Genomic DNA, 111450 nt, shown 5'->3' with positions numbered 1-111450 from the left:
ACGGTCGGCGTCGAATCGCGTGTCGGGTTCCGCGTCATGACCCGTGTGACCGGCGAACTGACCCCCTCAGCCGCAGTCGAGGCGGTCGCGTCCTCTTACGACCTGTCTTGGAACCCGCTCTCGCCCGGCACCGCGCAGGTGACGTTCGAGGTCGTCAACACCGGCAACGCCCGCCTCATGATCACCGGCGCCGTCGCCGCCGGCGGCCGCGAGGTCGCGTTCCCCGGCGAAGACGAGATCGACCAGGAGCTGCTGCCGGGGGAGCGCCGGACGTTCACCGTCACCGTCGACGACGTGTGGCCCTGGTTCTACGTGCCCGCCTCCCTTGAAGTGACCCCCGCCGTGATCGGCGAAGGCGAAGGCGCCCAAGTCGACCCCGTCGCGGCCGACGCCGGGTTCTGGGCCGTCCCCTGGCCGCACCTGATCGTCCTGGCGGGCATCGCGCTCATGATCGCTTCGAGCCTCTGGGGCCGTCGCCGCTCGAAGGCGCGCCTGCAGGGCCTGCTCGAAGAAGCCCGAGAAGCGGGCCGTCGCGAAGCGGCGGAAGCGCCCGCCCGACCGTAGGACCGCCTGGGCGGCAACCCGGTTTCCCGGGATCTCTTTCATTTATGTATCTGCATACTTGACTTCAATCTCGTGTTATGGATAACATCGACTTTGTTACCGGTATCAATATGTCGCGGGCAACGCACGCAGAAAGGCCGCATGCCATGTCCCCTCGCCTCTCACGCCGAACCGTCCTCCTCGGGGCCGCCGCCTCCGCGCTCAGCGCCCCGCTCTTGACCGCGGCCCCGGCCGCCGCCCAGCAGGCGCACACCGCCTACCTCATGGCCCACTTCACCGGCCAGCATTCAGGCGGCGAGCAGATCTACCTCTCCTACAGCGACGACGGCCTGCACTGGACCGACCTCAACAACGGCCAGATCGTCCTGCGCTCCACCGTGGGCACCCGCGGCGTCCGCGACCCCGCCCTCATCCGCTCCCCGCAGGGCGACCGGTACTGGATCATCGCCACCGACCTGCACATCGGTTCGGGCACCTCCTGGCCCGACTCCATGGAGCGCGGCAGCACCGCCCTCACCGTGTGGGAGTCCACCGACCTCGTGAACTGGTCGGCGCCCCGGCTGCTCGACGTGGCCGGGCCGATCGCCGGGGCCGGCAACGCCTGGGCGCCCGAGGCGATCTACAACCGCGACACCGGCGACTACGTCGTCTACTGGGCGACCAACTCCACCGTCGACGGCGAGCGCCAGCACCGCATCTGGTACTCGCGCACCACCGACTTCCGCACGCTCACCGCCCCGCAGGTCTACATCGACCGGCCCGGCACGACCGGCCTCATCGACACCCAGATCATCGAGGTGACCGGCAGCGTCGGAGGCTGGCGCTACTACCGGGCCTCCGGGGACGGCCAGTTGACCATCGAGGCCTCGGACTCGATCCTCGGCACGTGGACCCGCCTGGGCGACCTCTCCCACCTCGGCCTCACCGGCAGGGACGTCGAAGGACCCATGTGGGCCAAGTTCAACGACCGAGACGAGTGGGTCCTGTGGCTCGACCAGTACCGGACAGGCCGCGGCTACATGCCGGTGTCCTCGACCAACCTCGGCAGCACCCAGAACTTCCGGGTCCGCTCGGACTACCAGCTCGGCACGACGCACAAGCGGCACGGCTCGGTGCTCAACCTGACCGCCGCCGAAGCGGACCGGGTCCGCGCCCGGTGGGGGAGCGTCCCGCCCAACCGGCTCCAGTCGTACAACTTCCCCGACCGCTATGTGCGGCACCGGAACTTCGACGTGCTGCTCGACGCGAACGTCTCACCGGCGGCCGACGCGCAGTTCCGGATCGTCCCTGGCCTCGCCGATCCCGCCGCGGTCTCCTTCGAGGCCGCCAGCCACCCGGGCCACTACCTGCGCCACACGAACTTCGACTTCGCGCTGGCCCGCGGCGACGGCTCGGCCGCGTTCGCCGCCGACGCCACGTTCACCCGCGTCCCCGGGCTGGCCGACGCCGCCGCGGCGTCGTTCCGCTCCGTCAACCACCCCGACCACTACCTCCGGCACTACGCCTACGCGCTGCGCCTCGACCCGATCACCACCGCCACCGGGCGCGCCGACGCCACCTTCCGCGTCACCTCCTGACCCGGTCCCGGACCGCCGCAACCGTTCCGTCACAACGAAAGGCGACATCCAATGACCTCTCGCCGCCTCATGCTCACCACCGCGCTCGCCGCGGCCGCGGCCGCCGTGATCCCGGCCGCTCCGGCCGCCGCGCAGACCAACGCCGCCTACGCGATGGTCTACTTCAAGGAGTCCCCGAACCAGACCGACGACAGCTACGCCCTCCACTTGGCCGTGAGCGACGACGGCCTCAACTGGGCGCCGCTCAACCAGAACCGGCCCGTCGCGGTCCCCACCGCCGGGACCGGCGGCCTGCGCGACCCGTTCATCATGCGCAAGCAGAACGGCGGCTTCGCCGTCCTCGCCACCGACCTCAAAGGCCGCATCTTCAACCAGAACAACCAGTACATCCACGTGTGGGACTCGGCCGACCTCACCGCCTTCACCGGCTACCGGCGCGTCCGCCTCCACGAGATGGCCACGCACTCCTGGGCGCCGACCGCGTTCTGGGACCCCTCCCGCAACCAGTACGCGGTCGTCTACTCCGCCAACAACGGCACCCGCGACGTCTTCATGGTCAACTACACCAGCGACTTCGTCACGATGAGCGCGCCGCAGCTCTACTTCGACCCCGGCTTCGACGTCCTCGACGGCGACGTCCTCGTCCACAACGGCGTCTACTACCTCGCCTACAAGAACCTGAACGACCAGAACCTCTACATCGCCCGCTCCTCCACGGGTGCGCCGAACTCCTTCACCACCATCACCTCCGGCCTGCGCCAAGGCCAGGGCATGGAGGCCCCGCTCCTCGTCGCGTCCACTTCGGGACGCACCTTCTGGCTGTGGGGCGACTCGTACTCGCCGGCCAACGCGGTCTTCTACGCCTGGCAGTCCACCGACCTCGCCGGGAACGCCTGGTCGGTGCTCGACCAGCGCGCCTACACCGCTCCGATGAGCGCGAAGCACGCCGCGATCGAGCCGATCACCGCCGCCGAACGCGACGGCGCCGTCTCCCGCTGGGGCATGCCGCAGTGGAACCGCCTCAAGTCCTACAACTTTCCCGACCGGTACGTGCGCCACGCGAACGGGCTCGGCCGCATCGACCCGTTCCCGATGGAGCCGCCCGCCGACCAGCAGTGGCGGCTCGTGCCCGGGCTCGCCGACGCCGCCGGCGTCTCGTTCGAGTCCGTGAACTACCCGGGCCGGTTCCTGCGGCACGCGAACTACGCGGTCCGCCTCGATGCGAACGACGGCTCCTCGCTGTTCGCCCAGGACGCGACCTTCCACCGGGTCGCCGGTCTCGCCGACGGCGCGTGGGCCTCGTTCCGGTCCCACAACGTCCCCGACCGCTACCTGCGGCATTACAACTACGCGCTGCGGATCGACCCGATCGGCACCGCCACCGCGCGCGCCGACGCCACCTTCCGAGTCACCTACTAGGAGGCCGCCATGTCCGACACCGGGCCGCGCCGACTCCGGCTCGTCGCCAACGTCCTCCTGGCGCTCGTGGTCGCCTTCGGCACCATCGTCGTCTCGAGCGCCGGCGCCCAGGCGCAGACCGCTACCTTCACCAATCCGCTCAACTCGTCCGGCGCCGACCCCTGGATGACCTACTACCAGGGCAACTACTACCAGATGACGACCCCTTACGCGGGGCCGATAACGATGCGCCGGGCCGCGACCATCGCCGGGCTGAAGAACGCCGCCGCGGTCCCGGTCTTCAACGACTTCCCCGCCGGCCGCAACCGCAACGTCTGGGCGCCGGAGTTCCACTTCCTCAACGGCCCCAACGGATGGCGCTGGTACATCTACTACTCGGCCGGGAACGGCGACATCGAGGGCCAGCGCGTCCACGTCGCCGAGAGCGCCGGCACCGACCCGATGGGCCCCTACACCTACAAGGGCATGGTGTTCGGCGCCGACGACTGGTGGGGCATCGACGGCTCGGTCGTCACGATCGGCGGACAGCTCTACTTCACCTGGTCGGGCGTTCCAGGACGGTGGACGGGGAACGACCCGAGCATCTACATCGTGGCGATGGGCAACCCGTGGACGGTCACCGGGGCGCGCACGCAGATCTCGACGCCGCAGCACGACTGGGAGGTGCAGGGCACGCCGATGAACGAGGGGCCGGCGGCGCTGCAGCACGGCGGCGACACGTTCATCACCTACTCGGCCAGCGCCTGCCAGGGCCCCGACTACAAACTCGGGCTGCTGGAGCTGACCGGCACGAATCCGCTGAGCGCCTCCGCGTGGACCAAGCTCCCCGAACCGGTCTTCGAACGGAACGACGCGGCAGGCGTCTACGGGCCCGGACACAACGGGTTCTTCACCTCGCCGGACGGCACCGAGAACTGGATCGTCTACCACGCCAACACCTCGCCGACGCAGGGCTGCGGCGGCACCCGCACCACCCGCATCCAGGAGTTCACCTGGAACGCCGACGGCACGCCGAACTTCGGCACGCCCGTCTCGGTGGGCACGGTGCTGCCGGTGCCCTCCGGCGAGACCGTCGGGGCGTACAACCGGCTCCAGTCCTACAACTTCCCCGACCGCTACGTCAGGCACGCGAATTTCGACGTCCGCATCGACCCGTCGGTGACCCCGGCGCAGGATGCGCAGTTCCGGATCGTCCGCGGCCTGGCCGGGACGGGGACGGTCTCGTTCGAGTCGGTGAACTACCCCGGCCACTATCTGCGCCATTCGAACCACGACTTCGCCCTCGTGCCGAACGACGGCACCGCGCTGTTCGCGGCCGACGCCAGTTTCCGCCAGGTGGCCGGGCTCGCCGACGCGACCGCCGCCTCGTTCCAGTCCTACAACCACCCCGACCGCTACCTCCGCCACTACGACTACGCGCTGCGGCTGGACACGATCACCACCGCGACCGCGCGAGCGGACGCGACCTTCCGAATCCTCTGATCAACCCCTCGTCCGCCCTGGGCGGACCGCTGGTGCCCCGGCCGACTCCTCCCGGCCGGGGCACCGCGCTGCACTTCGTTGGAGCCGAGCTAGCGGTCTCCGGCGCCCTCGTGGTGCGCCAGGCGGCGCTTCGACTCCTCCAGCTCGTCGCGGAGGCGCTGGTTCTCCACTTCCATCTCCATGACGACCTTGATCCCGGCCAGGTTCAGCCCGCCGGCGAGCAGCTCGGCGATGTGCCGGATGCGGGCGAGGTCGGCGTCGCTGTAGCGCCGGGTGCCGCCCTCGGTGCGGGCCGGTACCACCAGGCCTTTCGCCTCGTAGACGCGCAGTGTCTGCGGAGCGAGCTCCAGCAGCTCCGCGGCGACCGAGATGCCGTACACGCCTTGTCCGGACGGCGGCCGCCCGAGCCCTGCTGGATCGACCACCGCGCGCTCCTCTACCGAGATCAACCGAGAACACCATCATTTTACCTCAGGCTTCCGCTAGACAAAATCTCAATCCTGCGCTATATATTTATTGTCTTACCGGACCGTAGATCCAACTTCTGGAGGTGACTCAGATGCTGGTGCGCTCGGACCCGTTCCGGGACATCGACCGGATCGCACAGCAGATGCTCGGGCTGAACGACTCCCAGCTGAGCATGCCCATGGACGCCTGGAAGGAAGGCCACACCTTCAACATCCAGATCGACCTCCCCGGCGTGCGGGAGGGCGACATCGATTTGGAGGTGGAGCGGAACGTCCTGACCGTCAGGGCCGAGCGGCGCGCCGTCGAGGCCGGCGACCGCGAGATCATCCACGCCGAACGCCGCACGGGCAGCTTCGCGCGGCAGATCCTCCTCAGCGACGCGCTCGACACCGAGCAGGTCGAGGCGACGTACCGGGACGGCGTGCTCACGCTGCGGATCCCGATGGCCGAGCAGGCGAAGCCCCGCAAGGTGCTCATCGGCGCCGGGGCCAAGGAGATCGAGCAGTAAATCCAGTGCCCATCGAAACCCCCGCCTGGCGCGGGCCCAGCGCTCGCGCCAGGCGGCCGTTCCGGAGCTGACAATGAGCGGACACATCTACGAATTCCATGGCGGCGCCGTCGAGTACGAGCTGCGCTGCGACGATTGCGGCCGCGTCTTCCGCTGCGGCGACGACTCCTACTTCAGCTGGCCGGTCCTGTGCGACGCGGCCGAGGCCGACGGCTGGCGCGTGAATCCCGGACTCGCCGACGATCACACCTGCCCCCGCTGTGCCGCCCGCGACGCAAGGCCCGCCCTTCCGAGACCCCTCACTACGACCGCAGTCGGCTGAGGGCGGCGAGAGAGCCGATCGGGTGCGGGGTACCCCGCCGTTGCCGGGTGCTCGCCCAGCCGCCGGAGGCATGCGGAGGTGTGTCGCAGCTCGCGTGTGTGTCTTAATAAACTGACATTGATTGTCGTTTCGGTTAGCATCGGACCGCCCTTCGCCGCTCCGGCTTCGCCGGGCCGTACCCCCGCACCCGAGCAGGACCATGACCACTCGACAACGCAAGATCACGGCGCGCGCGCCGCGCTCACTGGCCGCCTCCGCCACGACGGCCGCGCTCCTCATCGCTGCTGTCGGCATCGTGATCGTCTCCGGCGCGACCGGAACGGTCGAGGTCACCGTCGCCGAGTCGTTCAAGATCGTCACCGGACACGTCCTCCCGGGCATGCCTTGGATGTCGGACGGCAGCCTGACCTCGCTGCAGGACCAGGCCGTCTGGCGGTTCCGGTTGCCCCGCACCCTCCTTGCTGGCGCGGCGGGAGCCGGGCTCGCGCTGGCCGGAGCGCTCATGCAGGCGCTGGTGCGCAACCCGCTCGCCGAGCCTTATCTCCTCGGGGTCTCCTCCGGAGCCGGGGTCGGCGCGGTCGTGGTCATCACGCTCGGGGCCGCCGCGGCCGGGTTCACGCTGAGCGGGGCCGCGTTCGCGGGGGCGCTCGCCGCCGCCGTCGCGGTGTACCTCCTTGCGCGCCAGGGCGGCGTCGTCGCCCCGACCCGGCTCGTCCTCTCCGGTGTCGCGCTCGGGTCGCTGCTCAGCGCCGTCACCAGCTACCTGACGATCACCACCGACGCGCAGAACGTCTTCAGCATCCTGTTCTTCCTGCTCGGCAGCGTCGCCGCCGCGACCTGGCCGCAACTGGCCGTACCCGCTGCGGCACTTGCGATCGTGTTCGCGTTCGCGCTGCTGCGCAGCCGCTCCCTGAACGCCCTGCAAGTGGGGGACGAGACCGCGACCGCGCTAGGGGTGGACGTGAACCGCTTCCGCAGCCAGCTCCTCGTCGCCTGCGCGCTCCTCACCGGCGCAGTGGTCGCCGTCAGCGGCGGCATCGGGTTCGTCGGCCTCGTCGCCCCGCACGTCAGCCGCATCGCCGTCGGCGCCGACCACCGGCGCATGCTGCCCGTCGCCGTCCTCGGCGGGGCGGTCTTCCTCATGGCCGCCGACCTCGCCGCCCGAACGGCCGCCGCGCCCACCGAGATCCCCATCGGCATCGTCACCGCCGCCGTCGGCGCTCCGTTCTTCCTGTGGCTCATGAGAAGGGGACGCGCCTCCGGCGCGGGGATGCACCGATGAGGCTCGCCGTCGAAGACCTCTCGGTTGAACTCGGCGGACGCCGCGTCGTCGACCGCGTCTCGCTCGAAGTCGAACCGGGCCGCCGCCTCGCCCTCTTGGGGCCCAACGGGTCCGGCAAGTCCACCCTGCTGCGCAGCATCTACCGGGTGCACCGACCCGCGGCGGGGACCGTCCGCGTCGGCGGCGACGACCTGTGGCGCCTCGGCGCCCGCGATGCCGCGCGCCGAGTCGCCGTCGTCGCACAGGAGGGCGGCGCCGAACACGACCTCACCGCGTTCCAGGTCGTCATGCTCGGCCGCGTCCCCCACCAGCGGGGCTTCGGCGCCGACAGCCCCGCCGACCTCGCCGCCGCCGAGGCCGCGCTCGAACGCGTCAGCGCACGCGACCTCGCCGACCGTCCCTTCGCGCTGCTCTCCGGAGGCGAGAAGCAGCGGATCCTTCTGGCCCGCGCCATCACCCAGAACTGCCCGGTGCTCGTCCTCGACGAGCCCACCAACCACCTCGACGTCACGTTCCAACTCGAGCTCATGCAGATCGTCGCCGACCTGGGGCTGACCACCGTGGCCGCGCTCCACGACCTCAACCTCGCCGCCACGTACTGCGACACCGTCGCCGTCCTCCGCGACGGCCGCCTCGTCGCCTTCGGCGACCCCGACGACGTGCTCACCCCGGACCTCATCGCCGACGCCTTCGCCGTCCGCGCCGACCGCATCCCCCACCCCGCCACCGGAAGCACCCACTTCGCCCTGAGTCCCCTCAAAGACTCCCCGACCGAGAGGAAGCTATGAACACCCGACCGATCCCTCGCGCCGCCGCCGCAGCGGCAGCGCTCACCGCCGCGATCGCCTTGAGCGCCTGCGGCTCCGATGTCACGAACACCAATGACGGCGGCAGCGCCGAAAACGTCCTCACCATCGATAACTGCGGCCGCGAGATCACCGTCGATGGCGTCCCCGAAGCCGTCGTCGGCCTCAGCCCCACCCAGACCGAACTCCTCCTGCGCCTCGGCCTCGCCGACCGCATCGTCGGCCAGGCCCAGACCTCGACCGCGCCGCTCAGCGAAGCGGTCGCCGGCCTTGCCGCCGACATCCCCGTCCTCAGCGAGGACACTCCGCCCTCCCGCGAAGCGCTCCTCGAGGTCGAACCCGACTTCGTGTACTCGCCGACCGACTACGAGTTCACCGCCGAGCAGGGCTTCGCCAGCCACGACCAGCTCGCCGAAGCCGGCGTCGCCGCCTACACCGCGACCGGCGGCTGCCCCGACCGCCGCATGCAGGGCACCGTCGACGACCTCTTCACCGACCTGGCGAACCTCGGGGCGGTCTTCGACGCCGAAGACGAGGCCGCCGCGCTCGCCGACGAGGCCCAGGCGACCCTCGACGACGTCGAGTCCCGCATCGAAGGTCTCGAGAAGCCCACCGTCGCACAGGTCTTCGTCGAAGGCGGCGCGCTCACCGCCATCGGCGCCGGCATCGAGTACGACATGATCCGCCGCGCCGGCGGCGAGAACGTGTTCGGCCCTGACGACCCCGAGTTCGCTTCGTTCTTCGCCGCCCAGATCAACCCCGAGGCGCTGGCCGCCGAGAACCCGGACGTCATCGTCTTCGCCGCCCGCGACGCCGAGCACGAGCAGGCCACCCGCGACTACCTCGCGCAGACCCTGCCCGACGTGAGCGCCGTGGCGAACGACCGCATCGTCGTCATCTCCGGCTCCGACGTCTACCCCGGGTCCCTCGGCAACATCGACGCCGTCCGCACCATCGCCGCAGGCCTCTACCCCGAGGCCTTCCAGGCATGACGACCGCCGAGCGCGCGGGCCGCGAACTGCTCGGCCACACCGGATTCCGGCGCTGGTACGCCGCCCGCACGACGAGCCTCGCCGGTACGGCCGCCTCCGGGGTGGCCGTACCGGTCCTCGTCTGGGAGGCGACCGGTTCGGCCGCCGCCACGGCCGCTTCGTCCGGGCTCTCGCTCGCCCCCTACCTCCTGTTCGGACTCATCGCCGGGGCCTACGCGGACCGGGTCGACCGGCGCCGCCTCATGGTCGGCGCCGACGCGGCCGCCGCGGCCCTCCTCGCCACGGTCCCACTGGCGGGAGCGCTCGGCACGGTCTCGGCCGCGCACATGCTCGCCGTCGTCGTCCTCACCGGCACCGCGTTCGTATGGTTCGACGCCGCCGCATTCGGCGCGCTACCGCAGATCGTCGGCAGAGACCGGCTCCAGCAGGCCAACTCGCTGATCTTCGCCACGACCACCGTGGTGGGCATCGCCGCCCCCGCCCTCGGCGGCCTGCTCGCGGCGACCGCCGGACCCGAGGCCGTCATCGGCGCCAACGCCCTCACCTTCGCCGCGTCCGCACTCCTCCTGCGAGGCATCGACATCCCAGCTCAGCAGCGGGCCGAACGCACCGCCATCCGCGCCGACATCGCCGAGGGCCTGCGCTACATCTGGACCGAAAAGCGCATTAGGGCATTGACCTTCGCGGGCTTCGGGATCGCCTTCACCGGCGGCGGCGCGCTGGGCCTCATCGTCGTCCATGCCGACGAACTCCTGGACGTGCGGGACTGGAAGCTCGGCCTGCTGTACAGCGCCACCGCAATCGGCTCACTCCTCGGTGCACTCCTGTTGAGCCGCATGACCTCCCGCTTCGGCCATGGCCCGGTCTCCATCGCCGCCTATACGGTCGAACTCGCGATGATCACCGCCCTCGCCGCGGCCGGCCCCGGCTGGGCCGGCTACGCGCTGGCCGCCGCGGCCTGGGTCGTCTGGGACCTCGCCCACACCACTGCCGTCGTCAACGGCATCACCGTGCGCCAGCTCCTCACCCCCGACGCCTTGCAAGGCAGAGTGAACACGACCGGCCGCATGATCGCCTGGGGCGGCGCCCCCATCGGCGCCATCGCCGCCGGCGCCCTGGCCGACGCCGTCGGCGTGCAGCACGCGTTCCTTCTGCTCACCATCCCCGTGGGCGTCGGAATCCTGCTGCTCGTCGCCTCTCCCGTACGGCGCCTGAAAAAGATCGAAGGCCCATGAACCACCGGCGGGTGCGGAGCGCCCCGTCCGGTTCCCGCGCCTATGCTCGGGACATGGCACTCATCTACCGAGCCACCGTGAGCCCCACTAAACTCGAGCTGCTGGCCGCCTGGCTCCCCGCACGGCCCTGGTACACCGGTCCGGCCGGTGACCTCGAACAGGTCGCCGCGTACCGCTTCGACGACCCGGCCGGCGAGGTCGGCATCGAGACGCTGCTGGTCCGCTCCGGCGACGGACCCGTCCACCAAGTGCCGCTCACCTACCGGGCCGAGCCCCTCGCTGGCGCCGAGGCGTGGCTGGTCGGCACGACCGAGCACTCGGTGCTCGGCGAACGCTGGGTCTACGACGCCACGGGCGACCCGGTCTACGCCGCCGCGCTCGCCGGAGCGATCATCGCCGACACCGGCCAGGCCGAACAACTCGTCCTCGTCGAAGACGACCGGCTCGAGCCGCGCGAGCTGCACATGGACATCGCCAGCACGACCCTCACCCCGGACGCGACCGCGCCGGCGGTGCACCGCATTGAAAGCGTCGAAGACGCCGACCCCGCGGTGATCGTCACCGACACCGTCACCCTGTCGGTAGTCCGCAACCTCGAAGCGGGCGACGACTTCACCGCACCGGCCCTGACCGGCACCTGGCCCGGCCAACCCAAACCGATCCACCTCGCCACCGCCACACCACAAGGCTGAGCCCTACAGGGTGGCGGCCGCCGGACGGTGACTCGATCGCCGTCCGGCGGCCGCCCTTGTCGATCCGTGTCAGGCGGCGCGGAGCTTCCAGCGCGCCCACCAGGCGATCTGGAGGAGCGCGCCCAGGACGATCGAACCCATGAGCACGTACAGCATCACCTCGTCTGCGACAGCGAGCTTCGAGTCATTGATGGCGTACCTCCATTGCGGCACTTGGACGCTGGCCGCGAAAGCCGCGCACCCCAATGCGGCCGCGCCGTAGGCGATGCGTCGGCTCGGCACCGGCCGGGCGGCCGCGATGAGCACCGCCGCGGCGGCGGCGTACGCCACGGTGAAGCCCACCGGCGCCGCATGGTCCGGATTGGAGCCGAGCAGGAAGTACACGGCGGTGACGAACAGCGAGAGCAGCATCGCGGCCAGCGCGCCAGCTTCGGCGAGGTACGTCTTCACCCGCGGGCGCGGCATCCGCCATGAGGCCCAGAGCAGCCAAGGCACGGGCAAGGCCAGGATCACGATGCCGAGTGCGGTCTGGAGCGCGGCGGACAGGGTGCCGTCCAGATCGAGCCAGCCCAGGAGCAGGAAGAACCATCCGAACGGGGCGAGCCCCCAGACGATGGCGGGCGCGACGCCCTTGGAAGCAGCGGTCTGCTGTGTCGTGTTCATGGGGCCAGTGTCGCAACCATGCGCAAGCGTCCCACTACCTAAATCGCGCCACTGTTGTAGCGTTCCTACAAGGATTCCCCGCGTTCCTCTCCCAGTGCTCCCGTTTTTTCTCGGATTCCCACAACCTGCGTCTATGCGATCGCGACCTTGGGGCGCCGCTCGCCCGGGCCGCGTTCAGAGGCGCGGGTCCACCGGTTCGGACTCGAGGGCGAGGATCGCGAACGCGTACTGGTGCACCTGCCACAAGGGAGCGTGCTTGGCCGCGAGGTCGAGCGCTTCGAGGCCGAGCGCGTACTCGCGCAGCGCCTGGGAACGCTTGTGGTGCAGCCGGCGTTGGCGCAGTCGGTCCAGCTGGGCCAGGTCGGTGTAGTCGGCGCCGTAGATGATCCGCAGGTACTCGCGCCCCCGGACCTTCAAGCCGGGCTGGAGTTTCGGCCGGGTGTCGAGCACCGGCTTCACGACCATGCCCTCGCCGCCGGCGGCGCACAGGTCGGTCCACCACTGGGTCGCTTCGGCCTCGTCGGCGCTGCCGAGGGTGACGAAGCGCCGCTGGGTTCCCATGAGCGTCCCGGTCGGGTCGGCCGCCACGAGGGCGTCGATGAGCTCCAGGTGCAGGTCGTGCCGGTGGTCGGCCCGGTTCTCGCCTTCGGTGGCGAGGATCTGGAACGGGGCGAGCCTGATGCCGTCGAGCCCTGAAGTGGGCCAGGAGTAGCGCTGGTACACCGCGGCGAATGCCTCGATGTTGGCGAGGCGGGACGCGGTGCGGGCCTTGAGGTCGGCGACGTCCAGGCCCGCTGCGGATGCCGTTTCGAGCGCGGACAGGGCGGCAGGGAGGGCCGCCGTTCCGGCCGCGGCCACGGACGCGAACTGGTCCTCGATCATCGATTGGGCCTTGGCCGACCAGGGGAGGAGCTCGCAGTCGAGCAGCATCCAGTCGGTCGCCAGGCGGTCCCACAGGCCGGCGCCCTCGGCGGCGGCCGCGACACGGGCGAGCAGGGCCTCGGTGAGGGCGTCGTCCTCGAAGAAGGCGCGGCCGGTCCTGGTGAGGACCGCGCCGGCCGGGCCGGTGTCGAGGCCGAACCGCTTGCGCGCCACCTCGGGGTCGCGGCAGACGAGGGCCACGGCGCGTGAGCCCATGTGCTTCTCTTCGCAGACGACGCGGTCGGTCTTGCCGCGGTACTGCGCGAAGGCCTGCGCCGGGTGCTCGAGGAAGCCGTCCACATCGGAGGCGTCGACGGGCGCCATGGTCGGCGGCAGGTACAGGATCCGCCGCGGGTCCTCCGCGAAGCGGCTCATGACCTCCAGCGCGGCCGCCGCGTTCTCGGCCCGGACCTTCACCGTGCCGAGGAGACGCGTGTCCAGGTACCGGTCGCCCGCCACGTCGTCGAAGTCGAGGGTCGCCGGGTCGCGCTCGGCGGTGACGGGCGCGAGCGGGCGCACCGGCGCGTACCACTCGCGCTCGGCGTCGACCGCGACGATCTCGCGCTCGGGGTAGCGCAGGGCGGTGAGCTTGCCGCCGAAGCAGCATCCGGTGTCGAGGCAGATGGTGTTGTTGACCCACTCGGGTTCGAGGACCGGCGTGTGGCCGTACACGACCGCGGCCGCGCCGCGGTAGTCCTCGGCCCACGGCAGGCGCACGGGCAGACCGTACTCGTCGGTCTCGCCCGTGGTGTCGCCGTAGAGCGCGAAGGACCGCACCTTGCCCGAGGCGCGGCCGTGGTACTCCTCCTTGAGGCCGGCGTGCGCCACGACCAGGTCGCCGCCGTCGAGCCGGTAGTGGCTGACCAGGCCGTCCATGAAGGACTTCGCGCGCTCGCGGAACGCCTCGTCCTCGTGCGCCAGCTGCTCGAGGGACTCGGCGAGGCCGTGGGCGACCTTCACCTTGCGGCCGTTGAGGGACCTGACGAGCTTCTGCTCGTGGTTGCCGCACACGCTGAGCGCGTTCCCGGACTCGACCATGCCCATGACCAGGCGCAGGACGCCCGGGGTGTCGGGGCCGCGGTCGACGAGGTCGCCGACGAAGACCGCGGTGCGGCCCTCCGGGTGGGCGGCGCCGACGGCGCGGCCCTCCTCGTCTCGCGCGATCTCCCAGCCGAGTTCGCCCAGCAGCGTCTCGAGTTCGGACCGGCAGCCGTGGACGTCGCCGATGATGTCGAAGGGTCCGGTCAGCTCGGTCCGGTCGTTCCAGGACTTCTCGTAGACGATGCGCGCGTTGTCGATGGCCTCCCGGCCCTGGAGCCGGTGGACGCGGCGGAAGCCCTCCTTGTTGAGCCCCTTGAGACTCCGCTTGAGGTCGCGGTGGTGGCGGCGGACGACGGCCTCGCCGAAGTCGCGGTCAGGCCGCGCCTCGTTGCGGGCGACGGCGACCGACGGCTCGACGTCGAGGACGATCGCGTCGACCAGGACGTGGTGCTCCTTGGCGAGCTTCACGAACGCGGCCCGCGCGTGCGGTTGGACGTTCGTCGCGTCGACCACGGTGAGCAGGCCGCGGCGCAGCCGCACGCCGGCGATGTGGTGGAGCAGGTCGAACGCCTCGGTGGTCGCGGTCTGGTCGGACTCGTCGTCGGAGACCAGGCCGCGGCAGAAGTCGGACGAGAGCACCTGCGTCGGCTTGAAGTGCCGCGCGGCGAACGTCGACTTGCCGGAGCCGGATACGCCGATGAGCACGACCAGCGACATCGCGGGCACGCGGATCTCCACTGCGTCAGTCACGGTCGAACACTCCCATCTGGGTTGGGGCGCCGGCCTCGGGGTCGGCGGCGCCGACCCCCTCGATCCGCACCCGGTAGCCGTACCGGGCGGCGACCGCCTCGGCCCAGGCGGCGAAGGCGGCGCGGTCCCATTCGAAGCGGTGGTCGGCGTGGCGCATCTGATGCTCCGCCATGCCGTACGTCGCGTTGTACTCCACATTGGGCGTGGTGACGACGACGGTGCGCGGCCGCGCCTCGGCGAAGACCACGCGCTCCATGGAAGGGAGGCGGCCCGCGTCGAGGTGCTCGATCACCTCCATGAGCACGGCCGCGTCGTGTCCCTTGAACCGCTTGTCGCGGTAGACGACCGAACCCTGGAGCAAGTGGAGCCGGCGGGCCTGCCGGTCGGGCATGCGGTCGAGCCGCAGGTGCCGCTCGGCGAGGTCGAGGGCGCGCGAGGAGACGTCGACGCCGGTGATCCGCGTGAACCGGCGGTCTTCGAGCAGTGCCGACAAGAGCTTGCCCGAGCCGCAGCCGAGGTCGAGGACGGAGGCGGCGCCGGACGTGCGCAGTGCCGCCGTCACCGCGGCGATGCGGATGCGGTGCAGTGGCTCGGCGCGCTCGGCGCGCTCGGCCTCGGCGGCCTCCTCCTCGACCGGGGCCTCCAGCTCCTCCTGGGCGCCTTCGGCTTCGGCGAGCCTGGCGACGGCGGCGCGCTCGTACGATTCGCGGTGGGCGAGGTACCGGCGGGTGATGAGCGAGCGGCGCGGGTGGCCGGCGGGCCAGTCGCCGCCGGAGCGCACGAGCTTGTCGACCTCGCCGATGTCGACCCAGTAGTGCTTCGCGTCGTCGAGCACCGGCAGCAGCACGTACAGCTGGCTCAGCGCCTCGGACAGGCGGGCACGTCCCCTCAGTCGGACCTTGACGTGCCGCGAGTCGGCGTCGAACCCAGGCAGCGGCACCGGCTCCGCTTCCACGTCCCAGCCCAAGGGCGCGAACAGCTCCCGCACCAGGTTCGGCCCGCCCTTGCACGGGACCGCGGGCAGGGCGATCTCCAGCGGCAGCGCGGCCGCGGCCAGGTCGGGCCGGTCCTCGCTGACGCCCGTGCGGGCGGTGGAGAAGACCTTCCCGAGCGCGACGGCCAGCAGTGAGGAGGCCGCATACGGCCGGTCGTTCACGTACTGGCTGAGCGAGGCGTCCCCTGACCCGCCGGAGCGCAGCCGCGCCAGCCGAGCGGAATCGACTTCGAGCAGCAACGCCACCGTGCACCGCTCGGCCGTCGCCTCGGGGTAGAACACCCATGCGGTGCCGAACGACTGGTCGAACGACTGCACCCGCTCAGGGTGCTTGCGCAGCAGCCAGCTCAAGTCGGTCGCGGGGTCCATGGTGGTCGTGATGGTCAGGAGCACCCGCCGATCATGCCACCGGCCCACGGCCGCCCGCCAGCCGATATGCAGGGAGCGCCCGGCTTCGAGACCGGTCGTCGTCGCGGCGGTCCTGCCAAGGGGCGCAAGGGGCTGCGGCCGGAGCCTTCTCGCGGGCGGCCCGGTGACGCCCGCGTGCAACCGGACGGGGCCCGGCGGCGTATGGGACTTGAGCGAAACGCGCTGCGCCACACCGCTGGGAGTCGACATGTCCGCCGATGCACGGGAGTTCCGGGTGCTGGGGCCGGTGGAGCTGGTCGTGGGAGGCCGGCCGGCGGCCCTGGACGCCGCCAAGCCCCGGACGCTGCTGGCATTGCTGCTGCTGCATCTGAACCGGCCGGTCGGGCACGACTGGCTGATCGATCAGCTGTGGGGCGAGAAGCCTCCCCGGACCGCCGAGGCGACGCTGCGGTCCTATGTGTACCAGTTGCGCAAGCGCCTGCTCGGCGACGGCGACAGGACGGTGATCCGAAGCCGGAGCAAGGGCTACGTGCTGGAGTCCGAGGACGAAGCGATGGACGCGCACCGCTTCGAGACGCTTGCGGTGCAAGGCCGACAGTTGCTGCAGCACCGGCGGTTCGACGAAGGAGCGGCGCTGCTCCGGGAGAGCCTGGGGCTTTGGCGCGGCGCCGCCTCGTTCGCCGACGCCGAGGCCGAGGCCGTGCGCGACAAGGCCCGGCTACTGGACGAGCTGCGCTTGGAGGTCGTCGAGCAGTGCCTGGCGGCGGAGCTGGAGTCGGGCTCGCCGATCGCCACCCTCGCCGAACTGGAAGCGCTCACCACCGAGCATCCCGTGCGCGAAGGCCTGTGGCGCCTGCTCATGCTCGGCCTCTACAGTGCCGGACGGCAGGCCGAAGCGCTCGAGGCCTACCAGCGCCTGTACCGGCTCCTCGACATCGAGCTCGGCATCCGGCCCTCACCGCCGATCGACGAGCTGCACCGCCGCATCCTGCGGGACGACCCCGGACTGCGACCCGCCGTCCCGGAGAGCGTCTCGGCCGGCAGGGCGACCCCCTCACGTCTAGCGGCACCGCGGCAACTGCCGTCCTCGGTCGGTCACTTCACCGGACGCGAAACTCAGTTGTCCATATTGGATGAACTGCTCGTCGCCCCCGTCGAGTCGGCCGGAGCGATGGTCGCTGCCGTCACCGGCACCGCCGGGATCGGGAAGACCGCCCTCGCCGTCCACTGGGCGCACCGGGTCGCCGACCGGTTCCCCGACGGGCAGCTGTACCTCAACCTGCGCGGTTTCGATCCTGTCGGGCAGCCCGTGTCGCCGCGCGAAGCCCTGCGGCACTTTCTCGAAGCGCTGCACACCGCCCCGGCGCAGATGCCGAGCGATCTGGAAGGCCAAGCCGCCCTCTACCGAAGTCTCCTGTCGGACAAGCGAATCCTCGTGCTCCTCGACAACGCCCGCGACCTCGACCAGGTCCGCCCGCTCCTGCCCGGCACTGCTGCAAGCCTGACCCTCGTCACCAGCCGCAACAGCCTCTCGGGGCTCGTCGCCCACGGCGCCCGGTCGATCGCGCTCGCGGGCCTCGACGACCAGGACGCCGGGCGTTTCCTGCAGCGCCGCATCCCCGACGGGCGGCCCGCCGCCGAACCCGAGGCCGCCGCGAGGATCATCGAAGCCTGCGACGGACTCCCGCTCGCGTTGGCCATCGTGGCCGCGCGCGCCACCACCCGCCCGGATTTCTCACTGACCGCCCTGGCCGCGGCGCTGCACCGCACGGACGAGCGCCTCGACGCGCTCGCCGACCCCGATCCCAGGGTCGATCTCCGCACCGTCTTCTCCTCTTCGTACCGCGACCTCACGCCCGCCTCGGCCCGGCTGTTCCGGCTCCTCAGCGTGCATCCGGGGCCCGACATCACGCCGGAGGCGGCCGCCGCCGTCGCAGGCGGCACCGCGTCCCGCGCGGGACGCCTGCTCGCCGAACTGACCCACGGCAACCTGCTCACGGAACCGACCCCCGGGCGGTTCGCCTTCCACGACCTCCTGCGCGCCTACTCCGCCGAACTCGCCGCAACCGTCGACACCGCTGGGGACAAGGAAGCGGCGACGCTTCGACTGCTGGACTTCTACCTCCACACCGCCTACGCGGGCAGTCGTCTCATCGATCCGAACAGGGACCCCATCGCACTCCCCGACGTGCCTCCCGGCATCGCGCCCGTCGGGCTCGCCGACGCCGAGTCCGCCATGGCGTGGTTCGCCGCCGAAGGCGCGGCGCTCACCGCCGCCGTCCATCACGCGGCCGAGCACGGCTTCGACGCGCGCTGCTGGCAACTGGCCTACACCCTGCGGGACCATCTCGACCGCGGCCCCTGGCAGGACCAGTCGGTCATGTGGCAGACGGCCATGGACGCCGCCCGCAGGACCGGGGATACCGGAGCCGAAGCCCGGGTGATCCGCCTGCTCGCCGAGGCGCACAGCCAGCTCGGGCGCACCGAGGAAGCCCAAGCGCTCCTCGACCGGTCGCTCGCACTGTGCGAGGACCTGGACGACCGCGTCGGCCAAGCCCACGCCCACCTCATGCACGGCCGGCTCTGGATGCGCCGGGGACGGACCGCCGAGGCGATGGACAGCGCGCACCGCGCACTCGACCTGTACCAGGCGGCGGGCCATCGCAGCGGGCAGGCCAACGCGCTCAACGGGATCGGGTGGAGCCATGCCCAGTCCGGCGATTACCGGAAGGCACTGGCCTACTGCGAGGCGGCCATGGCGCTCCTGACGTCGATAGGGGACCGCCACGGCCAGGCCGCCACCGCGGACAGCCTCGGCTACGCCCATCACCGCCTCGGGCTGCAGTCCCAGGCCATCGCGTTCTACCGGCGCGCCCTCGCCCTGTACCGCGACCTCGGCCATGCTCAAGGCGAGGCCGCCACCTTCGTCAACCTGGGCGACGCCCAGCATGCGGGCGGCGACACCGCGGCGGCCCGGCGGTCGTGGCGGCGGGCCGCGGCCATCTTCGACCACCTCGGCCACGCCGACGCGGAGGCGGTCCGGGCCAAGCTCGCCGCGCTGCAATAGCGGAAAGCGGCGGGAAGCAATGCGCTTCCCGCCGCTCTATGCGGTGTGCTTACACGCAGGACGTCTCAGCGTCCATAGTGGTCATCTCGGCCTGGGCGGCGGCGTCCGGCACCGCGCTGTTCAAGGCGCTGACGAGCGCGTCGGCGCCCTCGCCGACCAGCAGCTCCTCGATGCCCTGCTCGACGACGTCTTCGTCCGACGCGGCGGCGAAGGCCGCGGCGTCCTGCACGGTGCCTTCGGACTCGCCGTTGCCGAGCGTGCCGTCGTCGTAGGGGATCTCCGAGCCTTCACCGAGGCCGCGCCACTGCGCCGGGGTGTACTCCCCGTCCTCGTCGCAGATCGCCTTCTCCCAGCGGACGGCAATCACGTACTGGTGGCCGACCTCGACCCGGGGGAAGTCGTGGAGCGCCATCTCGACGGTCGCGGAGGTGTCGCCGTCGGCGAAGTACCAGCCGAGGCCCGAGTACTCCCAAGTGGAGGGTGCGGCTTGCGGGGCGCCCTCCCTCGACCAGAGCACGTCCTCGACCGTGAGCGAGACGACGCGGCCGATGACGCCCTCGCCGCGCTCGACTTCCGCCGCGGTCGGCTCGAGGGCCCGCTCTGAAACGGCCTCGACGACGAGGACGTGGTCGGCGTAGGTGACCCAGTCGGTCGCGGTCACGCTCGGGAGGTGGTCGCTGCCGTTCCCCAGCAGCACGTCGGACTGCGCTTCGAGGCCGGTTTGGGCAGTGGGGTCGGATGCGGGGGCGGCGAGTGCCGCGACGATGACGCCGGTGACCGAGGCGGCTGCGATGAAGCCGGCGGCGGCGGCGATGCGGGTGCGGTTGCGCATGGGTCCTCCTCAGTAGGTGGCGTTGATGTTCTCGATGTTGTTCGCTTGGAGCCCTTCGTCATTGCTGACCGGCGTCTCCATGCAGCCGAGCTTCTCGTCGGTCCTGCTCTTCCTCGGCGACGCGTCGTCGCCGTGGGTCAGGCCGACGGCGTGCCCGGTCTCGTGGCATACGAGGCCCTGCCCGTAGTGGCCGCCGCCGCGAATGCGGATGTACTGCTGGTCGCATTTGAGCGTGGTGGCGGCGTTGTTGCAGAAGGTGTAGCCGTCGACGCTGGAGGACAAGCCCGACGAGCTCTCCTCGAAGACGATGTCGGTCTCCGCGCTGCCGGAGAACGAGGGGGACGAGTCGTACGTGACGGAGAGGTCGGTCGGCTCGTAGATGTTGTTCATGACGTTGTTGACGACGGAGCGGTCGCCGGCCTCGAGCTTGTTGCTGCCGCCGCTGTCCATGTAGTACGTGAGGTCCTTGTTGTCGGTCTGGCAGAAGCCCGACTGGTGGGGTCCGCTGACGCTGAAGCAGCCCACCGTGAGGTACTGCGTGGGGTACATGTTGTCGGTGTAGGCCGCCCAGGCGACGCCCGCCGTGACCGCCACCGTCGTGAAGGCGGCGACGGCTATGCATGCGGCTCTGAGGCTCAGACGTTTCGCAGAGGTTCGTGGCATGGGGAATGTTCCCTTCCTGGCCGATCAGGGGTGCGATCGCTGGTTCGAGCGGGGAGCGGGGGAGCGATCACGCGGAGTCGCACCAGTCTCGCGCGGCGGCGTGGAGCCGTTGTGGAGGGAAAGTGGTGCGGCCGACCGGAAGCGCGTCGGCGCGGTATAGTTGGTCAATCGTATTGGACGATCGACCAAGAAGGTGGACGTGGCAGGCCCGACCAACGCCGAACGCGGCCGCGAAGTGCGCGCCCGGCTCATCGCCGCCGCTCAGGAACTCATCGCCGAGATCGGATGGAACGCCGTGAGCACCCGCCTCCTCGCCGAGCGCGCCGGCATCCGGTCCGGCCTGGTGCACTACCACTTCGAATCGCTGCAGGCACTGCTGCGGCAGGCCGCGGTGGAAGGGATGCGGCCCCTGCTCGAGGGCGCCGCCGCCGGACTGGACGCCGCGCCGGATCCCCCCGGTGCCGTCGAGGCGCTGCTGGTCGAGGTCGACCGGTACACCGGCGCCGACCCGGCCTCGCTGCTCGTCATCGAGGCGTACCTCGCCGCCACCCGCGACCCGGACCTGCGCGACCGGATGCGCGAGCTCATGGACGACTTCCGCGCCCACCTCTCCGCCATGCTCGCCCGCGCGGGCCGCACCGATCCCGAGGAGGCGGCGACCCTCATCATGGCCGCGATCGACGGCCTTCTCCTCCACAAGAGCCTCGACGCGCGGCTGTCGGCCGCCCGGCTCGCGCCCCTCCTGCGCCACCTCACCCGACCCTCGAACGGAGCAGCACAATGAGAGCCGTCATCTGCGGCGCCGGCATCGCCGGCCTCGCCCTCGCCCACCGCCTCCACCACCACGGCTGGGACGTCCACCTCGTCGACCACGCTCCCGGGCCGCGCCCGCAGGGCTACATGATCGACTTCTTCGGCCCCGGACACGAGGCGCTGCAGCTGATGGGCCTGGGCGACGAGATGAACCGGCACGCCAGTCCGGTCGAGGAGTTCCGCTACATCGACGACCGCGGCCGCACCACCGTCCGCATCGACTACACGCTCTTCGCGAAAGCCCTCGGCGGCGAACTCGCCAGCATCATGCGGCCCGCCCTCGAGCGGCTCCTGCGCGAAGCCCTTCCCGACCAGGTCGACCTGCGCTACCGCACCACGATCGACACCATCGACGACGACCGCGTCCACCTCTCCGACGGCACCACGGTCGACGCCGACCTCGTCGTCGGCGCCGACGGCATCCACTCGCGCGTCCGCGCCCTCGCCTTCGGCCCCGAGCAGGACTGCCTGCGGTACCTCGGGATGCACACCGGCGCTTACATCTTCACCGACCCGGAGATGTTCGCGCAGGTGCGCGGCCAGTTCGTGCTCACCGAGACCCGCAACCGGCAGATGGGCTTCTACGGCCTCACCGACGACCAGGTCGCCGTCTTCGCCGTCCACCGCGCGCCCGGCACCACCCTGTCCGACGACCCCCGCGACGCCTTCCGCGCCGCCTACGCCGGCATGGGCGACCTCGCCGAACGCGCCCTCGCCGCCTGCCCTGCACCCGACCAGGTCTACTACGACCAGGTCGCCCAGATCGACCTCCCGCAGTGGAGCAAGGGCCGCACCGTCCTACTCGGCGACGCCGCCCACGCGGTCTCCCTCATCGCCGGGCAAGGCGCCTCACTCGGCGTCGCGGGCGCCTACCTCCTGGGCGAGTGCCTCGATCGAGCCTCCTCAGTGGAGGAAGGCATCGCCGAATACGAACGCCGCTGGCGCCCCGTCGCGGGCGACGTGCAGCGCGCGGCCCGCGACCGCGTCACCGAATGGTTCCTGCCCCGCACCTTCACCAGGCTCCTCCTGCGCCGCTGGGGCTTCCGCGCAATGCAGCTCCCAGGCCTCGACCGCCTCCTCGTCGGCCCCCTCTTCCCCAAGGGCCGCAAACACGTCGCCGAACTCGCCGCCTGACGGGGAGATCCTCCCGTTCGTCCTTGCCGACGGCCCGTCGTGGCGGTGGTCGACCCGACCGCACCGGCATGCGACGCTTGACGCATGCGCCGCATCAACGTCCCGCCCCCGGTCCTGCAAGCGGCGGCGTGGTCGCAGCGCCTGTGGTGGCGGGTGGCGAAACCCGCCACGTTCGGCGTGAAGGCGTTCCTGACGCTGCCTGACGGCCGGTTCCTCGTGGTCCGCCACGCCTACGGCGACACCGCGAGGTGGGGGCTTCCTGGCGGCGGGTACAAGCCGGTCCGGGAGATGCCGAAGCAGGCCGCGGCCCGGGAGATGTGGGAGGAGCTCCGCATCGCGATGGACGCCGCGGAGTTCACCGTCCTCGATCGCGCCCAGACGGCCGCGGAGGGCAAGCGGGACACGGTCACCATCGTGACGGCGCCGGCGCCGACGGCCCATTTCCACCTCGCCTCCGAGATCGCCGAAGCAAGGTGGATCCGCAGCCTCGACGAACTCGGCGGCGCCCCGGTGTCCCGCTGGCTCAAAGCGGCATTGGCGCTCACCGGCCGCTGAACCCCGAACGCGTCGAACGGAAGGCAGGCCTTAATGGACTCTGAAGTCATCGTCGTCCACGCCAACGAGGCGCCACCGACATCGTGGGACGCCGCGGTGTTCCTCGCCGGTCCACTGCCGCGCTCGGCCGACGTGCCCGCGTGGAACCGCGACGCCGTGGCCTTCTTTCAGGAGCAGTGGCGCCACGACGGCCGCCTGGTCGTGTTCACGCCCGAGCTGCGCGAAGGCGTGCTCGCCGACTACACCGGCCAAGCCGACTGGGAGTCCCGGTGGATGCACGCGGTCGACGTGATCGTGTTCTGGGTCCCCAGGGACATGGCCACCATGCCCGCGCTGACGACGAACATCGAATACGGGGCGTGGGTCGCTTCAGGGAAAGTGGTGTTCGGGGCGCCGCCGACCGCGCCGAAGAACGAATACCTGCGGCACCTGGCAGAGGCGAACGGCGTCCCGGTCCGCGACACGCTCGCGGACACGGTCCGGGCCGCGCTGGCGCAGGTGGGAACCGGTGCGCACCGCACCGAAGGCGAACGCACCGTGCCGCTCCAGGTGTGGGCGACCGACAGCTTCCAGGCCTGGCACCGCGCGCAGCGGGCCGCGGGCAACCGCCTCGTCAGCGCCCGCGTCGAATGGACGTTCCGGGTCGGCCCGGCCCGCGACACCGTCTTCTACTGGGCCGCGCACGTCGAAGTCCATGTGGCGGACGAGAACCGCGTGAAATCCAACGAGGTCGTGCTCTCGCGCCCGGACGCCGCGCAGGTCGCGCTGTACCGCCCCGGCCGCACCCTGGACGACACCGTGGTCGTCCTGGTGCGCGAGTTCCGCTCCCCGGCAACGACCGTGGACGGCTTCGTCCACGAACTCCCCGGCGGCAGCAGCACCCGGCACGACCCGACCGCATGGGCCGTCGACGAAGTCCGCGAAGAAACCGGTCTGGTCCTGGACGCCGACCGTCTCCGTCCACTCGGGGCACGGCAGGTCGCCGCGACGGTCTCGGCCCACCGGGCGCACCTGTTCGCCGCCGAGATCACCGGCGCCGAACTCGACTGGCTGCGCGCACGCCAGGACGTCCCCGGAGGCGACGGCGGCGGTTCGGAACGCACCTGGATCGAGATCGCCACCTACGCCGACATCCGCGACCAGCGGCTCGTCGACTGGGCGACGCTCGGCATGATCACCCAGGCGCTGGCGGACTGAACCCGCCGATCGGCCGGATCGTGGCGCGTCGAGCGGAGTCCGGTCGAAGTCATCGAAGTCCAGAAAGGAGACGACGCTTCGGGCTCGCAGTTGCCTGAGCGCTCTCCGACGGGCCGCGAGCGGTATCGCGATCTCCTTCGGCGACAACAACGCGAGATCGACCGGAGGCGGCGCCCCATCCGTCCCCGTCCGAGTCGCGGAACATGGCCGGGCCGACGGCGTAGACAACGGCATTGCGGTACCAGAACGGCTGCATGGGGGCTCCTTCGGCGGTAGGTCACCGAGGGCCCTGCGAGTGTCCGACCGCGCCCGCCGGGAATCCCGGGCGCTGCGCGGGACCGCCGGTTGCCGGCGGCCGCCCGGTTCGGCAGCGTGAAGGTTCACCCATTACGCTCCACCACGAGACGGGCGCATCCGGCACGGGCCGCTATCACGAGCCCGACAGCATCGAAGGGACGGGACCGTGGCCAAACGCGTGACGATCCTCGACGTCGCCGCGGAGGTGGGCGTCTCCCGCCAGACCGTGACGCGCGCGATGAACGGCACGGGCCGCATCAGCGAGGCGACGCGGCAGAAGGTCCTCGACGCCGCCGAACGCCTCGGCTACCGCGCGAGCCGCTTCGCCCGCAGCCTCGTGACCCGCGAGAAGACCCCCGCGATGGGCTTCGTGGTCGCCTCCTTCCGCAACCCCTACTACACCGACCTCGCCGCCTCGCTCCTCGAAGCCGGCGCCGACCGCGGCTGGCAGATCATGGTCGCCTCGACCGAACGCGGCATGGACGAGGCGCTGGCGATGCTCGCCCCGCAGGTCGACGTCATCGTGGGCCACCTCGCCGGCGCGGACGCCCACCTCCGGCGGGTGTGCGGGGGACTCCCCCTGGTGCGACTCGACGCTGAGTTCCGGTCCGGGTCCGACTCGGCACCCGGCGTGCACGCGGTCGGCGTCGACCTCAAGACCGGCGTCGAAGAGGCGGTCGGCGTCCTGCGGGAACGCGGCGCCCAGACCTTCGGCATGGTCGACTCGGCGAACTACCGGCGCCACTTCGGAGGCGACACGGTATCACCGCGCCGGCGGTGGTTCGAAGACGCCGTGGGCGACGACCTGACCGGCGTCATCGTCGGCGAGGAGTCCATTTCGGGCGGCGGCAGGGCCTTCGCCGAGCTGATGGAACGCCACCCCGGCACCGACGCGGTGCTGATGTTCAACGACCTCATGGCACTCGGCGCGGTCCAGAGCGCGCACCACCTCGGCATCGAGGTCCCCCGGCACGTCAGCATCGTCGGCGTCGACGGCCTGGCCCTCGGCGAAGCGGTCGATCCGCCGCTCACCTCCATCGCCATCGACCGAAGCGAGTTCGCCGGCCATGTCATGGACGTCGTCGAAACCCTCGCCAAGGCCGAGTTCGCCCGCCTCGAACCGATCCGGCGCCGGGCCGCCTCCCGCGTGCTGTGGAGGGGCAGCGCCTGAGCACGCGGGCCGGACGCGTCTCAGCTCCTTAAGAGCGTGAACCTTCACTCAAGCGATCACCGACCCGACCGATTTGAAACCGAGGAACCCGTGAACCCTTCCGCCGCAGGCCAGCACCTGCCCGACCTCATCGTCGGCGCCAACTACCACCCGCACGACTCCGACCCCGCCACCTGGCGCCGCGACGCCGCGATGATGCGCGACGCCGGCATCCGCATGGTGCGCCTCGGCCACCTCGCCTGGGACACCTTCGAGCCGAGCGACGGTGCATTCACCTTCGAATGGTTCGACGAGGTCATGGACCTCATGCAGGCCAACGGGATCGGCGTCATCCTCGACATCGCCGTCCGGCCCGCGCCGCTGTGGCTCCACCGCAAGCACCCCTCCATCGACGTCGTCGCCTCCGACGGCGGCCGGCTCTACCCCAACCACCGCTACATGGACGACGTCGGCGACCCCGCCTTCCGCTCCCACGCGATGCGCTTCGCCGACCGGCTGACCAAGCGCTACGCCGGCCACCCCGCGCTGGCCGCCTTCGGCATCGACAACGAGCCCGGCGACGGCCCGATCTCCTACTCCGAGACCGTGCGGGCGCGCTTCATCGCCTGGCTCAAGGACAAGTACGGCACGGCCGAAGCGCTCAACACGGCCTGGGCCGGCCACCGCTGGTCCCGCCGCATCGGCGACTTCGCCGACGTCGGCCTGCCGCAGTCCGGGACCTACACCGGCGCCCCCGAACGCGTCCTCGACTTCCGCCGCTTCATCTCCCACGAGGTCGAGACCTACCTCGAAGCGCTCCTCGACGTGGTCGAGGCGAACGCTCCGGGCATGCTCACCACCACGAACATGTGGTACTACGCCGACAAGAAGCACTTCGACTACGCCCCCGCCGCCTACAGGGGACGGATCACGCGCGCCGGGAACGGCTTCTACCCGGGCGGCACGATCATCGACAATGAGGGCCTGCGCGGCGCCCTGTTCGGCATGGCCCGCATCCAGTACGAGAACACCACCCCGTTCTGGTGCACCGAGTTCACCACGATGACCGCCGTCCCCGGCTCGATCCGCAAGTCCGCCTACGCCTCCCTGATGTTGGGCAACCAGCTCGTGTGCGGCTGGACCTGGCAGACCATGCACGCGGGGGAGGAGCAGTTCCTGCAGGGCATGGTCGACTGGGACGGCCGCCCGAACCGCAAGCTCGACGAGTACCGGCGGATCGCCGCCGAGTTCGCGAAGCTGGAGGGCCGCGGCTTCCCCTACCGGCCGCGCGCCGAGGTCGCGGTGGCGCTGGACTTCCCCAGCCAGATCGCCAGCGCGGTCTTCCCCGAGCGCCACGACCGGCAGGCGCAGACCGCGTTCGAAGCGGTCGTCAGCCGCAACCTCGACGTGCGCATGGTCGACCTCGCTCACAGCGCGCTCGACTTCAAGCTGCTGATCGTCCCGGGCGTGCTCGTGCTCGACGAAGCTGCCGCCGACCGCATCCGCGCGTTCGTCGAGCGCGGGGGCACCGTGGTCATGACCTCGTATTCGGCCACATTGGACGCCGACGGCCAGGCCTTCGCCTCGACCCGCCCAGGCGGGCTCGACGACGTCTTCGGCATCCGGGTCGGCTCCTACGAGGAGACCGCGATGCTCAACGAACTCGCCCACGGCCGCACCGGGAGCGAACGACTCGACCTCGACTTCGACGGCCGCGCCGTCTCGGCCGCGACACCGCGGTTCGACCTGGTCGAGCCCACCACCGCCGAAACACTCGCCCGTGCAACGGGCCTCGACGCGGACTACCCGCTCATCACCGCCAACCGCTACGGCTCGGGCCGGGCGGTGTACGTCGCCCTGCCCGCCCGGCGCGAAGTCCTCGACCCGCTCCTCGAAGCCGAGCTCGCCCTGCTCGAGGTCCCCGCCGGACCGGAGGTCCCCGCCGGCGTCATGGCCCGCGCCGTGGACGACCGCCACGTGCTCTATCTCAACCTCGACGCCGAACCGAAGCCGATCGCATTCCAGGGCAAGGCCACCGGCGTCCTCTCCGAGGCCCGCTTCGACGGCGGGTTCCTTCTCGGCCCCTACGACGCCGAGGTGGTCGAACTGGACTGACCGCCGTCCTCGTCGCCGAAGGCGGCGGCGATGCGGTCCCGGAGCGGGCGGCGCCCGATCGCCTCCGAAACCTCGATGAGCAAGTGCGCCAACGGCATGGAGAGTTCCGTGTCGAGTTCGTCGATGGCCGCGGTGGTCGCCTCCCACTCCGCCGTGATCTGCGGGACCATCCGCCGGGCCTTCGGGGTCAGGGAGATCAGGCGCCGGCGGCTGTCGTCCGGGTCGGCGGTGTGGGCGACCAGGCCCGCGCGGGCCATCTGGATCGCCGTCTGGCTGGCCGCGGAGTGGGTGACGCCGACCTTGGCGGCCAGGTCGCGGACGGACTGGGGGCCTTCGGCGAGGAGGACGCGGACGACGGGGGAGAAGCGGGGGCGGTATTCGGGGAGCCCCCGCTCCCGGTAGCAGGCGGCCACATCGCCCTCGAGCTGCTCGAGGACGTGGCGGAGGAGGGTGCCCAGGGCGGCGGGATCGGGATGGTGCTTCACACTGTTATTCTAACAGCGCTGTTATAAATGCGAAGGAGGAGCGATGACCGGTCTCTATCCCCCGGTGGAGCCGTACGACCAGGGCATGCTCGATGTGGGCGACGGCAACCTCGTGTACTGGGAGGCGTGCGGGAACCCGGAGGGCAAGCCCGCCGTCGTGCTGCACGGCGGTCCCGGTTCCGGCGCGGGCTCGTTCTGGCGCCGCCTGTTCGACCCCGAGGCCTACCGGATCGTCCTGTTCGACCAGCGCGGCTGCGGGCGCAGCGTCCCCGACGCCGCCGACCCGGAAACCTCATTGGCCGCCAACACCACCGCGCACCTGATCGCCGACACCGAACGCCTCCGCGAGCACCTGGGCGTCGAGCGGTGGCTCGTCATCGGCGGCTCCTGGGGCGTCACGCTCGGCCTGGCCTACGCCGAGGCGCACCCCGACCGCGTCTCGGAGCTGGTGCTGTTCAGCGTCACCAACACCACCCGCCGCGAGGTCACCTGGGTGACCAGGGACATGGGCCGGATCTTCCCCGAGGAGTGGGCCCGCTTCCGCGACACCGTGCCCGAGGCCGAACGCGACGGCAGCCTCGTCGACGCGTACGCCCGCATGCTCGAGGACCCCGACCCGTCGGTCCGCGAGACGGCGGCCCGGGAGTGGTGCCGCTGGGAGGACGTGCACGTCTCCACCGACCCCGGTCACGAGCCCGACCCCCGGTTCGACGACCCCCGCTTCCGGATGCGGTTCGCCCGCCTCGTCACCCACTACTGGCGCCACGCCGGCTTCGTCGAGGACGGTGCGCTGCTGCGCGATGCGGCGAACCTCGCCGGGATCCCCGGCGTGATGATCCACGGGCGCTTGGACATCAGCGGCCCGGCGGACATCGCCTGGAACCTCGCGCAGGTCTGGAAGGACGCCGAGCTGGTGCTCATCTCCAATGAGGGCCACGGCATCTCCGGCGACGCGACGGCGGAGGCCATCGTGGCGGCCACGGACCGGTTCGCCCGGTAACGCCGCCGTCCGATCGATCGCTTGCGAGACCGACGGCCCCACGACACGCTAGGTTGAGGTCAACCCAGACCGAAGGAGGGCCCCGTGGGCAGAGTGGTCATGTACGCGTCGGTGTCGGTCGACGGCTTCATCGCCGACGAGAACGACTGGCCCGGACCGCTGTTCGAGTGGCTGACCAACGGCGACGTCCCCTTGGACGACAGCGGCGCGATCACGGTGTCGCAGACGTCCTACGACTACACCCGCCCCTACTGGGACCAGGTCGGGGTCACGATCGCCGGCCGCCGCGTCTTCGACCTGACGGACGGCTGGGACGGCGAGCCCCCGGGCGGGATCGACCACGTGGTCGTCGTGACGCACCGGCCCCCGCCCGAAGGCTGGGACCCCGAGGCGCCGTTCCACTTCGTCGACGGCGTCGAGGCGGCCGTCGCCAAGGCGCAGGAGCTCGCGGGCGACCGCCTGGTCGAGGTCGCCGCCGGCGACGTCGGCGGCCAGGCGCTCGCCGCGGGCCTGGTCGACGAGGTGCGCATGGACGTCGCCCCCGTCGTCTTCGGCACCGGCAGGCGCTACTTCGGTTCGGTCGACGTGCAGCACCTGCTGGAGGACCCCGACACCGTCCTCCAAGGCGACCGGGTGCTCCACCTGCGCTACCAGGTTCGCCGCTGACGGTCCGAACGCGACGCCGCGGCGGCGATACGCTCATGCCATCGTGAAAGGAGCGTCGATGCGCGACTGGAACTGGCGGCGCCTGCGCGAGCGCCATCGGCTCGCCACGGCCGCGCCGCGGCCGGACGCCGTGTTCGAGAGCCGCTGGGCCCGCGTCGACGGCGTGCGGCTGCACTGGCGGGCGACCCGCGAGGACCCGCCCGGAACACCGGTCCTCCTGGTCCACGGCATGGCCGTCTCGCACCGGTACCTCATGCCGCTGGCCGCACGGCTCGCCGAGCGGTACCCGGTGCGGGCGCTCGACATGCCGGGCTTCGGATTCAGCGGCGACCCGGGCGCCCCGGCCGACGTCTCGGCCCTGGCGAAGTGGATCGCCATGTGGCTCGAGGCGATCGGGGAGGGGCCCGTCGCCGTCGTCGGCAACTCCTTCGGCGCGCAGGTCGCGACCGCCTTGGCCGAAGAGCACCCGGCGCTCGTGCGGAGCGTGGTCCTGGTGGGCCCCACGATGGACCCCGCCTACCCCACCAAACTCCGGCAGACGTGGCACTGGGTCCGCGGCCTCCCGTACGAGGACCCGGGCCAGCTGCCGGTGATCCTGCGCGACCTGGCCGACGCCGGCCTGCGGCGCGCCTGGCGCACCTTCGACATCGCCCTGGCCGACCGGATCGACCGGCGCCTGCCCCGCGTGCAGGCGCCCGTCCTCATCACCCGCGGCGCCAAGGAGACCGTGGCCTCCCAGCGCTGGATCAGCGAACTCGACCGCCTGCTGCCGCAAGCCGAGACCGCCGTCGTCCCCGGCGCCCCGCACGACGCGAACTACACCACCCCCGATGAACTCGCGGCCCTGGTGATCCCGTTCCTCGAACGCACCGCGCGCGAATGAGCCCGCCCGACCGGGGGAGGACGCCTCCGTGCGCGGACCGGTCGTGTCAGCCGAGTTCCTGGATCAGCCCGATGATGACGCCTGCCGGTCCGCGCACGTAGCCGTACCGCACGTAGTCCTCGTACTGCGCGATCTCGCCGACGAGCTCGGCGCCGTGCGGGCGCAGCTGCTCGATGGCCTCGTCCACATCGTCGACGACGAACGCGAGGCGCGGGATGCCCGGCGTGCTCACCGGCTCCCACGGCGCCGGGGCGGTCGCCTTGGGGCTGTGGATGACCGACAGCTCGACCTGGCTGTTGCCGTCCGGGGTCCGCAGCATGGCGATGTCGGCCCGCAGGCCCTCCAGCGCGGTGAGCCTGTCCGCCCATTCGCCGCTCACGGGCGCCTGCCCCACCAGCTCCATGCCGAGCGCGGTGAAGAAGCCGATGGCGGCCGGGAGGTCGTCGACCACGATGCCGGTGTGGTCCATTCGCTTGAGTGCCATGGTGTCTCAATCCCCTTCTTAGTAGCGGTGGACGCTGCTGCCGACCCGGCCGAGGTCGGTGCCGTAGACGTGCAGCGAGACCGCGTTCTCGCTGCTATCAGTCCAATGCCAGATCACCTAGAAACCCCATAGATACCATCGATACATGCTGAGAGCCCTCGTCCCCGAAGCGGCGCGGCGATGCGCGGCGAGCACCCGGGCATCCGCATCGAACTGTTCGAGGCCCACCCGTGCCGGCGCTCGCGATGCTGCGCGCCGGCGAGGTCGACGCGGCCGTCGAGGCAGTACCAGGCCTGAGACCGGTCGACCTTATTGATAATCGTTGTCGAACTCGGTAGTTTGGGCGGATGGAGATCGATCACGTCGTACTCGCCACCCGCTCACGGCAAGAGGCCGAGCAGGCGCTGGCCGAAGCCGGTCTCGGCATAGCGCGGGGCCGGGAACTGCCGGGTCTGGGTCTGTCGAATCTCGTTGTGCCGCTGCGGCACGGGCAGCTCCTTGAAGTCCACTACCCGAACGGGAAGGCGCCCGCGCCGGGCGCCCCGCCATTGCTGCGGTTCGATTCGGAAGCGCTCGAGCTGCATCCCGAGGACACGTTGATCCCGGTGGCCTGGCTGGTCGCGGTCGAGGAGGAAGCGCGACTGCGCGAACTGGCGGCGCGGCATGCGATGTCGCTCATCGAGGCGCCCGCGGAAGGACCGGGTTTCCCTCCGTACCTGCTGGCCGGGTTCGGGCAGAACTTCGCACGGCGCTATCTGCCTTGCCTGATCCACTGGTCGGAGGGGTTCCCGCCGCTCCGGGCCGAGCACGGCCGCGAGCCGGTGGGCATCACCGGGATCGATGTGGCCGGGCCGCGCGATGTCATCGAGGACTGGTGCGGTGACCGGCCCGCTGGGCTGCGAACGGTCCCAGGGACCTCGGGCGCCGTCCGTGTCGAGATCGGATTCGCCGACGGCGGAACGGTCACCCTCGGGGTCACTTCGACGGCTTGACGACCGTCAGGAACGGGGGTGCGGGCCGGGCAACCGGCCCGGACCCCCGGGCCGGTCACACTCGCGCCTGAATCTCCTGCAACGTGGCGATCTCAGCGGTCTGCGCCTCGATCACGGCGTCGGCGATAGCGGTGGCGTCGGCGTTCTCGCCTTCGGCGTGGTGAGCCTCGGCCATGTCGACGGCGCCCTCGTGGTGGACGATCATGAGGTCGACGAAGCGCTTGTCGAAGTCGGCGCCGCGGGCGGCGGCGAGTTCGGCCATCTGCTCCTCGGTCGCCATGCCGCCCATGGACATGCCGCCGTGGTCTTCCATCTCGGTCGGCTCGCCCCACGCTTCGAGCAGCGCGGTCATCTGGTCGATCTCGGGCTGCTGCGCGGCGGCGATCTGCCCGGCGAGCGCGACGACCTCGGGGTCCTCGGCGTGCTCGGCGGCCAGCTCCGCCATCGCGACGGCCTGCTCGTGGTGCGGGATCATCATCTGGAGGAACGTGACGTCGGCGTCGTTGAACGCCGCGTCGGCGGTCGCGGACTCGGACTCCATGGGGTCCATGTCGTGGCCGCCCTCGTCGCCGCTGCCGGAGCAGGCGGCGAAGGACAGCGCGGCGAGGGCCGCGGCGCCGGCGGACAGCGCGCGGCGCACGGTGAAGGTCTTGCGCATGGTGGAGAACTCTCTTTCGAAGGTGTTGTCGCGTGTACGGGTCGAAGTGGTTCGGGGACCAGCGGTTCGGCCTATATGCGCAGCACCGAGAGTTCGAGATGGGACAGTCGGCCCCCGGACGGAAGCGGGACCGGCGGGGCCCAGGGGCCGGCCCTGCGGCGCGTCGCGGCCGGGTCCTCGCCGGCGATCGGCGCGAGCCGCCGGATCGCCCACAGCGACACCGCGATCGCGAGCCCGGTGAGGATCGCCATGCACACTTGCAAGGGGCTCATGCCGGTGCCCATCGGGTGCTCGTGGCGGTCTTCGCCCTCAGTGGCGGCGTGCTCGTCGGCGACCGTCGCGACCGAGGCCGTCTCGATGTGGCAGGCGGCGCCGGTGCAGGCGTGCCCGGTCGAGTGCATCAGCGCGACGCCTACGGCCACCACGATGAGGGCGGCCTTCCAGAGCGATCGCAACCAGGTCAATTCGCCGACCTTCCAAAGGCACGTGACGGGCTGGACCGCCGCTGCCGGATACGGCGCGGCGGGGACGACGCGCCCATGGTAGTCGACCGGCCGCGGCCGTCGCAGCGGACCTGAGGCCGCCTCCTATGTCCGGTACAGGGACCGCAGGCTGGCCACGAGCACCTCGGGCGCTTCCGCGGCGGTGAGACGGCCGGCGGTGATCTCGTCCGATGCGGCGTGGACGAGGCTGTAGAGGGAGGTGACCAGCCAGGACACGGGAAGGTCGGTGCGGAAGGCGCCGTCGTCCCGTCCGCGGGTGATGAGCTCCTCGATGCGCCGCAGGATCGGGTCGTGCCGGGCGCGCAGCCACTGCGGGGAGACGTCGCCGATGACGTTGTCGCGCAGGTTCCTGTTGCGCTCCATGAGGTGCCACTGCTCGCGCACGACCCTCGCCAGCGCCGCGTCGGCCGGTCCGGAGGTGTCGACGCCCTCCCAGGCCGCTTCGGTCTCCTCGAACGCGCGGTCCATGAGGGCCTTCGCGAGTTCGGTGCGGGAAGGGAAGTGGCCATAGAGGGTCACGCGCCCGACTCCGGCGGCTTCGGCGACCTCGGCGACGCTGACGCCGGGCCGGGAGCTGTAGAGCTTGAGCCCCGCGTCGAGGATCTTGTCCATGTTGCGCTGGGCGTCGGCACGGCGCTGCCCGCTGGGCCGCCGTGCCGACGCGGTGGTCTTGCCGTCGGCCATGCCTGAAGGGTAGCTAGTGCCCGTGCGGGCCGCCGCTCGTCTCGACCTTCCCGCCGGGGACCAGGACCAGTGCGACGATCGCCGCGACGCCCGAGGCGACGGCGCAGACGAGGAACGCGTCGGTGAACCCCGAGAGGGTCGGGGCGCTCGCGCTGATGCTCGCGGCCGCCACGGTCGACATGACCGCGACGCCGACCGATCCGCCGAGTTCGTGGAACGTGGTGATCATGCCCGAGGCGACTCCGGCCTCGTGCGGGTCGACCCGCGACAGCGCGGTGGCGTTCGCGGTGATGAACAGCGTGCCGAGTGCGAACGCCCCCAATGAGAGCCCTGCGACGACGGCCGTGGCGCCGCTGCCGGATTCCAGCGTCGCCAGCCATCCCGAAGCGGCGGCGGCGATCACCATGCCGGCAACCGCGATCGGACGCGGCCCGGTCTTCCCGATCAAGTGGGCGGCGAGTTGCGCGCCGATCGTGGTGGCGACGGCGACGGGCAAGAACAGCAGGCCCGTGCGCAGCGCGGAGTATTCGGCGAAGCCCTGGAGGTACAGGGACCCGAGGAAGAAGAACGAGATCAGCAGCGCCGTCGCCATGAGCATGAGGAACGCGCCGGTGACGACCGTGCGCCTGCCCAGGAGCGCCACTCGCATGAGCGGTGCGGCCGTGCGCCGTTCGACGAGGCCGAAGACCGCATAGAGCACGACCGCCGCCGCGAGCGAACCGAGCGTCGCCGCCGACCCCCAGCCGTCGTCGCCCGCCCGCACGAGGCCGAAGATGAGCGCGGCGGTCGCGGCGGTGACGATCAGCGCACCCGGCACGTCGAGCCGTTCCCGTTGCCCGCCAACCGGATCGGAAGGCAGCGTCACGGGCAGCAGCACCAGGATGACCGCGCCGATCGGCACGTTGATGTAGAAGATCCACTGCCAGCCGGGCCCGGCGGTGAGCACGCCGCCGACGAGGACGCCCAGGGCGGCACCGCCTCCAGCGATCGCCGACAGCAGTCCGAGCGCGCGGTTGCGCTCGGTGCCGTGGAACGCGGTCGTGACGGTGGACAGGATCGCGGGCGCCATGAGCGCCGCACCGAGCCCCTGCGCGAGACGCCCGCCCAGCAGGACCGGCCCGGTCTGGGCCAGCCCCGCGGCGAGCGATGCCGCCGTGAAGAGTGTCAGGCCCGTGAGGAGCATGCGGCGACGTCCGAAGAGGTCGGCGAGCCGTCCACCGAACAGCATGAGGCCGCCGAAGACCAGGGTGTACCCGGTGACGATCCAGGTCAGCGCTTCACGGTCGAGCGAGAGTTCGGCGCCGATCGTCGGCAGCGCGATGTTGACGACGGTGATGTCGATGATGAGCATCGCCTGCGCGGTGCACAGCAGCGCGAGCATGACCCAGCGCCGCGGCAGCGGCGGCGCTTCGCTCTCAGTTTCGGGGTGGTGGACGGTGGACACGGTCACTCCTTAACTCGAACAGTCATGTACGAGTTCGAGCGTACCCTCGATCCTCTAAAACTCAAACAACAGTGTTCACGTTCCGCCGAATCCTCTGCGGCGGAAGGTGCGGGGGTGGTGTAGACCATGGGGGCATGGTTCTGTCCGATGTAGTCGTCGCGCCGAAGATGGTGGAGCAATCGCCGAAGCCACCCGCGCCTGACCGCCGCCCCCGTTCCCACTGCAGGCGTCAGTCCAACCGAGGGACCGAGCGGCCCCCGCCGTGGATGAAGCGCGCCCGGCCCGCCTCATCCGAGTCCAGGAACTCCAGGAAGCCGCCGGCGGTCCCTGCCGAGCCGACCGAGGCGAACAGGTCGCCTTCGACTCGGCGGATCTCGGTGACGGACGGCTGCGGCGACAGGCCCGCTCGAGTCATCAAGTGCGCACCTTCGCCCGTGGTCGTGTGCGTGAGCTGCAGCCGTCATGCAGTTGGTCGACGAGGGACTAGTCGAGCTCGACGATCCGGTGCGGGTCCAGCCTGCCACCGGAGCGACGCTAAACGCGCTCGCGTTCCCGGCGGTGCCGCGCCATACTCAGTGGTCGACGGGCCACTGCGATGGCCCTGGGGCTGAAGGAGAACGGTGCGGCTGGAAGGACGCGAGTGGCGCGCGCTCGTCACTACCGCCCGGCTGGGCGGCGAGCGCTTCCGGGTCATCAGGCCAGAGCGGGTGCCCGGGCATGCGGTGCTGCACGACGACCTCGTCGGCAAGCAGCTCTCGGTCGACAAGACGGCGGCGGCGGAGACGGCGATCGCCTGGTGGCTCGCGGCGCATTCGCCCCGGAGCCTCGTATGGCTGCCGCTGCGCTCGAGCCCGGCGTCGTGCGGGTCCGATCCCGGTGCCCGACGGCTCGACCTGGTGCTCCTGCACCACAGCCTGCACTTTCCGGCGTCGCGGTGGAAGGACGTGCGCTCCCGCCTCGCTGAGCCGAAGCCGCACAAGGTCACCATGCCGCCGGGCGCCCTGCCCGACTTCGACCGCCCCGATCATGATCGGCGCTGGCACCGCGAGTTCCGCGACGTGTTGCGCTGGACCGTCGCGGCCGACACCCTGTTCGTCGTCGGGAGCCGCCTCGCCTTCGAACTCGAGGGCTGGAAGCTCCGCAGGCTCGCGGAGGAGGGACCGGCTGACCTGGCGACGCGGCCGGAGGCGCACGTCTGCGCCGAGATCGAGCTGGGGCGCTGGCGGCATCGGCCGGACGACTGTTTGGAACTCCACGTCGAATGCTGCAACCGCCACTGGTAGCAGTCAGCGAAAAATGCCGCAGTCGCGAATCGTGCGGGCATTTCGTCACTCGGTCGTTGTCGTACCCAGGTGACAAGATGGACCCATGATCGACAATGCGACCACGCCCCTCGACCTCTCCGACGAGCCCGCATACCTGGACGCGGTCGCTTCGGCCCGCACCGCCGCCGACGCCTACTACGGTTCCGGCGAGTCCGGAATGGACGATGCAACCTACGACCGGCTCATGCGCGCCATCACCGCTTGGGAGGACGCGCACCCCGACCAGGTCGCCCCCGACTCGCCCACGCAAGCGGTCGCGGCGGGCGTGGTCACCGGCGATGTCGCCCACTCCGTGCGGATGCTCAGCCTCGGCAACGTCTTCTCCGCCGAGGACCTCACCGAATGGGCCGCTTCCCTGCAGCGCCGCCTGGGCGGCCGTGAGGTCGACGGCTGGGCCGTCGAACCGAAGCTCGACGGCGTCGCCCTCGCCGCCCGGTACCAGGGCGGCCGCCTGGTCCAGCTCGTCACCCGCGGCGACGGCTCGACCGGCGAAGACGTCTCCCACACCATCGGCAACCTCGCCGGTCTGCCCATGGAGCTGACCGAGCCGGTCACGGTCGAAGTGCGCGGCGAAGTGCTCATGACCGAGGCGCAGTTCGCGGCCGCGAACGAGGCCCGCGTGGCCCACGGCGGCACTCCGTTCGCCAACCGCCGCAACGCCTCTTCCGGGTCCCTCCGCGCCAAGGACCGCGCCTACCAGGTCGAGCAGACCTTCATCGCCTACGACGCCCTCACCGACCCCGAGCACACGAGCGACCCGCGACTCGCCGAGCTCACCCACGCCGACCTCATCGCCGCGCTGGCCGGATACGGGCTCGGCACGACCCTCGGCACCGACATCGAGACGCGGTCCTGCGCGACCCTCGAAGAGGTCCAAGCGCGCATCGACCACATCGGCGCCGTCCGCGCCGGCCTCGACATCGAACTCGACGGCGCGGTCGTCAAGGCCAACGACCCCGCCGACCGCGCCGCGGCCGGGTCCGGCTCGCGCACCCCGCACTGGGCCACCGCGTACAAGTTCCCCGCCGACAAGAAGATCACCGTCCTCCTCGGCGTCGAATGGAACGTCGGCCGCACCGGCATCATCGCCCCGCGCGCCGTCCTCGAGCCAGTCGAAGTCGGCGGCACCACCATCACGTACGCGACGCTCCACAACCCGGCCGACATCACCCGCCGCGACCTCAAGATCGGCGACCGCGTGTACGTCCTGCGCGCCGGAGAGGTCATCCCGCGCGTCGAAGGCGCGATCGCCGCCACCCGCACGGGCGAGGAGCAGCCGATCGCCTTCCCCGAGACGTGCCCGAGGTGCGGCTCCGACATCGACCGCAGCCAGGAGCGGTGGCGGTGCGTGCGCGGCCGCGGCTGCGGGCAGATCGAGTCGATCAAGTACGCCGTGGCCCGCGACTGCCTCGACATCGACGGGCTCGGCGAGAAGATCGTCGTCCAGCTCGTCGAGCGCGACCTCATCGAAGACTTCGCCGACCTGTTCACCCTCACCCGCGACCAGATCCTCTCCCTCGACCGCATGGGCGACACCAGCGCCGACAAGCTCCTGGCCGCGATCGCCAGCGCGAAGACGCAGCCGCTCAACCGCGTCTTCTGCGCCCTCGGCGTCCAAGGCACCGGCCGGTCGATGTCGCTGCGCATCGCCGCGTACTTCGGGTCGATGGACGCGATCCAGGCCGCGGACGCGGTCGCGCTGGAGCGGGTCGACGGCATCGGCGGTGAGAAGGCGCCGGTCATCGTCGCCGAGGTCGCCGAGTTGGAGGCGGTGATCGCCAAGCTCAAGGCCGCGGGCGTCAACATGGAGCAACCCGGATGGACGCCGCCCGCCGTCGACGAGGAGGCGGGGGACGAGGCGAACGAGGGGCTGCCGCTCGCGGGCCTCGCCGTCGTCGTGACCGGCGGCATGAGCGGCCCGCTCGCCGACTACTCCCGCACCGAGATGAACGAGCTGATCACCCGCGCGGGCGGCAAGGCGTCGTCGAGCGTGTCGGCGAAGACGAGCCTGGTCGTCGCGGGGGAGAAGGCGGGCTCGAAGCTCAAGAAGGCCGAAGGCCTCGGCATCGAGGTGATCTCGCCCGAGGCCTTCGCCGAACGGCTCGCGGACCTGCTCTGAGGCGGCGGGGGCCGTTCTCGATCAGGCCGACTCGAGGTGCGCCCGGATGCCGGCGACGATCAGATCGTGGTCGTCCATCGAGGACAGTCCTGAGGCGGTGGCGGCCGCGACCACGCCGACGCCGCGGACCCGGATCGGGAACGAGCCGCCCGTGACCGCGTACTCGGCCGGGTCGAGCCACCCGGTGGCGGCGGGGTCGACGCCTTTGGCCTTGATGCGTGCGGCGGCGAGCGCGCTGCTCGACTCGATGCGCAGCACGACCGCGGCCTTCCGGGCGATCCACGACTCCTGGTCCGGGGTGCTCCCGGGCAGCGCCGCGCGGAACAGGATCAGGCCGGGGCGGCGGATGTCGATGCCGACCGGGTGGCCGGCGTCCCGGGCCGTCGAGGCGATCCGCGAGCCGAGCCGCCACGCGTCGGTGTGGTCGAAGGAGTCGAAGACGAGGTCGCGCTCCTGCTGCTCCAGTGCGGCGATGAGGTCGGACATGAACGGTCCCTTCAGGGTTCACTGATCTCGGCGCGGGTCCGGCCGGTCACGTCCAGGATCGCCGCGGTCCCGTCGAGTGTAGGGACGGGAGGGCGGCTCGGTGCGGTCCTCGCCGGCGCCCCCCGAGATTGATACCCCTATGGGGTATGCTGTCGGGCAGTGACCGCTCGGTTTTGTCGGCACGCCGACCGGAGCCCTGGATCGAAGGCACTGCCATGCGCACACCCCGCACCCCCGTCCTCGTCAAGCTCCTCGTCGCCGGGGCGGGCATCATGAGCCTCGCCAACTCGGTGACCATCCCGTTCCTCGCGGTCTTCCTGCGCCGCGAACTCGGGCTCGAACCCGCCGCGGTCGGCCTCGTCATCGGCTCGTCGGTGTTCTTCTCGATCGCCGCAGGGTTCTTCGGCGGGACCCTCTCCGACCGCTTCGGCCGGGTCCCGGTGCTGCTCACCGGGCTCGGCGGGGTCGTGGTGTCCTTCGCGGGGTTCGCCGCCGCCGAGCACCTCGCCGCGGTCGTCGCCGCCAATGCCGCACTCGCCTTGTCCAGCAGCGTGTTCGCGCCGGTGAGCAAGGCGTTCCTCGGCGACCTGCTGCCCGAGGGCACGCGGGTGCGCTGGTTCTCCCACCAGTACCTCGCCACGAACGCCGGATACGCGATCGGCCCGCTCCTCGGCGTCGCGCTCGGGCTCTCCGGCGACCGCATCGCGTTCGCCGTCGCCGCGGTCGTCTACGGCCTCTACCTGGCCGTGCTCGCCGCCGTCGTCCGGTTCACGCCGGTCCCCGCGAGCGCCGCCGCGAGCGAGGCGGGCGGGACCGAGCGGCTCCTGGGGAGCCTGCGCGCGGTCGCCACCGACCCGCGACTGCTGGTGCTCCTGCTCGCCGGGCTGCTGCTCGAGTCGGTGCAGCTGCGCGTCTCCGCGCTGCTCGCGCAGGACCTCGACATCCGGTTCGAGAACGGCGCGCAGATCCTCGCGGCGACCATGACCGCGAACGCGGTCACCGTCGTCGCGTTCCAGCTCCTCGCCGCCCGGTACGTGCTGCGCCTGCCGCCGGTCGCCGCGATAACCGCGGGCGGACTGCTCCTGTTCGCCGGGATGGCGGGGTTCGCGTTCTCGGCCTCGTGGTGGCACTTCGCGGCCGCGATGGTCGTCTTCAGCTTCGGCGAGGTGTTCATCGTGCCGTCCGAGTTCGCGCTCATCGACCGCATCGCCCCGGCCGCCGCCCGCGGCGCCTACTTCGGCGCCCAGTCCTTCACCCAGCTCGGCGGCTTCGCCGGGCCGTTCCTCGGCGGCCTGATCCTCGCGCAGTGGAACGGCACGGCCATGTACCTCGGCGTCGGCGCGCTCGCGCTCGCGGCCGCGAGTGTGTACCTGGCCGCCGGGCGCCGCATACCGGGCCTCCGGCACCGGGAAGAGGTGCTGGACGGCGACCCGGTCGAGCGCTCGGACAACGCCGTCCAGTGACGGCAGCGGGCTCGTGGTGAAGCTGCGGTAGGGTGTGGCCTGGTGTGCCGGGAAGTCTGGTCGGCGGGAATGTGACCCTGCCCTTGATCGGAGCCCGTGCCCGTGCAGTCCACGAAAGAGCCCTGGACCTCGCCCCTGTGGCGTTCGCGCCCCGCGTTCCTCTACTCCCGCAGACCCCTCGCGCGCTTCGTCGGGCGCCCTGCCGCCGCGTTCTTGCACATCGAGCCCGCTTCGGGGATCGTGCTGCTGGTGTGCGCGGTCGCAGCGATGGTCTGGGCGAACTCGCCATGGGCCGCCTCCTACGAGGCGGTGTGGGGCCTGGACATCACGCTCCACATCGGCGACTTCGAGCTCCACCACTCGCTGCGGGACTGGATCAACGACGGCCTCATGGCGATCTTCTTCTTCGTGGTGGGCATGGAGATCAAGAGCGAGATCGTCTCCGGTGAACTGCGCAGCGTCAAAAGCGCGGTCGCCCCGATCGCGGGCGCGATCGGCGGCATGGCCGCCCCCGCGCTCATCTACACCGCGTTCAACGCCGGTGGTGCGGGCGCGGGCGGCTGGGGCGTCCCGATGGCCACCGACATCGCCTTCGCCGTCGGGGTGCTGGCCCTGTTCGGCTCCCGCATCCCTTCGGCCGCACGGGTCTTCCTGCTCACGCTCGCGATCGTCGACGACCTCGGCGCGATCGCGGTCATCGCCGTGTTCTACACCGACGACATCCGCAGCGGCTGGCTGACCGCCGCCGGGGTCGTCCTCGCGATCGCGATCGTGCTGCGGCTGCTCAACGTCTGGTCCGCGCCGGTCTACCTCGTCGTCGGCATCGCCCTGTGGCTGGCGATGCTCGAATCGGGCATCCACGCGACCATCGCGGGCGTCATCATGGGCCTGATCATCGCCGCCAAGCCGCTGTTCGACCCCGCCGCGGCGCACGCGCGGGCCCAAGAGCTGGCGAAGGAGGGCCTGACGGCGGAGGAGACCGAGCAGCTGGTGCGGTTGCGCCGCGACGCTCTCGCGCCCACCGAGCGGCTCCAGGCCGCCAACCACCCGTTCTCCTCGTTCGTGGTGCTGCCGCTGTTCGCGCTCGCCAACGCCGGCGTCGCACTTTCGGGCGACCTTGTCGCCACCGCGGCGTCCTCGGCGGTCACCGTCGGCATCGTGCTGGGGCTCGTGGTCGGCAAGACCCTGGGCATCACGGTGACCACCTGGATCGTCGTCAAGCTCGGCATCGGCCGCCTGCCCGAGGGGACCGGCTGGCCGCTGCTGACCGGCATCGCCGCCGTCGCCGGGATCGGGTTCACCGTCGCTTTGTTTATCACCGAACTCGCCTTCCACGGCACCGAAGCGCTCACCGCCGAAGCCAAGATCGGCGTCCTCGCCGGGTCGCTCATCGCCGCCCTCCTCGGCGCCGCACTCGTCGCCCTCACCGCCCCGAAACGCCCGCAAGACGCGCTCGAGGACTTATCCGCTTGCCCGAACCGCTTGCAGCCGTGAGGATCGTGCCGTGACACGAACCTACGACCCGGCCGCGCTCGACGGAGAGACGCTCGACGCAGTCCTCTACGACCGCCTCAACCCGTGGGGCGCCGGCGACGCCTTCTACCTCGACCTGGTCATGGCCGCCGAGCGGGTGCTCGACGTCGGGTGCGGGACCGGGACTCTGCTGCGGCGGGCCCGGGCCGAGGGGCACACCGGGCATCTGGCCGGCCTCGATCCCGACACCGCCATGCTCGATCAGGCCCGCGAGAGCGATGCGGCCGAATGGCGGCTCGCCACCGCGGCGCAGACGCCATGGACCGGCGAATTCGATCTGGCAGTCATGAGCGGCAACGCGTTCCAGTTCCTGCTCGACGACGCCACTGTTCACGACTCGCTCGTCGCGATCCGCCGCGCCCTGGCCAGTGGCGGACGGTTCGCCTTCGACACGCGCAACCCGGCGTGCCGCGAATGGCGGCACTGGAACCCCGACCACCCGTACGAGGTCATCGATCCGGCCGGGGCCCGATTGCGTGTGCACCACGAGGCGAGCGAGCCCGACGAAGACGGCGTGGTCACCGTGGCCACGGTCTTCACCGGGCCGCACTGGGGCCGGCCGCTCACCGCTTCCGGCGCCCTTCGCTTCACCTCAGTGTCCGATCTGGACCGACTCTTGGCGGAGTCCGGGTTCACGGTCGCCGAGCGGTACGGCACCTGGGATCGCGACCCCTTCCACCCGGACGATTCCGGTTCGATCATCACCATCTGCGGGAGGCCGCTCAGTCCACGGTGACCGTGATGCTGTGGAGTCCGGTGGCGCCGTCGGGGATGACGCCCTGGACTTCGCTGGTCTGGACGATGCCGTCGCCGTCGGTGGCGCGAACGGTGAGGGTGTGGTCGCCGGGGGAGGCGTCCCATTCGAGGAGCCACTGCCGCCAGGTGTCGGTGGTGGCCACATCGGACAGTTCGCACGGCTGCCAGTCGCCGTCGTCCACGCGCAGTTCCACGGCCGAGATTCCGCGGTGCTGGGCCCAGGCGACGCCAGCGACGGCGACGGTACCCGACTCGGCCTTTCGGCGGGGCGTGTCGATGCGGGACTGGGTCTTGATGGGCCTGGGGGTGGACCAGCCGCGGGTGATCCAGTACGCGTCGTAGGCGTCGAAGGTGGTCAGTTCGAGTTCGGTGAGCCACTTGGTGGCCGAGACGTACCCGTACAGGCCGGGGATGACCAGGCGGGCGGGCCAGCCGTGGTCCACGGGAAGGGGCTGGCCGTTCATGCCCACGGCGATGAGGGCGTCGCGCCCGTCGAACACGAGGTCGGTGGGGGACCCGGCGGTCCAGCCGTCCGACGAGCGGGAGACGAGCTGGTCGGCGGCCGGGTCGACGCCGGCTTCGGCGAGGAGGGCCGGGAGGGAGACGCCGAGCCAGCGGGCGTTGCCGACGAGGTCGCCGCCGACCTGGTTGGAGACGCAGCAGAGGGTGATGTCGCGCTCGACGAGCTCGCGGCCGAGCAGGTCGTCCATAGTGAACTCGAGTTCGCGGTCGACCATGCCGTGGACGCGGAGCGTCCAGGTGTCGACGTCGACGCGGGGCACGGTGATCGCGGTGTCGATGCGGTAGAAGTCGCCGTTGGGGGTCAGGTAGGAGGAGAGGCCTTCGGCGTCGAGGTCGGCGCGGGGGCCGGGTTCGACGGCGGGCGCGTCGGGTTCGGGCAGGACGAGCTGGTCGCGGTCCGCTTCGATCGCGGCCGGGCCGACCCTGGAGGCCCACCACGAGCCCGCGAGCGCGGCCGCGCCGACGCCGCCCGCGACGGCCAGGAACCGCCGCCGGCCCGCGGCTTCGGTCCGGTACCGGTGGTCCCACCACTGGAGTCCCGCGAACGCGACCGCCGCGGCGAAGATCGAGGGGACGGCCGCCGAGGCGCCCAGGCCGGGGAGGGCGACGGCCGCGGCCGCGCCGACGGCGGCGAAGACGGCGAGGGCGGCCCGCGCGGCCCAGGGTCGGGTGCGCCAGAGTGCCCCGATCGCGGCACCGGCGGCGGCGACTCCGAGCCCGATGCCGATGATGAGCAGGGGTTTGTCGAGGGTGCCGACGAGTTCGATGAACCAGTGCGACACCTCGAGGGGCACGACCGCGATGACGGTGTCGGCGAGGGCCGACAGCGGCGCGGCGCGCGGGGCGGTCAGGGCGGCGGCGAGGTGGCCGACGGCGAGGCCGGCGAGCGTCGCGACGAGGCCGGCCGCGGCCCAGGCGCGGCGTGAAGCGGGGTGCGCGTTGTCCATGCCTCCATGATCGCGCTTGTTCCGCCGCGGAACCGGCGATGGCGCTTACGATCCGCTAAAATCCGCGGCCGCATCAGTCGCCGAGCGCCTGCGCGAAGTCGGCGACGAGGTCGTCGGCCGCCTCGATCCCGGCGGAGAACCTGATCAGGTCGTCCGGCACGTCCGGGTGGCCGTCCGCCTCCACGCGTGTCACCAGCGATTCGACGCCGCCGAGGCTCGCCGCCGCGTACGGCAGCCGCAAGGCCTTGACCAGGGCGTCCGCCGCCGAGGCGCCGCCGACGGGCCGGAACGACAGGACCGAGCCGAAGCCGTCGAACCACGCTGCGGCCCGCCCGTGGTCGGGGTGCGCGGCCAGGCCGGGGTAGCGCACCTGCTCGATCGCCTCGTGCGCGGCCAGGAACCGGGCGACCGCGAGCGCGTTCGCGTTCTGCTGCCTGACCCGCAGCGCGAGGGTCTTGAGCCCGCGCGAGAGCAGGAACGCCGCGTGGGGGTCGAGCGCGGAGCCGTAGGCGCACAGCACCGACCGGACTCGTTCGATCCGCGCGCGCGAGCCGGTCACGGCCCCGGCGGCGATGTCGGAGTGGCCGTTGAGCGCCTTCGTCGCCGAGTGGCACACCAGGTCGAAGCCGACCGGGTGGGGCCGGAAGACGACCGGCGTGGCGAGCGTGTTGTCGATGAGGGAGGCCAGCCCGTGATCGCGGGCGAAGCGGGCGGCGCCGACGAGGTCGCCGACCCGGATCGTCGGGTTGGTGATCGTCTCGGTCAGGAGCGCGGCGGTGCGCGGGCGCAGCGCCCGCCGCCACGCGTCCGGGTCGCCGGGGTCGACCAGGTCGTACGCCCAGCCGAGGCGGGCGGCGTGCTCGGCGAGGAACCGGCCGGTCCCGCCGTGGAAGACGCCCGCGGCGATGAGGTGGTCGCCCGCGCCGAGGACGCTGTGGAGCGCGGCGGTGATCGCGGCCATGCCCGAGGCGGTGGCGGCGGCGGTCTCGGCGCCTTCGAGGGCCGCGAGCCGGTGCTCGAGGTGGCGCTGGGACGGGTTGGTGCCGAGCCGGATGTACGGGGCGTCGCCCGAGTCGGCCTCGAAGACGGTCCCCTGGAAGAGGGGGAAGACCACCGAGCCGTCCGCGCCGGGCCGCGGCTCGCCGCCGTGCACGGCCAGGGTCTCGAAGCGGGTTCGCTTGTCGCTCATGAGGCTGACGCTACGGTGGACGGCGCCCGCCGTTCAACGAAATGCCCTTACATTTCGCTTACGTTCCCGCTGGTCCGGAGATCGCGGCGAGTTTCGGGACCGCCGCGTACAGGAGCTCGCGCACCTTGTGGAGGTTCGCCTCGAACACCGCGAGCACGGCCGCGTCGGTCACGGGCGCCACTCCGGGGTCCTCGTCGAGCCCGGCGTCGTAGTCGGTGACCAGGGCGATCCCCGCGAAGGGGATGCCGGCCTCCATGGCGAGCGGCGCCTCAGGCGACTGGGTCATGTTGACGACGTGCCAGCCGGATTCGCGGTGCGCGCGCGATTCGGCGCGGGTGGAGAAGCGGGGGCCGTTGATCACCACGACGGTGCCGCCGTCGTGCGCGGTCACGCCGGTCTCGCCCGCGGCCTCTAGCAGGACGCGGCGCAGCCGCGGGTCGTACGGCTCGGCGAACGGGATGTGGACCGGGCCGTCCTCGAAGGACTCGTAGAACGTGGACGGCCGGCCCCAGGTGCGGTCGATGAGCTGGTCGCAGACGACGAACTCCCCGGGCCGGATCTCGGGGCGCAGCGACCCGGCCGCGAACGGGGCGATGAGCGCCCGCACGCCCAGCTGCCGCATGGCGTCCACATTGGCCCGGTAGTTGACGCGGTGGGGCGGGTACCGGTGGTCGGCGCCGTGCCGCGGCAGGAACGCCACCCGCGTCTCGCCGACGCGGGCGATGGTGACCGGCGCTGACGGCGGCCCCCACGGCGTCTCGGCCTCCCAGGTCTCGGCGTCGGCGGCGAGCGTGTAGAAGCCGGAGCCGCCGAAGACGCCGATGTCGGCCCGGGGCTGTCCTTCGTGCACGGTGTGCTCCTTCATCCTTGTCCCGCTTTGAACCGCGCCAGCTGCGCCCGCATGTCCTTGACGGCGCGGAGGGTGCCCCCGAGCGTGCCGGTCACCTTGCTCCTCCCCGTGCGGGCGCGGTAGGGGACGGGCCGTTCGGCGATGCGCCAGCCCGCGCTGCCGGCCCGCAGCACCATTTCGAGCGGCCAGCCGGAGCGGCGGTCGGCCATGCCGAGCCCGAGCAGCGCTTCGCGGCGGGCGGCCCGCATCGGCCCGAGGTCGGTGAGGGGCACGCCGAAGCCGCGGCGGACCTGCCGGGCGAGATAGCGGTTGGCGAGGCGGTTGCGCAGCGGCTGCGCCCCCGCTTCGGCGTCCCGCGCGCCGAGCACCAGGTCGGCCTCGCCGTCCAGGACCGGCCCGCACACGCCGGGCAGGTCGGCGGGGTCCAAAGAGGCGTCGCAGTCCATGAACGCGACGACCGGCGCGGTGGCGGCGGCGAGCCCGGCATAGCAGGCCGCGCCGAAACCGCGGCGCGGCTCGGCCACCACGCGCGCGCCGAGACGGGCGGCGACCTCGGCGGACCCGTCGCGCGAGCCGTTGTCGACCACGATGGCGCGGTAGCCCTCCGGCATCCGCTCCAGCACCCAAGGGATCGCCTCGCGCTCGTCGAGCACGGGAAGAACCACGTCGACCGCGGCGGGCTCGAGCAGCTCGCGCACACGCGCGGCCGTGCGCGTGGCGGGGGCGAGCGCGGCGACGGCGCGGGCGTCCCCGATGTCGTCGATGTCGCGCAGCACCGGCAGATCCGCGACCGCCAGCCCGATCGCCTCGAGCTGCTTGCGCTGCAGCAGACCGGTATCCGCCCGGCTCATCGGCACGCCCTCGAACGCTTCGGGGTGCGGCCGGACCAGGCCCAGCGCCCACCAGCCGCCGTCCTCAGCGAGCCCGAGCGCCGCTTCAGCCCCGTCGAGGACGACGGCCAGCGCCGCTTCGAGCAGTTCCGGCGTCACCTGCGGCGTGTCCATCCCGATCTGCAGGCCGGGCCCGCCCGCGCGGGCCCAAGCAGCGGCCAGCCGATCGTTGAACGACCCCTCGACCTGCGGGAACACTTCGAACCCTGCGGGCAGCCACGGCCCCGGTTCGCCCTCGAGCGCGAGGAGGCGCCGCTCCGCGCCGCACCCGGCCACCGCTTCGAGCGTGTCGGCCAGTGCGGCCTCGGCGACCGAGGCGGCCTCCGCCGGCGTGAGCGGGGGCGAGAGCCGGGTCTTGGACCGGCCCGCGACCGGGGCCTTCGCCATGACGAGGAGGTGCGTCCGCTGCATGCACCCGATGCTACGGACCGGACCGGCCCCAGAACCCGCGAAGATCCTTACGGTATGCGAAAGTCTCGGCCCGTCGGGTGACGCGGGCCCGGGCGATCGGGCATCGTAGTGCCATGAGCTCCGAAGCCGACGTGCGCGTCCTCGTCGTCGACGACGACCCCGCGCTCGCGGAGGTCGTCGCCCGCTACCTGCGCCGCGACGGCTACGAGGTCGACTACGCCCCCGACGGCGAAGCCGGGCTCCGGCGGGCCCTCGCGACCCTGCCCGACCTGGTCGTCCTCGACCTCATGATGCCCGGCATGGACGGCTTCGAAGTGTGCCGCCGCCTGCGCGAGGCCACCGCGATCCCGGTCGTCATGCTGACCGCCCGAGGCGAGGAGAACGACCGCATCGCCGGACTCGACCTCGGCGCCGACGACTACGTCACCAAGCCCTTCTCCCCGGGCGAACTCGCCGCCCGCGTCCGGGCCGTCCTGCGCCGCTCCACCGCCCCGCCCGCGCCCGCCGCACTCCTCACCGGCGGGGACGTCGAGATCGACACCGTCGCCCACGTCGTGCGCCGCAAAGGCGAACCGATCACGCTCACCACGAAGGAGTACGACCTGCTCGTGTGCTTCCTGACCCACCCCGGGCGGGCCTTCCGCCGCGAGGAGCTGCTGGAGACCGTGTGGGGCTGGAGCATCGGCGACACGTCCACCGTCACGGTCCACGTGCGCCGCCTGCGCGAGAAGGTCGAGGCCGACGCGTCCGCGCCCCGGCACCTCGCGACCGTGCGCGGCGTCGGCTACCGGTGGGAGCCGTGATGGCCCACCCGCGCCGCTTCGCCGGATCCCTGCTCATCCTCGCGGTCGCGCTCGCCGCCGCCACCGTCCTCGCGTTCGCGTTCGACTTCCCGCCCAAGGACATCGCCGTCCTCATCGCCGTAGCCGCGGTCGCCTCCTCCGTGGCCGGCGTCGGCGGCGGCCTCGTGCTCCGCCGCCTGCGCAGCCGCCCCGCCCGCGTCCAGACCATGACCGTCGCCCTCTCCTCGGTCCTGGTCGCCGCCACCGGCGTCGTCACCGCCGCCCTCGCCATGTTCATCTCCTTCCACGACCTCGTGCTGCTCTTCGTGGTCCTCATCGTCGCCTCCGGCGTGGCCTTCGGCGCGGCCTGGCAGCTCGGCGACGACATCGGCGCGGGCGCCGAACAGGTCGGCGCCTACGCCCGCACCATGGTCGGCAGCGACGGCCGCATCAGCGCCGCGTCCGCCCCGCCCGTGACCGGCCCGGGCGAACTCGCCTCGCTCGCAGGCGAACTCGCCGCCGTCTCCCGCCGCCTCGACGAGTCCCAGCGGCGCGAGCGCGCCCTCGAATCCTCGCGGCGCGAACTCATCGCCTGGGTCTCGCACGACCTCCGCGCGCCCCTCGCCACGATCCGCGCCATGGCCGAAGCCCTCGACGACGGCGTGGTCGACGATGACGCCGCCGTCAAGCGTTACCACTCCCAGATCCGCACCGACGCCGAACGCCTCACCGCCCTCGTCGACGACCTCTTCGAGCTCTCCCGCATCAACAGCGGCTCACTGCGCCTCGGCAGCGAGAAGGTCGAAGTGTGCGACGCCCTCGCCGACGCGCTGGCCGGAGCCGGCGCGGCCGCCGAGGTCAAGGGCGTCACCCTCGTCGAACGGGTCGCGCCGCTCCCGCCGATCGAAGTCGCCGCGCGCGAGTACTGCCGCGCCCTGGACAACCTGTTCGACAACGCGATCCGGCACACGCCGCCGGGCGGCACCGTCACCGTCGAAGCCGCCGCCTCCGCGGAAGCCGCGATCCTGCACGTCACCGACGAATGCGGCGGCATCCCCGACGCCGACCTGCCGCGCGTGTTCGACATAGCCTTCCGCGGCGACCAGGCCCGCGCCCGCGACGACCGCGGCGGCGGCCTCGGCCTCGCGATCAGCCGCGGCCTCATCGAAGCCCACGGCGGCGCGGTGACCGCCGCGAACGCCGACGGCGGCTGCCGCTTCACCGTCACCCTCCCCAGCGGAGCACGATGACCGGCCGCCGGGCGGCACTCCAGGCCGCGTCCGTCCTCACCGCATGGGCACTGCTCCTGGCCCTCGTCTGGACCCTCGGACAAGAGAAGCTCGCGAACGCCACCGGCAACCTCCAACTCGGCGCGATGCCGCTCTACGGCAGCTGGGAATGGCACCTCGACGCCGGGCTCCTCGCCCCTATCGCCATGGGCGCGTTGATCATCGCGTTCCTGCCCCCGATCTGCGCGCGCTGGCGCTGGCGCTACGCCCTGCTCGCGACCACGCTGGCGGGCACCGCCTTCAGCCTCGCAATGGCCCTCGCGCACTCGCACCCGCTGACCTGGATCGACCTCGACAACCACTACGCGGGCCACACGAACCTCGTGGACGAGGCGGGCGGATTCGGCCCGTTCCTCGAGGGCTACACCGAGGTCCAGCTCGCGGGCGAGGTCCCGGTCCACATGCAGTCGCATCCTCCCGGGCTGGTCCTGTTCTTCTGGGGTGCAGCACAACTCGGCCTCGACGGCCTCGTCTTCCAGAACACGGTCGTCAAACTCGGCGTCGCGGCCGCGATCGCCGCGGCCCTGACGATCGGCCGGGACGTAGCCGGAGAGCGCCTGACCCGCAGGGCGGCACCGTTCCTCGCCCTCGCGCCCGCGGCGTTCTGGCAGAACAACGCCGACCTGGTCTTCGCGGGCGTCACCCTATCCGCCGTCGCCTGCCTCGTACTGGCCACGAACCGCACCGGCGGCCGGGCCGCGCTGCTCACCGCCGCGGGCGGACTGCTCGCGGGCGCGGCGCTCATGCTGACCTTCTCCGCCGCGCTGCTGGCGGTCCCGCTCGTCGCGGTCGCGGCCTGGCGCCGCCGCTGGGGCGTGCTCCTCGGCGGCGGCGCGCTGGCCGCGGCGGTCGTGCTCCTGCCGCTGGCGTGGGGCTACTGGTGGCTCGAAGGGCTGCAGGCCACGCGGGTGCGGTACTACGCGGGCGTGGCCGCGCTGCGCGGGTACTGGTACTTCCTGCTCGCGAACCTCGCGGTGTTCGAGCTCGCGCTCGGCCCGGCGACCGCGGTGGCGCTCGCCCGGCTGCGCGACCGCCGCATGTGGCTCGTGGTCGGCTCGTGCCTGGCGGCCGTGGCCGCCGCGGACCTCTCGGGCATGTCGTCGTCCGAAGTGGAACGTATCTGGCAGCCGTTCATGCCCCTGGTGCTCCTGGCCGGATGCGCCCTGACGCGCCCCCGCGCGTGGCTGGCGCTCCAACTGGCCGTCGCCGTCGTCATCGCCGCCGCACTGCGCGTGCAGTGGTGACCTGAGAAAGGACCGAACATGCGTGTACTCGTGACCGGCGGCGCCGGGTTCATCGGCGGCGGAATCGTCGAGCGGCTCGCCGCGCGCGGCGACCGGGTCGTCGTCCTCGACTCCCTCACCGCCCACGAGAAGGCCCCCGACCTGCCGGACCCGGTCGAGCTCATCGTCGGCGACCTCAACGACGAGGACGCCGTGCGGAACGCGACCGAGGGCGTCGACGCCGTCTGCCACCAGGCCGCCCGCGTCGGCCTCGGCGTCGACTTCGACGATGTGACCGGCTACGTGGCCGACAACGACCTCGGCACCGCGACCCTGCTGCGGGCGCTTTGGCGGCGCTCGTTCGCCGGCCGCCTCGTCGTCGCGTCCTCGATGGTCGTCTACGGCGAAGGCCGCTACCGGTGCCCAGAGCACGGCGATGTGCGCGCCGAGCCGCGCCGCCGCGCCGACCTCGACGCGGGCCGGTTCGACCCCCGCTGCCCGCACTGCGGCACCGCCCTTGCCTGGGCGACGGTCACCGAGGAGGCCCCGCTCGATCCCCGGAACGTCTACGCCGCCACCAAGGTCCACACCGAGCACCTCGCGTTCCTGTACGGCCGGGAGTCGGGCGCGCGGGTCTGCGCCCTGCGCTACCACAACGTCTACGGCCCCCGGATGCCCCGCGACACGCCGTACGCCGGGGTCGCGAGCATCTTCCGCAGCGCGCTCGAGTCGGGCGGCGTGCCGAGGGTCTTCGAGGACGGCGCCCAGACCCGCGACTTCGTGCACGTCCACGACGTCGCCCGAGCGAACGTCCTCGCCCTCGACAGCGACTGGACGGGCGCCTGCAACGTCGCCAGCGGCGAACCGCACACCGTCGGCGACATGGCCCGCGCCCTCGCCGCCGCGTTCCCGGGTGCCCCCGAACCGGTGGTCACGGGGGAGTACCGCCTCGGTGACGTCCGCCATGTCGTCGCCTCCCCGGACCTCGCCGCCGCGGCCATCGGCTTCCGCGCCGAGACCGCGTTCGCGGACGGCATGCGCGCCTTCGCGAGCGACCCGCTCCGCTGAATCACCGCCCGTCCTGCAGGACCCGCTCCGGTTCCTTCGCCCGCCGCCGCAGGTAGACGAGCGCGAGCGCGGCCACCGCGAGCGGGATCAGCAGGTACCAGCCGAGCGCCGTGGCGATCGCGGCCGTGCACGCGGTGGCGAACGCCGCGCCCCAGCGGGCGCGCCCCTGTAGGAGCTTCACGGCCGCGGCGCACGCGAGGACCGTGACCGACGCGAGCGCGGCCGAGGTGGCGCGCATGAGGAAGTCGAGGTCGAGGCGCAGGATCACTGCGAGTGCGAGGACGGCGGCGGTCGCCGCGGCCTGCACGGCGAGGCTGCGGTGGGGTGTGCGGCCGGGCTCGACGCCCTTGGCGAGCGGCGCGGGCATCGCGCCGTCGCGGGCGAGGGCCGCGCCGAGCCGGGACGACCCGGCGATGAAGGTGTTCATGGCGCCCAAGGCGAGCAGGCCCGCGCACACGGCCGTGACCGGCCCGGCGGCCGGCCCGAAGGCGTAGGCGAGCAGGTCCGCGAGCGGCACGGGGGAGTCGGCGGCGGCAGGGCCGAGCACGCCCGCGGTCGCCGATGCGAGCGCGAGGTAGATCGCGGCGACGATCGCCAAGGCGAGGGCGGTGACGCGGCGCAGCTGCCGGGCCGGGTCCGTGAACTCGCCGGAGAGGTGGCTGGCGGCCTCCCAACCGGAGAAGGCGTAGAACAGGACCGCGGCGGCCGAAAGCACCCCGGCGAAGCCGTTGGGCGCGAACGGGGTCAGATTGCCGACGTCGAAGTGCGGGAGCGCGGCGGCGCAGGCGCCCGCGAGGAGCACGATGAGCAGTCCCATGAGGACGAGCTGCGCGCCGCCCGAGAGCCGCAGGCCGATGTGGTTGGCGGCGAACGCGATCGCGAGGAGCGCGACGGCGATAACGGTGATGCCCGCGCCGCCGAGTCCGGCGGCGTCAGCGATGTAGGCGGCGCCCACGAGCGCGGCCGAGGGCGCGCCGACCGGGATGACGGCGTAGAACCACCAGCCGCAGACGGCGGCGGCGCGGTCGCCGAACGCGGCGCGCGTGAAGGTGGCGACCCCGCCCGCGTCGGGGCGCTGGGTCGCGAGCGCGGCGAACGTGGCGGCGACGGGGATCGACAGGAGCAGCATCGCGGCCCAGGCGACGAGCGCGGCGGGACCGGCCGCCGCGGCGGCCAGGCCGGGCAGGGCGAGCACGCCGGGGCCGAGCACGGCCCCGAGGTAGAGGGCGGTCCCCCGGGACGTCCCGAGCGAACCGTGAGGGCGGAGGCGGGTGGTCATGAGACCAAAGATTAGGCATCCATTCGGCCTGATCGTGATCCCGCCGAACGTTTGACCGGAATCGGCGGGACAATACGTGGATGGACGAACTTGACGCGTCGATCGTGCGCCTCCTCCAGACGGATGCGCGGCTCTCGAACCGCGAACTCGCCCGCCGCATCGGCGTCGCGCCCTCCACCGCGCTGGAACGCGTGCGCTCCTTGACGAAGCGCGGGGTGATCCGCGGCTACGGCGCGGAGGTCGACCTGGCCGCCATCGGCCGCAACGCGCAGGCGCTCGTCACGGTCCAGCTCGGCCAGCACCAGCGGGCCGCCTACGAGGGCTTCCGCGAGACCGTCGGCTCCTGGCCCGAGGTCCTCACCCTCTTCGTCGTCTCCGGCAGCGGCGACATCGTCCTCCATGTGGCCGTGCAGGACACCGAACGGCTCCACTCGTTCCTGGTGGACCGCTTGGCGACCCGGCCCGAGGTGGCCCGGTTCCAGACGTCGATGGTGTTCCAGCGCCTGCACAACCGGATCGTCGAACCGCTCGAGTAACCGTCACAGCGCCGGGGCCGCCTCCTCGAGCCGCGGCGGCGCGCCGCCGCGCAGGCGGTCGAGCCAGTCGTCGGCCGGGCAGCGGCGCAGGTCGGTGTACCGGCGCCGGAACTCGGCGAGGCGCGAACGCAGCCGCTGCGGGGCGTCCGCCCGCACCAGCGCCTCGGCCGACGCCGCGAAGCACGCGAGCGCCGCTTCGTGAAGCGTGTCGTCCGCCAAGCCGATGCGCGCGGCCTCCTCCCACATGTGCGTGGGCGGCTGCGGCCGCCCTTCGCACAGCGCCTCGGTCGCCTCGTACGCGGCGGCGGCCGCCCGCCGGTCGTCCATGAGGGTCGCCGCGACGATCGCGGGCACGATCCAGCCGTCGCCGTGCTGCTGGTCGATCATGCGCAGCTCGAGCCAGCCGCGCGGCCGCACGGGCGGGAAGAGCGTGCTCATGTGGTACTCGACGTCGTCGCGCGTGGGCCAGCGGCCGTCGTGGCCGTGCCGGATCCAGTCGCGCAAGGTCATGCCCGCCGGCACGTCCCACGGGCGCGGCGGGTCGCAGCGGTGGCACATGACCTCGGAGCCGAGCACCCACTGCGCGAAGTCGCGCCGCAGGTCGCCCTCCTCGGAGACCGCGCGGCCCCACCCGGGCAGCTTGCCCCACAGGGCCTGGCGGGTGGAGTTCCAGCCGCTGGGGCGCCCGTCGAGTTCGGGCGAGTTCGCGAACGAGGCGATCAGGACCGGCCCGAGCCGGTGCGCGAGGTCCCAGCGGCGGCGCAGCTCGGCGTCGTCGTCGCCCGCGTCCAGGTTGACCTGGACGGATGCGGTGCCGCACATGACCATGCGGCCCCACGGCCCGTCGCGGTCGTAGTACCGCTCCATGGTCCGGTACCGGTCGTCGTCGACATAGCGGACCGGGTTGACGGAGCCGTCGAAGCCGCCGCCGCGCACGGTCTGGCCGCGCGTGGCGAGGGCCGCTTCGAGCGCGGCCTGGTCGGCCTCGGCGGAAGCGATGCACGCGGCGAGGTCGTCGCACGGCGCGGAGCTCATCTCGACCTGGCCGCCGGCTTCGCGGCTCACGCCGCCGCCGTTGGGCAGGTCCCAGCCGGTCTCCAGGTCGCCGCGCGGTTCGACGAGCCATTCGAGCTCGACGCCGACGCGCCGCGAGGGCCCGGTGACGAAGCCCCGCCACCCGATGAAAGCGGCCGCCTCGTCCGCGGTGAACGGCGTGTCCATGCAACCTCTCCTTTCGGAGCCGAGATGCAGAGCGTCCCGTGCGGGATCACCCGTCGGGAGGCATCGGGAGGATGCCCAGAACGGCGCCCGTTAAGCCGGGCCGGACAGGCCTGCGCGGCCTTCGGAACACCGATATGAAGGTAACTTGTGTTTCCGGGTGGGTCGGTCACTTTGCCAGGACTGCCGCCAGGAACGCGGCCAGCGCCGTCGTGACCTGCCCGGGAGCCTCCTCGGCCATGTGGTGGCCCGAGTCGACGACCGCCCGGCGCACCTGCTGCTCGCACCACGTCTCCCAGATCGCACCCGGGTCGCCGTACCGCCGCCCGGTGTCGTCCCGGCTCGACCACATGGCCAGCACCGGTGCCCGCACCCGCCGCCCGGCCTCCCGGTCGGCCGCGTCATGCCGCGGGTCGACGGCCAGCCCGGCCCGGTAGTCCTCGACCATGGCCCTGACCGTGCGCGGATCGGTAACGGCGGCACTGGTGTAGGCGTGGTTATCGGCGCCCATCGCGGCCTCGTCCAGCCGGTACCACGCCAGCGGGTCGGCGGTGATCACGCGCTCGGCATGCGGCGACGCGCCGAGGAAGAACCAGTGCCACCATGCCGCGGCGAAGGCCGCGTCCGCCCGCTCGAGCGTCTCGACGATCGGCACGCCGTCGCACACCGCCAGCGCGCTCACCCGCTCCGGATGGTCCATCGCGGTCCGGAAGGCCGCATACGCGCCGCGGTCGTGGCCGACGACGGCGAACGCCTCCCGGCCCAGCGCCGACATGAGAGCGGCGAAGTCGCCCGCCATCGCCCGGTCGCAGTAGACCAGGTGCTCATCGTCCGGTTCGGGCTTCGAGGAGCTGCCGTACCCGCGCATGTCGGGGCAGACCACGAAGTAGCCCTGCTCGGCGAGCGCGGGAGCCACCCGGTACCAGGTCGCGTGCGTGCGCGGGTGCCCGTGCAGCAGCAGCACCGCGGGCCCTTCGCCGCCCGATCGGCCGTGCAGCGCCACACCCGGCGCGGTCTCGATGTCCCATTCGTCGAATCCGCTGAACATGGCCGTTGAGATACCCGCCCCGCCGCGTCCGACACGTCGATCAGGGCCGGGCCAGGGCCTCGTCGAAGATCCGGCGGTGCGCGAAGAGGTGGGCGTGTTCGCGCCTGCTCCACGCGATGCGCTCGGCCGTCTGTGCGGCCGTGGCCGGCGCGGTCGCCGGTCGGGCCTGGAACCCCGCCCAGAACCGCACGTTCCGCGCCTGCCGCTCGAGCACGCAGTCGACCAGGACCTGCCGCTGCGGCGAAGCCAGCCCGTACGCGTCGGCGATGAGCCGCACCTGCCCGGCCTGCCGGGCCGGCGGCATCGTCCCCGTCGAGGAGATCGACCACGTCCAGGCCAGGTAGGCGACATCTTCGAGCGGGTCGCCGGGCGCGGCCTCGGCGAAGTCGATGAACGCCGCGGGCACGCCGTCCTGGAAGACCACGTTGTTCGGGCCCGGATCGTGGTGGCAGACCGCCTCGAAGCGCCCGGCCAGCCCACTGCCGCGGGTCGCGTCGTGCATCGCCCGCAGCAGCACCGCCGCCGCCCGCACCTGCCCGTCAGACCACGCCTGGAACCGCGAGGGCACCGTCCCGGGAATGAACGACAGCAGGTCCGCCCCGCCCTCCTGCCCCAGGTACCGCGGCGCGCCGGTGAAACCCCGGTCCTCGAGCAGTCGCAGCAGCGCGGCCATGAAACCCGATCCCTCGCACACCGGTCGTCGCACGGTTTCACCGACCCGGACCACACCGGCCGCGATCCGCCCGCCGGTCAACGGCACCGCGCCCTCGGAACTCAAACCGCACCACCGGAATTCAGTACACCGGACTCAAAGACGATGCGACGATCCACGCCCCGACCCTACCGGCCGCGGCTCAGGTCGCGAGCAGGTAGACGATCGCCACCGTGCCGATGGAGGCGATGATGCCGCGGAGTGCGGACGGGGAGAGTCTGCGGCCGACGCGGGCGCCGACGATCCCCCCGAGAGCCGATCCGACGGCGATGAGGGCGACCACGAGCCAGTCGACGCTGGCGGGGGCGATGATGAGGAAGGTGACCGCCGCGATCAGGTTCACGGCCATGACGAGCAGGTTCTTGATCCCGTTGAGGGACTGCACGGTCTCGACGGTGAGCAGGCTCAGCAGCCCGACGATGAGGATGCCCTGCGCGGCGCCGAAGTAGCCGCCGTACACGCCCAGCAGGAACACACCGGCGAAGGTGACGATGTTCATCCACACCGGAGTCCCTGTGGACGCGGGCCGATCGGCCGCCCGCCGGGCGGCGCTGCGCTGCACGAGCGGCCCGAGGAGGACCATGGCGATGCCGAGGGTGATCAGCGCGGGCACGATCAGTTCGAACGCCTCAGACGGCAGCACGAACAGGAGCGCGGCGCCGCCGATGCCTCCGGCCGTCGAGGCGGGCAGCAGCAGCCGCGCCAGATGCCGGTTCGCTCGCAGTTCCCTGCGGTAGCCGATGGTCCCGGACAGGCTGCCGGGCACGAGCCCGAGCGTGTTGGACACGTTCGCGACGACGGGCGGGTAGCCGAACAGCAGGAGCACGGGGAAGGAGATGAGCGTCCCCGACCCGACGACCACATTGATCATCCCGGCGCCGAACCCGGCCGCCAAGATCGCGCTCAATTCGAGCCAGCCCGAAAGGCCGCTGGTCAGGTCGATGGTCGCGGACATCCGGTGCTCCCACGGTCGGCGGCTATGGTCGCGCACTTGAGGGACGGTGCGGTCCGAAGTCTGCGCTATGCCCGCGAGCCCCGCGCGAGCGGGCCGAGCGGATGTGCCGTGCACGCTTTCCTTAAGGGCCGCTCCCGGACCGCGGGTCCGGGAGCGGCCCGCCGCCACTACAGGTCGTGGCTGGCCAGGAAGTCCAGGACCGTCTGGTGCCAGGCCTCGGGCTGTTCCAGCATGAGCACGTGCCCGGCCTTGATCTGGGCGTGCTCGGCCCCGGGGATGCGCTCGGCGAGGTACCGGTGGTTCGCGGGATCGACCAGCAGGTCCTCGGTCGCCTCGATCACCAGCGTCGGCACGTTGATCCCGGCCAGGTCCCCAGTGGTGTCGACCCGCCCGACCAGCGCCGCCTGCGCCGCGGTGCCGCCCGGGATCGTGGCGGCGATGCCCTCGATCGTGGGGGCGAGCGCTTCGGGCGGCATGCCGTTGGCGAACGCGGGGCTGAAGGCCGAGGCGAGGACGAAGCGCGCGAAGGAATCGCGGTCGTCCGCGGCCAGGAGCGCGCTCCACAAGTCGAGTGCCAGGCGCAGCCGGTTGTCCGGTCGGGCGAGGCCTGCGGCGAGCACGAGGCCGGTCACGCGTTCGGGGTGGCGGGCGGCGGCGCGGACGGCGACGGCCGTGCCGAGCGAGAAGCCGATGATCGTGAACCGCTCGGTGGCGGCTTCGGCGACGAGTGTGTCGGCGAGGGCGTCGAGGTCCAGCGGCGTGTCGTCGCCCGGGAAGTCGGAGCCGGTCACCTTGTGGCCCTTGGCCAGGAGCGGGATGAGGCTGCCGAAGTTCGCTTCGATGCCGCCGCCCGCGCCGTGGGCGAGGACGATGCCGGGGAGGGAGCCGGTGGTCTTGGTGGTGAGAGAAATGTTCGCCATGGCGGCGACGTTATGGTTTGACACCGGTGTGAAGGTCCAACGTTTGTGTCGGAGGTCATGGTGCTGATCGGCGAGCTGTCGCGCCGCACGGGAGTGAACGCCCGTCTGCTGCGGTACTACGAGGAGCAGGGACTGCTCGTGTCCGACCGCGACGGGAACGGCTACCGCCGATACGGCGCGGACGCCCCCTCCCGGGTCGAGCGGATCCGCGAACTGCTCGACTCCGGCTTGTCCAGCAAGGAGATCCGCGAGCTCCTGCCCTGTGCCGTGGATGACGGCATCCGCCACTGCGACCATTCGCGCGCCGTCCTCGGCGAAGGCCTGGAGCGGCTGGAGGACCAGATCGCCGCCCTCGAGACGAAGCGCCGCCTCCTCGCCGTCCAGGTCGCGGCCGCCGCGAGCCGCCCCCTCGAGGACGGCCCCGACCTTCCGTGACCCCGACCGCGCGAGATCGGCACCGCGAACGCGGATTGGCCGGTGCCGGACCGGGTTAACCGCCATCATGAGCGGGAAGGAGGTTCCGATGACCGACCAGGACCAGGGATACGCGCAAGGCGACGACGAGCCGTTCGGCTTCGTCGACGACGACGAGGAGGAAGGAGAGGAGCTCGAGGAGGACATCCTCGGCTCCCGCGACTACGCCGAGGCCGACCGGTACGGGATGACGCAGGAGGAGCAGCGGCGCGGAACGCCCCTGAACATGGAGCTCGCGGCCGAGGAGCGCGAGGTCTGGGAGGACGACGGCGGCCCCGGTCCCGGCGATCCGGTACCGGACGAGCCCGCCGAGCCGCGGGACCTCGAGGGCAGTGAACCGGCCGCTGAAGACGAGCCGCCGCGGGGCTAGGGGAGTCGCCGCTCCAGCGCGATCATCCGCATCCACGACTCCAGAGTGGAGATGCACTCGAAGAGATCGGTCGTGGTGCGCGAGGCTATTTCATGCTCCCAGTCGGGGTCGAGGACGGCGATGCGAAAACCGTGGCCGCCGTACCAGCCGGCGTCGATGCTGATCTCCCGCGCTTGCGGGCCGCCGCGCTCGGCCGCCTCCTCTGCGCTCAGCCAGGGCGGCCGTGCCGTCCGCGCCCAGTACAGGTCCTCGGAGTCGTTGGCCTCCAGCCTGCCATCAGGCAGACGCCTGGCCGAGAGCTCGTTGTAGACGACGTTCCAACCGGCCGGCACCCGCAGCGGGAGCAGCCCCCAGTCCGCGGAAGCGGCCGCGGCCAGCGGTGAGCCGGCCGGGAGCCGGAAGATCGGATCCATGCGCCGCAGCGTACCCACCGGCGCCGGGAGCGAGAGATGTCGATGCCCGCATTTGCCGGCCACGCGGCCGCGCCCCTCTCCAGGATGGCCATGTCCGCGTTCACCGAGGAAAGGGCCGGCGGCTACATGAGCATCGGCATCGAAGTGTCCACCGTCATCGAACGGCCGGTCAGCGACGTCTTCACCTTCTACGCGGACCACCACGTCGAGAACCACCCGCGCTGGGACCCGGACATCGAGCTGTGGTTGGACGAGGACGAGCCGATCGGCGTCGGCACCGTGATCCGCAGGCGGAACAGCAGATCCGGCACGCCCGTGGAAGGCACCATGGAGATCGTCGAGTTCGAGCGCGACCGGTCGATCGCCGCCAAGATCGTCGACGGCCCCATGCGGGTCGAGGGCCGCGCCCGCTTCGAGTCCTTGGGACCGGCCACCACCAGGCTCACCGTCGGCGCGGACTTCCCGGTCGACGACTCGATGAGGGACTTCCTCGAGACCGCGATGCGGCGCAGCCTCACCAACATCGAGCGGCTCATCGAGGAAGACGGAGCTTGAAGGCCGCGCGATCAGATCTGCGTCTGGTGCAGGGTCTCCTGGATCGGCTTGTAGATCTTGTCGTAGTGTCCGCTCTCGATGAAGGGGCGGTACCGCTCGAGAAGATTGAGATTGTCCTCGAGGTACGTCTTGGAACCCGAGCCGTGCTTGATGAACGACGCGAGTTCCCCCTCCTGCTCGGGGCTCAGCGGTGTCGTCGAGCCGGGGCCGCGGCTCGTGGCGGCGATCGCGGCGAAGGTCTGGTGCACGTCGATCGCCTCGGGCAGCAGTGCCTCGATCGCCAGCTGGCACTCATCGAGTGCGATGAGCATTTCGTTGGCAGTGCGCCGGGCGGCCGCGCGCGTTTCGACCGCCTGAGCGGCCCCTTCCAACCCGAGGGCGCGCATATCGATGGTCAGATCGCGCTCGGCGCGCTCGAGTTCTTTCACCGTCCTGCCGATCTCGCGCATCTTCTCGTTCAGCGCCAGTGTGGCCTTGGTGAGCGCATGCTCGGCCGCCTTGATCTCTTGCTCCGCTTCCAACGTCTGGATCTCCAGCAGCAGGCGGTTCGTCTTCTCGAGTGTTTCCTCCATGTTCTTGATTCGCGGCTGCTTCGACAAGATCCACTCGGCCAGCTTTGTCGAGGCCTCCTTGGCGAATTCGATGCCGACATCGGCCGCGTCCTTGCCGGTGACGAAGACCTTGAGGCTCTTCAGCGTCAGGTCGACGCCGGTGCCGATGTCCTTCGCGTAGGTTTCGATCCGCTTCTTCTCGGCGTCGACCGCCCCCTTGGCCTTGCTCTGCCAGTCCTGCACCCGCACCTTCGCCGCGGCGTCGACCTTTCCGTAGAGTGCGGCCGTGGCCTCGTCCACCGCCCGCGTCTCGACTTCGGGTACAGGGGCGACCTCGAGGGCCTCATAGGCTTTGAGGTACGTCTCGGTGGCCTTCTCGATCGCCTGCGTCCCGGGCTTGTCGCTCTCGTGCCTGATCCTCGTGGAGGCCTGCTTCACGACCTCGGCGTCGATGCCGGCGGTGTCACCGAATTGCTTGAGCGCCACGGCCAGGTCGCCGCATCGGCCGATCTTCGGCACCACCTCCGTGTTGATCCGGCCGACGAGTGCATTGTGCTTGCCCTTCACCAGGTCCATGGAGAAGATGCCGACGTGGGAGGGCAGCTCGCGCTGGACCGAGACGGGCGGGCCGGCGGAGCGCTGGAGCGACGGCTGATTGCCCTGGATCAGCTGTCCGACAGCGCGGTTCCCCATGCGGCGCTGCAGGCGCAGCAGGTCGGTCTGCGAGCTTCGGGCGTGGTCCTCGCCGTGGGTCTCGGAACGCGAGTTCCCGTTGCCGCGGGAGCCCGCCGACGCACGCTCATCATCACGGTCGACGGGCCCACGCTTCACCATTTGTCCAGGCTATGGGCGTTGGGCCCGGAATGCCATGGAAGTCGGTGCCGGCGTTCGGGCAGGCCAGTTTGCCTTATGGTGCAACCGGAGTCCGGTCGGTGCCGGGGTCACGGCACCGACCGGATCCGTTTTCAGGCCCGGTCGGTGAGCCGGGTGAGCTTGGCCAGGATTTCGGAGGCGGTGACGGGGTCGAGGTCGCCAAGCGGTGAGGGCTTGCGCTCGTCGAACCACCACCGCGGTTCGCCTTCGGCGACCGTCGCGTATTCGACGGTCTGCTCCGGGGATTCCTTGGCGTTCCCGGCCCAGATCCCGGGCCGCAGCGCCACCGCGACGACGACACCGTTGGCAAGGGTGCAGGAGATGCCCGGCTCCACGCCGGCGTCCTCGGGCTTGGCGCGTTCCCAGCCCTGGCTGGACGATCCGAGGATGCGGAGGGCCTCGACCTCGGCGCCTTCGAAGCGCGTGAGGCGGCCGGTGCGGCGCTCCTCCGGGGTGAGGGCCATGACGGACCTGGCGAGCTGGTCGAACGGCTGCAGGATCTCGTAGTCGGCGAAGAGCTGGATCCAGTCCGCGGTCTCGTCGCCCATGAGGACCGGGTGGCTGAGGCGGATCACGGCGTCGTCGGGCAGCTCGACCGGGTCGTCGTGCATGTCCGAGTAGGTCAGGTCCTCGGCGATCCGGAAGCCCGTGTTCGCACCGCCGTTCTCGAACGACCACACGAGCCGCCGGGCCAGGTGCCGGTTGAGCGGGTGGCCGACGAAGTACCGCTCGTACTCGTCCTTGGTCCAGGTCCGGGCCGCGACCATGGCAGCTTCGAGGCGGCGCACCTGCTCGGCGGCCACCGTGCGCAATTCCTTCTTCAACGCGGTGAACCGCTGGTAGGCCGCGTTCGCCTTCTCGGCGTCGTCTTTCACGCCCGGTTTCGGAAGCGCCTTGAGCGCCTTGCCGGTCTGGTCGGTGACGCTCGGCGCCAACTGCTCGTCGAGCGCCACGGTGAAGCTGCGGGCTCCGTAGTCGAGCACGAGCGCGTCTTGGTCGCCGAGCCCGAGGTCGGGGACGAGGCGGTCGGCGAGCTGCTCGCGGTTGAGGCCGAGGCGTGCGGCGATCACGGTGATCCGGCTCGTCGCCTCCGCTTTGAAGGCCTTGAACTTCGTCCGGTCGGCGATCTGCTGGAGCGCCCGAATGGCGTCCTCGGTGCCGATCTCGGCGAGCACCTCCAGGCCCGCGACGGCCCGCTTGTGGTGTTTTTCGTCCGGCCATCGAGGCACCCGCTCGGCGAGCGCCGCCACCGTCTCGGCGTCGGCGAAGTGGACGAGCTGCCGAAGTGCCCAGCCGTCCTTCGCGGGCGAATCGGACGCCAGCCACCGCTCGAACAGGGCGAGGCTGAAGCGGGTGAGGGATTCGGGGTCGCAGGCCTCGGCTGCGACGTCGAGACCCGGGTAGTGATAGTCGGGGTCGGACAGCGCGAGCACCGTGATCAGGTGCGGGACCGAGTCGGCGGGCAGCGCCCGGTCGCGTCCTTTGAGGAGGACCTGCGGTAGCGCGGACGGCACGGCCCACTTGCCGGGCTTGACAACCTTGACGCTCGGGGTCAGCGGGTCCTCGCTGAGCTGCGCGCCGACGGCTTGGGCCGCTTCGGTTCCGAACAGTTCGGTCGCGGCCGCCACCGCCGCCTTGCCGTGCCGCACTGCCAGATGGTTCAGGGCGGCTTCGGCGTACCGGCGGCGGTCCTTGTCCGCGTCGAGGGCGTCGGGCACCAGGTAGGGGACGGCGGCGAGACCGTGCCGGTCGAGCCAGCGCAGCGCGTGCGGCCGGGCCGCCTTGACCCGCACGAGGCGTTCGGCTGTGATGCGTGCGGCCTCGAGGTTGAGGATGGGTCCCGGCAGTTCGTAGCAGAGGTCGTACTCGAGGGACAGGCGCTGCACGCGGTCGAGGATGCGTTCGCCGAACCGGGCGAGGAGGCGCTGCAGGTCGGACGGGTGGTCAGGCGCTCCGGTGCCGTCCCACTGCTCGAGTCGGGGCTCGGCGAGCGAGAGGTCGCCGTTCGCGAGGAAGGTCGTCAGGCGCCAGCCGTACGCGTCGAGATCGGGCAGCGAGCCGAAGTTCTCGAGCCAGAACTCGTTGTGGCGGTCCGGGTCGGGGATCGCGTTCCAAGCTTCCTGTTCGCCTGCGGCCCAGACAAGGTGCGTCTCGGTCGGTGGTTCGAGACCTGGGATGGTGACGGCCTTGGGGCGCCTGCGAGTCCATGGTGGAGTGACGAGCAGCGGCGGCAGGTCCTCTGGTCCGGCCTCGGGGACGAAGCCGGTGGCCGCGAACAGGTCGTCGAGGGCGGTCTGCTCGGTCGCGTCGAGGTGGGCGCGGAGCGCGGGGTCGGGGAGGGCCGCGATGGCGACGAGGCCGGCGCGTTCCTTTGCGGACATCGTGGGCGCGAGGCGGGCCGCGGTGCGCAAGGTCCTGAGGGGGAAGTTCGCGGCGGCCTTGGTGGCGAAGCCGAACGCGGACGAGCCCTTGAGGCGCGACAGGAGGTACGTCATCGCCTCGTCGCTGGGGAGCAGTGAGACCGCCTCCAGTACCTGCTCGCGGAACCTGCTGCGGAACATGCTCGTGCGGGTCATGCCGGTCAGGATCCCGAAGGCGTCGACGCCGAGGTGGGCGACCAGGGAGACGAGGGCGTTGTACCCGATGAAGTGCTCCCCGGCCTCGAGGATGCCCACGGCCGCGATCTGCTCGGCGCTGCTCATCGAGTGCCACACGATGTCGTCGTTGTAGCTGTTCTCGCGCGCCTTCATGAAGTCCGCGCAGCCTTCGAGCACCCATTGATGCTCGTCGGGGAGCAGGACCATCGCGGCGATCCGCGCGGCGGCGGTCGCACGGTGACCGGCGACGGCCGCGACGACTTGGGCGTACTCGTCGTCGCCCGCCCTGGCCAGCAGGGAGCGCGCGGCGGCGATCCCGTCGTGGTCGAGTTCGCGGTCGAGCACCTCGACCTCCTCCGCGGAGCTCTCGACGAGGACCCGCTCCGCGATCGGGGGCCGGTCGCGATAGGTCTCGGTCTGCTCCTGGACGGCGAGGAACTCCACCGCCGCGGCCACGGCGAACGCCAGGCCGTGGTCGGTGAACCAGGCGTCGAACGCGGGCCGCATCCACGACTTCCCGTACAGTTCCTTCGGCTCGACCAAGAGCGCCGCGACGACGGCCGCGCCGCGCGGATCGGCGGCGCCGTCGAGGTACGCCCTGCCCGCGGCGGCCCAGGCCTCGTTCCCGACGAGGGCCAGCGCGGCACGCAGGTCATCGGCCTTTTCGGCCTGTTGCCGGGCGACCTCCGCGACCGCCTCCGGGTCGGCGGGTTTGGCCGCCTTCTTGTACGGCGTGCCGCGACGCGGCAGCACGCGGTTCTTCCAAGACGCCGGAAGTTTGAGCTTGTCCTCTTGGGGCGCAACGGCTTTGGTCATCATCGTCCTTCGTGCGGCCGGGAATGTCGTCGCCGAGCATAGGAAGCCGGTGCGACATTCCCGTTCTGTCACAGGTTGCGCACTATGGGAGATCGAGTCGAAAACCCTTCGATGCGGGGCGGCGCGGCCGCTACCCTGGCCGCATGCCTGGAGAGTCGCCGGTCGCCCGCTTCTACGACCAGCTCGCGGCCGACTACCACCTGATGTACGCGGACTGGGACGCGAGCATGGAGCGGCAGGGGCGCGCCTTGGACGCGGTGATCCGGGCCGGACTCGGCATGGAGCGAGCCGCGGTCCTGGACTGCTCGTGTGGCATCGGCACGCAGGTGATCGCCCTCGGGCGGCGCGGCCACCGCGTCACCGGCACCGATATCAGCCTCGCCGCGGTCACTCGCGCGGTCCGCGAAGCCGAACGCCGCGACGTCGCCTTGGCGGCGGCGGTGGCGGACATGCGGCGGCTGCCGTTCGCCGACGACCGGTTCGACGTCGTGGTCTGCGCCGACAATTCGCTGCCCCACCTGCTCGACGCGGAGGCGGTGCGCGGGGCGCTGACCGAGATGCGGCGGGTGCTCCGGGACGGGGGACTGGCGGTGGTCAGCACGCGCCCTTACGACGAAATCCTGGCGGCCCGCCCGGCCTCGACCCCGCCGCAGGTCAGCGCCGGACCCGACGGCGGCAGGACGGTCACGTTCCAGTTGTGGCACTGGCACGACGACGGCGAGCACTACGATCTCGAGCACTTCCAGCTCGTCCCTGACGGCTCGGACTGGTCGGTGCGCGTGCGGCGAGCGACCTACTGGGCCGTCACGCAGCGGCAGCTGACCGGCCTCGCCCTGGAAGCGGGATTCACCGAGCCTGAATGGAAGTCCAGCGAAGACACCGGCTTCTTCCAGCCAGTCTTCACTGCGCGGGCCTGATCCCTTCGCCGCGTGAGGCGGCTTTCGGGCCACCGTCCGAGCGGATGGCGTTCACACTGGGGTGGGCGCCGATCGCCGGTGCGCCGGGGGAGCAGAGGAGTGAAGAATGATCGTCAATGTGGACCGTTCGAGCGTCGCGATGGGGGACGACACCTACCCGCACGCGCAGCAGATGGAGATGTCGGAGGGGAGCACCATCGCCGAGGCCGTCGCGTACCTGCGAATCCACAAGTTCCTCGCGTACATCGCGGGAGGGCGCGCGACCTGGCTCCTCGAAGTGAACGGCAGGCCCGCGGCCGTGATCGCGCAGCAGTGGGCCGAGCCGAAGTTCGCGATCGACCCTTCCACGGAACTCGGCTCGTTCGGCCCCGAGGTCTCGCTCATGTTCAGGTACCGGGCGCAGATCGACCCCGACGACCTCTACGACACCCTTGCCGGCGACTGACCGACTCGGCAATGGTGTTGAACTCCCGCAACAGAATCGGATAAACCTGACTTCATGCGCGCCACCGAGTCCGACACCGGACCGCTCGAGCGGGCGGCTCTCCCGCGAGTGCCGAGGCGCGTGCTCGTCGCGCTCTGCGCCACTCAGATCACGAGCTGGGGCGTCCTGTTCTACGCGCTTCCGGTGCTGCTCGCGGACATCACCGCGGACACGGGATGGTCGACCGCCGCTGTCATGGGCGCCTTCTCGATCGGGCTCGCCGCCTCAGCCCTCGCCGGGATCGCGGTCGGCCATCTCCTCGACCGGCGCGGCCCGCGCCTGGTCATGACCGCGGGATCGGTCACCGCCGTGGCGGCGGTCGCCGGCATCGCGACCGCGCCGAACCTGTGGTGGTTCACGGCCGCCTGGGTCCTCTCCGGGATCGCGCAGGCGGCGGTCCTCTACAAGCCCGCCTTCGCCGCCATCACCGTCTGGTACGGGCCCCACCGCGTCCGGGCATTGACCATCCTCACCCTCGCCGGAGGCCTCGCCTCCACGGTCTATGCGCCCTTCACCGCGTTCCTCGCGGGCCGCTTCGACTGGCGCGGCAGCTATCTCGTGCTCGCCGCGATCCTCGCCGTCCTGACGATCCCCGCGCACGCCATCGCCCTCGACCCGCCCTGGCCCGGCCACCGGCCGCACGATGAAACGGGGGAGGAGCGAACGCCCGGGCTGGACCGCCGGGCGATCATCGCCTCGCCGGCGTTCATCGCGCTCGCCGCCGCCATCGCCTTGGGCGCGTTCGCGATGGGCACCTCGAACCTCTACCTCGTGCCGCTCATGACCGGCCGCGGCATGGACACGACCACGGCCGCATGGGCACTGGGGCTCTGCGGCGCCGGGCAGCTCCTCGGCCGCGTCGCGTACGCCCCGATCGCCGCCCGGACCGGGCCGACCGCCCGCGCGGTCGCGATCATCGGCACCGGGGCGGCGATGCTGCTCGCGACCGCGCTCATCGCGGGCCCTGTCGCGCTCGTCTTCGCCACGGTCATCATCCTCGGCGCCACGCGCGGCGCGTTCACCCTCCTGGACGCCACCGTCATCACCGACCGGTGGGGGCCGCACGGCTACGGCACCCTCCACGGCATCCTCACCGCCCCGGCGACCATCGCGGTCGCCCTGAGTCCCTGGGCCGGAGCCCAGCTCGCCGCCTTGACCGGCGGCAACGCCTCGATGTTCGCCCTCCTCGCCGGCCTCACCGCGGTCGCCGCCGTCATCGTCCTGGTAGAAGGACTCGGCGCCCGCCGCAGACTGACTCCGCCGGTTGGCCCGACCCCCTAACCTGTGAAGATGACCGACGGTTACCGAGCCTCAGTCCAGCGCCCGCACCGGCGGATCATGTGGCAGGCACTGGAGTGGCCCGGCTGCGAAGACCTCGACCTCGCGTTCGACGGCACCGGAGTCGTCGCCGACGGGCTCGTCATCGCCCGGGTCGACGGCGAAGCGGTCCGGATGGCCTACCGCGTCGAATGCGACGAGCACTGGCGCGCCCGCGAGGTGACCATCGGCCTCCACGGCGAGACGCCCCGGACCTTCGCCGGCGACGGGGCGGGCACGTGGCTCGAGGACGGCCGCGAACGCGCGGACCTGGCCGGCTGCATCGACGTCGACATCGCGCTGACGCCCTTCACCAACACGCTCCCGATCCGCCGCCTCGCCCTCGCCGAGGGAGCCGCCTCCGACCTGGACGTCGTCTACTTCCTGCCCGCCCCGCGACTCGATGTCAGCCGAGCGGCACAGCGCTACCGCCGCACCGGCTCGGGCTACCGGTACGAATCGGGATCCTTCAGCGCCGACTTGACCGTGGACGGCGACGGCCTGGTCACCGACTATCCGGGTCTGTGGGCCATAGTGGACAGCGGCGAACCCGCACCCTGACCCGGACCCTAAGCCGCAGCTCCGGGCGAAGGCCCAAGCGCCCTCGCCAAGGCATACTCGAGCGCGGCGCGCGCGTCCTCAATGGTGCGCTGACCGACCGCGACGTCGACGCCGAAGCTGACGGCCAGCGTCAGCAGCAGATCCGCCTCCCGCTCGGGTGAGAGCCCCGGGTCGGCTCGCCCCGCGTCCTGCGCCTCGTGCACGGCCGCGGCCCCCAGCTCGCGGATCTCGTCGTCGCCGTCGGTGAGGATCGCGGCGACCTTCGGCTCGCTGGCGAGACGCCCGAAGAACGCCTGGACCGCGTTCCCGTCCGTGCCCGAGAGCGGCGGCTCCGCGACCGCCGACCTGATCGGCAACACCGTCTTCGCGCTCATCGCGATCCTCATCTTGCTCGCCGCGGGCCGCGCCGTGTCGCGCCCGAACGCCGGCTGAGCCGTCCGAACGATGTTCCGGCTTATGGAAGCGCGCGCGTGAGCCACACGATCTCACCTCGGTCGTCGGTGGTGACGTGGTCGCGTTCGAAGCCGATCTTGTCGAGGACCCGGAACGACGCCGTATTCCAGGTGCGCACGGTCGACCAGAGCCGCTTCCGCCCGGTCAGGGCCGCGGCTTCGAGGACGGCGGCGGCCGCTTCGGTGGCGTAGCCGTTGCCGTGCACGCGTTTGAAGAGCTCGTACGCGATCTCGGGTTCGTCGAGCGTGGCCCGGCCGACGGTCAGCCCGCAGTAGCCGATGAAGTCGCCCTCCTCCCGGCGGCGTATCGGCAGCAGGGCGATCCCCGTCTCGGCGGCGGAGGCGAGTCCACCTTCGATGATGCCGCGGGTCTCCTCCACCGTCGGCGTCCACCCGCCGCGTTCGGCGTGGAGCTCGCGGAGCGCTTCGGCATCCCCCTCGACCCAGGGCTGCATGGTCAACCGGGCGGTCGCCAGGTGGAATGACATCGGCTCGTATTCAGGCATGGCCCTACTGTGCCATCGATGCGGCGCTGAGACCAGGCTGGTGTGGTGGACTTGGATCCGCATTGCCGCATCCGCCTACCGAGAGGAAGTCCATGAACCGGGCGAGCGACTTGACCGCACTCGAGCACCGTTATGGGGCGCACAACTACCACCCGTTGCCGGTGGTGCTGGCCGAGGGCGAGGGTGCGTGGGTCACCGACACCGAGGGCAACCGGTACCTCGACTGGCTCGCGGCGTACTCGGCGGTGAACTTCGGGCACCGGCATCCGCGCTTGGTCGCGGCGGCGAAGGCCCAGCTCGACCGGCTCACGCTCGCCTCCCGGGCCTTTCACACGGACGCGCTCGGCCCGTTCCTGTCAGGACTCGCCGAGCTGTGCGGCAAAGAAGCCGTCCTGCCGATGAACACCGGCGCCGAGGCGGTGGAGACCGCGATCAAGGCCGCCCGCAAATGGGGCTACACGCGCAAGGGTGTCGCCGCCGGGAAGGCGCGGATCGTCGTGTTCGACGGGAACTTCCACGGCCGCACCACGACCATCGTCGGCTTCTCGTCCGACCCGGACGCCCGCGAAGGCTTCGGGCCCTTCGACGGCGGCTTCGACTCGGTCCCGTACGGCGACATCGACGCCTTGCGCGCGGCGATCGGCCCCGACACGGTCGCCGTCCTCATCGAACCCGTCCAAGGCGAAGCCGGTGTGGTCGTCCCGCCCGGGGGCTACCTGCGCGCGGTCCGCGAGGCCTGCGACCAGAGCGGCGTCCTCTTGATCGCCGACGAGATCCAGTCCGGGCTCGCGCGCACCGGTCGCACCTTCGCCTGCGACCGCGAGGCGGTCGTGCCCGACGTCTACCTGCTCGGCAAGGCCTTGGGCGGCGGCATCGTCCCGGTCTCGGCGGTCGTCGCCGACCGCGAGGTCATGGACGTCTTCACTCCCGGCACCCACGGCTCCACGTTCGGCGGCAACCCCCTCGCCGCCGCCGTCGGCACCGAGGTCGTCGCCATGCTCGCCACCGGCGAGTGGCAGCGCCGCGCCGCCGAGCTCGGCGAGCACCTCGAAGCCGCGCTCGCCAGACTCGAGGGCGTCGACGCGGTGAGGGTCTGCGGTCTCTGGGCAGGCGTCGACCTCGCCGACGACGGCCCGACCGCACGAGAGGTGTGCGAGCGCGCCGCCCGACTCGGCCTGCTGTGCAAGGAGACCCAGCGCAGGACCGTCCGCATCGCCCCGCCCCTGGTCATCGAACCCGCCGAGATCGACCGCGGCATCGCGATCCTCGCCCGCGCCATCGCCGGTAGCTGATCCGGACCCGGCTGAGCGGCTGCGGCAGTCCCTGTTCGTAAACGGTTCGTGCGCATGACCGACCACTTCGCGGGGGACGACCGGATGATGCGCTGCCCCGGTGTCACGATCGGCGACAACAGCGCCGTCGGTGCGGTCGTCACCCGCGACCTCCCCGCGAACGTCGTCGCCGTCGGCAACCCCGCCAAGGCGGTCCGCGCTCCGGAGCCGTGACCGGCTCAGTCGGACAGGCGGGCCACGGTGATGAGGACGACCGCGTCTTCGAGGACCTCGAGGTCGTAGTCGCCGACGTCGGGGACGGCGATGAGGTCGAAGGGGACGCCCGTGGTGGACTCGCCGTTCGCGGTGAGGCGGACGCGGCCGCGGATGACCAGGAAGGTCGTCTCGGCCGGATTGGGATTGTCATCGAGGGACGCCCCCCGGTTCAGGGCGATGAGGGTCTGGCCGAGAATCCGCCCGCTGCCGCCGTGCACGGTCCGCCCCGCCCGGCCCGAAGGCGAGGCCGAAGCGGCCTGCACGAGTTCTTCGACCACGGTTCCTGCTGCGCTTATCTGCATAGGCCGATGCTAAATCGCTAGCACGTTTCACGTTGCCGTAAGCGGAAATCGGCGACGACAGTGCGCGAAACCCGCATGTCCGGCCCCTCGGCGGTACATCATCGAGGTCCGCCCGGGTACCCGAGCGCGGACAGGAGGTGCCGAGGATGACGGAAGCCGAGACGTTCGACGCGGTCGTGGTCGGGGCGGGCCCGAACGGCCTGGTCGCCGCGAACCTGCTCGCCGACGCGGGCTGGGAGGTGCTGGTCCTCGAAGCCGCCCCCGAACCCGGCGGGGCCGTGCGCACCACCGAGATCGCCCCCGGGTTCCGCTCCGACCGGTGCAGCGCCTTCTACCCGCTCGCCGCCGTCTCCCCGGTCGTGCGCGGCCTCGACCTCGAACGCCACGGCCTGCGCTGGCGGCGCGCACCGGAAGTCCTCGCACACGTGCTCCCCGACGGCCGCGCCGCCGTGCTCTCACAAGACCTCGACCGCACCGCCCAGTCCCTCGACGCCTTCGCGCCCGGCGACGGCGGCGCGTGGCGGACCGAGTTCGAACGCTGGCAGCGGGTCCGCGAGCCCCTGATCGAGGCGATGTTGCGCCCCTTCCCGCCCGTCCGCGCCGGCGCCGGGCTGCTGCGGGCACTCGGCGCCGCCGGCGCGCTCCGCTTCGCCCGCGACCTCATGCTCCCCGCCCGCCGCTTCGGCGACGTGCGCTTCACCGGCGAAGGCGCGAAGCTCCTCGTCGCGGGCAACGCCATGCACAGCGGCCTCGGCCCCGACCAGGCCGGGAGCGGCCTGTTCGGGTGGCTGCTCTCGATGGTCGGCCAGGACGTCGGCTTCCCGGTGCCCGAAGGGGGCGCGGGCCGGCTCACCGCGGCGCTGGTCGCCCGCCTCCACTCGCTCGGCGGCCGCCTCGACTGCGGCAGACCCGCCGCGAAGATCCTGCACGCCAGGGGCGTCGCCGTCGGCGTCCGCGATGCCGAGGGCACCGACATCCGGGCCCGGCGGGCGGTGCTCGCCGATGTCGCCGCCCCGCACCTGTACCTCGACCTCGTCGACGCCGACCACCTCCCCGCCCGCCTCTCGGCCGACCTCAAGGCGTTCGAATGGGACCCGGCCACGATCAAAGTGGACTGGGCGCTGAACGGACCGGTCCCCTGGACCGTTGCCGGCGCCGCTGACGCCGGCACCGTCCATTTGGGCGCCGACCTCGACGGCCTCTCCACGATGAGCGCCGACCTCGCCTCCGGTCGCGACCCGCAGGCACCCTTCCTGCTCATGGGCCAGATGACCACCACCGACCCGACGCGCTCGCCCGCCGGGACCGAGACCCTCTGGGCCTACACGCGGCTGCCCCGCGGCGGCGGCTGGAACGCCGACCGCGTCCGCCGCGGCGTCGAACGCATCGAAGCGGTCATCGAGCGCCACGCCCCCGGCTTCGGCGACCGTGTCACCGCCAGGCTCGTCAGCGGCCCCCGCGACCTCGAAGGCCTCGACCGCAACCTCGACGAAGGGGCCATCAACGGCGGCACCGCGGCCGTGCACCAGCAGCTGTTCTTCCGGCCCGTGCCCGGCCTCGCCCGGGCCGACACCGTCCTGGACCGCCTCTTCCTCGCGAGCGCCTCCGCTCACCCCGGCGGTGCGGTCCACGGGGCCGCGGGCGCGAACGCCGCCCGCGCGGCCCTCGCCCGGAACGGCGCCGCGGGCGAGGCCTACCGCGCCGCGATCGCCTGCGCGCACCGCGTGCTCTACCGCGACGACTGACCGGCTCCAGGCCCGTGACCAGGTTTTACGGCCCGCCGCGGCGGGTACCTCCACTTGCGCGGAGCACGCGGAGTCGCGTCCTCCGCACCGGACGAAGGCGGTGCACGATGAGTCGTAAGACGGCGTCAGACGCGATGGAGCGAGGCGTCACCGCGCGCGTCTCGGCCACCCCGGAAGCCGTGTTCGCGGTACTCGCGGACGGCTGGAACTACGCGTCCTGGGTCGTCGGCGCCTCCAGCATCCGCGACGCCGACGAGCGCTGGCCCGCCAAGGGCGCCCGCATCCGCCACAGCATCGGGCCCTGGCCGCTGGTCATCAAGGACTACACGAGCGTCGCCGCCGTCGATCCGCCGCACTTGCTCGTCCTCGAGGCCCGCATGTGGCCGTTCGGGAAGGCCCGCGTGCGCTTCGACATCGCCCCCGACGGCGAGGGCGCCACGATCAGGATGACCGAACTTGCCGTCAACGGGCCGGTCGCCGCCCTCCCGGACCCGTTGCAGGCCAAGCTGCTCGCGCCCCGCAACCGCGAGACCCTGCGCCGCCTCGCGCGCCTGGCCGAGGCCAAGGCGAAGTCCGGCTGACCACGGCCTCCGGGCGGGGTCGGCCGTGACGGGCGCCGCGGGGAGGCATAGCGGCCGCCGTTTCGGGGAAGGCGTGCCGGATGGAGCCGAACGCTGTCAGCAGCGGCGTCCGCGGCGACCTGCGCGGGGCATGGCGGTTCGCGCGGGCGGCCGCGCGGCGCGACACGTGGGCGCGCGAGACGGCGCTGCAGGCGCTCAAGGCCGCGGTCACGGCCGTGCTCGCGTGGTTCATCGCCTCGCAGGTGCTCGCGCTGCCGCAGCCGTACCTCGCGCCGTGGGCGGCGCTCATCGTGGTCAGGCCGACCGTGCACTGGTCGGCGCTCACCGGCCTGCGTCAGATGGCCGCGGTCGCCATGGGGGTTGCCGTAGCGGTTGCGGCCGTCGCCGTCACGCCCGGCAGGGAGCTGGCGCTCGCGGTCTGCGTGCCGGTCGCGCTGCTGCTGAGCCACTGGCCGCGCCTGGACGACCAGGGCCTCTACGTGCCGTTCACGGCGCTCTTCATGGTCGCTGTAGACAATGTGGACGAACCTTACGTGCTGGCGCGCCTGGTGGAGACCGCGCTCGGGGCCGGCGTCGGGATCGGACTGAACCTGCTGCTCGTGCCCCCGGGCCGGGTGCGCGCGGTCGGCACCCGCCTCCACCGCGACGCCGCCGCGACCGCCGGCCTCCTGCGGGAGGTCGCCGCCGCGCTCCGCTCGGGCCGCGACCGCACCGAGGACGGCGACTGGTCGGCGCGCGCGAAGGCGCTCGAGACGCGCGGAGCCGACACTGCGGCGGCCCTCGACCGGGCCCGCAACAGCCTCCGGCTCAATCCGCAGTCCACCGCCGACGAGTACGCCGTCCTCGACCGCTGCCAGGCCGCGCTCGAACACCACCAGCGGGTCGGCAACGCCGCCAAGACCCTCGCCGACCTTCTCGACGGCAGGACCCGCCGCGCGATGCACGAAACCGCACTCGACCCGGCCTACCGGCGGGCCTGCGCGGCAGCGCTCGAAACCGCCGCTGACGCCCACGAGCGGCAGGTCGCGCACCTGCTCCAGCATCCCTGCGACGACGCGTCCCCGGCCCCCGCCGACGCCTCGCCACTGGAGGCGCTGGAGGCCCGGGCGCACGACGGGGAGGCCGGACCCGCGGTGAGCGAGCTCCGGGCGACCGTCCTCGCCGCCGTGCGCCGCCTCTTCCACGAACTCGCGGCCTGACCTGCGGCGGGCCTTACCTCCCGAGCGGCGGCGCCGGCTCGCCCGGGACCGGCTGATTCGGGTCAGGGTCGGTCGGCTCCGGGTAGGGCGGCGTCGGGCTGGGATCGTTCGGGTCCGGATACGGCTGGATCGGATCGGGCCGCGTCGGCCCGTCCGGCACCGGATCGCCCGGGACGGGCTCCTGCCGCTCGCCGCTCTCGTTCGCGCGCCATTCGGTCATGGCTCCCCCTTCGCTAGGACCCGTGGGGGTACCCGACCGGGGAGCGCCCACGCATGCGCGGCGCTGCGCTCCGCCCGCGCCAGCCGAGGCGGCCGCGTGTCGCCGCGAGCAGGACGACGGCCAGGACCGTGAAGGCCGCGAGCTGCACGACCTCGTAGCGGAGGCTGTTGTCGACACCGGGGAAGAGGACGGGCAGCAGCGTCACGTTGAAGAACGTGTGCGCGACGATCGCGATCGGGCCGCTGCCCTCGGTGCGGTTGTACAACCACGTGAACAGGTAGGCGATGGCGACCGTGAAGCCGAGGAACACCAGGTACGGGACGATCGTGGCGGAGAGGTCGCGCCCGGCGTGGTTGTAGCCCTCGATCAGGAACAGCGGCAGGTGCCACAGCCCCCACATCACGCCGAGGACGAACGTGCCCAGCGCGGGACCGAACCGCTCCTGCAGGCGGGGGGTGGCGAAGTTGCGCCAACCGGGCTCCTCGCCCAGCGGGCCGCCGACGATGAGGACGATGACGAAGCCGACCGTCCACTCGGGCACCGCGGCAGGCTCCAGCCGGAAGGCCGCCAGCGCGCCCGGCAGGGGCAGCACGCACAACATGAGGAACGCGGGCAGGCCGAGCGCGACGAGGGCGTACCAGCGGGCGCCGACCCGCCAGTGGACGAGGTCGCGCAGCAGCGCCCGGGTGCCGGCGCGGCCGTCGGCGGCCGCGGTGACGACGAAGGCCGCCAGGAACGGCCCGATGAACGGCGCGGCGAACATCCACGGCACCAGCGGGAGCCGCAGCACGAGGATGCACACGATCTCGTACGCGAACGACGGCGCGAACGAGAGGACGAAGAAGCTCAGCAGGGGCCGGGCCGCGATCAGGCGGGCGAGCGGGCCGCGGCGCGGCGGGGACAGGGTCGGGTTCATCTCGATCTCCTTGGGGAACAGCGGAACCCGTCCAGACTGCGTTTCCGGAGGCCCCGTCGTGCATCCGTCATCGGAGGGATCGCGCGGACGGAAGATCCGTCTTTCGGCAGAGGTCGCGGGTCGCCGCCGCTGGGTACGGTTCCCGGCATGGTCAACAGGTCAGCAATGCGCCGCGCGCTCGGCGCCGGCGTCTCGGCCGCCGCGGTGGTCGGCGGCGCCGTCGCCGTCGCGTCGGCGCCATGGACCGCGGTGCTCCCCGCGGTCGCCGCGACGGTCCTCCTCGCCGCCCCCGGCGCGCAAGCGAGCCGGTACCGGCGCACCGGCGTCGCCGCCGGTGCGGCCGCGGCGGTCTCGCTGCTGTGCACCGCCCTGCACCGCGGCCCCGTCTCAGGGACGGCCGGTGCCTGGGTGCTGCTCGAACTCGCCGCGCTCGCCGCCTTGGCGGTGCTCGCCGTGCGGCACGCGCCCGCCTGGCCTGCGACCGGTGCCGCCGTGCTGGTCACGGCCGCGCTCGCAGTGCAGCCGCTGCGGATGCTGCGCGACACCGACGCGACCTGGACCGAGCACGTCTTCTTCACCGCCGCTGGGACTTTCACAGCCCTGGCCACGATCGGGGCCGGCGCGGCCTGGCGGTTCGCGGTCCGGCGGCGGGAGCGGACGCGCGCCGAGACGCGGCGGAACGAGCGGCTGGCCCTGGCCGGGGACCTGCACGACCTGGTCGCGCACGACGTCACCGGGATCGTGCTCGAAGCGCAGGCGACGCGCGCCGAAGGCGACCCCGCGCAGGCCCCCGAAGCGCTCGAACGCATCGAACGCGCCGGCCTCGAAGCCCTCGCCGCGATGGACCGGACCGTCGGCATGCTCAGGGGCGAGACGCCCGACACCCGCACCTACGGCGTCGCCGACGTCCCCGAACTCGTCGACCGGTTCGCCGCCACCGCAAGGACTCCGGTCCGCTTCGACTTCGACCCGGACCTGGCCGACCGGGTCCCGCGCGAAGCCGCCGACGCGGTGTACCGGCTGGTCGCCGAGGCGCTGACGAACGTGCGCAGGCACGCCCCGCACGCCGGCGCGATCGAGGTCGCCCTCACCGCCGATCCGGCGGCGCTGGCGGTCCGCGTCGCCGATGCCGGTGCCCGCGAAGGCGTCCGGCACCGGCTCCCGCGCCTGAAGGGCCACGGCGGCACCGGCCTGGTCGCCCTCGCCGCCCGGTTCGAAGCGCTCGGCGGCGAACTGCGGGCAGGACCCCACAGTGGAGGGTGGCTCGTCGAGGCGACGCTGCCGCTGGCGCGGGAGGCCGTGTGACGATCCGGGTGCTCATCGCCGACGACCAGGACACGGTCCGGCGCGGCCTGCGCCGCCTCATCGACGCCCAGCCCGATATGGGCGTCGTCGCCGAGGCCGCCGACGGCGTCCAGGCGCTCGCTCTCGCCCGCTCCGTGCGCCCCGACGTGGCCCTGGTGGACATCCGGATGCCCCGCCTCGACGGACTCGACGTGACGCGGCTGCTGGCCGCCGACACCGGGCCGGCGCCGGTGCGGGTCGTGGTCGTCACGACCTTCGACCACGACGAGTACGTCCACGCCGCCTTGGAGGCCGGCGCGTGCGGGTTCATCCTCAAGCGCTCGGGCCCGGCGCTCCTCGCCGAGGCCGTCCGGGCCGCCGTGGCGGGCGAGTCCCTGATCAGCCCCGCGGTGACGGTCCGCCTGCTCAAGCACCTCGCCCCGCGCAGCAGCAAAGGCGCAGAGGCGAACCCGCTCACGCCGCGGGAGACCGAGCTGGCCCGGCTCGTCTCGCGCGGGCTCTCGAACGCCGACATCGCCGCCGAGCTGTTCATCTCGGTCGGCACGGTGAAGACCCATGTGGCGAGCATCCAGGCCAAGCTCGGCACCGCGAACCGGGTCGGGATCGCGGCCTGGTGCTGGCGCACCGGCCGCGCCGACCCCTAGCGGCCTAGTCGTACTCGTTGAACCGCAAGGTGTTCCCGAACGGGTCGACGAGCGTCATCTCCCGGGCGCCCCACGGCACGTCCTCGACACCCGGGTTCAGGTACGGGTAGTCCTTGGCCGCGAGTTCCCGGCGGAACGCGTCCAGCCCGGTCAGCGGCACGAAGACGGCGGCCCCCGGGCTGCCGTCGCCGTGGTGCTCGCTCAGGTGGAGCACGGTCCGGCCGCGTTCGACCTGCAGGTACAGCGGCATGCCCGGCTCGAACCGGTGCTCCCAGGCGACCCGGAAGCCGAGGTAGTCGAGGTAGAACTCGCGGGCCTTCGCCTCGGAGAAGATCCGCAGGATCGGCACGGGCGAACCGAGGGCCGCCCCGCCGGGGCGGGCCGGTTCGGCGGCGAGCTTGGCGGCCAGGGTGTTCCAGTCGTCGAACCCGAACTGGCGGGCCACGATCTCGAGGCTGCGGCTGTGGGTGAGCCCGGTCGGCCCGTGCCGCTCCAGCTCGGCGCGCAGGGTCTTGGCCATGGTCTTGGCGTCGCGGAAATCGCGCATGAGGTCGTCCTTCTCGCAGCGAAGGTCATGTCCAGTGCCTGCGTTGCCGTCATGTTCGCCGCTGGGAAGGAGGGGAGGCCGAACGGATCGCGATGCGTTCACCGTCCCCCGGAGGGTGCAGGCGGCCGGCCGCATCAGCCGCGGCCAGCATAGCGACCGCGGTCGGTCCCGGTCAACCGCCGCCGGCGTCACCCGCCCAAGACGTCCTGGGCGGCCGCGATCACCCCGCGCAGGTCGTCCTGGTACGCGTACAGCTCCTCGTCCATCGTGAGGAACAGGTCGAGGTGGACCCGGTGGTAGGCCGCCTCGGCGGCCTCGCGGTAGCCGGTGGTCTCGGCGCAGTCGATGAAGCCCAGGGCCATGTCGATCTCGTACGCCTGCTGCGATTCGAGGTCGGACGGCAGGTCGTCGGGCGGCTCGGGCACCGAGCCGGGTTCGACCACGAGGCCGTCCTGGACGGTGATGATCTCGCTGTCGGGGTAGTAGATCTGGTTGAAGTACGCCGCGACCGGGAGGCCCCCGGTCCGGTCGAACTCCCAGTCGCCCCAGCCGCCCGCGGCCACGCACTCGAGGAACGCCGCCTCCGGTTCGATCACCGCCTCGCGGTAGGCCTCGCGCAGCGCCTCCCAGTCCGCGGCCTCCTGCGGCGAGCGCGGCCCCCAGGTCCAGACGGTGCCCACGGCCCCGCCCGTAGCGGGTACGGCTTCGGCCTCGCCGTGGACCGCCTCGACCATCTCGAGGAGGCAGCCGCCGGGCGCGACGGCCTCCTGCAGCTCGGGGTCGATCACGATCGCACCGTCGTCGCCGCCTTCGGTCGAGTCGTCGTCTGCCATTGCGCCACTGGAGAACGCGCCGATCGACGCGGCGTACTCCTCGCCGCCGAAGGCCGCGTACCAGGCGCGCTTCTCCTCCAAAGCGAGGTCGTCGAACGCGGTGTTGTCGAGGTCGAGCCACGGCTGGTCCGCGCCGGTGGCCTCGTTGAACGCATCGCCGGCGCCGCTCGCCCAGCCCTCGCCGGAGTAGGCCCACTGCCCGTAGCCCCACTCGGCGGCGGCCTCGGGATCGGGCAGGAAGGACGCGAACGGGTAGTCCTCGACCAGCGCCTCTTGCTCGGCCACATGCCAGCGGGTCGCCAGTTCCACCTGGTCGTGGACGGGGAAGCCCTGCTCTTCGAGGCAGTCTTCGACGAGGCGGCGCTCGGACTCGGCGAGTTCGGCTTCGAGCCGCCGATTCTCGTTGACGACCTCGAGGAGCTGGGACTCATCGTCGATGGAGGCGCGCCGATCCTCCTCGGGGCCGGTGCAGGCGGCGGCCGCGACCAGGGCGAGGACGAGGACCGGGAGTCGGACGAAGGGTGTCGACAAGGGGTGCTCCGTTCGGTTGCCGTTGCCCTGCAAGGGTACGGCGCGGCACGGTTCGGTACGGGCCGCGCTCCCACGGTCGCACGCTTTGGGATTGACAACCGTGACGGGTTCACTACGCTGAGGGCACGCTTCCCGAATCGAGGTGCCCCCATGAGCGACAGCGATCTTCCCGAGACGGTCTGGGCCGTCCACGACCAAGTGGTCACCGCGGACAGCGAGGGCTTCAGTCAGCACTACACGATCGGCCTCGCCGAGGTCCGCGACCCGGGGGACGAGGCGTTCCTCCGCGGTCCGGACCGGCTGCGGATACTCCAGGGCATGGTGTTCCCCGACTCGCGGCTGAAGGAGTGGGGCTGGGAGCCGGTGGGCGACTGGACGACGATCATCACCAAGACCCGCCCGCCGGTCGAGACCCGGTTCTTCGGGGTGATCATGCCGTACCGGGACGTCGTCCAGGTGCGGCGGATCGCGGAGGCCGGCGAGGCTGCGGGCGGCTCAGAAGCCGGGAGCGGCTGACCGCGCCCCGCCGGAACTCGGCCGCTAGCGGTACCAGCCGTAGAAGCAGTTGGTGGGCCCGCCGGCGTAATAGGCGTACGTGGTCCGCCAGGTGTTGTACGGCGAGTTGCCGGCGTTGATGTTGTTCATGCCCGGCTTGGCGCAGAAGTGGTCGTCGTCGCCGAAGACGTGCTCGACGGTCAGCATGACGTTGGTGTCGCCGCAGTGGTTGTAGTCCTGCGTGCCGTCGCCCTGCCAGCCGCAGGGCGCGGCGGACGCCGGGGCGGCCAGCGCCAGGCTGCCGGCCGTCGCCAGGGCGGCGGCGGCGAGCATGGTCGCGGCGGTCCGGTCGAACCTCATCGAGTTTCCCCCTTGCATCAATGTGGATGGTCGCGAGCAGGCTAGCACTGGGCGAATCAGGACGAGTAAGCACCAATGGGGCGGAATGACAGGCGGCCCGCCTGGCCCCGACCTGCGACGAGATGGCGCAGGGCTCGAACGCGAACGAGAGCGCATGGCCCGGTCGATCGAAGAGCTCAAAGCCGCGCACGCCATGCTCGAGTCCATCATCCGCGCCGACGAACCGGTTGCGGCGCAAGCGGACTGAAAAGCGGTGGTCCGCCCGGGCCGCAGCCGCTACCGTGTGCGGGGATCCTGAGGAGGCACCATGCGGACGCCAGAGCGGTTGCGCGCGATGCGAGCGGCGACCTCGACCGCGGCCGGGCTCGGCCTCGCCGCCGACGACGCGGTCGTCCTGCACGATTCGAACAAGCTCGCGCTGCGGCTGCTGCCCGGCGACGTCTTCGCCCGGGTCGCGCCCGCCTCCTACGGCGACGCGGCCTTCGAACTCGACATCGCCCGGCGCCTCGCCGAGGCCGGCTGCCCGGTGGCGGCGCCGGATCCGCGCGTGCCCCCGCGCGTCTACGCGCGGGACGACTTCGACATCACCTTCTGGCAGTACTACGAACCCGTGGGACCCCAGACGATGCCGCCCGACGAGTACGCAGCGGCGCTCGCGCGGCTCCACGCCGGCATGCGCGAGGTCGACGTCCCGACACCGCACTTCACCGACCGGGTCGAAGAGGCCCAGCGGCTCGTCGCCGACCCCGAGCAGTCGCCCGAACTGGGAGCCGCCGACCGCCGGTTCCTTTCGGACACCCTGCGGGACATGCGGGACGCCGTCACCGGGCGCGGCGCCGACCAGCTCCTGCACGGCGAGCCGCACCCGGGCAACCTCATCGCCGCCGCGGGCGGCCCGCGGTTCATCGACTTCGAGACCTGCTGCCGAGGACCGGTCGAGTTCGACCTCGCCCACGCCCCCGACGCGGTCGGCGACCACTACCCCGGGGCCGACCGGGAGCTGCTGCGCCGCTGCCGCCTGCTCATGCTCGCGATGATCACGGCCTGGCGGTGGGACCGCACCGACGAGTTCCCCGACGGCCGCCGCCTCGGCATCGAATGGCTCGACCAGATCCGCGCCGCGAGGGCACGCGACTAGGCGGGACCGGTTGCGGTGCAAGGCTGTCCGGCACGGCGAAAGAGGGACGCGGACCGGCCTTATAGGACGATGGCCTCCAGTTCGGCCAGCGAGCCGATACGGTGGCTCGCCCCCGAGAAGTCCTGGCCGCCGGTGAAGTCGTTGTGGACCACGGCGCAGTCGATGCCGGCCGCCACGGCCGAGCGCAAGCCCCGGGCCGAGTCCTCGACGACGAGGGCGTCCGCTTTCGCGGCGCCGAAGCGCTCCAAGGCGGTCAGATACGGCTCCGGGTGCGGCTTGGAGCGCTCGTAGTCGTCGCGGACGAGCACGAACGCCATGAAGTCCCTGATGCGGCGGTGCTCGTGGATGAGGTCGAAGTCCGCGCGCTTCGCCGTCGTCACGATCGCCATGCGCACGTGCTTCGACAGCGCCGCAAGGGCTTCCATGACGCCTTCGATCTCGATGGCCTCGGTCCGCAGGTACTCCTGGTAGTACCCGTCGCGGACGAGGCGCAGCCGGTCGACGGTCGCCTCGTCGACGCCCGCCGCCCTGGCCTGGGCCCAGATGCCGACGCCCCGGCCCATGTCGCGCAGGTACTGATCGCGGTCCGGGGCGAACCCGACCTCGGCCAGCGCGCGCTCCCCGGCCCGGAAGTACCACCCCTCGGTGTCCACCAGGACGCCGTCGTGGTCGAAGAGGACGAACTGCTTCACCTGCTGCCTCGCTTCCGTCGGCTTGCGCGGGAAGTCTAGCCGGGCGGCGGCCCGGCCGCCGCCGCTGCAAGGCCGAGTTCGCCACCGGCTCCGGCGCTACCGGGTTGACGGCGAGGAGAAGGGCGTGTTCACTCGCGAAAGGCCGAAGTCGGCGGGATGCGCGCTGCGCCGTCGCCGGACCGGCCTCGACGGGCGCAGGCCCGGCCGACCCGCTTAGGAGCACGCTTTGATCATCGACAGAGCCGAAGTCATCGTCACCAGCCCCGACCGGAACTTCGTCACCCTCAAGCTCACCACCGACGAAGGCCTTACGGGCCTGGGTGACGCGACCCTGAACGGCCGCGAACTCGCGGTCGTCGCCTATCTGAAGGACCATGTGGTGCCCCTGCTGCTGGGCCGGGACGCCCACCGCATCGAGGACACCTGGCAGTTCCTGTACCGGTCCGCGTACTGGCGGCGCGGCCCCGTCACCATGGCCGCGATCGCCGCGGTCGACATGGCGCTGTGGGACATCAAGGGCAAGGCCGCCGGGATGCCCGTCTACCAGCTGCTCGGCGGCGCCTCCCGCAACGGCCTCCTCGCGTACGGCCACGCCTCGGGCAAGGACAACGAGGCGCTGTTCGACTCCATCCGCTCCCACCAGGAGCAGGGCTACAAGGCGATCCGCGTCCAGACCGGCGTCCCGGGGCTGAAGTCCATCTACGGGATCGCCTCCAACGCCACTTATGAAGCGATGGAAGGCGTCCGGTACGACCACGAGCCCGCTCAGCGCGGCGCGCTGCCCAATGAGGAGGACTGGGACACCCGCTCCTACCTGCGGCACGTGCCCACCGTGTTCGAGGCGGTCAGGAACGAGTTCGGGCCCGAGCTGCCGCTGCTGCACGACGCCCACCACCGGCTCACCCCGATCCAGGCCGCGAAGCTCGGCAAGTCCCTGGAGCCGTACGACCTGTTCTGGCTCGAGGACGTCTCCCCGGCCGAGAACCAGGAGGCCCTGCGCCTGGTCCGTCAGCACACCACGACGCCGCTCGCGATCGGCGAGATCTTCAATACCGTCTGGGACTACCAGCAGATCATCCGCGAGCAGCTCATCGACTACGTGCGCTCGGCCGTGACCCACACCGGCGGCATCTCGCACCTGAAGAAGGTCCTCGACTACGCCTCGCAGTACCAGATCAAGTCGGGCATGCACGGCCCCACGGACATCTCGCCGGTCGGCATGGCGGCCGCGATGCACCTGGGCCTGAGCATCCACAACTTCGGCATCCAGGAGTACATGCAGCACGGTGCGAAGACCGACCGGGTCTTCCAGCAGTCCTTCACCTGGGAAGGCGGGTTCCTCCACCCCGGCGACCGGCCGGGCCTCGGCGTGGAGCTCGACACCGACGAGGCGGGGAAGTACCCGTACGTGCAGGCCTACCTGCCGTACAACCGCCTCGCCGACGGAACGGTCCACGACTGGTGAGCGGGAACGGGATCGCGGTGGTGGTCATGGGCGTGGCCGGCTCCGGGAAGACCACGGTCGCGAACCTCCTCGCCGAACGCCTCGGGGCCGACATGGTCGACGCCGACGACCTGCACCCCGCCGCGAACGTCGCGAAGATGGCCTCGGGCACGCCGCTCACCGACGAGGACCGCTGGCCCTGGCTCGAAGCGGTCGGCCGGGCCGTCCGCGAACGCCTCGCGGCCGGCCGGTCCGTCGTGGTCGCCTGCTCGGCGCTGCGCCGCGCCTACCGCGAGGCCATCGCCGCGAGTGCCGAAGCGCCCGTGCGGTTCGCGCACCTCGACGGCTCTCGCGAGCTCATCGCCGCGCGCATGGCCGCCCGCGCCGGGCACTTCATGCCCACCGGGCTCCTCGACTCGCAGTTCGCCGTCCTCGAACCGCTCGAGGCCGACGAACCGGGCTTCACCGTCGCCATAGACGGCACGCCCGAGCAGACCGCGGACGCCATCGCACTGCGCCTGCGCCGCAACGGCGCTCCTCCGACCGGCTCGTGACCCCGGCCAGTGGCGGCCGGCCGGCGCCGGCCGCGATTCAGTCGGCGAGGAGTTCGCGCGGCAGTGCCGCGGCCCACCAGGATTCGACTCGGTCCGGGCTCCACGAGCGGGTTTCGGTGAGATCGGTGTAGACGTCGATGCTGCACAGAGCCGCGTATACCTCGACCGATTCGGCCACATCGGTTCTGAGGGCGCCATGAGGCCAGGAGGCGAAGACTTCGGTGCGGAAGGCGTCGGCGCGGCCGCGCGCATCGCGGTAGACCGCGGCGAGTTCGGGCTCGGTGCGGCCGGCGTCGCGGACCATCGCGATGAGGTCGCCCGAGCGCTCGAACAGGCGGCGGTCGTACGCGGCCATCGCCGCGATCTGCGTCGGCGTCTCCCACGGCGTCGTTCGCACCCGCCCTGACCGGTGTTCGGCGACGGGCGCCATCGCGGATCGACGCCACTTCGCGGACGGGGAGTCGCGGCCCGGCTTGATTTCGGGTTGGATGCCTTCATGGGCATGCACTCCTTCCACCTCGCGCGGGTACCGCTCGGCCGGGCACTCGGGGCGCTGCTGCGCGCGCCCGCGGCGCCGGGGCTCGTCCATGTCGAAGTGCTCGCGGGGATGCAACTGGGCGCACCAGTGGTGTCCCCGCGGCGGATGCAGGTGCGCAACCTCGCGGTGTTCGCCGAATGGGACGACGAGGCAGCGCTCGAAGCGTTCCTCGCCGAACACCCGCTCGGACGGGCGCTCAGCAGCGGCTGGCATGTGCGGCTCGCCTACCTGCGCCGCTGGGGCGAGGTCCGCGAGCTCGCGCACCTCCCCGCCGAGACCGGCCGCACCGACCCCGCCGAACCGGTCGTCGCCGTCACCCTCGCCCGGGTGCGCCTCCCCGAACTGCCGCGGTTCATCCGCTGGGGGCGGCCCGTCGAACGCCAAGTGCGCGACCACCCCGAGACGACCCTCGCGCTCGCCGCCATGCGGCCGCCGCGGACCGTCTCCACGTTCTCGATCTGGACCAGCTCCCGCGCCATGACCGGCATGGTCTTCGGCCGCGACCGCGGCGACACCGCCCGCCGCCACCACGAGGCCATGGCCGAACGGGACCGGCGCGACTTCCACCGCGAGTTCACCACCCTGCGCTTCCGGCCCCTCTCCGAACACGGCTCGTGGCAAGGGAAGTCGCACTTCATCCCGCCCCGCCCGGACGCTCAGCCCCGGACCGGCGCGGACGCGCGACGCCGGTTCTTCACCTGATCGGCCGCCGCGATTCAACGAGATCTCATGTGCGGGCCCCACAGTCAGACGCATGCTCATACTCGCCATAGCCCTCGCCACCGCAGGAGCCTGCTGCCTCGCCCTCGCCGCCCGCCTGCAGCACGGCGCCGTCACCCGCTCCGCGACCGGCCCGGTTCTGCGGCTGCGGGCGCTCCGCACCGTCCTGCGCACGCCCGCCTGGTACGCCGGGACCGGCCTCGTCGTCGCCGGCTCCGGGCTCCACATCACCGCCCTCGCCCTCGCGCCCCTCGCCGTCGTGCAGCCGATCGGCATGATCGCCCTCGTCCTCACCGTCGTCTTCACCGGCACCGCGCTCACCCGCCCAGTGATCGCCGCGCTGGCGCTGAGCACCGCCGGCATCGCCGGACTGACGGTCCTCTCCGCCATGCCGATCTTCGGCTCGAGCGGCGACGCGCGCGTCACCGCGCCCGCGGCCGATCTCGCCGCCGCCCATTGGACGCTGCTCGCCGCAGTCGCGTTCGCGGCGGTCGCGCTCGCAGTCAAGGGCCGATGGCGGAGCCCGCTCCTCGCCGTCGCCGCCGCCGTCCTGTTCGGACTCACCTCCGCGCTCGTGCGCGCGGCGGCCGCCGTCCCGCTGCCGCCCGAACTCACCGCCGCCGTCATCGCCGAAGCCGCCGTCGCCGCGCTCGCCGGGGCCTGGCTCGTGCACCAGGCGTACGCCGCCGGACCGGCCGCCACCGTCGTCGGCGCCGTCACCATCGTCGACCCACTCGTCGCAGTCCTCATCGGCGCCTTCGCATTCGACGAGACCTCCGCCGGCACGCTCGCCGCCATGGCCGTGCCGGGCCTCGCCGCCGTCGCCGGGCTCGTCGTCCTCGCCCGCGCCCTCCCGCCCCGCCCTACTGACCCCGCGCCCGCCCGCCGCAAGCACGGCGGCGGCCCGCTGCGCATCGCCCTCACCGCGGACACCTACTGGCCCGACGTCAACGGCGCCGCCAACTTCGCCCACCGCCTCGCGACCGGCCTCGCCGCCCGCGGCCACGACGTCCACGTCGTCTGCCCCTCCACCAGCGGCAAGTCCCGCACCGTCACTGTCGGCGGCGTGACCATGCACCGCATCGGCGCCCTCCGGACGCCCTTCCACCCCGACTTCCGGTACTGCCCGCCCTGGCGCGCCGCCACCGCCGTACGCGCGCTGCTGCAACGAATCGACCCCGACGTCGTCCACACCCAGGCCCACTTCATCGTCGGCCGCGCCGCCGTGCGCGCCGCCACCGCCGCCGGCATCCCGGTCGTCGCCACCAACCACTTCATGCCCGAGAACCTCCTCGGCTTCGGCCCGCTGCCGCGCTGGACCCACCGGCACCTCGCCGACCTCGCCTGGCGCGACCTCGCCCGCGTCTACGGGGCGGCCACCGTCTGCACCACCCCGACCCCGCGCGCCGCCGAACTCCTCGAACGCAACGGCCTCGACCGGCCCGTCATGGCCATCTCATGCGGTATCGACCGCGCCCGGTACGCAGGACCGCAAGCCAACCCGGACGGCCGCCCGACCCTGCTCTTCGTCGGCCGCCTCGAAGCCGAGAAGAACGTCCACGAACTGCTCGAAGCCGCCGCGCTCCTCCCGCCTGACGTGCGCGTCGAGATCGTCGGCGACGGCAGCGTCCGCCCCCGCCTCGAGGCGCTGGCCGCCCGGCTCGGCCTCGCCGAGCGGGCGACCTTCCACGGCTTCCTCACCGATGACGAAGTCGTCGAGGCGTACCGGCGCGCCGACGTGTTCGTCATGCCCGGCACCGCCGAGCTCCAGAGCATCGCGACGATGGAGGCGATGGCCGCGGGCCTGCCGGTCGTGGCCGCCGACGCCATGGCGCTGCCGCACCTGGTCCGGCCGGCCCGCAACGGTTGGCTCTACCGGCCGGGCGACATCGCCGAACTCGCCCACCGCCTCAGGTCGATGCTCGCCGACGAGGCGGGCCTGGCCGCGATGGGCCGGGCGAGCCTGGAACTCATCGCCGTGCACGACCTCGAGTCCACACTGGTCGACTTCGAGCGCGTCTACCTCGACATCGCCGCGGTGCCGGAGGCGCCGGCCCCGCTCGCCCTCGCTCGCTGAGTCCCGTTGCGGCGCGGCCGATTCCAGGACGAGCGCCGCCGTCGGTGCGGACCTGTGCGGGGGCACGGGCCACAGTGCCGCGCCGATGGTCCGGTCGGCGTAGCGTGTGCGGGCGAGCGCAGTCCCGTCCCCTGAGAGGCCTTTCATGACCGAGCTGATCCTGTCGGTGTTCGGCATCGCCGTGAACACGGCCGCCGTCGCGTACGTGGCGACGAAGCTGCTCGACGTGCGGTACACGGTGTGGCGGCTGATCGTGGTGAGCGTGTGCGGCTACAGCGTCATGCAGTACGGGCTGCTCGCGGCCCTGATGGAGCCGTTCCGGTACCGGGAGCCCACCTCGGAGGAGATGCCGGGCGCGTTCGCCCTGTGGGGCCTGGTCTTCGTGACCGCGCCGGTGATCGCGATGATCATGCTGGTGGTGTGGGAGGCGGTGGTCCCGACCGGGGCGGTGCCGCCGGTCCGCACCTGGTTCAAGGGCCTGCGGACGCGGTCGCGGCGCACCCGCCGGTACGTGCAGATCCTCGGGATCGCGGCGCGGCACGGCCTCACCGGGCTGCTGCGCGGGCGCCGCCAGGCCGAGCAGGACGCGGAGATGGCGCGGGCGCTGCGCCGGGCGCTCGACGATGCCGGGGTGACGTTCGTGAAGCTCGGGCAGATCCTGTCCACGCGGCGCGATCTCCTTCCCGCCGTGTACATCGCGGAGCTCGCGAAGCTGCAGGACCAGGCCGCGCCGGTCCCGGGCGAGGGCATGGTACCGCTGGTCGAGGCGGCGGCGGGCGCGCCGATCGGCGAGGTGTTCGCGAGCTTCGATCTCGAACCCGTGGCGGCCGCGTCGATCGCGCAGGTCCACACCGCCGTCCTGCACGGCGGCGAGGCCGTCGTCGTGAAGGTGCGCCGCCCGGGTGCCGAGCAGGCGGTCGAACGCGACCTCGACATCATCCGCCGCCTCGCACGCAGCCTCGACCGCCACACCTCATGGGGCCGTTCGATGAACGTCCTCGGGCTCGCGGACGGCTTCGCCGAGGCCCTGCGGGAGGAGGTCGACTTCACCGTGGAGGCGCGGAACCTCGCGCAGGTCGCGGCCGCGCACGACCGCCGCAGCGCCGAGGTCCGGGTGCCCCGGCCGCACGCGGACCTCTCGGACGAGCAGGTGCTGGTGATGGAGCGGCTGCCGGGCGTCCCGCTCGGCTCGGCCTGCCTCGCCGACCGCGGCGTCGACGGCCGCGAACTCGCCGCGGCGCTGCTGCGCGAGATGTTCGACGAGATCATGGTCGACGGCATCTTCCACGCCGACCCGCACCCGGGGAACCTCATGCTCCTCGACGACGGCCGCGTCGGCCTCATCGACTACGGCTCGGTCGGGCGGCTCGACAGGGAGCTGCGGTCCTCGTTCGAGGCGATCCTGCAGGCGGTCGACCGGCAGGACGGCCCGGCACTCGCGGACGCCCTGATCAGCGTCTCGAGTCGGCCGGACGAGCTCGACCAGACCGGGTTCGAGCGCGCACTCGGCTCGTTCATGGCCCGCCACCTGGTGCCGGGAGCGAACCCGGGGCTGCGGATGTTCACCGAGCTGTTCCGCATCATCGCCAAGTACCGCATCGTGATCCCGCCCGAGCTCGCGGCCGTGTTCCGCAGCCTCGCCACGCTCGAGGGCTGCCTCACCGCGGTCGACCCGGGCTTCGACCTCATCGCCGAGGCCCGCGACATCGGCCAGCGCTACGCCGAGCGGCGGCTGCGTCCGGCGGCCGTGCAGGACCTGGTGGTCGAGGAGGTCCACGACCTGCTGCCGGTGCTGCGCAAGCTGCCGCGCCGGCTCGAGCGCCTGCTCGCCTCGGTCGAGGCGGGCCAGGTCTCGGTCAACTTCCGGCTCTTCGCGAAGGCGGAGGACCGGCGCACGGTGACCGCGTGGCTGCACCAGACGCTGCTGACGGTGCTGGCCGCCGCGGCGGGCCTGATGGCGGTGATGCTGCTGGGCAACGACAACGGCCCGGCGCTGACCGCGGAATTCACGCTGTACCAGTTCTTCGGGCTGTCGCTGCTGCTGATCGCCTCGGTGATGGCCCTGCGGGTGCTCGCGGACATCTTCACGAGGCGTTCGCGCCAGGACTGATCAGTCGCCGAGGCCGAGCGAGCGGGCGAGGTCGCGCAGCTCGGCCCGGTAGAGCCGGGCCGGATCCCTCGTCTGCGAACGCAAGTGGCCGTAGACCTCCAGTGCGACGAGCCCGTGCATTCGGCCCCAGACCCGCAGGGCGAGCGCGACCGCGGCGGGCGGCAGGCCGGGGAACTTCTCCTGCACGAGGTTGGCCAGACCGGGGTCGAAGTCGTCCCATGCGTACTCGTCGGCGTCCGCTCCGGGCGGCGGCCAGGCGGCGGCGACGAGACCGGTGAGCCCGGCGCAAGCCCGGGACGCGGCCTCGGGGGCGGCGCCGCCTTCGGGCACGCGGTAGCCGCGCACGGGGTCGCCGTAGACGAGCCGGAATCCGGCCGGGTGGTCGACCGCCCATGCCCGGAACGCCTCGCCCCACGCGCGCAGCCGCGCGGCGGGCGCCTCGGTCGGGTGCGCGTCGCGCGCGGCCTCGGCCCGGTCCACCAGCGCGGTGTACATATCGCTGGTCAGCGCGGTGATGAGGTCGTCGCGGGTGGCGTAGTAGCTGTACAGCGCCCCGGCGGTCATGCGCATCTCGCGGGCGATGGCCCGCAGGGAGATCGCGTCCGGTCCGCCTTCGGCCAAGAGCGCCAAGGCGACCCGCTTGATCTCGGCGGTGGTGTCGAGCCGGAGCTGCTGCCGCCGAGTCGGGGCCGCGGTGGGCGCAGTGGCCGGGGGAGTCGTGTCCGTCACGTTGACAGCATACCCCGTGCGGAAACTATGCTCCGTGTTGAAACTACGCGGCGTTCAATCTTTACTCGCCGTTGAATCTTGAGAACGGAGCACCCCATGCGGATCGGAGTCTTCGGCGCGACCGGCGGCATCGGCGGGCGGATCGTGGTGGAAGCGGTCGAGCGCGGCCACCAGGTCACGGCCTTCACGAGCAGCCCGGAGCGGGCCGGCGAGGAGAGCGCAGCGGTGACCTGGCGCGTCGCCGACGTCCTCGACCACGCGAGCATCGCGGCGGCCATCGGCGGCCTCGACGTGGTCGTGCAGGCCATCAACGCCGGGCGCGGTGTCCCGGACACCATCGCCAACGCCGACGTGTTCCCCAGGGCCGCGAAGGCAATGGTGAAAGCCCTCGAATCGCATCCGGACACCCGGCTCATCGTCATGGGCGGCGCCGGGAGCCTGGAGGTCGCGCCGGGCCTCATGGTCGTCGACGTGGAGGGGTTCGCCGAGGGCCTGCCCGACGCGCTCGGCGTCCCGGTGGAGTACGCGAACGCCGTCAGGGCCGGGGTCGACGCCCTGGCCGTGTACCGCACGTCGAACCGGAAGTGGACCTACATCAGCCCGTCCGCCGGGCTCATCCTCCCGGGCGAGCGCACCGGCCGGTTCCGCGTGGGCGGCGACCAACTGCTGGTGCGGGCGGACGGCACGAGCGACATCAGCCTCGAAGACTTGGCCATGGCCGCCGTCGACGAGGCCGAGACCGCCCGCCACGTGCAGCGCCGCTTCACGGTGGGCTACTGAGCGCGGCGCGGGCGGACCCCCGCCCGCGCACCGCTTCGCCGTCGCATGTGTCGTGCGCGGCGTCAACGGGTAGCCGACCGGCTCCAGGTGATGCGGTCCACGCACGCCGCGACCGAAGGAGGAAGACGTTGAGCACGATCACCGAATCAGTGGACGTCCATGTCCCGGTCTCCCGGGCCTACAACCAGTGGACGCAGTTCGAGACGTTCCCCCAGTTCATGGACGGGGTCGAGCAGGTCCGCCAGCTCGACGACACCCACACGCACTGGGTCACGAAGCTCGGCGGGGCCACCCGCGAGTTCGACGCGACCATCACCGAGCAGCGCCCGGACGAGCGGGTCGCGTGGCGGTCGATCAACGGGCCGACCCACGCCGGCGTGGTCACCTTCCACCGGCTCGACGACGACACGACGCGGGTGACCGCCCAGATGGACATCGATCCCGAGGGGTTCGCCGAGGAGACCGCCGACAAGCTCGGCTTCATCGACCGCCGGGTGAAGGGCGATATGCGCCGCTTCAAGGAGTTCATCGAGGAGCGCGGTGTGGAGACCGGCGGCTGGCGCGGCGACGTCGACCCGCCCGGCATGCCCTGACCTCGGCGCGCACATCACGGTCGCCCGGCCCCGCCGGGCGACCGCGCTCGTCCGGGGCGCGCCCGCCGAGCCCGCCATTGAAGCCACAGCCCGCCCTGCTTCAGCGGCGACCAGCGCTATGACTGCGGGGTGAAGAACTTCTACGTGCGGGCCTGTCTGACCAACGCCGCCAACGAAGACCACCACTGCGGCAGAAAGGAGCAAGGGGCCGGGCCTGAGGGCTTCGCCTCACGCCCGGTTCGAGGACCACCAGGTGGCCGGGGCGGCCGCGGCGAAGCCCAGCTTCTCGTATAGCGGCACGCCGAGCTTCGAGGCGGTGAGGGTGACCGGGACCTAGGCGAGGGGCGCGAGCGAGCCGAGCATGACGGCGCGGCCGATGCCCTTGGAGCGCGCGGCCTCGGTCGTGCCGACCCAGTAGTGGCTCGCGAAGCCGTTGGCCGCCACGGTGACACAGGCCCCGGCGACCTCGCCGCCGACGCGGGCGGTGAAGAGCGCGACGCCCGGTTCGTCCAAGAGCGCCTTGGGGAACAGCTCGCCGGGCCGGTAGGGCTCGAAGCGGCCCAGGCCGAAGCTCTCGATGACGGCCCGCTCCGCCCCGTGCAGGTCGGCGTCGTCCGCCACCGGCGCGACCGCGACCGCGGGGGCCTCGACCGGCGCGGGGAGCCGCAGCATCACCGGCATCTGCCACGAACCCATGCGCAGATGCCCGAGGTCCGTGGCGCTGAACGGGTCCTCCATGTCGACCGGTCCGGTCGCCGCGACGGCGAGGTCGGCGATCTCGGCCAGATCCTCGGAGGTGAGCTCCGGCTCCTGGATGAGGACCCGCAGGCCCGCCCGCTCGTCACCGGCGACGGCGAGGAAGCCGCGCCGCCGGATCACCTCGTGACCGCGCGAGCGGCCGGTCGCGGCCCAGAACGCGGCCGAGTTGCGGGCCTGGAGGCGCGGCGCGTTCGCGAGCGTCGCATCGAGCACGGGGAGCGGGATCGTCATGCCCGCAACGATTCCCTATCCGCCGCGGAACCGCCACCCGGGGCGCGACCAGCCGCGCCGCAAGACGCCCCTGCGGCGCAGCGGCCCGCGCTACCCGGGCACGACCAGCCGCAGGCGGTGGTCCGCCAGCCCGATCGTGATCTGCTGGCCCCACGTCACGGTCAGGTGGTCCGACTCGACCCCGTCCGCGAACACCACGAGCCGCTCGCTCTCGCACACCAGCCGCAGCTCCTCGCCCCGCTGCAGCATGCCCGCCGTCAACGTCGCGCCCGTCGCCGGCGACGGCCACGCCTCCCGCACGAACCACGACAGCGACGGCGACTCCGGCTCCGGCAGCGCCCCCTTCCAGCCCCGGTCGGCCGCGATCGACGCCGTCCAACCCGTCGCACCCGTGCCCGTGCCGACCAGCACCCCGGACGAGGACTGGCGCTCGCCCCACCCGTCCGCGCCGATCAACCGGTACCGCGCCGACTGGTGCGTGCCGTGGCCCGCGTACACCTCGTTGAGCCCGGCCAGCACCTGCCCGTCGTCGAGCCGCGCGGCCACCATCGTCAACGGCCGCACCGCCGCCGCCTGCGCCTCGACCGCCCGCAGCGCCGCGCCGACCTCGCCCGCGCCGAACCTGACCAGCACCCCGGGGTTGAGCCCCGGTTCCGGATCGACCCCCAGGACCGGCTGCCCCGCGAGGTACTTCGCGAGGTTCGCCACGAGCCCGTCCTGCCCGACCGCGACCACGATGTCCTCGGGCCCGAACAGGAACCGCGGCAGGTCGTCCCGGTCCACCCGGCCCCGCCGCCAGTCGGAGGGGACCGCCGCATCCACTGTGGTCAACGCGGCTTCCAGCGCCTCGTGCCGCGCCGCCACCTCGTCGAGGTCGCGGCCGCGCTGGCGCAGGAAGTGCTCGGCCGCCGCGCGGGTGCCGTGCCGGACGAGGAGCTCGTCCAGCTCGCTGCGGCGGCTCACGACCACCACGCGCGGCGCGAGCGTCGCGCTCATCGCGGACCCTCGGCCAGCCGCGAGAGCGTGCCGGTCAGCAGGTCGGGCGTGATCGTGATCTGCCCGATCTCCGGCAGCTGCCCCGCGAGTTCGCGCAGCGCCAGCGCCTGCAGGACCGAGGGCGGCAGGTCGCGGTAGGCGGCCAGGCGGGCGGCCTCCGACTCGGCCTCGGCCGCGCCCACGGCCCGCACCTTGTCCGCCTGCGCCGCCGCGAGCGTCCGTTCGCGCTCGGCTTCGCCTTGGGCCGCAGCGAGACTCGCGGCCGCCGTCAGCTCGGCCTGTCGCTGCGCGTTGGCGCCGCGCTGCTCGACGAGCTGCTGTTCGCGCCGGGCCAGCTCGATCTTGTTCTGCAGCTCGTTCTCGGCGATGGCCCGCTCCTGCTCGACGGCCTGGGCCCGCCGCGAGTACGTGGCCTTGTCCGCGTCCTGCTGCACCGCTTCGCGGGTCGGGGTCTGGAGCGAGCGCTCCAGTTCCGGTTCGGGCCGGACGGCGACGACACGGGCGCTGACGACGGCTACGCCGATGTCGGCCAGGCGGGCGTCCTCGGCGAGCGCGGCGGCCACGTCCTCGCGCAGTTGCGGGACGGCGCTGGTGAGCGCCTCGGCGAGGGGCAGGCGGGCGAGGAGGTCGATCGCGGGCTGCTGCGCGAGCTCGGTGAGCAGGGTGGCGACCTGGTCGAGCGGGCGGGCGCGCGCCTGTCCCTTGTAGGGGTCGACGGAGAAGTCGAGGCGGGTGGCGGCGAGCGCGGGGTCGGCGATCCGGTAGGTGACGGTGGCCTGCACGGTGACGTCGGCGAAGTCGGCGGTGCGGGCGTGGAACATGAGGGGCAGTTCGCGGTCGTCGACGGGCACTTCGGAGAGCACGGCGGCGAGCGGGCGGTACCAGAACGACTGGCTGGTGCCCTCGCGGGCGGTGCGGCCGCGCTTCTGGCACCGGACCCAGACGGTGGGGGTGCCGCGCAGGTGGCGCAGGAACAGCAGCTTGGTGACATCGGCCATGGGGAGGGCCTCCTTTTCTCGTCATTCTGACGATAATCGATGTGCTAGGTTATCGTCAAGGTGGTGATAATGAGTTATCCGGTGTTCGCCGTCACGGTCGACCTCGTGGTCCTCACCGTCCGCGATGGAGCGTTGCACGTCCTGCTGGTGCAGCGGGGCTGCGAGCCCTACCTCGGCCGGTGGGCGCTGCCCGGCGGTTTCGTGCACGCCGACGAGGACCTGACGACCGCGGCCCGCCGCGAACTGGGGGAGGAGACCGGGCTCGACGGCCCGGCCGGCCATCTCGAGCAGCTCGGCAGCTACGGCGACCCGGGCCGCGACCCGCGCGGCCGCGTCGTCACCGTGGCCTACCTGGCACTCCTGCCCGACCTGCCTTCGCCCACGGCGGGCACGGACGCGGCGGCCGCCGAATGGGCGCCGATCGGCCGGCGCGGCCTCGCGTTCGACCACGACCGCATCCTCGCCGACGGCGTCGAACGGGCCAGGTCCAAACTGGAGTACACGCCGCTCGCGACCGCGTTCTGCCCGCCCGAGTTCACCATCGGCGCGCTGCGCGGCGTCTACGAGGCGGTCTGGGGCGGGCCGATCGACCCGCGCAACTTCCACCGCAAGGCCACGACCACGCCGGGTTTCGTGGAGCCGACGGGACGCTCGACCGAGGGGGAGCCGGGCCGCCCCGCGCGCCTCTACCAGCGCGGCGAGGCGACCCGTCTCAATCCGCCGATGTCGCGGTAGCTACTCCATGCGCAGCTTCTCGACCATGCGCGGGTAGTCGCCGAACGCCTCCTCGACCTGCTGCGGGTCGAGGCCGTAGCGGGCGAGCTCGTACTCGTGCTGGCGCCCGATGCCGGGGCGGGCGAGCACGGAGTCGAGGGTGCGGGCGTCGGCGTCGGTCCACTCGGCGCCGAGGCGCTCGTAGAGCAGCGGCACCTTCTGGTGCGGCTCGGCCGCGAGCCACGGGTAGGGGACGTCGACGAACGCGGCGCGGGGCCAGTCGACGCGGGCCTTGCGGGCTCGCTCGATCGCGGTCGCCTGGATGCGCAGCCAGGTCGCGCCGATCGCGTGCAGGTCCGGGTTGCGCTCGTGCATGACCTGCGAGGACTCCACGAGCGAGCACAGGGAGCCGAGCACCGTGATCGGGTCGCGGTGCGTCCACACGATCTGGGCGTCGGGGAACACCTTCCGGATCTCGGGCAGATGGTCGAGGTGCATGGGGGACTTGAGGATCCACCGCTTGCGCTCGCGCCCGTACTGGAGCACCTGGAGGGCGAGCTTCAGGTACTCGTAGTCGGGCAGCGCGTCGTGCCGCTCGATCCACTGGTGGTACTTCGGCATGTGGACCCGCGCGAGGTGCTGGGTGCCGTGCGGCAGCAGGTAGTTGCACTCGTCGGGCTTCTGCGCGTTGAGCGGGTGGATGACCTGGAACGCCGGCGCCAGCCGCATGAAGGTGCCGACGAGTCGTTCGGTCTGTCGGATGCGGCGGCGCCGGGCCTCCTCGCCCCGGTCGATGTCGGTGAACATCCACTCCCACAGGGCCGGGCCGCGGTGGGCGGGGGACTTGGCGATGATGTTGTGCGCCAGCGTGGTCGCGGTGCGGGGGAGGCCCACGATGAACACGGGCCGCTCGATCGGCTCGGCCGCGATCTCGGGGCGCTCGGCGACGAGGCGCTCCACCCGTAGGCGGTTCTCGATGCGCAGGCGCAGGTCGCCCTGCACGCTCTGCCAGCCCATCGGGCTCAGGCGCGGGCTCGCGGCGAAGCACCGCGTCAGGTACCGCATGCCTTCGAGGAACCCGGGCACCGCGGCGCGGTCGCCGCCGGTGGCTCGCTCGGCCTTCGCGACGATGCCGTCGAAGATCTTGTCGGGGTCGCGGCGGCCGCCCATCGTGGGCTGCAGCAGCACGTTGAGGACGCTGGTGGTCATGGACTTGCGGCGCATAGGGGTTGCTTCCCGTCCGTAGGGGTCTGAACGGGCGCCATTCTCGCAGGGCCGCCGTGCCGTGTCCAGTGTCGAGCCGGGCTGCGGTACGTTCGCTCAGATGAGCACGACTTCCGTCGCCGAGGCGGCCCGCTGGTTCGCCGAGGCCGCCTCGATCACCGTCCTCACCGGCGCGGGCGTCTCCACGGACTCGGGCATCCCCGACTTCCGCGGCCCCCAAGGGGTCTGGACCAGGAACCCCGCCGCCGAGAAGCTGTTCACCATCGACAACTACCTCGCCGACCCCGAGGTCCGCCGCCAGGCCTGGGCCGCGCGCCGCACCAGTCCCCTCTGGACGGCGGAACCGAACGCCGCGCACCGCGCCCTCGCCGACTTCGAGCGCACCGGGCGGCTGCGCGCCCTCGTCACCCAGAACACCGACGGGCTCCACCAGGCCGCCGGGTCCGGTCGCGTCATCGAACTCCACGGCACCGCCCGCGAGGCCGCGTGCCTCGACTGCGGCGCTCGGATGCCGATGACCGAGGTGCTGCCGAGACTCGAAGCGGGCGAAGCGGATCCGCCCTGCCTCGAATGCGGCGGCATCCTCAAGTCCGCCACGATCTCCTTCGGCCAACAGCTCGACGGCGACGTCCTCGACGCGGCCGCCGAGGCCGCTCGCGACGCCGACCTGTTCGCCGCCATCGGCACCTCACTCGGCGTCTACCCCGCCGCGGGACTCTGCGATTACGCGGTGGCCCACGGCGCGCGCCTCGTCGTGGTCAACGCCGAGCCGACGCCCTACGACGATGTCGCGGACGCGGTGCTGCGCGAGCCGATCGGCGACGTGCTCCCGCGCCTCCTCGGCGTGTAGTCGTGGAGCTCAGAATGATGCGAACAGCCCGCGGATGTACGCGGCCTGGCCGGTGTGCTGCTGGTTGTCGTTGACGACGCTGACGAGGCGCACCCCGAGGGTGACGGCCGGGTCCCAGTTCGTGTCCACGATCCGGTCGAGGTCGGCGGGGGCGAGGGTCGCGACGTACGCGAGCGTGGCGCGGTGCACGGCGTCGTAATACCCCTGCAGGTCGGTCGCCTTGACGCCCTTGACCTCAGCCGCCTGCCCGCTGGTGTGCCCGTACCCGGTCGCGTCCGCCGCGAGCGGCAGCCCGAAGCGCTCGTGCCACCCTTCGGCGGTCCAGGTCTGCTCGCGCCCCGCCGCCTCCGCGACATGGTCGTCCTGCACCCGCGATGTGCCACACGAGCCACGCGATCGAGTTCGCCCCCGGACCGGGCCGCGCGTCCAGGTGCACCTGCGAGATGCCGTCGAGCACCGCGTGCACCTCCTCCTGCACCCGCGAGAACGCGTCCGCGAAAACGGCGCTGACTTCCATCGCGACTCCTGACCCTGTCATCCGACATCGATGTCCGCCCCCATCCTCGCATCAGCCCCGCCGGAGCACCGCGAACCCGGTGATCCACAACGCGAGCGCGGAACCGAACCCGGCCACCGCCCCGGCGGCCAGGACGCCGCCCGTACCGGCGGCGACGCCCGCAGCGCCCGCGAGGATCATCGCGTACCCCGTCCACCGGTACTTCGGCTCGTCGAACGCCGGCGCCAGCGGGATGAAGTGCGCGCCGACGATCGCCGCGATCGTGCCCGGCAGGAACGCCGTGAGGTCCAGGCCCCTCAGGGCGAGGATGGCGGCGACGATGAGCACGACCTCGAACCCGATCCAGATCCCGTACCGCCGCGCCCAGTCCTTCGGCAGTTCGCGGGGCCGTTCCCGCCGCGACGCGACGCGCGGCACCGCGGCGACGAGCCCCACGCTCACGGCGGCCGCGAGCGCGAGCCCGATCCAGTACGCGGCGCCGTCACCGAGCAGCCCGGCGCCGCCGATGAACCAGCCGAGTCCGAAGAACGCGCAGATCGTGACGCCGTTGCGGCGCATGTTGCGGCTCATGGTGTCAGGGGCGGTAAAGGTCTCCACAGTCCTATTGTGGCGGAACGAGACCGGTGCTCGCATCGAGGAGCGCCTTGAGTGCTCCGGCGAACTGGGTCGGGCGCTCGACCGGCCCGAGGTGGCCGCCGGGGAACTCGGTGAGCGGCAGGCCGAGCCGGGCGGCGAGGGCCGCCGCGGTCTGGAACGGCAGGTCCCGGCCGGAGTCGGCGCCCACCGCGAGCACGAGCTGTTCGGCATGCGTCGCAAGGGCGGTCAGGTCCGGATCGTATCCGGTGAACTGCACGAGCACGTGCTCCAGGAACAGCGGTTGCAGGTCGCCGAGGCGGCCGAAGAGCTCCAGCAGCTCCGGGGTCGGGGGTTCGGGCCGGGTTCCGGCGTACCCGTCGGGCCAGCCGCCGAAGCGCCGCAGCGCGGGGGCCGTGAACCTGATGTCGGTGTCGATCATCAACTCGGTCATCAGCTTCCCGGCGGCCTCCAAGTCTCCGACGCGCGCCGACTCCCGCACCTCGGCGAGGATCGACCGCAGCCGCGCCGCCTCCGGCAGCAGGTTCACGAGCGGCGGTTCGTGGACCACGGCGAGGCGCACCCGCTCGGGGTGGTGGGCGAGCAGATCGAGGGCGGTGATCGCGCCGGCGCTGAACCCGAGCACCACCGGCGGTTCGTCGAAGAGCGCGTCGATCACGGCGGCCGCGTCTGTCGCGTGGACCTTCGGAAGCTGGTCGCCCAGCGCGGTGCCGGGCCGCCGCGTCGAGGCGACGCGGGTGCTCATGACCGCGACGCCGTAGTCATCGGCGAGCCGGTCGGCGAGGCGTTCGAGGACGCCGCCGTGGCCCGAGCCGCCGGGGACGAGCAGCAGCGGCGGCCCTTCGCCGCGGCGGTAATAGTCCACTGTGGTTTCTACAAGGTCGAGGTGTGGCATGTGGTCGGCTCCTGTCAGCGCTGCGGCCAGTCGGTGAGGATGCGGTGGAGCGCGTCGACCGCGCGCCGCCATGACGCGTCCAGGGAGCGGTCGGCGGTGAACCCGCCGGTCGCCTCCAAGTCGCTGAACCCGTGGAAGGTGCTGCGCAGCAGCCGGACCGCGTCGGTGGCGTCCGGTTCGGGCAGGTCGTAGCCGCGCAGCAGCGCGTAGCAGGCCTCGATGATGCGGGCGACGCCCTGTGACGCCGCGAGCCGGTCCGGTGCGATCGGGTACCGGGTCGCGGCGTACCGGCCCGGATGGCCGGTCGCGAAGGCGCGGTACGCATCGGCGAACGCGGTGAGGGCCGCGTGCCCGGAGCGCCCGGCCACGGCCCGGCCCAGCACGTCGGCCCACTCGTCGTGCGCGAGCAGCGCCACGCCCTCCATGAGGTCCGAGAGCCCGCGCACGTGGGCGTACAGGCTCGCGTCGCGCACGCCGAACCGCTTGGCCAGCAACGCGAGCGTCAAGTGCTCGAACCCGATCTCGTCGGCGGCGTCCGCGGCGGCGGCGATCAACGCGTCACGGGTCAGTCCAACACGAGGCATGGCTTCCTAACCTTCCTAGGTTTCAACCTAAGATACCTAGGAGAGCTCGCGATGCCAAACGCGTTTCAGCGCTGCTCTTCCAAGGCCGCCTGGAGGAGGCGGGCCGCTTCGGGGAAGCGGTCCGGGGCCGGGCCGGCGAAATTGACGCGGGCGTAGGGGCCGGGCGGTTCGGCCGGGAACCATTCGGCGCCGGGGGCGATCAGGAGGCCCCGGGACTCGCAGTCGCGCACCAGCCGCTCGGCGTCGGTGCCGTCGGGCAGGCGCAGCCACAGGTTCAGGCCGCCCGCCGGGACGCGCTCGAGCTGCGCGTCCGGCGTGTGCTCGCGGAGCGCGTCCACCAGGAGGTCGCGGCGAATCCGCACCTGGTTCCGGAAGGCGCGCAAGTGGTGCCGCCAGCCCGGCTGCGTCACCACGTCGAGGGCCGCCGCCTGCAAGACCCCGCTGACGTACATCGCCTCGGCCCCCTGGTCGGCCGCGATCCGGTCGCGCACCGGCCCGCGCGCCACCACCGCCCCCACGCGCAGCGCGGGGGACACGCTCTTCGTCAGCGAGCGCAGGTACACCACGTGCCCGCCGTCGTCCTGCGCCGCAAGGGGAGCGGGGTCGGCGTCGATCGCCAGGTCGTGCGCCCAGTCGTCCTCGATGAGGAACGCCCTGTGCGCGCGCACCACCTCCAGCAGCTCCCGCCCGCGGCTCGGCGACCACTGCACGCCCGTCGGGTTCGCGAACGTCGGCTGCGCGTAGAACGCCCGCGCCCCCGTCCGCCGGAACGCCCGGTCCACCTCCTCCGGGTCCGGACCCTCAGGGCCGCTGGGGATCGGCACCAGCGCGAGCCCGGCCTGCTCCGCGCCGAGGATCGCGCCCCAGTACGTCGGCGACTCGATCAGGAGCGGCCTGCCGGAGCCGACGACGGCGCGGAAGACCGAGCCGAGGCCGCTCTGGCTGCCCGACACGATCATCACGTCACGGGCCGTCGGCGGTGATACTCCCGCGGCCCCGCCCAGCTCGGCCGCGAACCACGCCTGCAGTTCGGGCAGGCCGCGCACCGGCGAACGCGTCAGCGCCGCTTCGGACTTCGCCGCCCGCGCGAGCGCGGTCCGCACCATCCGCTCCGGCAGCAGCTCCCGGTCCGGGTACCCCGAGTGCAGGCTGATGGCGTCCGGCGCGGCCGAGCGCTGGGTCGAGGACACCTTCGGGAACCGCGAATGCGGCGAGCCGAGCGCGGCGGTCTGCCAGCCGAAGTCCACCGCCCGCGGCGCCCGCGCCGCGCGCGTGAACGTCCCCACCCCGGGCCGGGTCTCGATGAGCCCCAAGGCATTGAGCGCGTGCATGGCCTTCTGGACGGTGACCGGGCTCGCCCCGTGCTCGGCCATGAGCTCACGGTTCGTCGGGAGCTTCGCGCCCGGCGGGGCGGCCGCGATCCACGCGCGCAGGCCGTCCACGATCCGCTGAGTGCTACTATTCGACATGAAGATAGAGAGTAGCACTATCGTCACTTCATCCCCGGCGCTATCGCAGCGATCGGGCCTGTGGTGGGGCTTCCTCGGCGTCCTGGCCTTCTCGTTCACCCTCCCGTTCACCCGCATCGCGGTCGAAGGGCTCTCGCCCCTGTTCATCGGCTCCGGCCGCGCCGTCATCGCCGCCGCGCTCGCGGGGCTCGCGCTGGTCGCCACCCGCCAGTGCCTTCCCGATGCGGCCCAATGGGGTCGGCTCGCGCTCGTCGCGGGCGGCGTCGTGGTCGGGTTCCCGTTCCTCACCTCGTACGCGCTCACCACCTCCTCGGCCGGGCACGGCGCGGTCGTGGTCGCGCTGCTCCCGGCGGCGACGGCGATCATGGCGGTGCTGCGGGTGAAGGAGCGCCCGGCGGCCTCGTTCTGGGCGTTCGCCGGGCTCGGCGCGGCCGCCGCGGTGTGCTTCGCGGCCCTGCGGGGCGGCGGGATCGGGTCGCTCGGCGGTGCGGACCTGCTGTTCTTCGGCGCGGTGCTGGCCGCCGCCGTCGGGTACGCCGAGGGCGGCCTGCTGGCGCGCGAGCTCGGGTCCTGGCAGACGGTGTCGTGGGCGCTCGTGCTCGCCGCCCCGGCCATGCTCGCGCTGACCGCCGTCTCGGTCGCGCAGGAGCCGCCGACCGCGACGCCGGTGCAGTGGCTCGCGTTCGCCTACCTTGCGGCCGTGAGCATGTACCTCGGGTTCTTCGCCTGGTACCGCGGGCTCGCGATCGGACCGATGGCGCAGGTCAGCCAAGTGCAGCTGACCCAGCCGGTCATGACGATCGCATGGGCCGCGCTCCTGCTTGGCGAACCGCTCACCTGGACCACGGTGGGCGGCGGGCTGGCGGTGATCGCCTGCGCGGGCCTCGCCGTACGGGCCCGCCTCGGGGGCGTCAGGCCGAGGCCGGCCGTCCGTACCCCTCGAGCAGCCGCAGCCAGATCTCACTGACCGTGGGGTAGGCCGGGACGGCGTGCCAGAGCCGGTCGAGCGGCACTTCGCCGACGATGGCCGTGGTCGCGGTCTGCACGAGCTCGGCCACCTCGGGGCCGACGAAGGTCGCCCCGATCATGACGCCGCGGTCCTCGTCCACGATCATCCGGGCCGCCCCCTGGTAGTCGTCGCGGGCGATGCTCGATCCGGCGACCCAGCCGAGGTCGTAGTCGACGACGCGGATCCGCTTCCCTTGCGCGCGCGCCTGGTCGGCGGTCGGGCCGACGCTCGCCACCTCCGGGTCGGTGAAGACGACCTGCGGGACCGCGCCGTGGTCGGCGGTGGCGACGTGCGCGCCCCACGGCGCGTCGTCGACCGGCCGGCCCTTCGCGCGGGCGGCGATCACGTCGCCCGCCGCGCGCGCCTGGTACTTGCCCTGGTGTGTCAGCAGCGCCCGCCCGTTCACGTCGCCCACCGCGTACAGCCAGTCGAAGCCGTCGACGAGCAGCGTGTCGTCGGTGGCGAGCCGCTCGGCCGGGTCGAGGCCGATCGACTCGAGGCCGAGGTCGGCGGTGTTGGGGCGGCGGCCGGTGGCCACGAGGAGCTCGGCGGCGGCGATGGTGCCTTTGTCGGTCTCGAGCAGGACGTCGCCGTCGGTGCGTTCGACGCGCGTCGTCGTTGCGTGCGTGAGGATCTCGACGCCTTGTGCATGCAGCGCCGCGGTGACGCGCTCGGCCGCGAACGGTTCGACCGTGCCGAGGAGGCCCTCCTTGGCGATGACGGTGACCGCGGCGCCGAGCGCCCGGAACGCGGTCGCCATCTCCACGGCGATCACGCCGCCGCCGAGGATCGCGAGGGACTTCGGCACCGACTTCGCGCTGGTCGCCTCGCGGCTGGTCCACGGTTTCGCCTCGCGCAGACCGGGAATGTCCGGGATGACCGGGGTCGATCCGGTGACCAGTGCGACCGCGTGCCGGGCGCGCAGGACCACAGTGCCCCCGCCTGCGGCGGTCACGGTGACTTCGCGTTCGCCGCTCAGCCGCCCGTGCCCGCGCACGAGGCCGATCCCGGCGCTGTCGAGCCAGTCGACCTGGCTCTGGTCGTTCCAGTCGTGGGTGATCGCGTCCCGCCTGCGCAGCACCGCGGGCACGTCGAGCCCCCCGCCGACGCTCACGCCGGGGAGCGCCTGTGCGGCGCTGAGGACCTGGACCGGGCGCAGGAGCGCCTTGGACGGCATGCACGCCCAGTACGAGCATTCGCCGCCGACGAGCTCGCCTTCGACGATCACGGTCTCGAGCCCGCCTTGGACGGCCCGGTCGGCGACGTTCTCGCCCACCGCTCCGGCCCCGATCACGACCAGGTCGACCTCGCGTACTTCGGCTGTCATCCGCCCGCCCCTTCCGATGCGTCCCAAAGAGGAAGCCTACGCGCCTCGCGGATTGACCGTCGGCGTTCGGGGTGTTGCGCTGCGGCGCAAGCGGAACCGGGCCGGGGACGCGCCCGGCCCGGTCAGGGTCCGCTAGTAGACGCTCGCTCCGATCCAGTCGTCGTGGCCGTAGCCGGCCGGGTCGGCGTAGTCGCGGTCGGCGAGGCCGAGCGCGCCGCCGGGGGGGCCGCACTGGGCGAGCACCAGCGGAGCGCCGGTGCCGGTCCCGTCGAAGCCCAGGCAGAGGTTCGAGTGCCCGGCGGGGTGGATGCCGGTGCCGTCCACGGTGAACCGCTGGTTGAGGCCGCCGTGGCAGTCCCACAGGATCAGCGCGGACCCGGCCTGCACGCGGCCGCCTTCGACGTCGACGCAGCGGTCGTGGCTGAGTTCGACGTGCAGCGAGCCGCGCTCGGGGTCGAGCCAGAAGCCCTGGTTGCGGGCGCCGTTGCAGTTCCAGGCGATGAGGTCGGTGTCGTTGCGGGAGTCGTAGCCCTCCGCGTCGGCGCACAGGCCCGTCGTCGGGTGCTTGAGGTCCTGGAACTCGAGGAGCCCTTCGTAGAGGACCGCGCCGCCGGTGCTGGCGGGGTCGACGCAGGTGGAGGTCGCCCAGTCGGGGTGTTCGTAGAACTCGGTGATGCACTGCGCGAAGGCGCCGTGCCCGAGGTAGTTGGGGTGCAGGGACTGTCGGAAGGCGTGCTCGGAGGGCAGTTCGCCCACTTCGACGTAGACGCCGCGCGCCCACGGCTGCTGCTCGCACACGCCGTGGCCGTCGAAGAGTCGCTGCGCGTCGAGGTAGCGGACGCCCTTGCCCAGGGCCGCTTCGCGGATGCCGGCTTCGAACAGGGGCACGGCCTTGTTGCGGGCGAAGGCCGCGTCGGCGAGGTAGAGGAGGCAGCCGCCGGCGTACCAGCCGGGGAAGTCGGGGTTGTCCTCGACGTCGGGGCCGCCGGGGCTGGGGTAGGACATGACGACGAGGTCGTAGTCGGCGGCGAGGTACCCGGCCTCGGTCATGGTGCGCCGCACGCCGTCGATGGCGTTCTCGACGCCGTCCCGGCTGACCTCGACGCGGGCCTCCCAGTCGTCGGTGTGGTTCGGCCAGCACGGGCCGAGGAAGAGGATGCGGTTGGTGGCGCACTCGGTGGCGACGGGGCCGAACTCGATGCCGCCTTCGTCGTTGGCGCCCACCACGATCCACACGAGCTTCACGTTGGTGTTGCGGGCCTTGATGGCGAGCTGGTCGCCCTGGTTGAGCTCGTTCCACTGCTGCTGGCCGGTGCTCTGTACCAGGTGCGGCGAGGCGGCGCCGGAGCACGCGACGTTGTACTGGAGGTCGCTCTCGATGCCGGTGCGGAAGAGCGCCTGGTCGAGCGAGCGGTCGCACCAGTTGCCGTCCTCGTGCGTGCCGGGCTCGTAGTTGCCGACGCCTTCGCCGGAGATCTCGCTGTCGCCCATGGAGACCAGCGAGGTCGAGCGCTGCTCGAGGGGGCGGATGCCGGGGCTGCCGTAGAGCGCGGTGGCTTCGGCGGCGCGCACGGCTTCGAGGTGGTCGGGCAGCGGAACGGGGTCGGGCCGTTCCGCGGCCTGGGCCGATGAGGCCATTGTGGACAGTGTGAGGGTGGTGAGCACCGCTGCTGCCAGCGCAGCGGTGATCCTGTTCCGGGGAGTGGACATGGCAGTCTCCTGTTCGGAAACATCGCTGTCGACGGATCGTAGTAGGGAGACTACCGTTACTCCGCGGTAATGTGAAGATTGTCGGATTGATCAATTTCAATATTATTGAGGGGCGGTCCACTCCGCGTGAGCGGTCAGCGGCACCAGCTCCGGACGCTCCACCGTGGTCAGCACGTCCAGGCGGCCGCCCGTCTCGGCCGCGCGCAGCAGCGAGGTCATCACCTCGAGCACGTGCAGCGCCAGCGCGCCGCTCGCCCGCGGGACCCCTTGCGCCCGAGCCATGTCCACGATCCCGACGCCCCGGCCCGACTCGGCGTACCCGGCGCTCGGCGCGAGCACCTCCCGGTCGCCCCCGATGCGATGGAGGGCGACGTCGCCGGCGAAGTGGTTCGGGTCGGGCACGCCGATCGAGCCGTCCGTGCCGTGGACCTCGATGTTCGGTGCCTGCGTCGCGTGCCCGTCGAAGCTCATCACCACGGTGCTCAGCGCCCCGCCCGCGTGCTGGAGGATGCCCGTGACGTGCGAGTCGATCGAGACCGGGATCAGTTCGCCCGCACGGGGACCGGAGCCGATCACGCGCTGGTCGCGCGAGCGGCTGGAAGCGCCGGTGACCGAGACGACCGGGCCGAGCAGGTGCACGAGCGAGGTCACGTAGTACGGGCCCATGTCGAGCAGCGGCCCGCCGCCCTCGGTGTAGTAGAAGTCCGGGTTCGGGTGCCAGCGCTCGTGGCCCGAGGCGATCATCGTGGCCGTCGCGAACGTCGGCGTCCCGATGTCGCCCTTGTCGATCGCGGCCCGCGCGGTCTGGACGCCGGTGCCCAGCACCGTGTCCGGCGCGCAGCCGACCCGCACGCCCGCCGCGTCCCCGGCCTCGACCACCCGCTGCGCGTCCGCGAACGTCGCCGCGAGCGGCTTCTCGCCGTACACGTCCTTGCCCTCCGCGATGGCCCGCAGCGCGATGTCCGCGTGGGCGGCGGGAATGGTGAGGTTGAGGACCGTGTCCACTTCGGGGTGCGCCACGAGCTCGTCGACGCCGAGCGCGACGGCCCCGGTGGCCTCGGCGACCTCGGCCGCGCGGGCCTCGTTCAGGTCCGCCACCGCCGCGATCCGGATGCCCGGGCACGCCTCGAAGGTGTGGAGGTACTGGCCGGAGATGGCCCCCAGGCCGACGATGCCTACGCCGTGCGGGTCGCCCACAGCATGCCCCTTTCGATGATGGTGCGCACGTTCTCGTCCTTGAGGACGTCGACGCTGTGGCCGGGGGTCGCGACGAAGACCCTGCCCTCGCCCCACAGGCGCGTCCACACCGCCGGGGAGGTGATCGGCCGGTGCCACGGGTGCCACGGCTGCACCGGGTGCGTGGTCGTGGCGAGCACGTCGATGAGGTCGTCGTGCAGCACCCAGTACTGCTCGGTGTCGAGCTCGAAGTCCGCCATGCCCGCGGTGATCGGGTGCTCGCGGCCGAGGTCGGTGAACTCCACCGTGTACTTGAGGTAGTTGTCCTCCTGCGAGCCCTTGCACTGGCCCGGCTCCTTGGAGGGGTGGGTCGCGAACTGGCCGCCGATGAGCTGCAGGTAGTCCGAGGAGTTGCGGTACGAGTCGGCGATGCCGCCGTGCCAGCCCGCCATGCCCGTCCCCGCGGCGACGGCCGCGCGCAGGCCCTTGAGCTGGTCGTGGCTGATCTCCGACATGGTCATGCTCTGCACGATGAGGTCGGTCGCCGCGAGCGCGTCGGCGTCCGCGTACACCTCCGGGGACTCCTCGATCCGCACCTCGAAGCCCTGCTCCCGCAGGAAGGGCAGAAACAGTTCAGTAGCCTCGACCGGCGCGTGCCCCTCCCATCCGCCTCGGACGATCAGCGCTGTTCGCTCGCTCATATGGTTCCTTCGCCGGTGCTCTGACACCGCTTGTTGTCGTCGTTTTCGGGTCGCGGCTCCGACCGTAGCCCATGCCGCGGACGACCGCAACGGGCTTCCCGTCGATGGACGATCGAATAGTGAAGGAAACAGTTTCAAGAGCGGGCGAGCCCCGGACCGACTGCGCGGTCCGGGGCCCGCCCCGGTGTCTAGGCGGTCGCCGGACGCGGGTCCGGCACCGTCCACTCGTACTCGCCCGAGCCGACCTCCTCGGCCCCGCGCCCCGGCAGCGACACCACCGCACTCGTGTTGGGCGGCACCGTCGCCCGCACCACCAGCGCCTCCCCGTCCGCCTCCCAGCGGACGGTCGCCCGCCCGTACGGCGTCTCGTGCTCCGTCGCCGCCCAGTCGAGCCCCGCCAGCGGCAGCGGCGCGACCGCGAACCGCCGGTACCCCGGCTCCAGCGGCGCCAGCCCCGCCACCGCCCGGTGCATCCAGTCCGCGATCGCCCCGAACGCGTAGTGGTTGAACGAGGTCATCTGCCCCGGATTGATCGTGCCGTCCTCCAGCATCGAGTCCCACCGCTCCCAGATCGTGGTGGCCCCCATCGTCACCGGGTACAGCCACGACGGCACCCCCGTCTGCAGCAGCAGCGCCCGCGCCGTCCCCGCATGGCCCGTCCGCACCAGCGCGTCCTGGATCAGCGGCGTCCCCACGAACCCCGTCCCGATCCGGTGGTCCGCCCGCTCCACCAGCACCGCCAACCGCTTTCCCAGCCGCGCAAGCAGATCCGGGTCCCGCGCCAGCCCGAACATGATCGCCAGCGCGTACGCCGTCTGCGCATCCGACACGATCCGGCCCGCCGGCGTCACGTACTCCCGCAGCCACGCCGCCCGCACCTCCTCGGCGTACGCCTCGTACCGCTGCGCGTCCTCGTCCAGGCCCAGCACGCCCGCCGCGTCCGCCACGAGCCGCGAGGACCGGTGCAGGTAGGCGCTGGCGACGATGTCGTGGTCGGTCTTCGCCTGGCCGGGCTCGTCCGGCGGGGCGTTCGGGTCGAGCCAGTCGCCGAACTGGAAGCCGCCCTCCCACAGCCGCCGCTCGCCCGCGAGCGCGGCGACCTGGTCGACCCAGGCCTTCATGCTCGGGTACTGGCGTTCGAGCACGCCGCTGTCGGCGTACCGCTCGTAGAGGACGGAGGGCACGACGGCGGCGGCGTCGGCCCAGGCCGCGGCCGGGGTCTCGGCCCAATAGAGCACGTTCGGCACGATGAAGGGGACGCCGTCGATCGCCTTCTGCTCGAGCGCGAGGTCCTCGAGCCACGAGGCGAGGAACCCGGCGGCGTCGTACAGGTAGGACGCGGTGGGGGAGAAGACCTGGATGTCGCCGGTCCAGCCGAGCCGCTCGTCGCGCTGCGGGCAGTCGGTGGGGATCGACAGGAAGTTGCCGCGCATGCCCCACACGACGTTCTCGTGCAGGCGGTTGAGCTGCGGGTGCGAGGAGTCGAACCAGCCGGTGCGGTCCATGTCCGAGTGGACGACGACGGCGGTGACGTCGGCGGGGTCGAACTCGCCCGGCCAGCCCTGGATCTCGGCGTAGCGGAACCCGTGGAAGGTGAACGCGGGCTCCCAGGTCTCGACCCCGTCGCCCGCGAGGGTGTACCGGTCGGTGGCCTTGGCGTGGCGGAGCGGGCGCACGCCGAGCTCGCCGTGCTCGAGGACTTCGGCGTGCCGCAGCACGACCGTGTCGCCCTCCCCGCCCGAGACGCGGATGCGCAGGTGGCCCACGAGGTTCTGCCCGAAGTCGAGCACGGTCCGTCCACTGGGAGTGGTGATGACCTCGGCGACGGGCAGCTCCCCGGTGGCCCGCACCGGCGGCGCGGTGCGCGGGACCGGGACGATCGCCTCGGCGGTGTCGGTGCGCGCGTCGAGCCAGGCCCGGTCGTCGAAGCCCGGCGAGGACCAGCCCGGCATGGCGCGGCGGGCGTCGTATTCCTCGCCCGCGTAGATGCCGCTCGCGGTGATCGGCCCGTCGGCGGTGGCGCGCCAACCGCCGTCGCCGGTCGCGACGACCTCCTCCGCGCCGTCGTCGTATTCGAGGACGAGCTGCGCCGCGAAGCTCGGGTACTTGCCGTAGAACGGCCTGGTCTCGCCGTGGAAGCCGAAGCTCTCGGTGTACCACCCGCCCGCGAGCGCGGCTCCGATCGCGTTGGGGCCCGCCGTGAGCAGGGCGGTGACGTCGTTCGTCTCATGCACGAGGCGGCTCTGGTACGCCGTCCACCCGGGCTTGAACCGCTCGTCGTCGACCGCGACGCCGCCGATCTCGACCTGGAACAGCCCGCGCGCGGTGCTGTACAGCGTCGCGGCCCGGAGCCCTCGGCGCACTGCGAACTCCCGGCGCAGCAGCACGGGCTGCCCGATGTCGGCGGGCTCGGGCACGGTGAGGAACCTCGCCCGCCATTCGCCTTCGGCGAGGAACCCGGCGCGGATCTCCAGCGGTTCGCTCCAGTCCGAGGCGCTGCCGTCCGCGCCCTCCGCGCGGACGCGCAGCCGGCCGCGCTCGCGGGGGAGCAGCGACTCGAACGGCCAGGCGGTGAGGACCGACTCGGGCCCGTCGACGCGGGCGACGGCGGTCGCTTCGCCGCGCCGCCATTCGATCTCGGCCCCGGCCTGGGTCCAGCCGGGGGCGGCGGTCTCGGTCTTCCACGACAGGCGCGGCCGGCTCGCGCCCGTGTACGGCGAGTCGGTGCGGTACTCGGCTTTGACACTGTGGACAGTCGGTTGCATGCGGGTGGCTCCTAGCCCTTCATGTCCCGATTGGAACGATTCATTTTCGCGAGGGATCGTGTATGCAGTTGTGCTCGTAAGGCAAGGATTCAGTGGTCGCCGAGCGCGCTCAGGCGCGTGGCGGCACCGCACGGGCGCGGCGGCCGGGTGCTGGAGCGGACGACGAGGTCGGGTGCGATCACCTCGTGCCGCGCCTCGGTACGCCCGGCGATGCGTT

109 protein-coding genes and 2 pseudogenes (2 of these 111 running past the window's edge) are annotated in these 111450 nt (G+C 72.1%); 58 read left to right on the top strand and 53 right to left on the bottom strand.

What is annotated here, in order from left to right:
* The 4 genes from J5V16_RS09490 to J5V16_RS09475 all read left to right on the top strand — a co-directional run.
* A protein-coding gene (locus J5V16_RS09490) for a WxL protein peptidoglycan domain-containing protein (RefSeq protein ID WP_208495875.1) crosses the window boundary here: on the top strand, positions 1-564 show its 3' portion. 489 nt of this gene lie to the left of the window's left edge; 564 of the gene's 1053 nt are visible here — the last part of the coding sequence; the start codon falls outside the window, past its left edge; the stop codon is at positions 562-564.
* 146 nt (positions 565-710) lie between these two features.
* Positions 711-2141: a glycoside hydrolase family 43 protein gene (locus J5V16_RS09485; RefSeq protein WP_208495873.1), complete on the top strand. Its 1431-nt coding sequence runs from the start codon at positions 711-713 to the stop codon at positions 2139-2141.
* A gap of 51 nt (positions 2142-2192) precedes the next feature.
* Complete coding sequence (locus J5V16_RS09480) at positions 2193-3560, top strand: glycoside hydrolase family 43 protein (RefSeq protein ID WP_208495871.1); 1368 nt, start codon at positions 2193-2195, stop codon at positions 3558-3560.
* A gap of 9 nt (positions 3561-3569) precedes the next feature.
* A complete protein-coding gene (locus J5V16_RS09475; RefSeq protein ID WP_208495869.1) occupies positions 3570-5042 on the top strand; it encodes a family 43 glycosylhydrolase in 1473 nt (490 codons plus the stop codon).
* 89 nt (positions 5043-5131) lie between these two features.
* Here J5V16_RS09475 and J5V16_RS09470 read toward each other — a convergent pair whose 3' ends face one another.
* Complete coding sequence (locus J5V16_RS09470) at positions 5132-5467, bottom strand: MerR family transcriptional regulator (protein WP_307792909.1); 336 nt, start codon at positions 5465-5467, stop codon at positions 5132-5134.
* Between the two features lie 134 nt (positions 5468-5601).
* Here J5V16_RS09470 and J5V16_RS09465 point away from each other — a divergent pair, with 134 nt between their 5' ends.
* From J5V16_RS09465 to J5V16_RS09435, 7 genes are all read left to right on the top strand, one after another.
* On the top strand, positions 5602-6018 hold the full coding sequence (locus tag J5V16_RS09465; protein ID WP_208495867.1) for an Hsp20/alpha crystallin family protein: 417 nt from the start codon (positions 5602-5604) through the stop codon (positions 6016-6018).
* A gap of 73 nt (positions 6019-6091) precedes the next feature.
* Positions 6092-6340, top strand: coding sequence for a hypothetical protein (locus J5V16_RS09460; protein WP_208495865.1), 249 nt, complete (start codon positions 6092-6094; stop codon positions 6338-6340).
* Between the two features lie 199 nt (positions 6341-6539).
* Positions 6540-7622: a FecCD family ABC transporter permease gene (locus J5V16_RS09455; RefSeq protein ID WP_208495863.1), complete on the top strand. Its 1083-nt coding sequence runs from the start codon at positions 6540-6542 to the stop codon at positions 7620-7622.
* Positions 7619-8410, top strand: a complete 792-nt coding sequence (locus tag J5V16_RS09450; protein WP_208495860.1) for an ABC transporter ATP-binding protein — start codon at positions 7619-7621, stop codon at positions 8408-8410. The genes J5V16_RS09455 and J5V16_RS09450 overlap by 4 nt, the downstream gene beginning before the upstream one ends.
* Positions 8407-9420, top strand: a complete 1014-nt coding sequence (locus J5V16_RS09445; RefSeq protein ID WP_208495857.1) for an ABC transporter substrate-binding protein — start codon at positions 8407-8409, stop codon at positions 9418-9420. The genes J5V16_RS09450 and J5V16_RS09445 overlap by 4 nt, the downstream gene beginning before the upstream one ends.
* Positions 9417-10655, top strand: a complete 1239-nt coding sequence (locus J5V16_RS09440; protein ID WP_208495854.1) for an MFS transporter — start codon at positions 9417-9419, stop codon at positions 10653-10655. The genes J5V16_RS09445 and J5V16_RS09440 overlap by 4 nt, the downstream gene beginning before the upstream one ends.
* A 53-nt stretch (positions 10656-10708) precedes the next feature.
* Positions 10709-11347, top strand: coding sequence for a CG0192-related protein (locus J5V16_RS09435; RefSeq protein WP_208495852.1), 639 nt, complete (start codon positions 10709-10711; stop codon positions 11345-11347).
* 69 nt (positions 11348-11416) lie between these two features.
* Here the strand turns inward: J5V16_RS09435 and J5V16_RS09430 are convergent, their stop codons facing one another.
* From J5V16_RS09430 to J5V16_RS09420, 3 genes are all read right to left on the bottom strand, one after another.
* Positions 11417-12010, bottom strand: coding sequence for a hypothetical protein (locus J5V16_RS09430; protein ID WP_208495850.1), 594 nt, complete (start codon positions 12008-12010; stop codon positions 11417-11419).
* A 174-nt stretch (positions 12011-12184) separates the two neighbouring features.
* A complete protein-coding gene (locus tag J5V16_RS09425) occupies positions 12185-14722 on the bottom strand; it encodes a polynucleotide kinase-phosphatase (protein WP_307792908.1) in 2538 nt (845 codons plus the stop codon).
* The gene (locus J5V16_RS09420) at positions 14715-16109 is read right to left on the bottom strand and encodes a 3' terminal RNA ribose 2'-O-methyltransferase Hen1 (RefSeq protein WP_208495849.1); all 1395 of its coding nucleotides are present in this window, start codon (positions 16107-16109) and stop codon (positions 14715-14717) included. Before J5V16_RS09420 ends, J5V16_RS09425 begins: the two co-directional genes overlap by 8 nt.
* Before the next feature lie 223 nt (positions 16110-16332).
* On the opposite strand from J5V16_RS09420, the gene J5V16_RS09415 reads away from it, so the two are divergent.
* Positions 16333-19152, top strand: coding sequence for an AfsR/SARP family transcriptional regulator (locus J5V16_RS09415; RefSeq protein WP_208495848.1), 2820 nt, complete (start codon positions 16333-16335; stop codon positions 19150-19152).
* Between the two features lie 49 nt (positions 19153-19201).
* Here the strand turns inward: J5V16_RS09415 and J5V16_RS09410 are convergent, their stop codons facing one another.
* Both J5V16_RS09410 and J5V16_RS09405 read right to left on the bottom strand, forming a co-directional pair.
* Entirely contained in the window at positions 19202-19984 is a 783-nt protein-coding gene (locus J5V16_RS09410) for a hypothetical protein (RefSeq protein ID WP_208495847.1), read from the bottom strand.
* 9 nt (positions 19985-19993) lie between these two features.
* On the bottom strand, positions 19994-20647 hold the full coding sequence (locus J5V16_RS09405; RefSeq protein WP_208495846.1) for a hypothetical protein: 654 nt from the start codon (positions 20645-20647) through the stop codon (positions 19994-19996).
* A 199-nt stretch (positions 20648-20846) separates the two neighbouring features.
* Here J5V16_RS09405 and J5V16_RS09400 point away from each other — a divergent pair, with 199 nt between their 5' ends.
* From J5V16_RS09400 to J5V16_RS09375, 6 genes are all read left to right on the top strand, one after another.
* Entirely contained in the window at positions 20847-21431 is a 585-nt protein-coding gene (locus J5V16_RS09400) for a TetR/AcrR family transcriptional regulator (RefSeq protein WP_208495845.1), read from the top strand.
* Entirely contained in the window at positions 21428-22594 is a 1167-nt protein-coding gene (locus tag J5V16_RS09395; protein ID WP_208495844.1) for an FAD-dependent monooxygenase, read from the top strand. The genes J5V16_RS09400 and J5V16_RS09395 overlap by 4 nt, the downstream gene beginning before the upstream one ends.
* Positions 22595-22678: 84 nt before the next feature.
* Complete coding sequence (locus J5V16_RS09390; protein WP_208495843.1) at positions 22679-23149, top strand: NUDIX domain-containing protein; 471 nt, start codon at positions 22679-22681, stop codon at positions 23147-23149.
* A 33-nt stretch (positions 23150-23182) separates the two neighbouring features.
* On the top strand, positions 23183-24346 hold the full coding sequence (locus J5V16_RS09385) for a nucleoside 2-deoxyribosyltransferase domain-containing protein (RefSeq protein ID WP_208495842.1): 1164 nt from the start codon (positions 23183-23185) through the stop codon (positions 24344-24346).
* A 463-nt stretch (positions 24347-24809) separates the two neighbouring features.
* Positions 24810-25814 carry a LacI family DNA-binding transcriptional regulator gene (locus J5V16_RS09380; RefSeq protein WP_208495841.1) on the top strand — a complete coding sequence of 335 codons (1005 nt, stop codon included), beginning with the start codon at positions 24810-24812 and terminating at the stop codon, positions 25812-25814.
* A gap of 90 nt (positions 25815-25904) precedes the next feature.
* Positions 25905-27908: a beta-galactosidase gene (locus tag J5V16_RS09375; RefSeq protein WP_208495840.1), complete on the top strand. Its 2004-nt coding sequence runs from the start codon at positions 25905-25907 to the stop codon at positions 27906-27908.
* On the opposite strand, the gene J5V16_RS09370 is transcribed toward J5V16_RS09375, so the two are convergent.
* The gene (locus J5V16_RS09370) at positions 27878-28393 is read right to left on the bottom strand and encodes a MarR family winged helix-turn-helix transcriptional regulator (RefSeq protein WP_208495839.1); all 516 of its coding nucleotides are present in this window, start codon (positions 28391-28393) and stop codon (positions 27878-27880) included. The genes J5V16_RS09375 and J5V16_RS09370 overlap by 31 nt on opposite strands.
* Before the next feature lie 43 nt (positions 28394-28436).
* Here J5V16_RS09370 and pip point away from each other — a divergent pair, with 43 nt between their 5' ends.
* The 3 genes from pip to J5V16_RS09355 all read left to right on the top strand — a co-directional run bounded on the left by pip (position 28437) and on the right by J5V16_RS09355 (position 30942).
* Positions 28437-29393 (top strand): prolyl aminopeptidase, encoded by a 957-nt coding sequence (gene pip / locus J5V16_RS09365; RefSeq protein WP_208495838.1) that lies wholly within the window; start codon positions 28437-28439, stop codon positions 29391-29393.
* Between the two features lie 84 nt (positions 29394-29477).
* The gene (locus J5V16_RS09360; RefSeq protein ID WP_208495837.1) at positions 29478-30059 is read left to right on the top strand and encodes a dihydrofolate reductase family protein; all 582 of its coding nucleotides are present in this window, start codon (positions 29478-29480) and stop codon (positions 30057-30059) included.
* A 58-nt stretch (positions 30060-30117) separates the two neighbouring features.
* The gene (locus tag J5V16_RS09355) at positions 30118-30942 is read left to right on the top strand and encodes an alpha/beta fold hydrolase (protein WP_208495836.1); all 825 of its coding nucleotides are present in this window, start codon (positions 30118-30120) and stop codon (positions 30940-30942) included.
* 46 nt (positions 30943-30988) lie between these two features.
* Here the strand turns inward: J5V16_RS09355 and J5V16_RS09350 are convergent, their stop codons facing one another.
* Complete coding sequence (locus J5V16_RS09350; RefSeq protein WP_208495835.1) at positions 30989-31426, bottom strand: VOC family protein; 438 nt, start codon at positions 31424-31426, stop codon at positions 30989-30991.
* 347 nt (positions 31427-31773) lie between these two features.
* On the opposite strand from J5V16_RS09350, the gene J5V16_RS09345 reads away from it, so the two are divergent.
* Positions 31774-32418 carry a VOC family protein gene (locus J5V16_RS09345; protein ID WP_208495834.1) on the top strand — a complete coding sequence of 215 codons (645 nt, stop codon included), beginning with the start codon at positions 31774-31776 and terminating at the stop codon, positions 32416-32418.
* Positions 32419-32473: 55 nt separating this feature from the next.
* Here the strand turns inward: J5V16_RS09345 and J5V16_RS09340 are convergent, their stop codons facing one another.
* From J5V16_RS09340 to J5V16_RS09320, 5 genes are all read right to left on the bottom strand, one after another.
* Complete coding sequence (locus J5V16_RS09340; protein ID WP_208495833.1) at positions 32474-33076, bottom strand: DUF305 domain-containing protein; 603 nt, start codon at positions 33074-33076, stop codon at positions 32474-32476.
* Positions 33077-33147: 71 nt separating this feature from the next.
* On the bottom strand, positions 33148-33540 hold the full coding sequence (locus J5V16_RS09335; RefSeq protein WP_208495832.1) for a hypothetical protein: 393 nt from the start codon (positions 33538-33540) through the stop codon (positions 33148-33150).
* Positions 33541-33663: 123 nt separating this feature from the next.
* The gene (locus J5V16_RS09330; RefSeq protein WP_208495831.1) at positions 33664-34263 is read right to left on the bottom strand and encodes a TetR/AcrR family transcriptional regulator; all 600 of its coding nucleotides are present in this window, start codon (positions 34261-34263) and stop codon (positions 33664-33666) included.
* 13 nt (positions 34264-34276) lie between these two features.
* Positions 34277-35707 (bottom strand): MFS transporter, encoded by a 1431-nt coding sequence (locus J5V16_RS09325; protein ID WP_307792907.1) that lies wholly within the window; start codon positions 35705-35707, stop codon positions 34277-34279.
* Between the two features lie 229 nt (positions 35708-35936).
* The gene (locus J5V16_RS09320) at positions 35937-36125 is read right to left on the bottom strand and encodes a hypothetical protein (protein WP_208495830.1); all 189 of its coding nucleotides are present in this window, start codon (positions 36123-36125) and stop codon (positions 35937-35939) included.
* Between the two features lie 202 nt (positions 36126-36327).
* On the opposite strand from J5V16_RS09320, the gene J5V16_RS09315 reads away from it, so the two are divergent.
* Entirely contained in the window at positions 36328-36990 is a 663-nt protein-coding gene (locus J5V16_RS09315; protein WP_208495829.1) for a hypothetical protein, read from the top strand.
* An 85-nt stretch (positions 36991-37075) separates the two neighbouring features.
* Positions 37076-39151, top strand: a complete 2076-nt coding sequence (gene ligA, locus J5V16_RS09310; RefSeq protein WP_208495828.1) for an NAD-dependent DNA ligase LigA — start codon at positions 37076-37078, stop codon at positions 39149-39151.
* 21 nt (positions 39152-39172) lie between these two features.
* On the opposite strand, the gene J5V16_RS09305 is transcribed toward ligA, so the two are convergent.
* Positions 39173-39637: a heme-degrading domain-containing protein gene (locus tag J5V16_RS09305; protein WP_208495827.1), complete on the bottom strand. Its 465-nt coding sequence runs from the start codon at positions 39635-39637 to the stop codon at positions 39173-39175.
* 215 nt (positions 39638-39852) lie between these two features.
* On the opposite strand from J5V16_RS09305, the gene J5V16_RS09300 reads away from it, so the two are divergent.
* The 3 genes from J5V16_RS09300 (at position 39853) to J5V16_RS09290 (ending at position 43369) form a co-directional block, all read left to right on the top strand.
* Complete coding sequence (locus J5V16_RS09300) at positions 39853-41100, top strand: MFS transporter (RefSeq protein WP_208495826.1); 1248 nt, start codon at positions 39853-39855, stop codon at positions 41098-41100.
* Between the two features lie 102 nt (positions 41101-41202).
* Positions 41203-42594, top strand: a complete 1392-nt coding sequence (gene nhaA / locus J5V16_RS09295) for a Na+/H+ antiporter NhaA (protein WP_208495825.1) — start codon at positions 41203-41205, stop codon at positions 42592-42594.
* A gap of 10 nt (positions 42595-42604) precedes the next feature.
* On the top strand, positions 42605-43369 hold the full coding sequence (locus J5V16_RS09290) for a class I SAM-dependent methyltransferase (RefSeq protein ID WP_208495824.1): 765 nt from the start codon (positions 42605-42607) through the stop codon (positions 43367-43369).
* Here J5V16_RS09290 and J5V16_RS09285 read toward each other — a convergent pair.
* The 4 genes from J5V16_RS09285 to J5V16_RS24330 all read right to left on the bottom strand — a co-directional run bounded on the left by J5V16_RS09285 (position 43356) and on the right by J5V16_RS24330 (position 48198).
* The gene (locus J5V16_RS09285) at positions 43356-44858 is read right to left on the bottom strand and encodes a molybdopterin-dependent oxidoreductase (protein WP_208495823.1); all 1503 of its coding nucleotides are present in this window, start codon (positions 44856-44858) and stop codon (positions 43356-43358) included. The genes J5V16_RS09290 and J5V16_RS09285 overlap by 14 nt on opposite strands.
* Before the next feature lie 73 nt (positions 44859-44931).
* Entirely contained in the window at positions 44932-46047 is a 1116-nt protein-coding gene (locus tag J5V16_RS09280) for a trans-sulfuration enzyme family protein (RefSeq protein WP_208495822.1), read from the bottom strand.
* A 58-nt stretch (positions 46048-46105) separates the two neighbouring features.
* On the bottom strand, positions 46106-46897 hold the full coding sequence (locus J5V16_RS09275) for an S-methyl-5'-thioadenosine phosphorylase (RefSeq protein WP_208495821.1): 792 nt from the start codon (positions 46895-46897) through the stop codon (positions 46106-46108).
* Between the two features lie 11 nt (positions 46898-46908).
* Positions 46909-48198 carry a glycosyltransferase family 2 protein gene (locus J5V16_RS24330; RefSeq protein WP_243900978.1) on the bottom strand — a complete coding sequence of 430 codons (1290 nt, stop codon included), beginning with the start codon at positions 48196-48198 and terminating at the stop codon, positions 46909-46911.
* A 113-nt stretch (positions 48199-48311) separates the two neighbouring features.
* Here J5V16_RS24330 and J5V16_RS09260 point away from each other — a divergent pair, with 113 nt between their 5' ends.
* The 4 genes from J5V16_RS09260 to J5V16_RS09245 are packed head-to-tail and all read left to right on the top strand — an operon-like array spanning position 48312 to position 52560.
* Positions 48312-49001 (top strand): response regulator transcription factor, encoded by a 690-nt coding sequence (locus J5V16_RS09260; protein WP_208495820.1) that lies wholly within the window; start codon positions 48312-48314, stop codon positions 48999-49001.
* Positions 49001-50230, top strand: coding sequence for a sensor histidine kinase (locus J5V16_RS09255; protein WP_208495819.1), 1230 nt, complete (start codon positions 49001-49003; stop codon positions 50228-50230). Before J5V16_RS09260 ends, J5V16_RS09255 begins: the two co-directional genes overlap by 1 nt.
* Positions 50227-51513, top strand: coding sequence for a hypothetical protein (locus J5V16_RS09250; RefSeq protein ID WP_208495818.1), 1287 nt, complete (start codon positions 50227-50229; stop codon positions 51511-51513). The genes J5V16_RS09255 and J5V16_RS09250 overlap by 4 nt, the downstream gene beginning before the upstream one ends.
* An 18-nt stretch (positions 51514-51531) precedes the next feature.
* Positions 51532-52560 (top strand): NAD-dependent epimerase/dehydratase family protein, encoded by a 1029-nt coding sequence (locus J5V16_RS09245; RefSeq protein WP_208495817.1) that lies wholly within the window; start codon positions 51532-51534, stop codon positions 52558-52560.
* 1 nt (position 52561) lies between these two features.
* On the opposite strand, the gene J5V16_RS09240 is transcribed toward J5V16_RS09245, so the two are convergent.
* Positions 52562-53839, bottom strand: a complete 1278-nt coding sequence (locus tag J5V16_RS09240) for an APC family permease (RefSeq protein WP_208495816.1) — start codon at positions 53837-53839, stop codon at positions 52562-52564.
* Positions 53840-53919: 80 nt separating this feature from the next.
* Here J5V16_RS09240 and J5V16_RS09235 point away from each other — a divergent pair, with 80 nt between their 5' ends.
* Positions 53920-54375 (top strand): Lrp/AsnC family transcriptional regulator, encoded by a 456-nt coding sequence (locus J5V16_RS09235; protein WP_208495815.1) that lies wholly within the window; start codon positions 53920-53922, stop codon positions 54373-54375.
* Between the two features lie 3 nt (positions 54376-54378).
* On the opposite strand, the gene J5V16_RS09230 is transcribed toward J5V16_RS09235, so the two are convergent.
* From J5V16_RS09230 to J5V16_RS09210, 5 genes are all read right to left on the bottom strand, one after another.
* A complete protein-coding gene (locus J5V16_RS09230; protein WP_208495814.1) occupies positions 54379-55596 on the bottom strand; it encodes a glutamate-cysteine ligase family protein in 1218 nt (405 codons plus the stop codon).
* Positions 55597-55762: 166 nt separating this feature from the next.
* Positions 55763-56641, bottom strand: a complete 879-nt coding sequence (locus tag J5V16_RS09225; protein ID WP_208495813.1) for an alpha/beta hydrolase — start codon at positions 56639-56641, stop codon at positions 55763-55765.
* Positions 56642-56681: 40 nt separating this feature from the next.
* On the bottom strand, positions 56682-57314 hold the full coding sequence (locus J5V16_RS09220; RefSeq protein WP_208495812.1) for a phosphotransferase: 633 nt from the start codon (positions 57312-57314) through the stop codon (positions 56682-56684).
* A gap of 181 nt (positions 57315-57495) precedes the next feature.
* A complete protein-coding gene (locus tag J5V16_RS09215) occupies positions 57496-58308 on the bottom strand; it encodes a sulfite exporter TauE/SafE family protein (RefSeq protein WP_208495811.1) in 813 nt (270 codons plus the stop codon).
* 167 nt (positions 58309-58475) lie between these two features.
* A complete protein-coding gene (locus J5V16_RS09210; RefSeq protein ID WP_208495810.1) occupies positions 58476-59228 on the bottom strand; it encodes an alpha/beta fold hydrolase in 753 nt (250 codons plus the stop codon).
* Positions 59229-59273: 45 nt separating this feature from the next.
* Between J5V16_RS09210 and J5V16_RS09205 the strand changes: the two genes are divergently transcribed.
* Positions 59274-59663: a MerR family transcriptional regulator gene (locus J5V16_RS09205; protein ID WP_208495809.1), complete on the top strand. Its 390-nt coding sequence runs from the start codon at positions 59274-59276 to the stop codon at positions 59661-59663.
* An 88-nt stretch (positions 59664-59751) separates the two neighbouring features.
* Positions 59752-60072: a hypothetical protein gene (locus tag J5V16_RS09200; RefSeq protein WP_208495808.1), complete on the top strand. Its 321-nt coding sequence runs from the start codon at positions 59752-59754 to the stop codon at positions 60070-60072.
* Here the strand turns inward: J5V16_RS09200 and J5V16_RS09195 are convergent.
* Complete coding sequence (locus J5V16_RS09195) at positions 60069-60485, bottom strand: hypothetical protein (protein WP_208495807.1); 417 nt, start codon at positions 60483-60485, stop codon at positions 60069-60071. The two genes, J5V16_RS09200 and J5V16_RS09195, sit on opposite strands and share 4 nt — an antisense overlap.
* 90 nt (positions 60486-60575) lie before the next feature.
* Between J5V16_RS09195 and J5V16_RS09190 the strand changes: the two genes are divergently transcribed.
* Positions 60576-61040, top strand: coding sequence for an SRPBCC family protein (locus tag J5V16_RS09190; RefSeq protein ID WP_208495806.1), 465 nt, complete (start codon positions 60576-60578; stop codon positions 61038-61040).
* Positions 61041-61051: 11 nt separating this feature from the next.
* Here the strand turns inward: J5V16_RS09190 and J5V16_RS09185 are convergent, their stop codons facing one another.
* Both J5V16_RS09185 and J5V16_RS09180 read right to left on the bottom strand, forming a co-directional pair.
* Positions 61052-62425 carry a hypothetical protein gene (locus J5V16_RS09185; RefSeq protein ID WP_208495805.1) on the bottom strand — a complete coding sequence of 458 codons (1374 nt, stop codon included), beginning with the start codon at positions 62423-62425 and terminating at the stop codon, positions 61052-61054.
* 131 nt (positions 62426-62556) lie between these two features.
* A complete protein-coding gene (locus tag J5V16_RS09180; protein ID WP_208495804.1) occupies positions 62557-65877 on the bottom strand; it encodes a DUF4132 domain-containing protein in 3321 nt (1106 codons plus the stop codon).
* A 143-nt stretch (positions 65878-66020) separates the two neighbouring features.
* Between J5V16_RS09180 and J5V16_RS09175 the strand changes: the two genes are divergently transcribed.
* The 4 genes from J5V16_RS09175 (at position 66021) to J5V16_RS09160 (ending at position 69156) form a co-directional block, all read left to right on the top strand.
* Positions 66021-66794, top strand: a complete 774-nt coding sequence (locus J5V16_RS09175) for a class I SAM-dependent methyltransferase (RefSeq protein ID WP_208495803.1) — start codon at positions 66021-66023, stop codon at positions 66792-66794.
* A 106-nt stretch (positions 66795-66900) separates the two neighbouring features.
* Positions 66901-67239: a hypothetical protein gene (locus tag J5V16_RS09170; RefSeq protein WP_208495802.1), complete on the top strand. Its 339-nt coding sequence runs from the start codon at positions 66901-66903 to the stop codon at positions 67237-67239.
* 54 nt (positions 67240-67293) lie between these two features.
* Positions 67294-68559: an MFS transporter gene (locus tag J5V16_RS09165; RefSeq protein ID WP_208495801.1), complete on the top strand. Its 1266-nt coding sequence runs from the start codon at positions 67294-67296 to the stop codon at positions 68557-68559.
* A 9-nt stretch (positions 68560-68568) separates the two neighbouring features.
* A complete protein-coding gene (locus J5V16_RS09160) occupies positions 68569-69156 on the top strand; it encodes a putative glycolipid-binding domain-containing protein (RefSeq protein WP_208495800.1) in 588 nt (195 codons plus the stop codon).
* 8 nt (positions 69157-69164) lie between these two features.
* Here the strand turns inward: J5V16_RS09160 and J5V16_RS09155 are convergent, their stop codons facing one another.
* Together J5V16_RS09155 and J5V16_RS09150 are read right to left on the bottom strand one after the other, a co-directional pair.
* Entirely contained in the window at positions 69165-69530 is a 366-nt protein-coding gene (locus J5V16_RS09155; RefSeq protein WP_208495799.1) for a hypothetical protein, read from the bottom strand.
* An 80-nt stretch (positions 69531-69610) separates the two neighbouring features.
* Positions 69611-70114 carry a GNAT family N-acetyltransferase gene (locus tag J5V16_RS09150; protein ID WP_208495798.1) on the bottom strand — a complete coding sequence of 168 codons (504 nt, stop codon included), beginning with the start codon at positions 70112-70114 and terminating at the stop codon, positions 69611-69613.
* A 92-nt stretch (positions 70115-70206) separates the two neighbouring features.
* On the opposite strand from J5V16_RS09150, the gene rocD reads away from it, so the two are divergent.
* Positions 70207-71406: an ornithine--oxo-acid transaminase gene (rocD, locus tag J5V16_RS09145; protein WP_208495797.1), complete on the top strand. Its 1200-nt coding sequence runs from the start codon at positions 70207-70209 to the stop codon at positions 71404-71406.
* 93 nt (positions 71407-71499) lie between these two features.
* Positions 71500-71619 (top strand): annotated as a pseudogene (locus tag J5V16_RS09140) (sugar O-acetyltransferase); the annotation flags it as partial.
* 5 nt (positions 71620-71624) lie between these two features.
* On the opposite strand, the gene J5V16_RS09135 reads toward J5V16_RS09140, so the two are convergent.
* Positions 71625-71963 carry a cupin domain-containing protein gene (locus J5V16_RS09135; RefSeq protein ID WP_208495796.1) on the bottom strand — a complete coding sequence of 113 codons (339 nt, stop codon included), beginning with the start codon at positions 71961-71963 and terminating at the stop codon, positions 71625-71627.
* Between the two features lie 146 nt (positions 71964-72109).
* On the opposite strand from J5V16_RS09135, the gene J5V16_RS09130 reads away from it, so the two are divergent.
* From J5V16_RS09130 to J5V16_RS09120, 3 genes are all read left to right on the top strand, one after another.
* A complete protein-coding gene (locus J5V16_RS09130; protein ID WP_208495795.1) occupies positions 72110-73708 on the top strand; it encodes a phytoene desaturase family protein in 1599 nt (532 codons plus the stop codon).
* Between the two features lie 107 nt (positions 73709-73815).
* Complete coding sequence (locus J5V16_RS09125) at positions 73816-74289, top strand: SRPBCC family protein (protein ID WP_208495794.1); 474 nt, start codon at positions 73816-73818, stop codon at positions 74287-74289.
* Between the two features lie 80 nt (positions 74290-74369).
* On the top strand, positions 74370-75488 hold the full coding sequence (locus J5V16_RS09120) for an FUSC family protein (protein ID WP_208495793.1): 1119 nt from the start codon (positions 74370-74372) through the stop codon (positions 75486-75488).
* A gap of 13 nt (positions 75489-75501) precedes the next feature.
* On the opposite strand, the gene J5V16_RS09115 is transcribed toward J5V16_RS09120, so the two are convergent.
* A complete protein-coding gene (locus J5V16_RS09115; RefSeq protein WP_208495792.1) occupies positions 75502-75708 on the bottom strand; it encodes a hypothetical protein in 207 nt (68 codons plus the stop codon).
* 13 nt (positions 75709-75721) lie between these two features.
* Positions 75722-76624: a CPBP family intramembrane glutamic endopeptidase gene (locus J5V16_RS09110; RefSeq protein ID WP_208495791.1), complete on the bottom strand. Its 903-nt coding sequence runs from the start codon at positions 76622-76624 to the stop codon at positions 75722-75724.
* A gap of 147 nt (positions 76625-76771) precedes the next feature.
* Between J5V16_RS09110 and J5V16_RS09105 the strand changes: the two genes are divergently transcribed.
* Positions 76772-77929, top strand: coding sequence for a sensor histidine kinase (locus J5V16_RS09105; protein ID WP_208495790.1), 1158 nt, complete (start codon positions 76772-76774; stop codon positions 77927-77929).
* Positions 77926-78573 (top strand): response regulator, encoded by a 648-nt coding sequence (locus tag J5V16_RS09100; protein WP_208495789.1) that lies wholly within the window; start codon positions 77926-77928, stop codon positions 78571-78573. The genes J5V16_RS09105 and J5V16_RS09100 overlap by 4 nt, the downstream gene beginning before the upstream one ends.
* A gap of 4 nt (positions 78574-78577) precedes the next feature.
* Here the strand turns inward: J5V16_RS09100 and J5V16_RS09095 are convergent, their stop codons facing one another.
* Together J5V16_RS09095 and J5V16_RS09090 are read right to left on the bottom strand one after the other, a co-directional pair.
* A complete protein-coding gene (locus J5V16_RS09095) occupies positions 78578-79120 on the bottom strand; it encodes a glyoxalase superfamily protein (protein ID WP_208495788.1) in 543 nt (180 codons plus the stop codon).
* Between the two features lie 188 nt (positions 79121-79308).
* On the bottom strand, positions 79309-80484 hold the full coding sequence (locus J5V16_RS09090) for a hypothetical protein (RefSeq protein WP_208495787.1): 1176 nt from the start codon (positions 80482-80484) through the stop codon (positions 79309-79311).
* Between the two features lie 150 nt (positions 80485-80634).
* Between J5V16_RS09090 and J5V16_RS09085 the strand changes: the two genes are divergently transcribed.
* Positions 80635-81000, top strand: a complete 366-nt coding sequence (locus tag J5V16_RS09085; protein WP_208495786.1) for a hypothetical protein — start codon at positions 80635-80637, stop codon at positions 80998-81000.
* A 24-nt stretch (positions 81001-81024) separates the two neighbouring features.
* Here the strand turns inward: J5V16_RS09085 and J5V16_RS09080 are convergent, their stop codons facing one another.
* A complete protein-coding gene (locus J5V16_RS09080; protein ID WP_208495785.1) occupies positions 81025-81339 on the bottom strand; it encodes a DUF6355 family natural product biosynthesis protein in 315 nt (104 codons plus the stop codon).
* A gap of 307 nt (positions 81340-81646) precedes the next feature.
* Between J5V16_RS09080 and J5V16_RS09075 the strand changes: the two genes are divergently transcribed.
* Complete coding sequence (locus J5V16_RS09075) at positions 81647-82477, top strand: phosphotransferase (protein WP_208495784.1); 831 nt, start codon at positions 81647-81649, stop codon at positions 82475-82477.
* Between the two features lie 59 nt (positions 82478-82536).
* Here J5V16_RS09075 and J5V16_RS09070 read toward each other — a convergent pair whose 3' ends face one another.
* Positions 82537-83169: an HAD family hydrolase gene (locus J5V16_RS09070; protein WP_208495783.1), complete on the bottom strand. Its 633-nt coding sequence runs from the start codon at positions 83167-83169 to the stop codon at positions 82537-82539.
* A gap of 226 nt (positions 83170-83395) precedes the next feature.
* Here J5V16_RS09070 and manD point away from each other — a divergent pair, with 226 nt between their 5' ends.
* Positions 83396-84634 (top strand): D-mannonate dehydratase ManD, encoded by a 1239-nt coding sequence (manD, locus tag J5V16_RS09065; protein WP_208495782.1) that lies wholly within the window; start codon positions 83396-83398, stop codon positions 84632-84634.
* Positions 84631-85167, top strand: coding sequence for a gluconokinase (locus J5V16_RS09060; RefSeq protein ID WP_307792906.1), 537 nt, complete (start codon positions 84631-84633; stop codon positions 85165-85167). Before manD ends, J5V16_RS09060 begins: the two co-directional genes overlap by 4 nt.
* Before the next feature lie 37 nt (positions 85168-85204).
* Here the strand turns inward: J5V16_RS09060 and J5V16_RS09055 are convergent, their stop codons facing one another.
* The gene (locus J5V16_RS09055; RefSeq protein ID WP_208495781.1) at positions 85205-85675 is read right to left on the bottom strand and encodes a hypothetical protein; all 471 of its coding nucleotides are present in this window, start codon (positions 85673-85675) and stop codon (positions 85205-85207) included.
* On the opposite strand from J5V16_RS09055, the gene J5V16_RS09050 reads away from it, so the two are divergent.
* The 3 genes from J5V16_RS09050 (at position 85664) to J5V16_RS09040 (ending at position 90612) form a co-directional block, all read left to right on the top strand.
* Positions 85664-86407 carry a hypothetical protein gene (locus tag J5V16_RS09050; protein ID WP_208495780.1) on the top strand — a complete coding sequence of 248 codons (744 nt, stop codon included), beginning with the start codon at positions 85664-85666 and terminating at the stop codon, positions 86405-86407. The two genes, J5V16_RS09055 and J5V16_RS09050, sit on opposite strands and share 12 nt — an antisense overlap.
* A 52-nt stretch (positions 86408-86459) precedes the next feature.
* Positions 86460-88502 (top strand): glycosyltransferase, encoded by a 2043-nt coding sequence (locus J5V16_RS09045; RefSeq protein WP_208495779.1) that lies wholly within the window; start codon positions 86460-86462, stop codon positions 88500-88502.
* A gap of 145 nt (positions 88503-88647) precedes the next feature.
* Positions 88648-90612, top strand: coding sequence for an ABC1 kinase family protein (locus J5V16_RS09040; RefSeq protein ID WP_208495778.1), 1965 nt, complete (start codon positions 88648-88650; stop codon positions 90610-90612).
* Here the strand turns inward: J5V16_RS09040 and J5V16_RS09035 are convergent, their stop codons facing one another.
* The gene (locus tag J5V16_RS09035) at positions 90613-91341 is read right to left on the bottom strand and encodes a TetR/AcrR family transcriptional regulator (protein WP_208495777.1); all 729 of its coding nucleotides are present in this window, start codon (positions 91339-91341) and stop codon (positions 90613-90615) included.
* A 96-nt stretch (positions 91342-91437) separates the two neighbouring features.
* Here J5V16_RS09035 and J5V16_RS09030 point away from each other — a divergent pair, with 96 nt between their 5' ends.
* Positions 91438-92121 carry an NAD(P)-dependent oxidoreductase gene (locus J5V16_RS09030; RefSeq protein WP_208495776.1) on the top strand — a complete coding sequence of 228 codons (684 nt, stop codon included), beginning with the start codon at positions 91438-91440 and terminating at the stop codon, positions 92119-92121.
* 128 nt (positions 92122-92249) lie between these two features.
* The gene (locus J5V16_RS09025) at positions 92250-92714 is read left to right on the top strand and encodes an SRPBCC family protein (protein WP_208495775.1); all 465 of its coding nucleotides are present in this window, start codon (positions 92250-92252) and stop codon (positions 92712-92714) included.
* A gap of 333 nt (positions 92715-93047) precedes the next feature.
* On the opposite strand, the gene J5V16_RS09020 is transcribed toward J5V16_RS09025, so the two are convergent.
* The 3 genes from J5V16_RS09020 to J5V16_RS09010 all read right to left on the bottom strand — a co-directional run bounded on the left by J5V16_RS09020 (position 93048) and on the right by J5V16_RS09010 (position 95698).
* On the bottom strand, positions 93048-93704 hold the full coding sequence (locus tag J5V16_RS09020) for a GNAT family N-acetyltransferase (RefSeq protein ID WP_208495774.1): 657 nt from the start codon (positions 93702-93704) through the stop codon (positions 93048-93050).
* Positions 93705-93794: 90 nt separating this feature from the next.
* The gene (locus tag J5V16_RS09015; RefSeq protein WP_208495773.1) at positions 93795-94700 is read right to left on the bottom strand and encodes a hypothetical protein; all 906 of its coding nucleotides are present in this window, start codon (positions 94698-94700) and stop codon (positions 93795-93797) included.
* Positions 94697-95698, bottom strand: a complete 1002-nt coding sequence (locus J5V16_RS09010) for an SPFH domain-containing protein (protein ID WP_208495772.1) — start codon at positions 95696-95698, stop codon at positions 94697-94699. Before J5V16_RS09010 ends, J5V16_RS09015 begins: the two co-directional genes overlap by 4 nt.
* Before the next feature lie 69 nt (positions 95699-95767).
* Between J5V16_RS09010 and J5V16_RS09005 the strand changes: the two genes are divergently transcribed.
* On the top strand, positions 95768-96433 hold the full coding sequence (locus tag J5V16_RS09005) for an NUDIX hydrolase (protein ID WP_208495771.1): 666 nt from the start codon (positions 95768-95770) through the stop codon (positions 96431-96433).
* Here J5V16_RS09005 and J5V16_RS09000 read toward each other — a convergent pair whose 3' ends face one another.
* A complete protein-coding gene (locus J5V16_RS09000) occupies positions 96434-97636 on the bottom strand; it encodes a sulfotransferase family protein (protein WP_208495770.1) in 1203 nt (400 codons plus the stop codon).
* Positions 97637-97736: 100 nt separating this feature from the next.
* Between J5V16_RS09000 and J5V16_RS08995 the strand changes: the two genes are divergently transcribed.
* Positions 97737-98486: an SIR2 family NAD-dependent protein deacylase gene (locus J5V16_RS08995; RefSeq protein ID WP_208495769.1), complete on the top strand. Its 750-nt coding sequence runs from the start codon at positions 97737-97739 to the stop codon at positions 98484-98486.
* A 9-nt stretch (positions 98487-98495) separates the two neighbouring features.
* Here J5V16_RS08995 and J5V16_RS24325 read toward each other — a convergent pair.
* The 5 genes and pseudogenes from J5V16_RS24325 to J5V16_RS08970 form a co-directional block, all read right to left on the bottom strand.
* Positions 98496-99003 (bottom strand): annotated as a pseudogene (locus tag J5V16_RS24325) (mycothiol transferase).
* Positions 99004-99054: 51 nt separating this feature from the next.
* Positions 99055-99600, bottom strand: coding sequence for a hypothetical protein (locus J5V16_RS08985; protein ID WP_208495768.1), 546 nt, complete (start codon positions 99598-99600; stop codon positions 99055-99057).
* Positions 99601-99604: 4 nt separating this feature from the next.
* Positions 99605-100492, bottom strand: a complete 888-nt coding sequence (locus J5V16_RS08980; protein WP_208495767.1) for an alpha/beta fold hydrolase — start codon at positions 100490-100492, stop codon at positions 99605-99607.
* A 14-nt stretch (positions 100493-100506) separates the two neighbouring features.
* Entirely contained in the window at positions 100507-101076 is a 570-nt protein-coding gene (locus tag J5V16_RS08975; protein ID WP_208495766.1) for a TetR/AcrR family transcriptional regulator, read from the bottom strand.
* A 65-nt stretch (positions 101077-101141) separates the two neighbouring features.
* A complete protein-coding gene (locus J5V16_RS08970) occupies positions 101142-102545 on the bottom strand; it encodes an aminotransferase-like domain-containing protein (protein WP_208495765.1) in 1404 nt (467 codons plus the stop codon).
* On the opposite strand from J5V16_RS08970, the gene J5V16_RS08965 reads away from it, so the two are divergent.
* The gene (locus tag J5V16_RS08965; RefSeq protein WP_208495764.1) at positions 102544-103512 is read left to right on the top strand and encodes a DMT family transporter; all 969 of its coding nucleotides are present in this window, start codon (positions 102544-102546) and stop codon (positions 103510-103512) included. The genes J5V16_RS08970 and J5V16_RS08965 overlap by 2 nt on opposite strands.
* Here J5V16_RS08965 and J5V16_RS08960 read toward each other — a convergent pair.
* The 6 genes from J5V16_RS08960 to J5V16_RS08935 form a co-directional block, all read right to left on the bottom strand.
* Positions 103457-104881, bottom strand: a complete 1425-nt coding sequence (locus J5V16_RS08960) for a dihydrolipoyl dehydrogenase family protein (RefSeq protein ID WP_208495763.1) — start codon at positions 104879-104881, stop codon at positions 103457-103459. The genes J5V16_RS08965 and J5V16_RS08960 overlap by 56 nt on opposite strands.
* 132 nt (positions 104882-105013) lie before the next feature.
* On the bottom strand, positions 105014-106591 hold the full coding sequence (locus J5V16_RS08955) for a ricin-type beta-trefoil lectin domain protein (protein ID WP_208495762.1): 1578 nt from the start codon (positions 106589-106591) through the stop codon (positions 105014-105016).
* Positions 106592-106693: 102 nt separating this feature from the next.
* Complete coding sequence (locus J5V16_RS08950) at positions 106694-107788, bottom strand: Gfo/Idh/MocA family protein (protein WP_208495761.1); 1095 nt, start codon at positions 107786-107788, stop codon at positions 106694-106696.
* Positions 107767-108468, bottom strand: coding sequence for a ThuA domain-containing protein (locus J5V16_RS08945; RefSeq protein WP_208495760.1), 702 nt, complete (start codon positions 108466-108468; stop codon positions 107767-107769). Before J5V16_RS08945 ends, J5V16_RS08950 begins: the two co-directional genes overlap by 22 nt.
* Positions 108469-108656: 188 nt before the next feature.
* Positions 108657-111233 carry an alpha-L-rhamnosidase gene (locus tag J5V16_RS08940; RefSeq protein WP_208495759.1) on the bottom strand — a complete coding sequence of 859 codons (2577 nt, stop codon included), beginning with the start codon at positions 111231-111233 and terminating at the stop codon, positions 108657-108659.
* A gap of 89 nt (positions 111234-111322) precedes the next feature.
* On the bottom strand, positions 111323-111450 hold the end of the coding sequence (locus J5V16_RS08935; RefSeq protein ID WP_208495758.1) for a LacI family DNA-binding transcriptional regulator. It continues 943 nt past the right edge of the window; the window shows 128 of its 1071 coding nt (coding positions 944-1071); its start codon lies off the right edge, out of view; its stop codon occupies positions 111323-111325.

The organism is Glycomyces niveus (assembly GCF_017592475.1).
Classification (GTDB): Bacteria; Actinomycetota; Actinomycetes; order Mycobacteriales; family Micromonosporaceae; genus Glycomyces; species Glycomyces niveus.
The sequence above is the reverse complement of the archived record's forward strand: the minus strand, read 5'-3'. Positions and strand labels throughout refer to the sequence as shown.

What these genes read in the sequence shown, in the direction of transcription:
- J5V16_RS08975 (WP_208495766.1), bottom strand. Translation starts at nt 101,076, where the DNA reads ATGCCTCGTGTTGGACTGACCCGTGACGCGTTGATCGCCGCCGCCGCG.
- J5V16_RS09005 (WP_208495771.1), top strand. Translation starts at nt 95,768, where the DNA reads ATGAGTTATCCGGTGTTCGCCGTCACGGTCGACCTCGTGGTCCTCACC.
- J5V16_RS09020 (WP_208495774.1), bottom strand. Translation starts at nt 93,704, where the DNA reads ATGACGATCCCGCTCCCCGTGCTCGATGCGACGCTCGCGAACGCGCCG.
- J5V16_RS09415 (WP_208495848.1), top strand. Translation starts at nt 16,333, where the DNA reads ATGTCCGCCGATGCACGGGAGTTCCGGGTGCTGGGGCCGGTGGAGCTG.
- J5V16_RS09240 (WP_208495816.1), bottom strand. Translation starts at nt 53,839, where the DNA reads ATGACCACCCGCCTCCGCCCTCACGGTTCGCTCGGGACGTCCCGGGGG.
- J5V16_RS09130 (WP_208495795.1), top strand. Translation starts at nt 72,110, where the DNA reads ATGACGGAAGCCGAGACGTTCGACGCGGTCGTGGTCGGGGCGGGCCCG.
- J5V16_RS09455 (WP_208495863.1), top strand. Translation starts at nt 6,540, where the DNA reads ATGACCACTCGACAACGCAAGATCACGGCGCGCGCGCCGCGCTCACTG.
- J5V16_RS09280 (WP_208495822.1), bottom strand. Translation starts at nt 46,047, where the DNA reads ATGAGCGACAAGCGAACCCGCTTCGAGACCCTGGCCGTGCACGGCGGC.
- J5V16_RS09010 (WP_208495772.1), bottom strand. Translation starts at nt 95,698, where the DNA reads ATGGCCGATGTCACCAAGCTGCTGTTCCTGCGCCACCTGCGCGGCACC.
- J5V16_RS09165 (WP_208495801.1), top strand. Translation starts at nt 67,294, where the DNA reads ATGCGCGCCACCGAGTCCGACACCGGACCGCTCGAGCGGGCGGCTCTC.
- J5V16_RS08995 (WP_208495769.1), top strand. Translation starts at nt 97,737, where the DNA reads ATGAGCACGACTTCCGTCGCCGAGGCGGCCCGCTGGTTCGCCGAGGCC.
- J5V16_RS09350 (WP_208495835.1), bottom strand. Translation starts at nt 31,426, where the DNA reads ATGGCACTCAAGCGAATGGACCACACCGGCATCGTGGTCGACGACCTC.
- J5V16_RS08940 (WP_208495759.1), bottom strand. Translation starts at nt 111,233, where the DNA reads ATGCAACCGACTGTCCACAGTGTCAAAGCCGAGTACCGCACCGACTCG.
- J5V16_RS09135 (WP_208495796.1), bottom strand. Translation starts at nt 71,963, where the DNA reads ATGCAGATAAGCGCAGCAGGAACCGTGGTCGAAGAACTCGTGCAGGCC.
- J5V16_RS09300 (WP_208495826.1), top strand. Translation starts at nt 39,853, where the DNA reads ATGCGCACACCCCGCACCCCCGTCCTCGTCAAGCTCCTCGTCGCCGGG.
- J5V16_RS09485 (WP_208495873.1), top strand. Translation starts at nt 711, where the DNA reads ATGTCCCCTCGCCTCTCACGCCGAACCGTCCTCCTCGGGGCCGCCGCC.
- J5V16_RS08955 (WP_208495762.1), bottom strand. Translation starts at nt 106,591, where the DNA reads ATGTCCACTCCCCGGAACAGGATCACCGCTGCGCTGGCAGCAGCGGTG.
- J5V16_RS08945 (WP_208495760.1), bottom strand. Translation starts at nt 108,468, where the DNA reads ATGAGCGAGCGAACAGCGCTGATCGTCCGAGGCGGATGGGAGGGGCAC.
- J5V16_RS08960 (WP_208495763.1), bottom strand. Translation starts at nt 104,881, where the DNA reads ATGACAGCCGAAGTACGCGAGGTCGACCTGGTCGTGATCGGGGCCGGA.
- J5V16_RS09285 (WP_208495823.1), bottom strand. Translation starts at nt 44,858, where the DNA reads ATGGACAACGCGCACCCCGCTTCACGCCGCGCCTGGGCCGCGGCCGGC.
- J5V16_RS09220 (WP_208495812.1), bottom strand. Translation starts at nt 57,314, where the DNA reads ATGGCCGCGCTGCTGCGACTGCTCGAGGACCGGGGTTTCACCGGCGCG.
- J5V16_RS09250 (WP_208495818.1), top strand. Translation starts at nt 50,227, where the DNA reads ATGACCGGCCGCCGGGCGGCACTCCAGGCCGCGTCCGTCCTCACCGCA.
- J5V16_RS09125 (WP_208495794.1), top strand. Translation starts at nt 73,816, where the DNA reads ATGAGTCGTAAGACGGCGTCAGACGCGATGGAGCGAGGCGTCACCGCG.
- J5V16_RS09040 (WP_208495778.1), top strand. Translation starts at nt 88,648, where the DNA reads ATGACCGAGCTGATCCTGTCGGTGTTCGGCATCGCCGTGAACACGGCC.
- J5V16_RS09195 (WP_208495807.1), bottom strand. Translation starts at nt 60,485, where the DNA reads ATGGATCCGATCTTCCGGCTCCCGGCCGGCTCACCGCTGGCCGCGGCC.
- J5V16_RS09355 (WP_208495836.1), top strand. Translation starts at nt 30,118, where the DNA reads ATGCGCGACTGGAACTGGCGGCGCCTGCGCGAGCGCCATCGGCTCGCC.
- ligA (WP_208495828.1), top strand. Translation starts at nt 37,076, where the DNA reads ATGATCGACAATGCGACCACGCCCCTCGACCTCTCCGACGAGCCCGCA.
- J5V16_RS09115 (WP_208495792.1), bottom strand. Translation starts at nt 75,708, where the DNA reads ATGACCGAATGGCGCGCGAACGAGAGCGGCGAGCGGCAGGAGCCCGTC.
- J5V16_RS09340 (WP_208495833.1), bottom strand. Translation starts at nt 33,076, where the DNA reads ATGCGCAAGACCTTCACCGTGCGCCGCGCGCTGTCCGCCGGCGCCGCG.
- J5V16_RS09385 (WP_208495842.1), top strand. Translation starts at nt 23,183, where the DNA reads ATGGACTCTGAAGTCATCGTCGTCCACGCCAACGAGGCGCCACCGACA.
- J5V16_RS09475 (WP_208495869.1), top strand. Translation starts at nt 3,570, where the DNA reads ATGTCCGACACCGGGCCGCGCCGACTCCGGCTCGTCGCCAACGTCCTC.
- pip (WP_208495838.1), top strand. Translation starts at nt 28,437, where the DNA reads ATGACCGGTCTCTATCCCCCGGTGGAGCCGTACGACCAGGGCATGCTC.
- J5V16_RS09170 (WP_208495802.1), top strand. Translation starts at nt 66,901, where the DNA reads ATGATCGTCAATGTGGACCGTTCGAGCGTCGCGATGGGGGACGACACC.
- J5V16_RS09480 (WP_208495871.1), top strand. Translation starts at nt 2,193, where the DNA reads ATGACCTCTCGCCGCCTCATGCTCACCACCGCGCTCGCCGCGGCCGCG.
- J5V16_RS09215 (WP_208495811.1), bottom strand. Translation starts at nt 58,308, where the DNA reads ATGTCCGCGACCATCGACCTGACCAGCGGCCTTTCGGGCTGGCTCGAA.
- J5V16_RS08965 (WP_208495764.1), top strand. Translation starts at nt 102,544, where the DNA reads ATGAAGATAGAGAGTAGCACTATCGTCACTTCATCCCCGGCGCTATCG.
- J5V16_RS09190 (WP_208495806.1), top strand. Translation starts at nt 60,576, where the DNA reads ATGTCCGCGTTCACCGAGGAAAGGGCCGGCGGCTACATGAGCATCGGC.
- J5V16_RS08980 (WP_208495767.1), bottom strand. Translation starts at nt 100,492, where the DNA reads ATGCCACACCTCGACCTTGTAGAAACCACAGTGGACTATTACCGCCGC.
- J5V16_RS09235 (WP_208495815.1), top strand. Translation starts at nt 53,920, where the DNA reads ATGGACGAACTTGACGCGTCGATCGTGCGCCTCCTCCAGACGGATGCG.
- J5V16_RS09030 (WP_208495776.1), top strand. Translation starts at nt 91,438, where the DNA reads ATGCGGATCGGAGTCTTCGGCGCGACCGGCGGCATCGGCGGGCGGATC.
- rocD (WP_208495797.1), top strand. Translation starts at nt 70,207, where the DNA reads ATGAACCGGGCGAGCGACTTGACCGCACTCGAGCACCGTTATGGGGCG.
- J5V16_RS09080 (WP_208495785.1), bottom strand. Translation starts at nt 81,339, where the DNA reads ATGAGGTTCGACCGGACCGCCGCGACCATGCTCGCCGCCGCCGCCCTG.
- J5V16_RS09200 (WP_208495808.1), top strand. Translation starts at nt 59,752, where the DNA reads ATGACCGACCAGGACCAGGGATACGCGCAAGGCGACGACGAGCCGTTC.
- J5V16_RS09045 (WP_208495779.1), top strand. Translation starts at nt 86,460, where the DNA reads ATGCTCATACTCGCCATAGCCCTCGCCACCGCAGGAGCCTGCTGCCTC.
- J5V16_RS09430 (WP_208495850.1), bottom strand. Translation starts at nt 12,010, where the DNA reads ATGAACACGACACAGCAGACCGCTGCTTCCAAGGGCGTCGCGCCCGCC.
- J5V16_RS09155 (WP_208495799.1), bottom strand. Translation starts at nt 69,530, where the DNA reads ATGAGCGCGAAGACGGTGTTGCCGATCAGGTCGGCGGTCGCGGAGCCG.
- J5V16_RS09210 (WP_208495810.1), bottom strand. Translation starts at nt 59,228, where the DNA reads ATGGCGAACATTTCTCTCACCACCAAGACCACCGGCTCCCTCCCCGGC.
- J5V16_RS09075 (WP_208495784.1), top strand. Translation starts at nt 81,647, where the DNA reads ATGCGGACGCCAGAGCGGTTGCGCGCGATGCGAGCGGCGACCTCGACC.
- J5V16_RS09445 (WP_208495857.1), top strand. Translation starts at nt 8,407, where the DNA reads ATGAACACCCGACCGATCCCTCGCGCCGCCGCCGCAGCGGCAGCGCTC.
- J5V16_RS09185 (WP_208495805.1), bottom strand. Translation starts at nt 62,425, where the DNA reads ATGGTGAAGCGTGGGCCCGTCGACCGTGATGATGAGCGTGCGTCGGCG.
- J5V16_RS09435 (WP_208495852.1), top strand. Translation starts at nt 10,709, where the DNA reads ATGGCACTCATCTACCGAGCCACCGTGAGCCCCACTAAACTCGAGCTG.
- J5V16_RS09225 (WP_208495813.1), bottom strand. Translation starts at nt 56,641, where the DNA reads ATGTTCAGCGGATTCGACGAATGGGACATCGAGACCGCGCCGGGTGTG.
- J5V16_RS09390 (WP_208495843.1), top strand. Translation starts at nt 22,679, where the DNA reads ATGCGCCGCATCAACGTCCCGCCCCCGGTCCTGCAAGCGGCGGCGTGG.
- J5V16_RS09305 (WP_208495827.1), bottom strand. Translation starts at nt 39,637, where the DNA reads ATGTCCGACCTCATCGCCGCACTGGAGCAGCAGGAGCGCGACCTCGTC.
- J5V16_RS09405 (WP_208495846.1), bottom strand. Translation starts at nt 20,647, where the DNA reads ATGCCACGAACCTCTGCGAAACGTCTGAGCCTCAGAGCCGCATGCATA.
- J5V16_RS09465 (WP_208495867.1), top strand. Translation starts at nt 5,602, where the DNA reads ATGCTGGTGCGCTCGGACCCGTTCCGGGACATCGACCGGATCGCACAG.
- J5V16_RS09160 (WP_208495800.1), top strand. Translation starts at nt 68,569, where the DNA reads ATGACCGACGGTTACCGAGCCTCAGTCCAGCGCCCGCACCGGCGGATC.
- J5V16_RS09460 (WP_208495865.1), top strand. Translation starts at nt 6,092, where the DNA reads ATGAGCGGACACATCTACGAATTCCATGGCGGCGCCGTCGAGTACGAG.
- J5V16_RS09245 (WP_208495817.1), top strand. Translation starts at nt 51,532, where the DNA reads ATGCGTGTACTCGTGACCGGCGGCGCCGGGTTCATCGGCGGCGGAATC.
- J5V16_RS09260 (WP_208495820.1), top strand. Translation starts at nt 48,312, where the DNA reads ATGAGCTCCGAAGCCGACGTGCGCGTCCTCGTCGTCGACGACGACCCC.
- J5V16_RS09095 (WP_208495788.1), bottom strand. Translation starts at nt 79,120, where the DNA reads ATGCGCGATTTCCGCGACGCCAAGACCATGGCCAAGACCCTGCGCGCC.
- J5V16_RS09440 (WP_208495854.1), top strand. Translation starts at nt 9,417, where the DNA reads ATGACGACCGCCGAGCGCGCGGGCCGCGAACTGCTCGGCCACACCGGA.
- J5V16_RS09050 (WP_208495780.1), top strand. Translation starts at nt 85,664, where the DNA reads ATGGGCATGCACTCCTTCCACCTCGCGCGGGTACCGCTCGGCCGGGCA.
- J5V16_RS09120 (WP_208495793.1), top strand. Translation starts at nt 74,370, where the DNA reads ATGGAGCCGAACGCTGTCAGCAGCGGCGTCCGCGGCGACCTGCGCGGG.
- J5V16_RS09175 (WP_208495803.1), top strand. Translation starts at nt 66,021, where the DNA reads ATGCCTGGAGAGTCGCCGGTCGCCCGCTTCTACGACCAGCTCGCGGCC.
- J5V16_RS09150 (WP_208495798.1), bottom strand. Translation starts at nt 70,114, where the DNA reads ATGCCTGAATACGAGCCGATGTCATTCCACCTGGCGACCGCCCGGTTG.
- J5V16_RS09110 (WP_208495791.1), bottom strand. Translation starts at nt 76,624, where the DNA reads ATGAACCCGACCCTGTCCCCGCCGCGCCGCGGCCCGCTCGCCCGCCTG.
- J5V16_RS09330 (WP_208495831.1), bottom strand. Translation starts at nt 34,263, where the DNA reads ATGGCCGACGGCAAGACCACCGCGTCGGCACGGCGGCCCAGCGGGCAG.
- J5V16_RS09085 (WP_208495786.1), top strand. Translation starts at nt 80,635, where the DNA reads ATGAGCGACAGCGATCTTCCCGAGACGGTCTGGGCCGTCCACGACCAA.
- J5V16_RS09345 (WP_208495834.1), top strand. Translation starts at nt 31,774, where the DNA reads ATGGAGATCGATCACGTCGTACTCGCCACCCGCTCACGGCAAGAGGCC.
- J5V16_RS09450 (WP_208495860.1), top strand. Translation starts at nt 7,619, where the DNA reads ATGAGGCTCGCCGTCGAAGACCTCTCGGTTGAACTCGGCGGACGCCGC.
- J5V16_RS08970 (WP_208495765.1), bottom strand. Translation starts at nt 102,545, where the DNA reads ATGTCGAATAGTAGCACTCAGCGGATCGTGGACGGCCTGCGCGCGTGG.
- J5V16_RS09015 (WP_208495773.1), bottom strand. Translation starts at nt 94,700, where the DNA reads ATGAGCGCGACGCTCGCGCCGCGCGTGGTGGTCGTGAGCCGCCGCAGC.
- J5V16_RS09000 (WP_208495770.1), bottom strand. Translation starts at nt 97,636, where the DNA reads ATGCGCCGCAAGTCCATGACCACCAGCGTCCTCAACGTGCTGCTGCAG.
- J5V16_RS09180 (WP_208495804.1), bottom strand. Translation starts at nt 65,877, where the DNA reads ATGACCAAAGCCGTTGCGCCCCAAGAGGACAAGCTCAAACTTCCGGCG.
- J5V16_RS09230 (WP_208495814.1), bottom strand. Translation starts at nt 55,596, where the DNA reads ATGGACACGCCGTTCACCGCGGACGAGGCGGCCGCTTTCATCGGGTGG.
- J5V16_RS09410 (WP_208495847.1), bottom strand. Translation starts at nt 19,984, where the DNA reads ATGCGCAACCGCACCCGCATCGCCGCCGCCGCCGGCTTCATCGCAGCC.
- J5V16_RS09255 (WP_208495819.1), top strand. Translation starts at nt 49,001, where the DNA reads ATGGCCCACCCGCGCCGCTTCGCCGGATCCCTGCTCATCCTCGCGGTC.
- J5V16_RS09105 (WP_208495790.1), top strand. Translation starts at nt 76,772, where the DNA reads ATGGTCAACAGGTCAGCAATGCGCCGCGCGCTCGGCGCCGGCGTCTCG.
- J5V16_RS24330 (WP_243900978.1), bottom strand. Translation starts at nt 48,198, where the DNA reads ATGCAGCGGACGCACCTCCTCGTCATGGCGAAGGCCCCGGTCGCGGGC.
- J5V16_RS09395 (WP_208495844.1), top strand. Translation starts at nt 21,428, where the DNA reads ATGAGAGCCGTCATCTGCGGCGCCGGCATCGCCGGCCTCGCCCTCGCC.